Annotated in this window: 107 protein-coding genes, 1 tRNA gene and 1 pseudogene (2 of these 109 cut by a window edge); 45 read left to right on the top strand and 64 right to left on the bottom strand. The window is 68.4% G+C overall.

The window, feature by feature from the left end; all coding sequences use genetic code 11:
* The 3 genes from MQH10_RS06285 to MQH10_RS06295 all read right to left on the bottom strand — a co-directional run.
* Positions 1-232, bottom strand: partial view of a carboxynorspermidine decarboxylase gene (locus tag MQH10_RS06285; protein ID WP_242563214.1) — the beginning only. Its footprint begins 941 nt before the window's first position; only the first 232 of its 1,173 coding nucleotides appear in the window; it begins with the start codon at positions 230-232; its stop codon lies beyond the left edge, outside the window.
* An 11-nt stretch (positions 233-243) separates the two neighbouring features.
* Positions 244-1,449 (bottom strand): saccharopine dehydrogenase family protein, encoded by a 1,206-nt coding sequence (locus MQH10_RS06290; RefSeq protein WP_242563215.1) that lies wholly within the window; start codon positions 1,447-1,449, stop codon positions 244-246.
* Positions 1,450-1,708: 259 nt separating this feature from the next.
* On the bottom strand, positions 1,709-2,530 hold the full coding sequence (locus tag MQH10_RS06295; RefSeq protein WP_242563216.1) for an SDR family NAD(P)-dependent oxidoreductase: 822 nt from the start codon (positions 2,528-2,530) through the stop codon (positions 1,709-1,711).
* A gap of 125 nt (positions 2,531-2,655) precedes the next feature.
* Here MQH10_RS06295 and MQH10_RS06300 point away from each other — a divergent pair, with 125 nt between their 5' ends.
* The 3 genes from MQH10_RS06300 to MQH10_RS06310 all read left to right on the top strand — a co-directional run bounded on the left by MQH10_RS06300 (position 2,656) and on the right by MQH10_RS06310 (position 5,680).
* Positions 2,656-3,462: a DUF1295 domain-containing protein gene (locus MQH10_RS06300; RefSeq protein ID WP_242563217.1), complete on the top strand. Its 807-nt coding sequence runs from the start codon at positions 2,656-2,658 to the stop codon at positions 3,460-3,462.
* Positions 3,463-3,464: 2 nt separating this feature from the next.
* Positions 3,465-4,382 (top strand): NAD(P)H-dependent flavin oxidoreductase, encoded by a 918-nt coding sequence (locus MQH10_RS06305; protein WP_242563218.1) that lies wholly within the window; start codon positions 3,465-3,467, stop codon positions 4,380-4,382.
* Between the two features lie 341 nt (positions 4,383-4,723).
* Positions 4,724-5,680: a winged helix-turn-helix transcriptional regulator gene (locus MQH10_RS06310; RefSeq protein ID WP_242563219.1), complete on the top strand. Its 957-nt coding sequence runs from the start codon at positions 4,724-4,726 to the stop codon at positions 5,678-5,680.
* A gap of 70 nt (positions 5,681-5,750) precedes the next feature.
* On the opposite strand, the gene MQH10_RS06315 is transcribed toward MQH10_RS06310, so the two are convergent.
* The 7 genes and pseudogenes from MQH10_RS06315 to MQH10_RS06350 all read right to left on the bottom strand — a co-directional run bounded on the left by MQH10_RS06315 (position 5,751) and on the right by MQH10_RS06350 (position 13,490).
* The gene (locus tag MQH10_RS06315) at positions 5,751-6,521 is read right to left on the bottom strand and encodes a GNAT family N-acetyltransferase (RefSeq protein WP_242563220.1); all 771 of its coding nucleotides are present in this window, start codon (positions 6,519-6,521) and stop codon (positions 5,751-5,753) included.
* 191 nt (positions 6,522-6,712) lie between these two features.
* Positions 6,713-7,339: a glutathione S-transferase family protein gene (locus tag MQH10_RS06320; RefSeq protein WP_242563221.1), complete on the bottom strand. Its 627-nt coding sequence runs from the start codon at positions 7,337-7,339 to the stop codon at positions 6,713-6,715.
* 140 nt (positions 7,340-7,479) lie between these two features.
* On the bottom strand, positions 7,480-7,923 hold the full coding sequence (locus tag MQH10_RS06325; RefSeq protein WP_242563222.1) for a TonB family protein: 444 nt from the start codon (positions 7,921-7,923) through the stop codon (positions 7,480-7,482).
* Between the two features lie 227 nt (positions 7,924-8,150).
* Positions 8,151-10,054 (bottom strand): annotated as a pseudogene (locus MQH10_RS06330) (HAMP domain-containing methyl-accepting chemotaxis protein).
* A 117-nt stretch (positions 10,055-10,171) separates the two neighbouring features.
* Entirely contained in the window at positions 10,172-10,702 is a 531-nt protein-coding gene (locus MQH10_RS06340; RefSeq protein ID WP_242563223.1) for a nuclear transport factor 2 family protein, read from the bottom strand.
* A complete protein-coding gene (locus tag MQH10_RS06345) occupies positions 10,699-11,130 on the bottom strand; it encodes a nuclear transport factor 2 family protein (protein WP_242563224.1) in 432 nt (143 codons plus the stop codon). The genes MQH10_RS06340 and MQH10_RS06345 overlap by 4 nt, the downstream gene beginning before the upstream one ends.
* Before the next feature lie 65 nt (positions 11,131-11,195).
* Positions 11,196-13,490, bottom strand: coding sequence for a TonB-dependent receptor (locus MQH10_RS06350; protein WP_242563225.1), 2,295 nt, complete (start codon positions 13,488-13,490; stop codon positions 11,196-11,198).
* Positions 13,491-13,971: 481 nt separating this feature from the next.
* Between MQH10_RS06350 and MQH10_RS06355 the strand changes: the two genes are divergently transcribed.
* The gene (locus tag MQH10_RS06355) at positions 13,972-14,388 is read left to right on the top strand and encodes a nuclear transport factor 2 family protein (RefSeq protein WP_242563226.1); all 417 of its coding nucleotides are present in this window, start codon (positions 13,972-13,974) and stop codon (positions 14,386-14,388) included.
* Positions 14,389-14,390: 2 nt separating this feature from the next.
* Positions 14,391-14,924: a nuclear transport factor 2 family protein gene (locus MQH10_RS06360; protein WP_242563227.1), complete on the top strand. Its 534-nt coding sequence runs from the start codon at positions 14,391-14,393 to the stop codon at positions 14,922-14,924.
* A gap of 143 nt (positions 14,925-15,067) precedes the next feature.
* Here the strand turns inward: MQH10_RS06360 and MQH10_RS06365 are convergent, their stop codons facing one another.
* On the bottom strand, positions 15,068-17,866 hold the full coding sequence (locus MQH10_RS06365; RefSeq protein WP_242563228.1) for a TonB-dependent receptor: 2,799 nt from the start codon (positions 17,864-17,866) through the stop codon (positions 15,068-15,070).
* 274 nt (positions 17,867-18,140) lie between these two features.
* Entirely contained in the window at positions 18,141-18,800 is a 660-nt protein-coding gene (locus MQH10_RS06370) for a TetR/AcrR family transcriptional regulator (protein ID WP_242563229.1), read from the bottom strand.
* Between the two features lie 274 nt (positions 18,801-19,074).
* On the opposite strand from MQH10_RS06370, the gene MQH10_RS06375 reads away from it, so the two are divergent.
* A complete protein-coding gene (locus tag MQH10_RS06375; RefSeq protein ID WP_242563230.1) occupies positions 19,075-19,533 on the top strand; it encodes a GNAT family N-acetyltransferase in 459 nt (152 codons plus the stop codon).
* Positions 19,534-19,600: 67 nt separating this feature from the next.
* Positions 19,601-20,317: a lysophospholipid acyltransferase family protein gene (locus MQH10_RS06380; protein ID WP_242563231.1), complete on the top strand. Its 717-nt coding sequence runs from the start codon at positions 19,601-19,603 to the stop codon at positions 20,315-20,317.
* Between the two features lie 6 nt (positions 20,318-20,323).
* On the opposite strand, the gene MQH10_RS06385 is transcribed toward MQH10_RS06380, so the two are convergent.
* Genes MQH10_RS06385 through MQH10_RS06395 form a run of 3 tightly spaced genes read right to left on the bottom strand, consistent with a single transcriptional unit; the run spans position 20,324 to position 22,997 of the window.
* Positions 20,324-20,710 carry a nuclear transport factor 2 family protein gene (locus MQH10_RS06385; protein ID WP_242563232.1) on the bottom strand — a complete coding sequence of 129 codons (387 nt, stop codon included), beginning with the start codon at positions 20,708-20,710 and terminating at the stop codon, positions 20,324-20,326.
* A gap of 11 nt (positions 20,711-20,721) precedes the next feature.
* Complete coding sequence (locus tag MQH10_RS06390) at positions 20,722-21,480, bottom strand: SDR family oxidoreductase (protein ID WP_242563233.1); 759 nt, start codon at positions 21,478-21,480, stop codon at positions 20,722-20,724.
* A gap of 38 nt (positions 21,481-21,518) precedes the next feature.
* Positions 21,519-22,997 carry a carotenoid oxygenase family protein gene (locus MQH10_RS06395; RefSeq protein ID WP_242563234.1) on the bottom strand — a complete coding sequence of 493 codons (1,479 nt, stop codon included), beginning with the start codon at positions 22,995-22,997 and terminating at the stop codon, positions 21,519-21,521.
* Between the two features lie 162 nt (positions 22,998-23,159).
* Here MQH10_RS06395 and MQH10_RS06400 point away from each other — a divergent pair, with 162 nt between their 5' ends.
* A complete protein-coding gene (locus MQH10_RS06400; RefSeq protein WP_242563235.1) occupies positions 23,160-23,621 on the top strand; it encodes a nuclear transport factor 2 family protein in 462 nt (153 codons plus the stop codon).
* 3 nt (positions 23,622-23,624) lie between these two features.
* Here the strand turns inward: MQH10_RS06400 and MQH10_RS06405 are convergent, their stop codons facing one another.
* Together MQH10_RS06405 and MQH10_RS06410 are read right to left on the bottom strand one after the other, a co-directional pair.
* The gene (locus tag MQH10_RS06405; protein WP_242563236.1) at positions 23,625-24,833 is read right to left on the bottom strand and encodes an acetyl-CoA C-acyltransferase; all 1,209 of its coding nucleotides are present in this window, start codon (positions 24,831-24,833) and stop codon (positions 23,625-23,627) included.
* A gap of 93 nt (positions 24,834-24,926) precedes the next feature.
* On the bottom strand, positions 24,927-25,745 hold the full coding sequence (locus MQH10_RS06410; protein ID WP_242563237.1) for a creatininase family protein: 819 nt from the start codon (positions 25,743-25,745) through the stop codon (positions 24,927-24,929).
* 148 nt (positions 25,746-25,893) lie between these two features.
* On the opposite strand from MQH10_RS06410, the gene MQH10_RS26715 reads away from it, so the two are divergent.
* Positions 25,894-27,111 (top strand): TetR/AcrR family transcriptional regulator, encoded by a 1,218-nt coding sequence (locus MQH10_RS26715; RefSeq protein ID WP_242563238.1) that lies wholly within the window; start codon positions 25,894-25,896, stop codon positions 27,109-27,111.
* 94 nt (positions 27,112-27,205) lie between these two features.
* A complete protein-coding gene (locus tag MQH10_RS06420; RefSeq protein WP_242563239.1) occupies positions 27,206-27,580 on the top strand; it encodes a hypothetical protein in 375 nt (124 codons plus the stop codon).
* Here MQH10_RS06420 and MQH10_RS06425 read toward each other — a convergent pair.
* Positions 27,577-28,611 carry an MBL fold metallo-hydrolase gene (locus tag MQH10_RS06425; RefSeq protein ID WP_242563240.1) on the bottom strand — a complete coding sequence of 345 codons (1,035 nt, stop codon included), beginning with the start codon at positions 28,609-28,611 and terminating at the stop codon, positions 27,577-27,579. The genes MQH10_RS06420 and MQH10_RS06425 overlap by 4 nt on opposite strands.
* Before the next feature lie 182 nt (positions 28,612-28,793).
* Between MQH10_RS06425 and MQH10_RS06430 the strand changes: the two genes are divergently transcribed.
* The 4 genes from MQH10_RS06430 (at position 28,794) to MQH10_RS06445 (ending at position 32,790) form a co-directional block, all read left to right on the top strand.
* Entirely contained in the window at positions 28,794-29,990 is a 1,197-nt protein-coding gene (locus MQH10_RS06430; RefSeq protein ID WP_242563241.1) for an acyl-CoA dehydrogenase family protein, read from the top strand.
* 125 nt (positions 29,991-30,115) lie between these two features.
* Entirely contained in the window at positions 30,116-30,436 is a 321-nt protein-coding gene (locus MQH10_RS06435; RefSeq protein ID WP_242563242.1) for a 2Fe-2S iron-sulfur cluster-binding protein, read from the top strand.
* A 23-nt stretch (positions 30,437-30,459) separates the two neighbouring features.
* Positions 30,460-31,548 carry a ferritin-like domain-containing protein gene (locus tag MQH10_RS06440; protein WP_242563243.1) on the top strand — a complete coding sequence of 363 codons (1,089 nt, stop codon included), beginning with the start codon at positions 30,460-30,462 and terminating at the stop codon, positions 31,546-31,548.
* A gap of 78 nt (positions 31,549-31,626) precedes the next feature.
* Positions 31,627-32,790: a PAS domain-containing protein gene (locus tag MQH10_RS06445; protein ID WP_242563244.1), complete on the top strand. Its 1,164-nt coding sequence runs from the start codon at positions 31,627-31,629 to the stop codon at positions 32,788-32,790.
* Here MQH10_RS06445 and MQH10_RS06450 read toward each other — a convergent pair.
* The 4 genes from MQH10_RS06450 to MQH10_RS06465 all read right to left on the bottom strand — a co-directional run bounded on the left by MQH10_RS06450 (position 32,787) and on the right by MQH10_RS06465 (position 37,032).
* Complete coding sequence (locus MQH10_RS06450) at positions 32,787-33,707, bottom strand: hypothetical protein (protein WP_242563245.1); 921 nt, start codon at positions 33,705-33,707, stop codon at positions 32,787-32,789. The two genes, MQH10_RS06445 and MQH10_RS06450, sit on opposite strands and share 4 nt — an antisense overlap.
* A gap of 68 nt (positions 33,708-33,775) precedes the next feature.
* On the bottom strand, positions 33,776-34,369 hold the full coding sequence (locus MQH10_RS06455) for a lysozyme inhibitor LprI family protein (protein ID WP_242563246.1): 594 nt from the start codon (positions 34,367-34,369) through the stop codon (positions 33,776-33,778).
* A gap of 253 nt (positions 34,370-34,622) precedes the next feature.
* On the bottom strand, positions 34,623-36,443 hold the full coding sequence (locus MQH10_RS06460; RefSeq protein WP_242563247.1) for a flavin-containing monooxygenase: 1,821 nt from the start codon (positions 36,441-36,443) through the stop codon (positions 34,623-34,625).
* Positions 36,444-36,654: 211 nt separating this feature from the next.
* A complete protein-coding gene (locus MQH10_RS06465; RefSeq protein WP_242563248.1) occupies positions 36,655-37,032 on the bottom strand; it encodes a VOC family protein in 378 nt (125 codons plus the stop codon).
* A gap of 180 nt (positions 37,033-37,212) precedes the next feature.
* Here MQH10_RS06465 and MQH10_RS06470 point away from each other — a divergent pair, with 180 nt between their 5' ends.
* On the top strand, positions 37,213-37,830 hold the full coding sequence (locus MQH10_RS06470) for a TetR/AcrR family transcriptional regulator (protein WP_242563249.1): 618 nt from the start codon (positions 37,213-37,215) through the stop codon (positions 37,828-37,830).
* Here MQH10_RS06470 and MQH10_RS06475 read toward each other — a convergent pair.
* The 7 genes from MQH10_RS06475 to MQH10_RS06505 form a co-directional block, all read right to left on the bottom strand.
* Positions 37,827-38,639: an alpha/beta fold hydrolase gene (locus tag MQH10_RS06475; RefSeq protein ID WP_242563250.1), complete on the bottom strand. Its 813-nt coding sequence runs from the start codon at positions 38,637-38,639 to the stop codon at positions 37,827-37,829. The genes MQH10_RS06470 and MQH10_RS06475 overlap by 4 nt on opposite strands.
* Complete coding sequence (locus MQH10_RS06480; protein ID WP_242563251.1) at positions 38,633-39,598, bottom strand: aldo/keto reductase; 966 nt, start codon at positions 39,596-39,598, stop codon at positions 38,633-38,635. The genes MQH10_RS06475 and MQH10_RS06480 overlap by 7 nt, the downstream gene beginning before the upstream one ends.
* Positions 39,599-39,620: 22 nt before the next feature.
* Positions 39,621-40,583 carry a phytanoyl-CoA dioxygenase family protein gene (locus MQH10_RS06485; RefSeq protein WP_242563252.1) on the bottom strand — a complete coding sequence of 321 codons (963 nt, stop codon included), beginning with the start codon at positions 40,581-40,583 and terminating at the stop codon, positions 39,621-39,623.
* A gap of 79 nt (positions 40,584-40,662) precedes the next feature.
* Complete coding sequence (locus tag MQH10_RS06490) at positions 40,663-40,962, bottom strand: alpha/beta fold hydrolase (protein WP_242563253.1); 300 nt, start codon at positions 40,960-40,962, stop codon at positions 40,663-40,665.
* Positions 40,938-41,570, bottom strand: coding sequence for an alpha/beta fold hydrolase (locus MQH10_RS06495; RefSeq protein ID WP_242563254.1), 633 nt, complete (start codon positions 41,568-41,570; stop codon positions 40,938-40,940). The genes MQH10_RS06490 and MQH10_RS06495 overlap by 25 nt, the downstream gene beginning before the upstream one ends.
* Before the next feature lie 54 nt (positions 41,571-41,624).
* On the bottom strand, positions 41,625-42,404 hold the full coding sequence (locus tag MQH10_RS06500; RefSeq protein WP_242563255.1) for a helix-turn-helix domain-containing protein: 780 nt from the start codon (positions 42,402-42,404) through the stop codon (positions 41,625-41,627).
* A gap of 145 nt (positions 42,405-42,549) precedes the next feature.
* Positions 42,550-42,625, bottom strand: a tRNA-Lys gene (locus MQH10_RS06505).
* A gap of 93 nt (positions 42,626-42,718) precedes the next feature.
* Between MQH10_RS06505 and MQH10_RS06510 the strand changes: the two genes are divergently transcribed.
* Complete coding sequence (locus MQH10_RS06510; RefSeq protein WP_242563256.1) at positions 42,719-43,066, top strand: Hpt domain-containing protein; 348 nt, start codon at positions 42,719-42,721, stop codon at positions 43,064-43,066.
* Positions 43,067-43,214: 148 nt separating this feature from the next.
* On the opposite strand, the gene gcvA is transcribed toward MQH10_RS06510, so the two are convergent.
* Complete coding sequence (gene gcvA / locus MQH10_RS06515) at positions 43,215-44,171, bottom strand: transcriptional regulator GcvA (protein WP_242563257.1); 957 nt, start codon at positions 44,169-44,171, stop codon at positions 43,215-43,217.
* 175 nt (positions 44,172-44,346) lie between these two features.
* Here gcvA and cobA point away from each other — a divergent pair, with 175 nt between their 5' ends.
* Genes cobA through MQH10_RS06545 form a run of 6 tightly spaced genes read left to right on the top strand, consistent with a single transcriptional unit; the run spans position 44,347 to position 49,305 of the window.
* Complete coding sequence (gene cobA, locus MQH10_RS06520; RefSeq protein WP_419720757.1) at positions 44,347-45,210, top strand: uroporphyrinogen-III C-methyltransferase; 864 nt, start codon at positions 44,347-44,349, stop codon at positions 45,208-45,210.
* Positions 45,207-45,572 carry a DUF2849 domain-containing protein gene (locus MQH10_RS06525; protein WP_242563258.1) on the top strand — a complete coding sequence of 122 codons (366 nt, stop codon included), beginning with the start codon at positions 45,207-45,209 and terminating at the stop codon, positions 45,570-45,572. The genes cobA and MQH10_RS06525 overlap by 4 nt, the downstream gene beginning before the upstream one ends.
* Before the next feature lie 13 nt (positions 45,573-45,585).
* The gene (locus MQH10_RS06530) at positions 45,586-47,241 is read left to right on the top strand and encodes a nitrite/sulfite reductase (protein WP_242563259.1); all 1,656 of its coding nucleotides are present in this window, start codon (positions 45,586-45,588) and stop codon (positions 47,239-47,241) included.
* Positions 47,225-47,728 (top strand): DUF934 domain-containing protein, encoded by a 504-nt coding sequence (locus MQH10_RS06535; RefSeq protein ID WP_242563260.1) that lies wholly within the window; start codon positions 47,225-47,227, stop codon positions 47,726-47,728. The genes MQH10_RS06530 and MQH10_RS06535 overlap by 17 nt, the downstream gene beginning before the upstream one ends.
* Before the next feature lie 5 nt (positions 47,729-47,733).
* Positions 47,734-48,471 (top strand): phosphoadenylyl-sulfate reductase, encoded by a 738-nt coding sequence (locus MQH10_RS06540; RefSeq protein ID WP_242563261.1) that lies wholly within the window; start codon positions 47,734-47,736, stop codon positions 48,469-48,471.
* 24 nt (positions 48,472-48,495) lie between these two features.
* Entirely contained in the window at positions 48,496-49,305 is an 810-nt protein-coding gene (locus MQH10_RS06545; RefSeq protein WP_242563262.1) for a ferredoxin--NADP reductase, read from the top strand.
* A gap of 6 nt (positions 49,306-49,311) precedes the next feature.
* On the opposite strand, the gene MQH10_RS06550 is transcribed toward MQH10_RS06545, so the two are convergent.
* On the bottom strand, positions 49,312-50,400 hold the full coding sequence (locus MQH10_RS06550) for a tyrosine-protein phosphatase (RefSeq protein WP_242563263.1): 1,089 nt from the start codon (positions 50,398-50,400) through the stop codon (positions 49,312-49,314).
* 66 nt (positions 50,401-50,466) lie between these two features.
* On the bottom strand, positions 50,467-52,743 hold the full coding sequence (locus tag MQH10_RS06555; RefSeq protein WP_242563264.1) for a TonB-dependent receptor: 2,277 nt from the start codon (positions 52,741-52,743) through the stop codon (positions 50,467-50,469).
* A gap of 157 nt (positions 52,744-52,900) precedes the next feature.
* Between MQH10_RS06555 and MQH10_RS06560 the strand changes: the two genes are divergently transcribed.
* Positions 52,901-54,187 carry a TetR/AcrR family transcriptional regulator gene (locus MQH10_RS06560; RefSeq protein ID WP_242563265.1) on the top strand — a complete coding sequence of 429 codons (1,287 nt, stop codon included), beginning with the start codon at positions 52,901-52,903 and terminating at the stop codon, positions 54,185-54,187.
* Positions 54,188-54,190: 3 nt separating this feature from the next.
* Here the strand turns inward: MQH10_RS06560 and MQH10_RS06565 are convergent, their stop codons facing one another.
* Together MQH10_RS06565 and MQH10_RS06570 are read right to left on the bottom strand one after the other, a co-directional pair.
* Positions 54,191-54,736 (bottom strand): AAA family ATPase, encoded by a 546-nt coding sequence (locus tag MQH10_RS06565; protein WP_242563266.1) that lies wholly within the window; start codon positions 54,734-54,736, stop codon positions 54,191-54,193.
* Between the two features lie 86 nt (positions 54,737-54,822).
* A complete protein-coding gene (locus MQH10_RS06570) occupies positions 54,823-55,311 on the bottom strand; it encodes a 3D domain-containing protein (protein WP_242563267.1) in 489 nt (162 codons plus the stop codon).
* A gap of 169 nt (positions 55,312-55,480) precedes the next feature.
* Between MQH10_RS06570 and MQH10_RS06575 the strand changes: the two genes are divergently transcribed.
* The 5 genes from MQH10_RS06575 to MQH10_RS06595 all read left to right on the top strand — a co-directional run bounded on the left by MQH10_RS06575 (position 55,481) and on the right by MQH10_RS06595 (position 60,510).
* Entirely contained in the window at positions 55,481-56,062 is a 582-nt protein-coding gene (locus MQH10_RS06575) for a glutathione S-transferase family protein (protein WP_242563268.1), read from the top strand.
* Between the two features lie 43 nt (positions 56,063-56,105).
* On the top strand, positions 56,106-57,116 hold the full coding sequence (locus tag MQH10_RS06580; protein WP_242563269.1) for a phospholipase C/P1 nuclease family protein: 1,011 nt from the start codon (positions 56,106-56,108) through the stop codon (positions 57,114-57,116).
* Positions 57,116-57,574, top strand: a complete 459-nt coding sequence (locus tag MQH10_RS06585; RefSeq protein WP_336605049.1) for an NUDIX domain-containing protein — start codon at positions 57,116-57,118, stop codon at positions 57,572-57,574. The genes MQH10_RS06580 and MQH10_RS06585 overlap by 1 nt, the downstream gene beginning before the upstream one ends.
* 96 nt (positions 57,575-57,670) lie before the next feature.
* A complete protein-coding gene (folD, locus tag MQH10_RS06590; RefSeq protein WP_242563270.1) occupies positions 57,671-58,567 on the top strand; it encodes a bifunctional methylenetetrahydrofolate dehydrogenase/methenyltetrahydrofolate cyclohydrolase FolD in 897 nt (298 codons plus the stop codon).
* 800 nt (positions 58,568-59,367) lie between these two features.
* Positions 59,368-60,510: a serine hydrolase domain-containing protein gene (locus MQH10_RS06595; protein ID WP_242563271.1), complete on the top strand. Its 1,143-nt coding sequence runs from the start codon at positions 59,368-59,370 to the stop codon at positions 60,508-60,510.
* A gap of 18 nt (positions 60,511-60,528) precedes the next feature.
* Here MQH10_RS06595 and MQH10_RS06600 read toward each other — a convergent pair whose 3' ends face one another.
* The 7 genes from MQH10_RS06600 to MQH10_RS06630 form a co-directional block, all read right to left on the bottom strand.
* Entirely contained in the window at positions 60,529-61,020 is a 492-nt protein-coding gene (locus MQH10_RS06600) for an SRPBCC domain-containing protein (protein WP_242563272.1), read from the bottom strand.
* Between the two features lie 88 nt (positions 61,021-61,108).
* Positions 61,109-62,074, bottom strand: coding sequence for a PhzF family phenazine biosynthesis protein (locus MQH10_RS06605; RefSeq protein ID WP_242563273.1), 966 nt, complete (start codon positions 62,072-62,074; stop codon positions 61,109-61,111).
* 21 nt (positions 62,075-62,095) lie between these two features.
* Positions 62,096-62,845 (bottom strand): hypothetical protein, encoded by a 750-nt coding sequence (locus MQH10_RS06610; RefSeq protein ID WP_242563274.1) that lies wholly within the window; start codon positions 62,843-62,845, stop codon positions 62,096-62,098.
* A gap of 85 nt (positions 62,846-62,930) precedes the next feature.
* Complete coding sequence (locus MQH10_RS06615) at positions 62,931-63,551, bottom strand: ABC-type transport auxiliary lipoprotein family protein (protein ID WP_242563275.1); 621 nt, start codon at positions 63,549-63,551, stop codon at positions 62,931-62,933.
* A complete protein-coding gene (locus tag MQH10_RS06620; RefSeq protein ID WP_242563276.1) occupies positions 63,548-64,486 on the bottom strand; it encodes an MlaD family protein in 939 nt (312 codons plus the stop codon). The genes MQH10_RS06615 and MQH10_RS06620 overlap by 4 nt, the downstream gene beginning before the upstream one ends.
* Positions 64,486-65,310, bottom strand: a complete 825-nt coding sequence (locus MQH10_RS06625) for an ABC transporter ATP-binding protein (protein WP_242563277.1) — start codon at positions 65,308-65,310, stop codon at positions 64,486-64,488. Before MQH10_RS06625 ends, MQH10_RS06620 begins: the two co-directional genes overlap by 1 nt.
* Positions 65,307-66,422: an ABC transporter permease gene (locus MQH10_RS06630; RefSeq protein WP_242563278.1), complete on the bottom strand. Its 1,116-nt coding sequence runs from the start codon at positions 66,420-66,422 to the stop codon at positions 65,307-65,309. The genes MQH10_RS06625 and MQH10_RS06630 overlap by 4 nt, the downstream gene beginning before the upstream one ends.
* A gap of 224 nt (positions 66,423-66,646) precedes the next feature.
* On the opposite strand from MQH10_RS06630, the gene MQH10_RS06635 reads away from it, so the two are divergent.
* The 4 genes from MQH10_RS06635 to MQH10_RS06650 all read left to right on the top strand — a co-directional run bounded on the left by MQH10_RS06635 (position 66,647) and on the right by MQH10_RS06650 (position 68,231).
* Entirely contained in the window at positions 66,647-66,979 is a 333-nt protein-coding gene (locus MQH10_RS06635) for a hypothetical protein (protein WP_242563279.1), read from the top strand.
* A gap of 32 nt (positions 66,980-67,011) precedes the next feature.
* A complete protein-coding gene (locus MQH10_RS06640; RefSeq protein ID WP_242563280.1) occupies positions 67,012-67,539 on the top strand; it encodes a YdcF family protein in 528 nt (175 codons plus the stop codon).
* Positions 67,540-67,617: 78 nt separating this feature from the next.
* Positions 67,618-68,091, top strand: a complete 474-nt coding sequence (locus MQH10_RS06645) for a hypothetical protein (RefSeq protein ID WP_242563281.1) — start codon at positions 67,618-67,620, stop codon at positions 68,089-68,091.
* Complete coding sequence (locus MQH10_RS06650; protein ID WP_242563282.1) at positions 68,088-68,231, top strand: hypothetical protein; 144 nt, start codon at positions 68,088-68,090, stop codon at positions 68,229-68,231. Before MQH10_RS06645 ends, MQH10_RS06650 begins: the two co-directional genes overlap by 4 nt.
* On the opposite strand, the gene MQH10_RS06655 is transcribed toward MQH10_RS06650, so the two are convergent.
* The 3 genes from MQH10_RS06655 to MQH10_RS06665 are packed head-to-tail and all read right to left on the bottom strand — an operon-like array spanning position 68,228 to position 70,525.
* Positions 68,228-69,163, bottom strand: coding sequence for a chromate transporter (locus MQH10_RS06655; RefSeq protein WP_242563283.1), 936 nt, complete (start codon positions 69,161-69,163; stop codon positions 68,228-68,230). The genes MQH10_RS06650 and MQH10_RS06655 overlap by 4 nt on opposite strands.
* A complete protein-coding gene (locus tag MQH10_RS27240) occupies positions 69,160-69,609 on the bottom strand; it encodes a chromate transporter (RefSeq protein ID WP_242563284.1) in 450 nt (149 codons plus the stop codon). The genes MQH10_RS06655 and MQH10_RS27240 overlap by 4 nt, the downstream gene beginning before the upstream one ends.
* Positions 69,610-69,625: 16 nt before the next feature.
* A complete protein-coding gene (locus MQH10_RS06665; RefSeq protein ID WP_242563285.1) occupies positions 69,626-70,525 on the bottom strand; it encodes a DsbA family protein in 900 nt (299 codons plus the stop codon).
* A 138-nt stretch (positions 70,526-70,663) separates the two neighbouring features.
* Between MQH10_RS06665 and MQH10_RS06670 the strand changes: the two genes are divergently transcribed.
* Both MQH10_RS06670 and MQH10_RS06675 read left to right on the top strand, forming a co-directional pair.
* Positions 70,664-71,134 (top strand): low affinity iron permease family protein, encoded by a 471-nt coding sequence (locus MQH10_RS06670; protein ID WP_242563286.1) that lies wholly within the window; start codon positions 70,664-70,666, stop codon positions 71,132-71,134.
* A complete protein-coding gene (locus MQH10_RS06675; protein ID WP_242563287.1) occupies positions 71,131-71,694 on the top strand; it encodes a DUF1003 domain-containing protein in 564 nt (187 codons plus the stop codon). Before MQH10_RS06670 ends, MQH10_RS06675 begins: the two co-directional genes overlap by 4 nt.
* On the opposite strand, the gene modC is transcribed toward MQH10_RS06675, so the two are convergent.
* The 3 genes from modC to modA are packed head-to-tail and all read right to left on the bottom strand — an operon-like array spanning position 71,685 to position 73,966.
* Complete coding sequence (gene modC, locus MQH10_RS06680; RefSeq protein ID WP_242563288.1) at positions 71,685-72,542, bottom strand: molybdenum ABC transporter ATP-binding protein; 858 nt, start codon at positions 72,540-72,542, stop codon at positions 71,685-71,687. The genes MQH10_RS06675 and modC overlap by 10 nt on opposite strands.
* The gene (modB, locus tag MQH10_RS06685) at positions 72,539-73,204 is read right to left on the bottom strand and encodes a molybdate ABC transporter permease subunit (RefSeq protein WP_242563289.1); all 666 of its coding nucleotides are present in this window, start codon (positions 73,202-73,204) and stop codon (positions 72,539-72,541) included. The genes modC and modB overlap by 4 nt, the downstream gene beginning before the upstream one ends.
* Before the next feature lie 3 nt (positions 73,205-73,207).
* Positions 73,208-73,966: a molybdate ABC transporter substrate-binding protein gene (modA, locus tag MQH10_RS06690; RefSeq protein WP_242563290.1), complete on the bottom strand. Its 759-nt coding sequence runs from the start codon at positions 73,964-73,966 to the stop codon at positions 73,208-73,210.
* A 179-nt stretch (positions 73,967-74,145) separates the two neighbouring features.
* On the opposite strand from modA, the gene MQH10_RS06695 reads away from it, so the two are divergent.
* Positions 74,146-74,937: a TOBE domain-containing protein gene (locus tag MQH10_RS06695; RefSeq protein ID WP_242563291.1), complete on the top strand. Its 792-nt coding sequence runs from the start codon at positions 74,146-74,148 to the stop codon at positions 74,935-74,937.
* A 60-nt stretch (positions 74,938-74,997) separates the two neighbouring features.
* Here MQH10_RS06695 and MQH10_RS06700 read toward each other — a convergent pair whose 3' ends face one another.
* Positions 74,998-75,180 (bottom strand): YegP family protein, encoded by a 183-nt coding sequence (locus tag MQH10_RS06700; protein WP_242563292.1) that lies wholly within the window; start codon positions 75,178-75,180, stop codon positions 74,998-75,000.
* Between the two features lie 430 nt (positions 75,181-75,610).
* Between MQH10_RS06700 and MQH10_RS26720 the strand changes: the two genes are divergently transcribed.
* Complete coding sequence (locus tag MQH10_RS26720; RefSeq protein WP_242563293.1) at positions 75,611-76,951, top strand: tyrosine-type recombinase/integrase; 1,341 nt, start codon at positions 75,611-75,613, stop codon at positions 76,949-76,951.
* 9 nt (positions 76,952-76,960) lie between these two features.
* On the opposite strand, the gene MQH10_RS06710 is transcribed toward MQH10_RS26720, so the two are convergent.
* Positions 76,961-77,335 (bottom strand): helix-turn-helix transcriptional regulator, encoded by a 375-nt coding sequence (locus MQH10_RS06710; RefSeq protein ID WP_242563294.1) that lies wholly within the window; start codon positions 77,333-77,335, stop codon positions 76,961-76,963.
* 247 nt (positions 77,336-77,582) lie between these two features.
* On the opposite strand from MQH10_RS06710, the gene MQH10_RS06715 reads away from it, so the two are divergent.
* Both MQH10_RS06715 and MQH10_RS06720 read left to right on the top strand, forming a co-directional pair.
* Complete coding sequence (locus tag MQH10_RS06715; protein WP_242563295.1) at positions 77,583-77,987, top strand: hypothetical protein; 405 nt, start codon at positions 77,583-77,585, stop codon at positions 77,985-77,987.
* Positions 77,988-78,131: 144 nt separating this feature from the next.
* The gene (locus MQH10_RS06720) at positions 78,132-78,878 is read left to right on the top strand and encodes an ORF6N domain-containing protein (RefSeq protein ID WP_242563296.1); all 747 of its coding nucleotides are present in this window, start codon (positions 78,132-78,134) and stop codon (positions 78,876-78,878) included.
* Between the two features lie 23 nt (positions 78,879-78,901).
* Here MQH10_RS06720 and MQH10_RS06725 read toward each other — a convergent pair whose 3' ends face one another.
* On the bottom strand, positions 78,902-79,258 hold the full coding sequence (locus tag MQH10_RS06725; protein WP_242563297.1) for a hypothetical protein: 357 nt from the start codon (positions 79,256-79,258) through the stop codon (positions 78,902-78,904).
* Positions 79,259-79,679: 421 nt separating this feature from the next.
* Here MQH10_RS06725 and MQH10_RS06730 point away from each other — a divergent pair, with 421 nt between their 5' ends.
* The 3 genes from MQH10_RS06730 (at position 79,680) to MQH10_RS06740 (ending at position 83,018) form a co-directional block, all read left to right on the top strand.
* Positions 79,680-80,345: a GntR family transcriptional regulator gene (locus tag MQH10_RS06730; protein WP_242563298.1), complete on the top strand. Its 666-nt coding sequence runs from the start codon at positions 79,680-79,682 to the stop codon at positions 80,343-80,345.
* Between the two features lie 250 nt (positions 80,346-80,595).
* Positions 80,596-81,234 carry a lasso peptide biosynthesis B2 protein gene (locus tag MQH10_RS06735; protein WP_242563299.1) on the top strand — a complete coding sequence of 213 codons (639 nt, stop codon included), beginning with the start codon at positions 80,596-80,598 and terminating at the stop codon, positions 81,232-81,234.
* Positions 81,235-81,383: 149 nt separating this feature from the next.
* Entirely contained in the window at positions 81,384-83,018 is a 1,635-nt protein-coding gene (locus MQH10_RS06740; RefSeq protein WP_242563300.1) for an asparagine synthase-related protein, read from the top strand.
* Positions 83,019-83,282: 264 nt separating this feature from the next.
* Here the strand turns inward: MQH10_RS06740 and MQH10_RS06745 are convergent, their stop codons facing one another.
* The 11 genes from MQH10_RS06745 to MQH10_RS06795 form a co-directional block, all read right to left on the bottom strand.
* Entirely contained in the window at positions 83,283-84,512 is a 1,230-nt protein-coding gene (locus MQH10_RS06745; RefSeq protein ID WP_242563301.1) for an MFS transporter, read from the bottom strand.
* On the bottom strand, positions 84,502-85,950 hold the full coding sequence (locus MQH10_RS06750; protein ID WP_242563302.1) for a sensor histidine kinase: 1,449 nt from the start codon (positions 85,948-85,950) through the stop codon (positions 84,502-84,504). Before MQH10_RS06750 ends, MQH10_RS06745 begins: the two co-directional genes overlap by 11 nt.
* Positions 85,931-86,602 (bottom strand): response regulator, encoded by a 672-nt coding sequence (locus tag MQH10_RS06755; RefSeq protein WP_242563303.1) that lies wholly within the window; start codon positions 86,600-86,602, stop codon positions 85,931-85,933. Before MQH10_RS06755 ends, MQH10_RS06750 begins: the two co-directional genes overlap by 20 nt.
* The gene (locus MQH10_RS06760; RefSeq protein WP_242563304.1) at positions 86,577-89,690 is read right to left on the bottom strand and encodes an efflux RND transporter permease subunit; all 3,114 of its coding nucleotides are present in this window, start codon (positions 89,688-89,690) and stop codon (positions 86,577-86,579) included. The genes MQH10_RS06755 and MQH10_RS06760 overlap by 26 nt, the downstream gene beginning before the upstream one ends.
* Positions 89,691-89,693: 3 nt before the next feature.
* Positions 89,694-90,689: an efflux RND transporter periplasmic adaptor subunit gene (locus tag MQH10_RS06765; protein WP_242563305.1), complete on the bottom strand. Its 996-nt coding sequence runs from the start codon at positions 90,687-90,689 to the stop codon at positions 89,694-89,696.
* On the bottom strand, positions 90,686-91,969 hold the full coding sequence (locus MQH10_RS06770) for a TolC family protein (RefSeq protein ID WP_242563306.1): 1,284 nt from the start codon (positions 91,967-91,969) through the stop codon (positions 90,686-90,688). The genes MQH10_RS06765 and MQH10_RS06770 overlap by 4 nt, the downstream gene beginning before the upstream one ends.
* Before the next feature lie 557 nt (positions 91,970-92,526).
* The gene (locus MQH10_RS06775) at positions 92,527-94,971 is read right to left on the bottom strand and encodes a S9 family peptidase (protein WP_242563307.1); all 2,445 of its coding nucleotides are present in this window, start codon (positions 94,969-94,971) and stop codon (positions 92,527-92,529) included.
* A 71-nt stretch (positions 94,972-95,042) separates the two neighbouring features.
* On the bottom strand, positions 95,043-95,192 hold the full coding sequence (locus MQH10_RS26725) for a hypothetical protein (RefSeq protein WP_336605050.1): 150 nt from the start codon (positions 95,190-95,192) through the stop codon (positions 95,043-95,045).
* Positions 95,168-98,074 carry a TonB-dependent receptor gene (locus MQH10_RS06785; RefSeq protein ID WP_242563308.1) on the bottom strand — a complete coding sequence of 969 codons (2,907 nt, stop codon included), beginning with the start codon at positions 98,072-98,074 and terminating at the stop codon, positions 95,168-95,170. Before MQH10_RS06785 ends, MQH10_RS26725 begins: the two co-directional genes overlap by 25 nt.
* 134 nt (positions 98,075-98,208) lie before the next feature.
* A complete protein-coding gene (locus tag MQH10_RS06790) occupies positions 98,209-99,225 on the bottom strand; it encodes a FecR family protein (RefSeq protein ID WP_242563309.1) in 1,017 nt (338 codons plus the stop codon).
* A 15-nt stretch (positions 99,226-99,240) separates the two neighbouring features.
* Positions 99,241-99,531 carry a sigma factor-like helix-turn-helix DNA-binding protein gene (locus tag MQH10_RS06795; protein WP_242563310.1) on the bottom strand — a complete coding sequence of 97 codons (291 nt, stop codon included), beginning with the start codon at positions 99,529-99,531 and terminating at the stop codon, positions 99,241-99,243.
* A 282-nt stretch (positions 99,532-99,813) separates the two neighbouring features.
* On the opposite strand from MQH10_RS06795, the gene MQH10_RS06800 reads away from it, so the two are divergent.
* Positions 99,814-100,026, top strand: coding sequence for a helix-turn-helix transcriptional regulator (locus tag MQH10_RS06800; RefSeq protein WP_272886774.1), 213 nt, complete (start codon positions 99,814-99,816; stop codon positions 100,024-100,026).
* A 294-nt stretch (positions 100,027-100,320) separates the two neighbouring features.
* Here the strand turns inward: MQH10_RS06800 and MQH10_RS06805 are convergent, their stop codons facing one another.
* The 3 genes from MQH10_RS06805 to MQH10_RS06815 form a co-directional block, all read right to left on the bottom strand.
* Positions 100,321-102,189 (bottom strand): ATP-binding protein, encoded by a 1,869-nt coding sequence (locus MQH10_RS06805; protein ID WP_242563312.1) that lies wholly within the window; start codon positions 102,187-102,189, stop codon positions 100,321-100,323.
* A gap of 937 nt (positions 102,190-103,126) precedes the next feature.
* On the bottom strand, positions 103,127-105,778 hold the full coding sequence (locus MQH10_RS06810; RefSeq protein WP_242563313.1) for an AAA family ATPase: 2,652 nt from the start codon (positions 105,776-105,778) through the stop codon (positions 103,127-103,129).
* The gene (locus MQH10_RS06815) at positions 105,775-106,902 is read right to left on the bottom strand and encodes a metallophosphoesterase family protein (protein ID WP_242563314.1); all 1,128 of its coding nucleotides are present in this window, start codon (positions 106,900-106,902) and stop codon (positions 105,775-105,777) included. Before MQH10_RS06815 ends, MQH10_RS06810 begins: the two co-directional genes overlap by 4 nt.
* 459 nt (positions 106,903-107,361) lie before the next feature.
* Between MQH10_RS06815 and MQH10_RS26730 the strand changes: the two genes are divergently transcribed.
* From MQH10_RS26730 to MQH10_RS06830, 3 genes are all read left to right on the top strand, one after another.
* Positions 107,362-109,065 (top strand): AAA family ATPase, encoded by a 1,704-nt coding sequence (locus MQH10_RS26730; protein WP_242563315.1) that lies wholly within the window; start codon positions 107,362-107,364, stop codon positions 109,063-109,065.
* Positions 109,062-109,640 carry a 4Fe-4S cluster-binding domain-containing protein gene (locus MQH10_RS06825; RefSeq protein WP_242563316.1) on the top strand — a complete coding sequence of 193 codons (579 nt, stop codon included), beginning with the start codon at positions 109,062-109,064 and terminating at the stop codon, positions 109,638-109,640. Before MQH10_RS26730 ends, MQH10_RS06825 begins: the two co-directional genes overlap by 4 nt.
* A gap of 64 nt (positions 109,641-109,704) precedes the next feature.
* On the top strand, positions 109,705-111,113 hold the 5' portion of the coding sequence (locus MQH10_RS06830) for a protein kinase domain-containing protein (RefSeq protein ID WP_242563317.1). Its footprint extends 1,330 nt past the window's final position; only the first 1,409 of its 2,739 coding nucleotides appear in the window; the start codon lies at positions 109,705-109,707; its stop codon lies beyond the right edge, outside the window.

The raw sequence follows: 111,113 nt of genomic DNA on the forward strand, positions 1-111,113 counted from the left end.
AGAGGCCAGACGCGCAGACCCCGTCGAGGTGGCGGCCGACCAAGTCGGCGAGCGCCCACATGGAAAAGGCCTTCAGCGCCAGCAGCACCTTGGCGCCGCCGCGGGCACCGACATCGGCCAGGACCTCGAGATTGCGCCGGACCGCGACCTCGTCGACCACGAAGCTGGGCGAGGGGACGCGGGCGAGATCGAGGCGGGCGAAGGCGCCGGGGCCGGCCGACTGGGTCTGCATCTTAAGGGGGCTCAGAAGGCGAGCGGGGCGGGGAGGTCGCGGACCCGCCAGGGCAGGCCCTGGCGGTTCAGCATGTCCATGAACGGATCGGGGTCGAGCTGCTCCATGTTGAACACGCCCGCGCCCGACCACTGGCCGGTCAGCATCAGGGCCGCGCCGATCATGGCCGGGACGCCTGTGGTGTAGCTGACCGCCTGGCTGCCGGTCTCGGCATAGGCCGCTTCGTGGTCGCAGACATTGTTGATGTAGACGGTCTTCTGGACGCCGTCCTTCAGGCCGGTGGCGATGGTCCCGATATTGGTCTTGCCGCGGGTGACGGGCCCCAGCGAGGCGGGCTCGGGCAGCAGGGCCTTGAGGAACTGCAGGGGGATGATCTCGCGGCCCTCGAACATCACCGGATCGATCCGGGTCATGCCGACATTGGTCAGGACTTCCAGGTGCTTGAGGTAGGAGGCGCCGAAAGTCATCCAGAAGCGGATGCGCTTGATGTCCGGGTAGAACCTGGCCAGCGACTCCAGCTCCTCATGGTACATCAGGTACATGTCTCGCGGGCCGACCTGGTCGAAGTCGAAGACCTGCTTGTGGGCCAGAGGCGGGCCCTCGACCCACTGGCCGTTCTCCCAGTGGCGGGAGGGGGCGGTGACCTCGCGGATATTGATCTCGGGATTGAAATTGGTGGCGAAGGGGTGGCCGTGGTCGCCGCCGTTGCAGTCGAGGATGTCGAGGGTGTCGATCCGGTCGAGCAGGTGCTTCTTCGTATAGGTGGTGAAGACCGAGGTGACGCCGGGATCGAAGCCGCAGCCCAGCAGGGCCATCAGCCCGGCCTTCTCGAAGCGCTCCTGATAGGCCCACTGCCAGCTGTATTCGAACTTGGCCTGGTCGCGGGGCTCGTAATTGGCGGTGTCGAGATAGGAGACGCCCGCCGACAGGCAGGCCTCCATGATGTTGAGGTCCTGATAGGGCAGGGCCAGATTGACCACCAGCTTCGCGCCGGTGGCGGCGATCAGGGCGGTGGTGGCCGCCACGTCGTCGGCGTCGAGGGCGGCGGTGTCGATGGCGACGCCGGTCTTGGCCAGGACCGAGGCGGCGATGGCGTCGCATTTCGACTTGGTCCGACTGGCCAGGGTGATGTGCGAGAACACGCCTGTGTTCATCGCCATCTTGTGGACGCAGACCGACCCCACGCCGCCGGCTCCAATCACAAGCACCTTGCTCATACGCGCCTCTCCTGGCCCTCAACGTCTTCTAGAGCGCTTCGCGTGACGGCGGGGAAGTTTCCCGCGCGAGCGCGCCCTAAGGTTTTGATTCAGGGCTCTTTTGGTCCGGACTGGCCAAGCCGGCCAGACCAGGAAGAGCCCCCGGAGCCCCGCCACGGTGTCGCGGGGGCACGGCTCCTATCACGGGACGGGCCCGGGCGCTAACCAAGGTCTGGTGACGGGGGTATGCGTGAGGTGCGGGGAGGATGCTGAAGGGGGCTCACCGTCCCGAATGCGGAGCCCAGTCGTCGCCGGGTTTCGCATAGTCGGCGCTGAACCACCGCGGATAGCCGTGCAGCGTCTGGCCGCCGTCGATGAGGATTTCCGCGCCGGTGATGTAGCCGCTGGCGGTCTCGTCGCAGAGGAAGACGGCCATGCGGGCGATGTCTTCGGGTTGTCCCAGGCGGCCAACGGGGGTGTTGGTGAGGGCGTCGGCGCGGACGGACGCGTCGTCGATCAGGGACCGGGTCATGGCCGTCTCTATGACACCGGGCAGGATCAGGTTCACGCGGATGCGGTGGACGCCGAGCTCCGACGCCAGCGACTTGGCCAGCATCCGGACGCCGGACTTCGAGGCGGCGTAGGCGCCCAGCATGTCGCAGATGTGGGTGGCGGCGGTCGAGGCGTTCATGACGATGGCGCCGCCGCGACCGGCGTCGCGCATCAGGCGGGCCGCGCCCTGGGCCATCAGGAAGCCGCCGTTGAGATTGACCTCCACATGCTTCTTCCACTGGTCGAAGGGCAGGTCGATGAGCGCGCCATAGCGGCCATAGCCGGCGTTGAGGAAGGCCGCGTCGAGGCGGCCGAACCGGTCGCGGACGGCGTCGAACAGCTGGCCCACGGCCTCCGGGTCGGTCTGGTCACAGGCGTGCGCCATGACGTCAGCGCCCGTGGCGTTCAAGCGGGCGGCGACCTCGTCCAGGGCGTCGCCGCGACGGTCGGTGACGACCACATTGAGGCCGGCGGCCGCGAAGGCCTGGGCGGCGGCGGCGCCGATGTCGCCCGCCGCGCCGGTGATCAGCGCAACCTTGCGTTCGCCCATGTTGGTCTCCTCCCGATTGGCGGCGCTCTTGGGGGCCGCTCACGCCCGCTTGCGAGGCGAGCCTAACTTGCATAGAAAGACTGTCAAACCGCCGGCGTTAGAGGGGCGGATTCGGGGGTGAGCATATGCCTGATTACGTGACGGTGCTGGCGGTGAATGCCGGCGTCATCCTGGCCCTATTCGTCCTGGCCTGGGCGATCTGCGTCGCCCAGAAGGACTGTACGCCGGTCGACAGCCTTTGGGGGCTGGGCATGGGCGTGGTGGCGATCTCCACCTATCTGCAGACCGGCGGCGGCACGCCGCGGCGCATGGTGCTGACGGCAATCTGCGTCGCCTGGGCGCTCAGGCTCGGCGGCTACATGCTGTGGCGCTGGCGCGACCACGGGCCGGACGGCCGCTATGTGCGGATGCTGGACAAGGCCAAGGCCGAGCGCGGCTGGGGCTATGGCTACGCCGCCTTCCGCCTGGTGTTCATGCTGCAGATGCCGCTGCTCTGGCTGGTCTGCCTGCCGATCCAGCTGGGCCAGATCGCGCCCGAGCCGGCGCAGCTGGGCCCGGTCGGCCTGATCGGCGAGGGCCTGGCGATCTTCGGCCTGATCTTCGAGAGCCTGGCCGACTGGCAGCTGGTGCGCTTCAAGAAGGACCCCGCCAATGAGGGCGAGGTGATGGACCGGGGCCTGTGGCGCTATACCCGCCACCCCAACTATTTCGGCGACGCCTGCGTCTGGTGGGGCCTGTGGCTGGTGGCGGCGGAGACGACGCCCGGCCTGTTCGCCGTCGTCGGCCCGATCTACCTGGTCTTCACGCTCACCCGCTGGAGCGGCGTGCCGACCGTCGAGGGGCGTCTGAAGCGCCGGAAGCCCGCCTATGAGGCCTATATGCGCCGCACCTCGGGCTTCTTCCCCTGGCCGCCGAAATCGGACGTGGCCTGAGCATGAGCCTGCCCGCCCACATCGCCGAGCGCCTGAGGCTGCCGGCCATCGCCGCGCCGATGTTCCTGGTCTCCGGCGTCGACATGGTGCTGGCCGCCTGCAAGGCCGGGATCATCGGGACCTTCCCGGCCAATAACGCCCGGACGCTCGACGACCTCGACGCCTGGATGGGCCAGATCACGGCCACCCTGCCGGCCGATGCGCCGCCCTGGGCGATGAACATCATGGTCCACCGTTCCTATTCCCGCTGGGAGGAGGAGCTGGAGCTGGTGCTGAAGCACAAGCCGCCGATCGTTATCACGGCCCTGGGCAGCCCGACGGCGGTGGTCGAGGCGATCCACGGCTATGGCGGGATCGTCTGGGCCGATGTGAACTCGATCACCTATGCCCAGAAGGCGGCTTCGACGGGGGTGGACGGCCTGGTGCTGGTGGCGGCGGGGGCGGGCGGCCATACGGGCCCGATCTCCGGCTTCGCCTTCGCGCCGGCGGTGCGCGAGGTGTTTGGCGGCACGATCGTCCTGGGCGGCGGCATCGGCTCGGGCCGGGCGATCCGCGCGGCCCAGATGCTGGGCGCGGACCTGGCCAACCTGGGCACCCGGCTGATCGCCTGCACCGAGAGCATGGCGGTGGCCGGTTACAAGCAGATGCTGATCGAGGCGACGGCGGAGGACATCGTGACCTCCGCGGCCCTGACCGGCATTCCGGCCAACTGGCTGAAGGCCAGCCTGGCGGCCGCCGGCTATGACGCCGAGGGGCTGAAGACCAAGGCCGAGATCAGCCTGGGCCGCCCGGAGGACGCCGCCAAGCGCTGGCGCGACGTCTGGGCCGCGGGGCAGGGCGCCGGCGAGGTGCGCGCCGTGGAACCGCTGGCGAAGATCGTGGACGACCTAGTGGCGGACTATGAGGCTGCGGCGATCTAGGGCCGGGCCTGAGCGAGGTTGGCGCCGAGAGGCCGCTTCAACCACAAAGGGCACGAAGGAAGCGAAGGAACACGAAGGCGTTCGCGCTGAACTGAGATCACGGTCGAGGGCTGAGCCTAGATGCTTATTGGCGCAAAGCGCCGACAAACTGGCTGACGCTCGCGCCCGCGTCGAAGATCTGGCCCCTTTGTGTTCCTTCGCTTCCTTCGTGCCCTTTGTGGTTCAATAGAGTCCATAAGCGCCTCCGAGCTTGGGGGTTTCCCTCCAAGCGTGGCCCCCGGCAGGTCTTGACAACACCGGTCCGGAACCGAAGGGTCCGCGGCTTCGACGCCTGAGGTGACATGCCCGAGTCCAGCCGAACCGACAGCCCGGACGCGGCCCCTCTGACCCAGCTGGTCCAGGCCAATTCGGCGACGCGGGCGCTCAACATCCTGGGCGATCGCTGGACCCTGATGATCCTCTTTCTGGCGTTCAACCGGGTGCACCGGTTCGACGATTTCCAGAGCCGCATAGGCTTGGCCCGCAGCCTGCTGATCGACCGGCTGCGGCGGCTTTGCAAGGCCGGGATCCTCAAGAAGGTGCTCTATCAGGAGCGGCCGGCGCGGGAGGAATATCACCTCTCCGACATGGGCCTCGACCTCTACAGCCTGGCCCTGACCATCATCCGCTGGGAGAAGCGCTGGTTCTATGACGCGGCCAATCCGGCCCATAGGCTGAAGCATAGCTGCGGCCACGAGTTCACGCCGGAGTTCCGCTGCGGCCATTGCAAGGAGGTGGTCAGCCCGCGCGACGTCTATGTGCAGGACGGGCCGGGCGCCGGCGTCGAGCCCTCGCCGCCGCCGCGGGCGCAGCGGCGCTCGATCGTGCCGGCCGAGGGGCTGAACAACGGCAACCCGATGCTGGATCGCGCCTTCCAGGTGCTGGGCGACAGGTGGACCAGCCACGTGATCGCCTCGGCCTTCCTAGGCCGCCGGCGGTTCAACGATTTCCAGAACAGCCTGGGCGTGGCGCCCAACATCCTGTCCGACCGGCTGGGCCGGCTGGTGGAGCTGGGGGTGCTGAAGAAGGTGCTCTACCAGGAGCGGCCCGAGCGCTGGGAATACCGGCTGACCGACGAGGGCCGCGATCTCTATCCGCTGATCGCCGAGCTGAACCGCTGGGGCGACAAATGGCTGGCCGGCGACAAGGGCCCGCCGCTGATCACCTATCACCGCACCTGCGGCCACGAGCTTGTGCCGCTCGTCACCTGCGACCACTGCGGGGAGCCGGCGACGGCGTTTACGGTGACGCAGGGGTGAGGGGGGGCTTCGGGGACACGATACCTGTTTCCCGATTTTGATCGGCGCGGGCGTAGCCGGGAAATAGGTATCATGTCCCCTTTCCCGGCAGGGCCAGGCTCCAGACGGGGAGGTCGGCGACCAGCTCGAAGCCGAGGCTGTCATAGAGCGGTCGGCCGGCTTCCGACGCGCCGAGGTGGAAGCGCGTCATCCCGCGGCGCCGGTAGTCGCGGATCACTTCGCTCAACAGGGCTCGGCCGAAGCCCATGCGCTGGTGCTCGGGCGGCGTGGCCATGAGGGAGATCCCCGCCGTATCGCCCGTCGGGGTGACGGTGACGGTGCACATTGGACCCGCGTCGCCCCAAGCGATGTAGGTCTCGACGCCCGAGGTTTCGGTCATGCAGACCTCGAAATACCTGGCAACGATATCGCGCGGCTCGTCGAAGGCGGCGGCGATCAGGTCGCCTGCGACGGCGGCCAAATCCGGACCGAGGGCGCGGACGACCTTGGTCGGGCGCGCCGGGGGCACGGGAACGTCCGGGCGAAGCACCATCAGCGGCGCCGTTCCGACGGCGGTCATGCCCAGCCGCGTCGCGACCGGCGCAAGGGCTTCCGCCGCGCGGGGGCTCATGACGGCCGAGAGCGGCCGTCCTCGTTCGACCGCTCGGGCCACGGACCGGATGAGGAACTCCTCGGCCTTGGGATCGGCGCCGAGGGTCAGCCTGTTGAAGTCCGCAAGCGGTTCTTCGGTCAGACCCAGGACGCAGGTCCGCGTCATGTGGAGTTCGACCCCAGGCGCCGCGATCATCTGAGCGGCGAGCGCGCGTACGCAGAGCTGGATCAGCTCTTCGGTCTCATCCATGGGAATCCCCCCGCGTGCGGTCGCCACCTTGCCGGAGCGACGTCTACGCATCCCGCCAAGTTAGAGCCCGCGCCGGCTGCATGCCACCCTGCGGCGCCCCGTGCTTGCGGCTTCGGGGGGTTTCGGGGACACCTGCGACCACTGCGGGGAAGCCGCGACGGCGTTCACGGTGACGCAGGGGTGAGGGGAGCCTAGCCGCCCACCCCCTCATGCGAGCGTTCCATCGCGCGCTTGTAGGCGTCGCGGCCGGTGGTGCGGGCGAGATAGGCCTGTTCGGCGTCGCCAAGGGTGAGGCCGCAGTTCCTTTGGCCGAGGTTCAGTGCGTAAGTCACCGAGATGTCGGCGGCGGTGAAGGCTTCGCCCGCCAGATAGGGCGAGGCGGCGAGGCGCTGGCGGACCAGGTTCAGGCGTTTCTGCAGCACCGCCAGGCACCAGGTCGCGCCCCAGTTCTCCCGCTCGGCCTCCGGCGCCATGAAGCGGCTGACGACGACGGGCATCATCAGGGTGGCGAGGCCGGCCTCGCCCAGGTGGAGGAACTGTTGATAGGCGGGGAAGGTCGGATCGGCGGGCGCGGGCGCCAGCGGCGTCGGGCCGTAGCGGGCCATCAGATATTCCATGATGGCGATGGACTCGATCATCGAGACGTCGCCGTCCTGCAGCGCCGGGATGTAGTCGGCCGGATTGACCGCCAGGAACTCGGGGTCCCGCACGGGCGCCAGCATGTCCACCTGGCGGATCTGGTAGGGCAGGCCCATCTCCTCCAGCAGCCAGACGACCCGGATCGATCGCGAGGTCTGCCCGCCCCATACGGTGATCATGCGCCGGCCCTTTCCTGGCGTGGCTGAGGATGGGGCCCAGCGAAGCGGAAATGGCGCGGACGGTCCAGGGGGAGGTGGGGGTTGGATCCAGTTGGGCGTCAGGAGAGCGTCCGTTTCTGCGCCGCCAGGGTGAGCGAACCTCAGGGCGGAGGGGCCGCCGCGGCCAGGCGTTCGACGGCCCAGTCCGGGGTGTGATCCCCCTCGCTCACGAAGATCACAAGCGCCGTGCCCTCCCGCGGCCGACCGGACGCGAAGCGGGCGTGACCGAGGGCCTGCAGAATGGCCTTCTCGAACACTCGGCCCGGCGCCTGTTCGACGACCTGACAGGCGTGGACCAGACCCCGCCCGTCGATCCGCAGCCGGAGCCGCACCCAACCGCATTGGCCCCGGAGGTTCGCGACCGCCGGGTAGCTCGGACGCGGCCGGACCAGATAGGTCTCGTCCGGCTCAGACCTTGGCGGCGGAGGAGGAACTTCAATGACCGGCGCGGCCGAGGCGACAAGCGGCGCCACGACGCCCTGATGGACCAGTGCGCCCAGGAACAGCAGCCCAAGCGCCCCAGCAACTCCGAGCGGGATCGCCAAGACCCCAAGCTTTGGCGCGTAGTGCGACACGACCAAAGCGCACCAGAACGTCAGCGCCCAAAAGGCCCAGGCCAAGGGTGGGGGAAGCCACCGGCGAATTGGGCGCCAAGGGGGCGGCTGATCCTCAGGTTGCGATGTCGCCATCGCCTAACCTAGGCGGGCTCACAGTTATCCCGTCAAGTGGCGGTCCTGGCCGGAGCGGCGGCTCTGGCGCTAAAGCCTCGCCCCTAGAACTCCTCCCAGCTGTCATCGACCGGCGCAGGCGCCGCGCGGCTGTTGACGGCGATCTTCTGGCGTTGGGGCTGGGGGGCTGACATGCGGGCCGGAGCGGCGGTGCGGCGCTGGGGGGCGGCGGCGTCGCCGGCCTTGAAGCGGCCGACCAGGGTGGAGAGCTCGCCGGTCTCGCCGCGCAGGGCGTGGACGGCGGCCGAGGTCTCCTCGACCATGGCGGCGTTCTGCTGGGTCATCTGGTCCATGTGATTGACCGCGATATTGACCTGATGCAGGCCGGCGGCCTGCTCCTGGGCGGAGGCCGCGATCTCGATGACCAGGGCGTCGATGCTGGCCACATGCTGGACGATGCGGCCCAGCGCCTTGCCGGTCTGGCCGACCAGGTCCACGCCCGACGCCACCTGCTGGCTGGAGGCCGAGATAAGGGTCTTGATCTCCTTGGCGGCTTCGGCCGAGCGCTGGGCAAGCGCCCGGACCTCGGAGGCGACCACGGCGAAGCCCTTGCCGGCCTCGCCGCGCGGGCGGCTTCGACCCCGGCGTTGAGGGCCAGAAGGTTGGTCTGGAACGCGATCTCGTCGATCACGCCGATGATCTGGCCGATCTTGCCGGAGCTTTCCTCGATCTCGCCCATGGCGGTGACGGCGCGGCGGACGACCTCGCCGGAGGTCTCGGCGTCGGCGCGGGCGGTGGCGACCACGCCGGTGGCCTCCTTGGCGCCCGAGGCGGTCTTGCCGACCGTGGCGGTGATCTGGTCGAGGGCCGCGGCAGTTTCTTCCAGGCTGGCGGCCTGTTGTTCCGTGCGGCGCGAGAGGTCGTCGGCGGCCTGGGTGATTTCCTGGGCGCCGGAATCGATGGCGACGGTGGAGCCGGACAGGGTGCGGATGGCGTCCTGCAGGTGGGCGACAGCGGAGTTGAAGTCGGCCTTCAGGCGCTCGTATTCCGGGGCGACGTCGAGGTCGAGGCGGACGGTGAGGTCGCCCTGGGCCAGTTCGGACAGCTCATGGGCCATGGCGTCGACGACGCGCTTCTGGGCCTCGCCGGCGGCCTCGAAGGCGGCCTCGGTGCTCTTCAGGCGGCGATCGACCTCCTGGTGCATCTGGGCGGCGTCGGCCTCGAGGCGGGCGCGCTCGACGGCGTTCTCCTTGAAGACCAGGACGCTGCGGGCCATGTCGCCGAGCTCGTCGCCGCGGTCGGCGCCGACCACCTCGACGCTGAGATCGCCGCCGGCCAGCCGCTGCATCACGGCCTCCAGGCGCTGGATCGCCGAGACCACCAGGCGTTCGAAGAAGGCCGCGGCGCCGACGCCGCCGGCGATCATGACCAGAGCGATCAGGGCGGAGAAGGTCATGGCCTGCTTGAACTGGCGCTCGCCGGCCGCCCGCGCGGCCTCGGCGGCGTCGGAGGCCTTGTCGCAGATGACCACGATCTGGGCGTTCAGCTTGGTGTAGTCGTCGAGGCGCTGGCGGTAGCCCTCGGTGGCCAACTCCTTCTGGTTCAGTTGGGAGAAGGCGAGCATGTCGCCGCCGCCGGCCTTGTAGGCCTTCCAGCTCTTCTCCAGGTCGCCGACCGCCTGGCGCATGGCCGGGTCGAGCTTGACCGGAGCCAGCAGCTTGAAGCGGTCGTCGATCTGCTTGGCGTCGGCGTTGAGGATCTTCTCTGCCGCCTGCATGGTCGCGGTGTCGACCGAGAGGATATGGCTGGCTTCCTCGGCGCGGTAGTCGGAGACGAAGCCGTTGATGTCGCCCAGATTGTTCTCGACCGGCAGCCAGACCGTGCTGAGCTCTTTGAGCTTGGCGTTGGATTCCGCCAGGAGCAGGGCGTTGAAGGCGCAGATGGCCATGATCACCACCAGACCGGCGGTCCATGACGCGCGCATCCGCGCCTTAATCGTACGAAGCATATGAGGGACCCCAGCCGTCAACACAGTGAACTGGCGGCTAGGGTCGCAGGTGTTGGTAAATGACCGTTAAAGTTATGGAGGTGCGGCGCCTGCGACGCTAGGTCGCGTTAGGGCGGATCAGCTGGCCACCGGCCGGGAGATCATTTCCTGGACCTCGGCGCTCATCGGCTGGCCGGCCTTCATGGCGGCGCTGATCCGGCCGTCGAAATATTCCCGCCATTCGCAGATCAGCGGCCCCCGGAACTGCAGCGAGCCGGCATAGGGGATGGCGACGTGCTGGCCGGTGGTCAGCCAGAACTCGTCGACGCCTTCCATGAACAGGCGGTCGGCGCTCTCGGCATAGTCGAAGATGCGCCACTTGTTGGTCTTGATGACCGGAGCCATGCCCTGCAGCGCCGTGCGCATGGCGGCCTTGCCGCGGATCGCCGGGGCGTAGCCGGAGGAGTTGCGCCAGATGATGTCGTCGGTGACGTGGACCAGCACGCCCTCCACATCCTGGTGATGCCAGGCGTCGAGGATGGCGAGCAGGGTGGGATAGAGGCGCGACATGGGCTTTTCCTGAGACAGGGCGGGGGAGGCGGCGACCAGGCCGGCGGCGCCGGCGGCGGCCAGCAGGGTGCGGCGGTCGAGGGAGAGAAAAGGGCTCACGAGGCGACCGGGCGGTCGAGCAGTTCGAGCACCTGACGCGACAGGGGTTCGCCGGCCTTCTGGGCGGCGAGCACGCCCAGGTCGACATAGTCGCGCCAGCCGCAGATCAGGTCGCCCTTGAAGTCGAGCACCCCGGCATAGGGGGCGGCGATGCGCTTGCCGTCGGCGGTGGTGTAGTCGTCGACGCCTTCGATAAACAGGCGGTCGCCGGTCTCGGCATAGGCGAAGATCCGCCACTGGATGCCGTGCATGTCCTTTTGGAAATTGCCCAGCAGCTTGGCGGCGGCGGCCTTGCCGCGCACCGGCGGCATGCCGGGGGCGGCGTAGTACCAGACGATGTCGTCGGCCATGTGGGCGAGAACGCCCTCGATGTCCTTGGCCTGCCAGGCCGCGATGACCTTGCCCAGGATGGCGTAGCAACGGCCCATGACCGACCTCTCGTACTCAAACAGAAAAGGGCCGGGCGGCGAACCGCCCGGCCGTCACCATAGTCTTAGAACGGCGCGGAGACTTCCAGGCCGAAGGTCCGCGGCGCCCCGAAGGAGGACATCTCGTCATTGAAGAAGACGATGATGTTGGTCCGGTAGACCTCGTCCGTCAGGTTCTTGCCGAAGGCCGAGACGCTCCAGCCCTTGGTGGGCGAGGTGAGCGTGATCCGGGCGTCGAGGGTGCCGTAGGCGTCTTCCCAGGAGGTGTTCTCCGGAGCCCACGGCATCTTGCCCTGCCAGCGATAGCTGACCCGGCCGACCAGGGCGTCGGTCCAGGAGCCGACGCTGGTGGTGGCTTCCGCCCCCACCGCCGCCTGCCACTTAGGCGTCCGCTGCATGAGGTGGCCGGAGTTGTTCACGCCGGCGAAGACGAACTGGTCGTACTTGGCGTCGACATAGCTGCCGCTGGCCCAGGCGTGGAACCAGTGGTTCGGCGCATATTGCAGGTCGGTCTCCACGCCCTTGATCGTCGCGCCGGGGGCGTTGCTGATCACGTTGCAGAGGCAGGAGGCGAGCGTCTGCTGAACCTGCAGGTCGGTGTACTTCATGTAGAAGACCGCCGAGTTCCAGCGCACCGTGCGGTCGAACATCTCGGTCTTGTAGCCGACCTCGTAGTTGGTGACCGTTTCGGGGTTGTAGGGCGTCGCCGCCGCGAAGGCGTTGGAGGCGTCGTTCTGGAAGCCGCCGCCCTTGAAGCCGACCGACACGGTGCCATAGGCCATGGTGGTGTCGTTGGGCGTCCAGCGCAGGGTCGCCTGGGGCGTCAGCTTGCTCCAGCTCTTGCCGTAGCCGGTGGTGAAGTTGGTGGTCAGCGGGGTGAGCGGGGCGGTGTCGAGGGGGTGCAGCTTGTCGCCGGTCGCCACGATAATGCCGGTCTGATCGCCGCCCTTCTTGTCCTGGGTGTAGCGGGCGCCGACCTCGAGCTTCAGGGTGTCGGTCAGCTTGTAGCCAAGCTGGGCGAAGACGGCCATGTCCTGGTTATGGCCGTGGTCGTCCCAGTGGGACTCGCCCGACAGGGTCGGCAGGACCGAGGATTCGCCCCAGAACCGGTTGAACTGGTGGACCCGGCTCTTGAGGTAGTAGGCGCCCACGATCCAGTCGAGACGGCTGTCGGGATTGGTGGAGGTCAGGCGCACCTCTTCCGAGAACTGATGGACCTGCTCGATGAAGTTGACCGGTTCGGCGAACAGCAGCGACGACCCCACGCTCGCCAGCTGGGCGGCGGTGAAGTTGAAGCCGTTGGTCGGGCCGAGACCCGTCTGGTCGTACATCGTGAAGGCGCGGTTGTCCCGGTAGCCGGTGATGCTGGCGAAGCGGATATTGGGGGCGACGTCCTTCTCGATCTTGGCGATGACGTCATAGGTTTCGTGGCGCGCGCCCTGCGGCGTGGGGGCCAGGTCGCCCTTGAACAGCGGCCAAACCGGGAAGCTCTCGCGGATGTTCAGGCCCGGCAGCTGGGCGGCGATCAGGGTGCGGGTGCCCGACCAGATGTTGGGGCCGGCGGGCAGGGTCGAGCTCTTCAGGCCGACCCGGTTGACCCCGTGATTGTCGTCCTTGGCGTAGTCGACATTGAGGCTGGCGCGCAGGTCGGAGTCGGTCGGCTTATAGGCAAGCTGGACCCGGCCCTGGACCGAGTTGAGGTCCTCGAGGTCGGAGTTGTGCAGCAGGTCCTTGGCGTAGCCCGAGTGGTTGATGGTCTGGAACGAGAAGCGCCCGGCGATGGTGTCGGTGAGCGCGCCGGTCAGATAGCCCTGGGTCTGACGCAGATCGTAATTGCCGGCGGTCAGGGTGATCTTGCCCGAGGTGTCGAAGCTGGGCGCGTTGGAGATGATGTTGACCGCGCCGCCGGCGACGTTCTTGCCGAGCAGCACGCCCTGGGGCCCGCGGACGACCTCGACCCGCGCCACGTCATAGAAGGACGAGTTCAGGTTGCCGGAGCGGCTGACATAGACGTCGTCGACGAAGGTCGAGACCGACTGGTCGGCGGTGGGCGAGGTGAGGCGGGTGTTCACCACGCCGCGGATGTTGATCTCGTTCGCCTGGGGCGAATTGGCCGTGAAGGAGATGCCGGTCATGTTGTGACCGAGGTCCTCCAGGCTGAGCACCCGGTCCTTGGCGAGGCTGGCGCCGGTGACGGCGGTGATCGCCAAGGGCGCCGCCTGGACGTTTTCTTCCCGCTTCTGGGCGGTGACGACCAGCTCTTCGAGCTGGGTGCCGCCGGCCGCCGCCGCGAAGGCGGGCATGGCCAGCGTCATCCCGGCGAGCAGGGCGATGACGGATGTGGTGTGTTGCAGCTTCACTGGTTTTCTCCCCCTGGGCCTGTGCGACCTGAAAGTCGTCGTTGGCCCGTGTTGTTTCCCCGCCCCCAGGCGGTAGATCTTCGACGTCATCAGGGGGTGTGGCGTATTCGGACGAACCCATCCCGGCGCGCGTGGCCCGTGGGGCACGCCAACTTGCATAAGACCAGGACTTGGTGGCCGCGCTTCACAGATCGCGCAGGCGCAAAGGGTCGCGGGTTATCCCGACTACGACGTTTCCCCCATTGTTTTTTCGGTCGTCTACACCTCCAAGAATAGGCTGTGTTTTTTTCGTCTCGTCAAGCAAGTCACTCATTGTGGGAACAACCGCCCGGGGCGTTCGCGCGGCGATTGACGCCGTCCGAAGCCTCGGACTCAGTTCCTCCAGAAAGGACTTGCCAACGGTCGGTACCGTTATGCAAGTTAATTTCGACGTGAGTGTCGCGACAGGCGGTCGCGCACCGTTCAGGGGAGGAGCCACATCATGTCCGCCAATCTTACGGACGAGCAGAAGATCGCGATCGGCCGCGAAATGGCCGAGGCCTGGCGCGCCCTGGACTGGCGCAAGGTCGCCGACATGTTCACGCCCGACGGGGTGCTGCATTCGATGATGGTCGAGCCGATCGTCGGGCGCGAGGCGGTCTATAAGCGCGTGTCGGGCCTGGGCGACGGGCTGGAGAGCATCACGCTCAACATCCGCCACATGGGGGTGATCGACGGGATCCTCTATATGGAACGCACGGACGAGTTCGTGATCCGCGGCAAGCCGGGCTCGGCGCCGGTGGTGGGCGTGCTGGAGTTCGAGGGGCCGCTGATCAAGATCTGGCGGGAATATTACGACCGGGCCCACCTCCTGAAGGCCATGGGCCTCGTCGAGGATTTCGACGCCAAGACCCGCTAGCCATGAGCGAGCCCGACGTCTCCCAGGCGGAACTGCGCGCCCTCATCGACAAGCAGGCGATCACCGAGGTGGTGCTGCGCTACAGCCGCGCCGTGGACCGCGGCGACGAGGCCCTGTTGCGCGCCTGCTATCACGACGACGCGGTGGAGGATCACGGCGGGTCGTTCCTGGGCCCGGCCAGCGACTATATCGCCGCGATCCTGCCCACCCTGCACAGCGAGCGGCTGATGACCCACACGGTCACCAATATCCTGGTCGACCTGGAGGGGCCGTCCCGCGCGACCTGCGAGGCCTATTACCTGTCCTTCGCCCGCTATCCGGTCGCCGAGCCGCCGTTCGAGACCCTGACGCTCGCCCGCGCCGTGGATCGCATGGAGAAGCGCGACGGGGTCTGGCGGATCCTTCGCCGCAACCTGCGCTGGGAATGGAACCGCGAACAGCCGATCGCCGAGACCTGGGCGCGGGGCGGGATCGGCGACCCGGCGATCCTGCTGCACGGCGGCAAGAAGCCCAACGACGTGCTCTACCAGGGCTGACGGCAAAGAAGCGCCGTCCGGCGGGGGCGCCGGACGGCGAGCTGGGGTGCGGGTTGGGAAGGTCCCGCAAGGCGACTGGGCCATGAATGTGCGCTGGCCCTGCGCTACGCCCTCCGGATATTGGGGGGATCCGGACGGTGGGTTCAGAACTGCTTGGTGAGCGAGACCCCGTAGGTGCGGGGTTCGGTCATGAAGATGTTGGTGAACAGGCCCGAGGTGTCGTCGGTCTGGTACTGGTCGGTGACCACGGTTTCGTCGGTCAGGTTCTTCACATAGGCCTGGATCTGGAAGCCCCACTCCGGCTTCTCGATCAGGAGCGACAGGTTGGTGTTGGTGTAGGAGTCCAGCCGGTCGTTGATCGCGTTGAAGATCCGGGCGTAGCTCTTGCCCTGGTAATAGAAATCCACCCTGGGCGTGACCTGCCAGCCTCCAGCCAGCTCCCATTGATACTGGGCGCCGACCGAGGCGGTGAAGTGCGGCGAGTTGGGCAGCTCGTTGCCGCCCAGCTTGGCCGGGACCCCGGCGGAGGGGGTGACCGAGAAGCCGAGCGCGGTGGCCGCGGGCGTGCCCGGGGCGAAGCCGCCATTGCAGACGCCGGGCAGCAGGGCCGGGGCGAACAGGGATCCGCTCACCGCCGCCGCCGGCACCAGGCCGGCGTTCACCGCCTGCTGCAGCTTGGCCAGTTCCGAGACCTTGGCGACGCACATGGAATAGGTGACGCCGTTGCGGACGGTGGACAGGGTCGGGTCGCTCTGGGTGAGGTTCATCAGGTCGAGCGACTGGTTGTCGGCCAGCTCGGTGTGCAGGTAGCCGAGGCTGGAATTGAACCGGAGGTTCTTGACCGGCTCCCAGATGCCTTCCAGCTCCGCGCCCCAGAGCTTGGCGTCGATGTTCACATTGACCGAAGTCCGCTGGATGATCGAGGAGACCTGGTAGCCCTTGTAATCATAGTAGAACAGGGTGCCGTTCAGGATCAGCCGGCCGTCGTCCAGGGTGTTCTTCGACCCCACCTCGACGGCGTTGATGAACTCCGGCGCATAGGACTTGGGGAACAGCTCCTGGCCCGGCGACTGCGGCGGGTTGAAGCCGCCGCCCTTATAGCCGCGGGCGTAGGAGGCGTAGAACAGGCTCTTGTTGGTGAAGGACAGCTCCGGCGACCATTCCAGGTTCAGCCGGCCCGTGGTCTCCTTGAAGTTGACGATCTGCACCGCCAGAGGCGCCTGGCCGACGCCGCCGGTGAGCAGGCGGGGCTGATAGGGCTGGGCCCGCTTGTGGTCGGCGGTGTAGCGCAGGCCGGCGGTCAGCTTGAGGTCGTCGGTGAGCTTCCAGTTCAGTTCGCCGAAGGCCGCGGTCGATGAGATCTGGTAGCCGGTGCGGCTGTCGAAATAGTTGCCGCCCGAGCCGTTGGGGATCGCGTTGGGATCCACATAGATGCAGTTCGGCAGGGTGAGGCTGCCGGTCTTGGGGCAGCCGGAAATCAGGTTGATGAACTCGCCCATGGCGGTGAGCGTGTTGCTGGTGACGTAGTAGTTGGAGACCGTCTTGAACTTGAGCGCCGAGACGCCGGCGCTGAAGTTGATCGGACCGTCGAAGGTCGACTGGAGCCGGACCTCGTGGGTCTGCTGCTTGCTCTCGCCGTCGGAGAAATCGATGGTCGTGAACTGGTTGCGGCGGCCGACCTGGGGATCGTCGAAATAGCCGTTGGCGTCTGTCAGCTGGCCGAAGAACACATTGGGATTGAGGGTGCCGGTGGGCACCGCGCGGTTATAGTCCGCCTCGGTGAAGCCCTTGTTCTCGGAATAGCCGCCCGTATAGGTCAGCTCCAGATTGTCGCTGAGCTGGTAGGCGATGTTGAGCTGATAGACGTCGGCGTCGTTGCGGTAGAGCGGGTCGAACACCGACTCGATCTTGCGCAGGTCCGGGTTCTGCTGCTTGCCCGCATAGGCGTCGCCATTGATCAGGCCCGCGGCCACCCCCAGGCCGCCGCCCAGGGTGACGGCGCTGTTGATCTCCTGAAGGGCGTTGGCGCCGTGCAGGTCGGAGAGTTTGCAGCCCTGGCTGAAATAGTCCTGAGTGCGGGTCGCGGCCGAGGTGTTGGTGGCGACGCCGCCGATGGTGGTCGGGCCCGGATCCTTGACGCAGAGCTGCTTGCCGACCCGGAGCCGGTGGTCGTCCTCGCGGAACCGCTCCCACATGAAGGTGGCCTTGAGCTTGTCCGTCGGGTCCCAGGCCAGGGTGGCGCGGGTCGACCACAGGTCACGGTCGTCGACGTCGTGGCCGGTGGTCAGGTTGTCGTAGAAGCCGTCGCGCTTGAGATAGGCGCCGGCCACCCGCAGGGCGAAGTTGCCGGGCAGGGGCATGTTGATCATGCCGTTGACGCGCCGGGTGCTGAAGTTGCCGAGTTCGGCGCTGATCCGCGCACCATAGGTGTCGGTCGGCTTGTTGGTGATGATGTTGACCAGGCCGCCGGTGGTGTTGCGGCCGAACTGGGTGCCCTGGGGCCCGCGCAGCACCTCGACCCGCTCCACGTCATAGAACTCGGCGTCGGCCAGGGTGTTGGCGGTCAGCGGGACGTTGTTCTCGTGGATGCCGATGGCGGCGTCGGCGCTGGTGGCCACCAGCTTGGTGCCGATCCCGCGGATCTGGAAATTGTAGCCGCCGAAATTGCCGCGGGAGAAGTTCACGTTCGGCACGGCCTGGAGCAGGTCCTGGCCGGTCTCGATCCGCTGGTTCTTGAGGTTGTCGCCCGAGAAGGCCGACACCGCGATGGGCACGTCCTGAATGCTCTCCTCGCGCCTCTGGGCGGTGACCACGATCTCTGAGACCGTGTTGGCCGGCGCCGCGGCGGGTCGTGCCTGGGCCATGGCCTGGGAAGCGGTCATCAAGGCCGCCGCGCTGACGCCAAGCGTCAGCAGGCTCCGCAGGTGCGAAGTCGTGTGCATTCGGTTTCCTCCCCGTCCGGGCGTTTGTTTGGCTCGCCTCGGATTTTTCTTTTAAGGGGTCACTGAACGCAGGCCGTGCGGGGCTTCTACTCAATCCGCACAAGCGTCAGCGAGCCCGGAACGAGTATGGGACCCGATGCTTGCGCGCGACTACTCGGGTTTGAGGACGTAGCGTCAGGCGCGGGGCGCGGCGCGCGCCAAAGGCCAAGGGACAACGCCCATTGCGGGTAAGGGGGGCTGCGCGCCGTCAGGTCGAAGCGGCGCCGCTCGGCTTTCAGCCGGCTGCGGGCGCCGCGCCCGTGGCGCCCATTTCCTGGGGCAGGGGATCGCGTCCCATGGCCATGCGGAAGGTGAGAAAGGCCAGCTGACGGCGCAGGGCCAGACGCTCGGCGTCCGTGCCCTTGAGGAAGGCGATCTCCAGCATGGCGCTGAACAGCATCTGGGAGATCAGCCAGGCGTCGATCGCCGGCTCCGGCAGGCTGAGGCGATCGGCGGCGCGGATCGAAATGTCCTGGCACAGGCCGGTCAGGGTCTCGCGCGTCCCGCGGAAGGCCGGCAGCTGCATCACGAAAGGCGCGTCGCGCAGCAGCACCTCGAGCGCGTTCTCCGGGGCGCCCAGGCTGTCGATGCCCGCGGCCAGCAGATGCTCCACCCCCTGGAAGGCCGGCATGTCTGCGGCCTCGTCTATGGCGCGCTCCATGCGCATGACGATGCGGTCGCAGGCTTCCGCGACCAGGGCCGCGACGATGGCCTCACGATTGGGGAAGTACTCGTAGAGCGTGCCGATGCTGACCCCGGCGCGTTCGGAGATGCCGTTGGTGGTCAGCTCCTCATAGGAGCGGCTGGCCAGCACCTGGCTGCAGGCGTCGACAATGGCGTTGAAGGTCGCCCGCGAGCGGGCCTGCCTGGGCAGCTTGCGGGGCTCGAGCTCCACGCCGCCGGGACGCGGGGTGTGGCCGGCCGTTTGTCCGGCCGCCGCGCGCCGTCGCCGATCAGCCGATGTGACGGCGGATCTGTCATCGCCTGTTCGCATCTGTCGTCGTCCCATCGACGGGTGTATCGATCCCGTCTTGCGCCGTACGGTCGTGAAGCGTGGCACGAAAATCGGCCTTGTCACGTAAATTCAAAGGCTTCCGCTGCGGCGCCCTGGTCGTTTTTCGCGCGGTGCGGCGCTTGACGCAGGGGCCCCAAGGCCCTCAGGTCGGGCCATGTTCCTGCGCCGAGCCGGTCCCGAAGACGCCGCCGCCATCGCCGACCTGGTTCGCGCGGCCTATGCCCCCTGGGTCGCGCTGATCGGGCGCGAGCCCAAGCCCATGACCATCGACTATGCCCAGGCCCTGGCCCTGAACCGCTTCGACCTGGCCGAGACGGGCGGGCGGCTGGACGCGGTGATCGAGACCGCGGCCGCGCCGGACCATCTGCTGATCGTCAATATCGCCGTCCGCCCGGACCTGCATGGCCGGGGCCTGGGCCAGGCGCTGCTGGCCCATGCGGAAGGCCTGGCGCGGTCCGCCGGCCTCGAGACCCTGCGGCTCTATACGAACCAGAAATTCGCACGAAACATCGAGATCTATCGCCGCGCCGGATACCGGATCGACCGGGAGGAGGTCCTGGCCAACGGGGTGGCGATCCACATGGTCAAGACCCTGGCGACGCCGTCGGGTTGAACAGGGGGCTGGGCGGCTCGCGTTCAGATGGTAGGGTTCGCGACCTGTCACGCGTCGGGGGGCGCATTTGATCCTGGTTCGCTCGCTCGCCTTCGCGGCGTTCTTCTATGGCTGGTCGGTGCTGATCATCCTGGCCATGACCCTGGTGTTCTGGGGGCCGACGACCTGGGGCCTGGGCTGGGCCAGGCTGTGGAACCGCGGCACGATCTGGGGGCTGAAGCGGATCTGCGCGATCGAGGTCGAGGTCCGGGGCGTGGAGAACATCCCCGCCGGGCCGGCGATCGTGGCGGCCAATCACCAGTGCATGTTCGACGCCTTCGCCCCGCTCAGCCACCTGCCCAAGCCCAGCATGGCAGGCAAGCGCGAGCTGACCCGGATCCCGCTGTTCGGCTGGTACGCCGTGCGCAACCGGCTGATGGTGGTGGTGGACCGCGACGGCCATGCGGGCGCGCTTCGCCGGCTGATCGCCCAGGCCCAGGCCATGCTGGCGGAGGGCCGTCAGCTCCTGATCTATCCGCAGGGCACGCGGCTGGCGCCGGGCGAGACCGCGCCCTACAAGCCCGGCGTCGCGGGGCTCTATGGCCTGCTGGGCGCAGCCTGCGTGCCCATGGCGACCAACGCCGGCCTCTGCTGGCCGCCGCACGGAATTCTCCGCCGGCCGGGCCGGATCGTCTTTCAGTATCTGGAGCCCATCCCGCCGGGTCTCAAGCGGGCGGCCTTCATGGCCGAGCTGGAGACCCGGATCGAGACGGCCGCCAAGGCGCTGATGGCCGAGGGGCGCTGAGCGGCCTCAGCGGCCGTGGGCGCGCAGCTGGGCCGACTTGGCGCTGTCGATATATTCGTCGAGGCGGGTGATGACCCCGTTCTCCATCTTGACCACCACGCAGGCGTCCATGGCCCACTTGGTCCCGTCGGGCAGGGTGGCCTCCAGGATATGCTGCTGCATGAAGCCGTCGGGCAGGGCCTCGAGCCGCAGGACCCGGTAGTTGCGGTCGGGCAGGGCGCGGATGAACCAGTCCAGCACCTTCATGTTCTGGTCGACGGTCTGCTCGATGCCGTCATTGTTGTGCCAGAGCTTGGCGTCGGGGTGGTAGCAGGCGCGCACCGTGTCGGTGTCGCCGCTCTGGATGGCGCCGACGAACTTCTTGGCGAAGGCGATGTAGTCTTGCGGAGTCATTGGCGGCGTCCTCAGCGACCGGTGGTGACGCGTTCGCCCAGCAGGGAGCGGCGCATGGCGAGTTCGAGGGCCTTGGGGTCGCGGGCCAGATTGGCGCGGACGTCCACAGCCATATAGTCGGTGTCGACCTCGTCGGCGCCCTTGCGGATCGCCTTCAGGCCGGCCTCGGCGATGGTGGCCGGGGTCTCCTTGAAGCCCTCGACATGGCTGGCCATCCGGGTGTCGACCGAGCCGACGATCAGTGCGGTGACCGAGGTGCCCTGGGGGGCGAGCTCGGCGCGGACGCAGGTGGTCATGGCGCGGCCGGCGAACTTGGACGGGCTGTAGCCGCCCATGCCGGGGACGGCGACGATGCCGCCGGCCGACAGCACATTGGCGATGGCGCTTTCCTTGTGGCGCGCCAGGATCGGGGCGAAGGCGCGGCACATGGCCAAAGGTCCGAAATAGTTGGTCTCCATCTCGGCCCGGGCGGCCGACAGGTCGGGCGCCTTCATCAGGGTCTGCATGGAGAACTGGCCGGCGTTGTTGACCAGGATGGAGACGTCCTGGCACTGGGCCGCAGCGGCCTCGATCTGCTCGGGCTTGGAGACGTCGAGCTTCACCGCGACGATCTTGCCCTGGCCCTCATCGACCAGGTGCTGGGCGTTGGCCGGGTCGCGGGTGGCGACATAGACCTTGGCCGCGCCGGCGGCGATGAACGCCCTGACGAACGCTTCCCCGATACCCCGATTGCCGCCCGTGACCAGGGCGACGCTGTCCTTGATGTCCATGGATCTTTTTCTTTTGACTGAAGTGCTTAGGCGAAAATCTAAAGGTCGAGCTTCCCGTTCTTGATGAACTCGCGGTCGGCCCAGACGCTGTGGGTGCCGCTGGAGATCTTGTGGGGCAGGGCGATGCGGACGACCGGCCCGGCCTCGAAGTTCTTGCAGTCCACCAGGATGCATTCCGAGGTCTGGGTGTTCTCGTCGATGATGAAGCTGACCAGATAGCCGTCGTCTTCGTCCTTGGCGTCGATGCGCGGGACGAACGGGCTTTCGCTGGCAAAGCGGCCCTCCGGCAGGTTGAGCGCCCAGCTCTCGCCGGTCTGGAGGTCGTGCTTCACATAGCCGTTGAACAGGAACCAGCCCGGCTTGGTCGTGGTGGAATAGGCGTAGCGATAGGGCTTGCCGGCATAGCGCTGGTTGAACATGCCGAACTCCAGGATCCGGTCATCCATGTGGTGCTCGGTGGTCTCGCCGGTCTTCAGGTTGAAGCGCCAGCGGTGCAGCTTGGGAATGAAGCTGTGCTCGTCGACGAAGGCCATCATGTGGGCGTAGCCGTCGGGCGCGTCGGCCAGGGGGCGCGGGGTCGGCTTCTCCTGGAAGTAGCCGTCCATGACGATCTCGTCGCCTTCCTCATAGGCGTTGAGGAAGTGCAGGATGTAGGTCGGGTCGGCCTCGAACCACTTGATATCCTGGGTGTCGCCATAGCGCGGGATCACCGCGAAGCGCGACGGCATGCCCCGGTGCTCGCGCACGGCGTGGACGTTGCGCTTCAGGAGCTCCTCGTCCCAGAACACCGGCAGGTCGTTGAGGATCGAATAGTTGGTCGTGAAGACCATGTCGTGCGGCAGGCGCGGGCCGGGCAGGGGCACGGGCACGTAGTGGACCAGCTTGCCGGTCTTATCGACCACGCCGTAGTGCATGTAGGGCGCGGACTTCGAGTAGTTGAAGAACAGCAGTTCGCCGGTGGCCTCGTCGATCTTGGTGTGGGCCGAGACGCCGTCGAGCGGCCCCCAGCTGGCCACGCCGCCCTGTTCCAGGGTCTCGGGATCGAGCCAATAGGCCTCGCCGCACTGGTAGAAGGTCGAGACGATCTTGCCGCCGTGGACCACCACGTCGGTGGAGGAGGAATCCTTCAGCCCGCCATGGGCCCCGAAGCCCGGCCGCAGGGAGACCTCCGGACCGTCCATCAGTCCGCCCCAGAGCGACTGGCCGGCTTCCTGCTCGGCCTGGAAGCCGCGGGTGCGGACGAAGCGGTTGCGATAGTCGGCGCGGCCGTCCTTGAAGCTGATCATGTGAATCATGCCGTCGCCGTCGAACGGGTGATAGCGGCCGAGCGGCTGCTGCACCGGGTTCTCGGTGTTGCGCACATAGAGCCCGTCGATGTCGGTGGGGATCTTGCCATCGATCACCTCCAGATCGGTGGCGTTGACCTCCTCATGCAGCGGCGTCCAGGCGCCGTTGAGATAGGGATGGTTGCTGGGCCGCAGCGAGGTCTTCACCGGCGGCAGACGCTCCATCTTCATAAGCGCACTCCGAATCTCGTGGCCGCGGCCGAGACGGCCGCCCTTGAATTCAACCTAGCAGCATGGTCTTGTTGTGCAAGTGACCGGGGTCGCTTCGCGGCGAATTGTTGATCGCGTTGGACAGGCTTTGGCGACGCCCCGCGAGAGGGCACGGAGGACGACATGAAGCGCACCCTGGGCCTGATGGCCATGGTCCTGACCCTGGCCGCGGCGGCCGCGCCGGCGCAGGCGGCGGACACCGACGCCAGCCGCATCGCGGTGGCCAAGGACATGATCGCGGCCTGGAAGAACGCCGACTGGAGGCACGCCGCCGACCTGTTCGCCGAGAACGGCGTGCTGCGCTCGATGATGATCGAGCCGGTGGTCGGCCGGCCGGCGATCTATGAGCGCATCGCGGCCCTGGGCAAGGGCGCGCCGGGCGGGGTGACCCTGGACGTCAGCCATATGGGCGTGATCGACGGCCTGGTGTTCATCGAGCGCACCGACCGCTTCGTCTATAACGGCCATGCGGGCGCGACCCCGGTGGTGGGTGTGCTCGATATCCGCGACGGCAAGGTCCAGGAGTGGCGCGAATATTACGACCGCGCCTCGCTGCTGAAGGAGATGGGCGTCGCGCCGAAGTAGGCGTCAGCTCACCCGCTCAAACACCATGGCGGCGCCGACCCCGACGCCGCCGGTGGCGGCCACGAGGCCGGTCTCGGCGTCCAGCTGGGCCATGTCGTCCAGCAGGGTGGTGGCGAGCACCGCGCCTGTCGCGCCCATCGGGTGGCCCATGGCGAGGTGCCCGCCATTGGGGTTCACCCGGGCCATATCGACGTCGAAGTCGCGCTCGAACAGCACCGGGGCGACGGCGAAGGCCTCCATGAACTCGATGGCGCCCAGGTCGCCGATGGCGAGACCCGCCCGCTCCAGCACCCGCTTCAGGGCGGTGAAGCCGGCGGTCAGCTGCATGACCTTGTCGTCGGCGCTCTCGGCGATCGCGCGGATGCGGACCAGCGGCTTGAGGCCGTGACGGCGGCCGGCCTCGGCCGTGCCGACCAGGATCAGGGCCGCGCCGTCGGCGATCGGCGGGCAGTGGGCGACGGTGTGCAGGTGCTCCACTTTGCCGAGCTCCGGCTTGTGTGCCAGCATGATCTCGTCGAAGCCTTGCGCGCCGGCGGCGGCGAACACGGGCCCGAGGCGGGCGAGGGTGGCGCCATCGCCGAAATCTCGGATGTTCTCGTCGCGGTCGAGGGCGATGGAGCCGTCGGCGGCGGTCACCGGAATCACGCGGTCGGCATAGCGCCCGGCGGTCCAGGCCGCGGCGGCGCGCTGGTGCGAGCGCATCACGGCGGCGTCGAGATCGGCGCGGCTGACGCCTTCGCGGGTGGCGAGAAGGTCGGCGGCGAGGCCGGGCGGGGCCCAGCCCATGGCGCCGGCCAGGCCCATGTCGGTGTAATAGTCGGCGTTGTCGGTCATGAACGCGACCTGCGACATGCTCTCCACCCCGCCGGCCAGGGCGAGGTCGGCCTGGCCGGAGGCCACGCGACGGGCGGCGTCGGCGAGCGCCGAGAGGCCCGAGACGCAGAAGTTGTTGATGCTGAGGCTGGGCAGGGTGTCGGGCAGATTGGCCTGGACCCGAGCGGCGAGCGCGACATGACCGCCCTGGACGCCCACCTGGGTCACGCAGCCCAGGGTGAAGTGCTCGGCGGCGTGGACGGCCTCGCGGCCGTTGCGGCGCTCCAGCGCGCGGGCCAGCTGGGCGACCATCTGGGCGGGGGTGACCTTGGCCAGCGACCCGTCCGGGCGACCCTTGCCGCGCGGCGTGCGCACCGCATCGAAAATATAGACCGACATCGGGCCGTGCTCCCTAGGCGTCCCGTCCCGGACGCTGGTCAGTCTTGTAAACGAAGTCGGTTCGGCTTGGCGATAGGCGAGAGGCGCCCACGATCACTTCGCCGCATCCGCCTGGGCGAGGTCGCGCTTGAGCTCTTCGACGGCCAGCTTGATGCGGAGCGCCCCGAACTTGCGGCCGAGCGCGGCGGTCGCGCCGCGCGGATCGCCGGAGAAGCCTTCCGGGCTCAAGGGGCCGTTGCCCTCCTCGGTGAGGTCGCCGGGGTGCAGGGTGTCGGTCCGCACCAGGGCGGGGGCCACGGCCAGGGTCTCGGCGGTGTCCCACAGGCCGCCGTGCCCGCCGGCGGTGTGGCCGGTGGCGCGGATCTCCGCCTCGATCTCGCTGCGGGCCCGGGTGTAGCTGTCGGAGACGAAGAACACTCGCACGCCCTTGGGCGCGAACTCCGCGTCCAGCTTCTCGGCCAGCGCCTTCAGCGGCGCCTGGCTGGGGCCATGGTCGCTGAGCAGGGCGATGCGCTTGAACCCGCCGCCGATCAGGCTGCGCGCCACCTGCTCGTTCACGGCGGTGAAGGTCTCGGGCGTCAGGGTGATGGTGGCCCCGACGTTCCTGAGCTTGTCCGCATTGGGGGCGAAGGGCAGGACCGGGGTGACGATGGCGTCGCCCAACTGGCGGGCGATCTCGCCGGCATAGGCGTGGACGCGGGCGCTGTGCTTGCCATAGGCGACGCTCGGACCGGTGGCCTCGGTGCCGCCGCTGTAGATCAGGGCCACCGGCTTGCCGGCCGCCAGCCGGGCCTGAAGCTCCGGCATCGTCAGGTCTTCCATATAGACCGAGGCCGGCGCCGGCGCGGCGTGGGCGGGGCCACTCGCCAGGGTGAGCGCCGCGAGGGCCCCCAGCCAGATTCGTCCACTCATGCGCTTGTCCCCCGTTCCACCGTTGAGTGGGCGTCAGCGCCCCGGATCGTCAAGCGCCAAGCCCCCGCGCCGGGCTTTGAGATCGCGACCGCCCCCCATAAGATCACCGTCGCTCAGAGGCTGAACGCCCGGGGCTGGGAGGAACTTCGTGAACACCCGTCCGCCTACGCGCCGGTTCGAGGCGCGCCGCGCCGCCATCGTCGCCTCGGCCGTCGGGGTGATCAACCGCAAGGGCGTGCGCGGCATGACGCTGGGCGACGTCGCCTCCTGCCTCGACCTCGTGCCGACCGGGGTGATCTATTATTTCAAGAACAAGGAGGCCCTGGCCCAGGCCTGCTACCTCCAGGGCGTGGAGCAGTTCGACGGCCTGCTGGCCGAGGGGCTGGCCGGGCGCGAGGTCGCCGAGCGGCTGACCCTGTTCCTAGACGCCTATTTCGCCTTCCGCCGCCGGATCGCCGAGCGCGAGGCGCCGGAGGTGGTCGTGTTCAACGACGTGCGCGCCCTGAACGACGAGGCGGTCAATGCGGCCTATGTGGACCTCTTCCGGCGCACCCGGTCGCTGCTGGATGTCCCGCAGACGGAGCGCCGGGCCCGCAACGCCCTGAACGCGCGGGCCCACATGCTGCTGTCGGAGGTGTTGTGGTCGATCGTCTGGCTGCCGCGGCGCGAGCCGGAGGACTTCGGCTGGGTCGGGCGGCGGTTCGCCTCCATGGTCTGCGAGGGGCTGGCGGCGCCCGGGGCGGCCTGGAACCCGATCCCGCTCACCCAGCTGATGGCGGCGCGGCGCGAGGATTCCGCCGAGCTGTTCCTGTGCGCGGCGACCGAGCTGATCAATGAGCAGGGCTATGTCGGGGCCTCGGTCGAGAAGATCTCGGCCCGGCTGAACGTGACCAAGGGGGCGTTCTATCACCACAATGCGGCCAAGGATGACCTGGTCCTGGCCTGTTTCCAGCGGACCATCGAGGTGATGCGCCTGGCCATCCGACAGGCCGAGCAGGTGGCGGAGACCGGCTATCAGGCCCTGGCCTCGATCGCCGCGTCCCTCGTGGAGTACCAGATGTCGGGCAATGCGCCCCTGCTGCGCACCTCGGCCCTGACCTCCGTGCCCGAGGCGATCCAGCGGACCCTGCTCGACCAGTTCGATCGCATCTCCGAACGGTTCGCCTCGATGATCTGCGACGGCGTGGCGGACGGCTCGCTGCGGCCCGTCGACGTGAACATCGCCGCCCAGATGATCACCGGCATGATCAACGCCGCCGCCGACCTGAAGTTCTGGACCCACGAGCTGTCGCCCGCCGACGCCGTGGCGCTCTATGTGCGGCCGTTCTTCGAGGGCCTGGCCACGCCGGAGGGGGAGGGCCGGTAGGGTTCCCCTTCTCCCGCAAGGGGAGAAGGGATCGTTGCCCGTCGGCGAATTGATGGCATATTGCGTGCCAAATTATCGCGCTTCGAGGTTCTCCATGCGACTTGTTCTGCGGCTGCTGCTCGGCGTCATCGGCCTTCTGGCCCTCATCCTGGCCGCGCGGCTGTGGATGGACCCGGCCATGGCGGGGGCGAAGCTGGGCGTGGCGGCGAACGGGCCGCTGGGGATGGCGACGCTGCGGGCGGACCTCGCCGGCTTCTTCGGCGTGGCGGGCGGCCTGACCCTGGCGGGCGCGATCCGGTCGGACGCCAAGCTGCTGACCGCGCCGATGCTGCTGATCGGCGCGGCCCTGACGGGGCGGGTGGTCACCGTGATCGCCATGGGCCTGAAGCCCGAGATGGTTGGGCCCATGGTGGTCGAGGCGGTGCTGCTGGTCGTGCTGGCCTTCGGCCGACGGACCCTGAAGGCCTAGAACTGGCCGAAGCGGACCTCGTCGCTCCCCACCGGCAGCTCGAGGGTCATGCCGTCCTTGGCGAGGCGCCAGTTGGGAAAGCCGACGGCGTCGATGCCCTTGGTGAAGGTCTCGGGGCTGAAGAACGGCAGGCCCGCCTGGGTGAGGTGATAGAGCACCAGCTGCTTTACGCCGGCCGCCTTGGCGATCTCGGCGGCCTCGACGGGGCTGGTGTGATAGGTGACCGTGTCGCCCATGATCGAGCTCATCCGCTCCTGACCCAGCATGCCCAGGCCGTCGGCCAGCTGGCGGGTCATGGCGTTGTTCTGGGCCTCGTGAATCAGGACGTCGGCGCCCTTGGCGGCCACGGCGAGGGGCGGCCACTTGATGGTGTCGCCGCTGACCACGACCGAGCGGCCCTTATAGTCGAAGCGATAGGCATAGGCCGGCGTGGCCGGCTTGTGATTGACCTGGATGGCGGTGACGGTCAGGCCGTCCTGGCTCCAGGCGACATGGCTCTGGACCCCTTGGGCGTCCGGCTTGGCGGGCATGGGGATGACCTTGGCCTGCAGGAGCCCGAGCGCGATCGGCAGCTTCACGGCGCCATGCTCGTGGTGGGCGTGGCGGAACCCGTGGTCGATGGCGTAGGCCTCGTTCAGACCGGCGGCCAGATGCTCGACGCCGGGCGGGCCCACGACCTGAAGCGGGGCGGGGCGGCCGGCAACCCAGCTCTGCATGTTGAATTCGCCGAGGTCGCCGATGTGGTCGGAATGCAGGTGGGTGACGAACACGGCCTTCACGGTCGCAATCGGCATGCGCCACAGCTGCAGGTTCTCAGACGACTCCGAGCCGATATCGACCAGATAGAGCGCGCCGCCGGCCTGGATCGCCACGCAGGGCTTGGCGCGGTCGCGGACGGGCAGGGGGCCGGAGGTGCCGCACATCGTCACCTTGAGGCTGTCGGCGGGGGCGGGAGATTGGGCCAGGGCCGGGGCGGCCCCCAGCATCAGCAGGGCGGACGCCGCCGCCAGAACGCGTCGCGAGATCTTCATGTCGATGTCTCTTCGGAGCGGAGCGGGCCGATCCCGCATCGTTGGGCGAAGAGTGAACTAATGGCAGTTGTCGTGCAATAATAATCGCAAGGCCCCGACGGCTTGACCTGGGTCAAGGCCGGCTGGACGTCGCAGGGTCCAGGATCGCCGGCGGGACAAACCAATCCGCCGGAAGGATCGCCGTGGACAGCTTCGCCACTCCAGCCCCGTCGCTGGCGTCGGGCGCCGACGGCGATGAGGGCTTTCTCGCCGAGGCGCGGGCCTTTCTCGCCGTCGCCCTGACGCCGGAGCTGCGCCGGGCGGGGGCCGAGACGCTGGGCGTGCATTCCGACATCGAGGCCTGCCGGACCTGGCACCGGCGGCTGTTCGCGCGGGGCTGGATCGCGCCGGCCTGGCCGCAGGCTTTCGGCGGCACCGGCTGGAGCGCGCGGCAGCGGTTCCTGTTCGACCGGGAGTGCGCGCTGAACGACGCGCCGGTGCTGTTCGCCACCGGCCTGCGCAGCATCGGGCCCCTGCTGATCGAGATGGGCACGCCGGAGCAGCAGGCCCGCTACATCGCCCCGATGCTGAGCGGCGACGACCTGTGGTGCCAGGGCTTTTCCGAGCCGGGGGCGGGATCCGACCTCGCGGCGATCTCGACCCGGGCGGTGCGCGACGGCGACGACTATGTGATCCGCGGGACCAAGATCTGGACGACGGGCGCCCACCACGCCAACCGCATGTTCGCCATCGTGCGCACCGCCGACGGCGCCAAGCGGCAGGAGGGCCTGACCTTCCTCCTGATCGACATGCCGAGCCCCGGCCTGACCATCACCCCGATCCCCGGCCTGGCCGGGGAGCACGAGTTCAACCAGGAATTCTTCGACGACGTCCGCGTGCCGGTGGCCAACCGGATCGGGGCGGAAGGGGAGGGGTGGGCGGTCGCCAAGCGGCTGATGCAGCTGGCGCGCTCCAACAACACGCCGGCCGCCCTGGTCCGCCGGGTGTTCCGCCGCACCCAGCTGGCGGTCGCTGAGGCCGGGCCGAACCTGGAGGCGTCCGTGCGCCGGCGGCTGGCGGCCCTGGAGATCGAGCTGGAGGCCTTCGAGCAGATGGAGCTGGCGGCCCTGCCGGCCGGTCGGCCGAGACCCAATGACGATGTGCGGCCCTCGATGCTGAAGCTCACCGGCAGCGAGCTGCACCAGAAGGTCTCGGAACTGGCCATGGAGGTCGCCGGGCCCTATGCGGCCGGCGGGCTGGAGACCCTGGGCCAGATCGATCCGGCGCTGGACGTGGGCGCGCGGGCCATGGGCAAGCACCTCGCGGTGCGAGCGGCCACGATCTATTCCGGGGCCAGCGAGACCCAGCGCAACGTCATGGCCCGCGCGCTCCTGGCCTGAACCTTCCCGAGCTTGATCCATATCAAAGATGACGCCTGCGTCATCTTTATGGTGGCGATCAAGGCGCTCGACAGCAGCGCAAGGTCGGCGACGCCTCGGGCGCTGACCGCTCGAGGAGGGTCCGCATGGCGAAGATCACCTACATCGAGAACGACGGCACGGAGCATCACGTCGATGTCCCCGCGGGCGTCTCGGTGATGGATGGCGCCAAGCGGTTCACCATTCCCGGGATCGAAGGGGACTGCGGGGGCGCCGGGGCCTGCGCCACCTGCCATGTCTATGTCGAGGCCGGCTGGTTCGATCGCCTGCCGCCCATGGATGAGCTCGAGCACGACATGCTCGACTTCGCCTTCGACGTCCAACCGAACAGTCGCCTCAGTTGCCAGATCAAGGTCGACGCCTCCGTCGACGGCTTGGTCGTTCGCACCCCACCACGCCAGTACTGAACAATTCCCCAGGGAGGAATGTCATGAGCGTCGCTGAAAAGATCCCGACCGGTTCCAAGAAGGACTGGAAGGTCACCATGAACCCGGACGATCTCTACAAGAACCCGATGAGCATCGCCTGGACGTTCGACTATCTGATGAGCCACGACAAGGTCGAGGACCTGTACAAGCGGGCCAAGCAGAACCAGTGGGATTCCGACGACCTGCTGCCCTGGGACACCCAGGTCGACCCGTCCAAGCCGCTGATCAACGACCGCTCCGACCCGTATCACCGGATGCCGTTCTTCTCGAAGCTGTCGAAGTCGCAGCAGGAGACCTTCACGGCCCACTCGACCGCCCAGCTGCTGTCGCAGTTCCTGCACGGCGAGCAGGGCGCCCTGATGACCGCGGCCTGCGTCACCCACTCGGTGCCCGACGCCACCGCCAAACTCTATGCGGCGACCCAGACCATGGACGAGGCCCGCCACGTCGAGGTCTACGCCAAGTACTGCGACAAGATCGCCATCGTCTATCCGATGAGCCTGTGGCTGAAGGCCCTGATCGACGCGACGCTCAAGTCCGATCGCTACGAGAAGGTGATGATCGGGATGAACATGATCGTCGAGGGCCTGGCGCTGGGCGCCTTCAACAACATGTACCGCACCACCCAGTGCGAGCTTTTGAAGAAGCTGACCTTCAACGTCATGCGCGACGAGAGCCGCCACGTCTCGTTCGGCCACGCCTATCTGGGCCCGGTGATCGCCAAGCTGCCCGAGGACGAGGTCGAGGATCTGGCCGAGTTCGCCTTCCAGGCGGTGAGCATCCTGGCCCATGGCGGCACCGGCGGCACCCTGGCCAGCCAGGTCGATCCCGGCTTCCTGTCGGTGCTGGAGAACAGCAACATCGACCCCAAGGACTTCTTCAAGGGCATGGCCGAGGCCGAGGCCGAAGGCATCACCCAGGAACTGCCTCCGGGCCAGATCCACTCGGTGAAGGACCTGATGCTGCCGGCTCTGGCGCGGGTGGGTCTGCTGACCCCCACGGTGCGCAAGAAATATGTCGAGGCCGGCATTCCGATCTTCGAAGACCTGCGGGTTCTGCAGGCCATGGAAGGCGGCCACCCCATCGCCTGACGGGCGTGGCGGATGGCTGAAGGCTGGCGTCCCGGAGCCCCACTCTCCGGGGCGCCAGATCCCTTATGGAGCATGCAGATGAGTGACGAGCCGCAGGACGCCCAGCTGGCGACCTTCCACGAGACCGTCCTGAACGGGCTGCCGGAGGCGATCCTGGCGGCCACCCCCCAAGGCGCGATCACCTTCGTGAACGCCGCCGCCCAGGCCCTGCTGGGCTATTCCGCCGAAGAGGTGCTGGGCCAGCCGCTCACCCTGCTCGTGCCGCCCGAGCCCGGTCGCCGGGTGGACATCGTCCAGTGGCTGGCCCGCTGGGCGGCGGCGCCGGACCTGGAGCAGTCGCGCTTCCTGGATCTCACGGCGCGGCGCAAGGACGGCGGGGAGCTGACCGTCGAGGTGCGGGTGCGCGAGGGCCAGGTGGGCGGGCGGACGCGCTATTTCATCAGCGTGCGCGACAACACCGCGCGGCGTCAGGAACAGCTGGCGCTGAAGGACGCGAACCTTCGCGCGGCCCGCATCCTGATGGTGGCCGAAGACGCCATCGTCTCGATCGACGCCGACCAGAAGATCATCCTGTTCAATCCCGCGGCCGAGCAGATGTTCGGCTATTCCGCCGAGGAGATGCTGGGCCAGGGGCTTGATGTGCTGATCCCGACCCTGGCCAGGGCCGGGCACGCGGCGCATGTGGAAGATTTTCGCCGCGGCAAGTCGGCCTCGCGGATGATGAGCGAACGGGCCCAGGTGATGGGGGCGCGCCGCAATGGCGAGGTCTTTCCGCTGGAGGCCACCATCACCAAGGTGACCGTCGCCGGGGCCCTGACCTTCACCGCCCATCTGAGGGACGTGACCGAACGCAACCGCGCCCGCGACCGGCTGCAGGAGAGCGAGCGGCGCATTCGGGCGGTGTTCGACCACGCCAGCGAGGCGATCGCGCTGCTGAGCCCCGAGGGCGCGGTGCTGGAGATCAACCGGGCCGGGACCGCGCTCACCGCCACGGACCGGCCGCTGGTCGGCGCGCCGTTGTGGGAGGCGCCCTGGCTGGGCGCCGAGCCCGCCGCCGGCTCGACCGCCGCCGGACAGCTGAGGGCGGCCGTTCTGGCCGCGGCCGAGGGCCAGCCGCAGAAGATCTCCGCCGTCCTGACCCGGGCAGGCCAGCCCCTGCCGATCGAGGTGCGGCTGACGCCGATCATCGGCGAGGACGGCAAGGTCGACTACGTGCTGGCTGAGGGGCGGTTCGAGGCCTAGGCGCCCGCGGCCTCCGCGTAGCCCGCGTAGGAGTCCTTCAAGGTGGCGTGGTTGAGCAGCATCTCGGCCTTCAGGGTCTCGCCCTTGGCGTCATAGATCTTTGTCCGCACCCAGTAGGACTCGGTGCGGCGGCTCTCGGCCAGGGCGGCGATCTCGCGGCGGATCAGATAGTCCTCGCCGACGAACAGCGGCCCGTCGATCATGCGGATCTCCTGGTCGGCGAACAGGCCCACGGCCGGGCCCTTCACCGGGAATTCCGCCTGGCGGCTGGAATATTCGGCCAGCACGCTGACCATCTCCAGCGGGATGATCGCCCGGCCCCAGGGCGAGGCCTTGGCGTCGGAATACCAGGGCGAGGTCTCGGTGATCGCCGCCAGCTTCTGGTTCAGGGAGAAGGGGTAGAGCGCGCCCATGTTCTGGTCGGGGTCCATGCGGACATGTTCGTCGCGCACGCCCTTCAAGCCCACGGTCAGGTCGGCCAGGATCAGCAGCTTTTCGGGCGGCCGCAGCTGGGCCATGCGTTGCTCGAGCAAGGTCGGGCCATGGTCGGGGCCAAGGCTGGCGCTGGCTTCCAGCACCGGCGTGCCGTCGGCCTTTTCCGCCCAGACCCGCGTGGTGGTCGCGCCCGGCGCCGGCCAGTCGGCGAAGGCGCGGACCTCCTCGCCCTCGATGACCATGTTCAGATAGTGCGACGAGATACAGCCGCGCTCGTACCAGGCCTGGCCCCAGATCTTTTCCAGGAGCGGCGGGAACAGGCTGAAATGGGTAGGGCCCTCGATCGGGCCGGCGCGGAAGCCCAGCTTCTCGGCCATGGCGTCGTCGTGGATGGAGGAGTGGCCGCCATATTCCTGATCGGCCAGCATCTGGCGCGGGCTGCGCAGGGGGCCACGCAGGGTCAGGGGGGTGTCGAAGGTCATGGCCGGAACTCCAGATGTCGGTCGCGGCGCGAGACTAAGGCGCGGTCGCCGCGGCGCAAGCCCGTGGTTCAGGGCGCTGGGGCGGCGGTCAGGGCCTTGATGCGGCTCTGATAGGCCTGGGCGACGCAGTCATTGGGGTGCGGATCGGTGGCGCAGGCGTTGCGGACCAGGATCCAGGCCCGCTGGTCAGCGCGCAGGGCGTCCTGAGCGGGGCCAGGATGGGCCTCAAGCTGGCCGGCATAGGCGACGGCGAGATCGCGGTCGGCCTTGGCGAGCGCGGTGTCGCTGCAGACCGCGCGCTCGGCCCACTCATGGGCCTGGACGCAGTTGAAGCTGGTGGCGATCGAACTCGACCCGGTGGGACCCAGCACCAGGCGCTCATTGATGAAGGCGAGCGGGTGATAGCCGTAGCGGACCATCAGCCAGGGGGCGCCGTTGGCCGCGGTGGTGCGGCCGAGCGCCGTGATCTGGCCGCCCGCGGGCAAGACGCCCAGGCTGGCGTACTTGCGCCCGGGGCCATTGCGGACATTGACGGTCTGGCCGCCGATGGTGAACGGCACCGGGCGGTAGAAGCGGGCGACCTTCACATGCGGCGCGCCCGGCAACAGGGTGGCGATCTCGCGCCAGGTCCGGCATCCGACTAGGCCGGCGAGCAGCAGCACGCCCGCGACCGCCGCCAGGACGAGTCGCCGGGATCGCCATCCGGTTGTGACTGACTGATTATCCAAGTCTAGATCGCGCCGCCCGCCCCTGAGATCCCCGCCGGCGAGGTCGAAACCCCGGCCCGCGGCCATCTTCATCAGAAGAGAGTGACACAGGCGGCCGCAAGGCGATCGCCTTTTTCTGAAACCCTACCCAATTCGGGGCGGTGGGCGCCCGCGAAGCTGCAGGCGCCCACGCTTGAACCCTGAACGGTCAGCGGAACGCCAGACCCTCGAACTTGCCCGAGCTGCGCCAGGCGTCGATGTACTTGAAATAGGCCGTGGCGCCGGCCGGGTAGCCGACATTGTACTTGGCGGCGGGACCCGGATCCTGGCCCTCGTTGTTGTAATAGCCCGGGGTGCAGTCCGGCGCGCCCATCATGCGGCCCATGCCGGTCAGCAGCAGGTCGACCCAGCTGTCCTGGGCCTCCTTCGTCACCTCGACCTGCTTCGCCCTGATATCGAGCGCGTGCTTGATGGTCATGGCGATGGTCCGGCCGGACTCAGTGAGATTGTGCGGCACGTTGGAGATCAGGTTCGCGCCCTGGGTCGGCTGGACGAAGAAGGCGTTGGGGAAGCCGTGCACATGGATGCCGTGCTTGGAGCGCATGCCCTCGGCCCAGGCCTGAGACAGCTTAAGGCCGTCGCGGCCTTCCAGGTCGAAACCCGAGCGGCGCTCATAGGCGGTGCCGACCTCGAAGCCCGAGGCGTAGATGATGCAATCGACCTCGTATTCCACGCCGGCGACGACGAAGCCCTTCTCGGTGATCTTCTCGACGCCCTGGCCGTCGGTGTCGATCAGACGGGTTCCGGGGGTGTTGAAGGCCTGCAGATAGGCGTCGTGGAAGCAGGGGCGCTTGCAGAGCTGGCGGTACCAGGCCTTGAGCTTCTCGGCGGTCTCGCGGTCCTTGACGATCTGCTCGGCGCGGGCGCGGATCTCCTCCATCTTCTCGAAGTCGGAATCCTCATAGGCCGCCAGCATCTTCATGGGCGTGCGGTCTTCCGGCGGCAGCTCCATGATCTTGCTGCGGATGCGGCGCGACAGATCGGTCCAGCCGTCCTGGACCAGGTCCACCTCGGCGTTGCCGCCGGCCTGGTTGGCCGTGAAGTTCTCCAGCCAGCGCTGCTGCCAGCCGGGGGTGGCGATGGACTTGAACCATTCCTCGTCGATCGGCGCATTGGCGCGGACATCGACGGAGGAGGGGGTGCGCTGGACGACCAGCAACTCCTTGCAGGCCTTGGCCAGGTGCGGCACGGCCTGGACCGAGGTGGCGCCCGTGCCGATGATCGCCACGCGCTTGTCGGCGAGCTTGTCCATCAGGGCGCCCTTGGGGTCGCCGCCCGTATAGGCGTAGTCCCAGCGGCTGGTGTGGAACGAGTGGCCCTTGAAGCTGTCGATGCCCGGGATGCCGGGCAGCTTGGGCACATGCAGCGGACCGGTGCCCAGGCCGATGAAGCTGGCGGTGAAGCGGTCGCCTCGATTGGTCTCGATCACCCAGGCCGACTGCGCCTCGTCCCACGAGATGGCCTTCACTTCGGTGTGGAAGAGCGCGTTGTCATAGAGCCCGTACTGCTTGCCGATGCGCTGGCACTGCTCGAGGATTTCCGGGGCGTGGGCGTATTTCTCGGTCGGCATGTGCCCCGTCTCTTCGAGCAGGGGCATGTAGATCATGGAGGCGGTGTCGCACTGGGCGCCCGGATAGCGGTTCCAGTACCAAGTGCCACCGAAGTCGCCGCCCTTCTCGATGATCCGCACATCGGTGATGCCGGCCTCGACCAGGCGGGCGCCGGTCACCAGGCCGGCGAAGCCGCCGCCGACGAAGGCGAAGGTGACGTGGTCGGTCTTGGGCTCGCGCTCGACGAAGGGGGTGTAGGGGTCGGCCAGATAGCTGGCGAGCTGACCCTTGAGCTCCAGATACTGATTGTTGCCGTCGGCCCGCAGCCGCTTGTCGCGCTCGGCGATGTACTTGGCGAGCAGCGCCTTCTTGTCGATCGGCTTGCGCTCGGCGGAGGGCGCCGCGTCGGTAATGGTCATCTCAAAAACCTCGATCAATATGAACGGCCCCGCCCGAACGGCGCGGGTTCGATCCCCGCCTCAGACCTTATGGCGACGGGGTTCGCAGCTTCAGTATCTTCGAAGTTAGAGTATGGCGCGAGCCGGCGCCAGCCGAACTTGCGCCTCCGCCGCCCGGCGGGTTCGGCCGGGAGATCGCCGGGTCTGACCGGCGCGCTCCCGACCTGGAGCCTTAGCCCATGCGATGCAGGGCGCAGAGCTTGTTGCCGTCCGGATCGCGCAGATAGGCCAGGTAGAGCTTGCCCGAGGAGCCTTCGCGGACGCCCGGCGGGTCCTCGCAGGCCGTGCCGCCCGCGGCCAGGCCGGCGGCGTGCCAGGCGTCAGCCTGGGCGCTGTCCTTGCAGGCGAAGCCGATGGTCGCGCCATTGCCGTAGCAGGCCGGCTCGCCATTGATCGGCAGGGACACCGAGAACACGCCGGTGGGGGTGAAGTAGAAGATGCGGTGGCCGTCGACCGCGGCCGGGCCGGCGCCGAGCGTGGCCATCAGCGGATCATAGAAGGCCTTGGCCCTGTCCAGATCGTTCGTACCGACCATGATGTGCGAGAACATCGTGTTATTCCTTCCCTTGAAGCTCAGCCGGAGATCGGTTGGCTATCGGTGCGAGCCGACGGTTCGGCTTGTTCCACGGCGGGCGGCTGTGTCGCAAGACGGCAGCCGGCGATTGGGGTGAAGAATGGGGGCTGGTGGAGACATGATACGATCGAACCCCCTCAGCGGAGACCACCCCGCTTGACTGAAACAACACCCCGCAAGCGCACCCGTCTGGCGCCCGACGCCCGGCGCGCCCAGATCCTGGACGACAGCGCGCGACTGATCCTGGAGGAAGGCCTGCATGCGGTGAGCATGGAGCGGGTCGCCCGCGACCTCGGCATCAGCAAGGGGCTGATCTACAAGTATTTCCCGACCCGCGACGCCCTGTTGGCCGCCCTGATGCACCGCGCCCAGCGGGAGCTGCGCGACAGCGGCATGGCCAGCGCCCTGGAGGCCACGAGCTTCGCCGACCTGATCCGCCAGACGACGCGGCTCTATCTGCAGCACACCCTGGATCGCGGCGCCCTGATCGCGGCCCTGATGGCCGATCCCTCGGTGGTGCGGCTGATGGAGGAGGACAGCCGGGCCGACCGCGACCAGACCTTCCGATACTTCGTGCGCGCCGTCCGCCGCGAGTACGGCCTGCCGCTGCCCACGGCGATCTTCACGGTCGACCTGCTGGCGGCCCTGACCGATCAGGCCGGACGGCTGGTGGCCCAGGGCCAGGCGGATGTGGAGGCGGCGACCGAAATGTGCGTTGAGCTGATCACCGGCGGGCTGGCGGCGCTGAATCCCGATCGGCCGCTGAAGGCCTAGACTGGCGTCCGCAGGAAGTCTCGCACGGCGGCGAGATAGGCGTCGAAGTTCTCACGGCGGGTGTTGTGGCCCGCGCCGGGGATCTCGACGCTTTGGATCCGGGGATTGATCGCCATGGCCTCGGCGGCGATCGCCGGCGTGACCAGGCCGCCGAGGGCGGCCTCGCCCCGGACCAGCAGGGTGGGGGCCGAGATCCGGGCGACGGCCCCCTGCCAGGGGCGGGCATAGGCGGGGTAGGCCTCGGGATCGACGCGCGGCTTGGCGGCGGCCCAGGCGGGGAAGTCGTCCTCATGCCAGCCCGGCGAGGTCGCCCGGCCCATGGCGATGAGCTCGGCCTGGGACATGGCGCGGAAGCCCTCGACCTGCTCGCGGAACCGGGCGCGGCGTTTGGCGGTCGCGGCCGGATCGGCGGGCGGCAGGAAGACGGGGTCCTCCAGAATGACCTTGGAGACCCGGCCGGGATGGGCGCCGGCATAGTCGGCGGTGGCGCGTCCCCCGACCGAATGGCCCATGACCACGGGCCGGTCGAGACCGAGGCCGGCGGCGGCCTCGGCGATGTCGCGGGCGGGATCGTGGCCGCCCTCAGGGATGCGGCAGCTGTCCCCGTGGCCGCGGGCGTCCAGCAGGACGAGGTCGAACTCCGGCGCGAGCGCCTGGGCGAGCCGGAACCAGCACAGGCCGCTGTCGGTGAGGCCGTGGGACAAGAGCACCACAGGGCCCAGGCCGCCGGTGCGGCAGTAGGCGAGCCGCCCGCCCGTGACCTCGACGGTTCCCGAGGTCCAGGCCGCAGGCGCGGCGGCGCCTACCACGCATAGGCCTCCGGCGCAGGGCCGCAGGGCGGGAAGATCGCGTCGAGCGCCGCCAGGGTCTCCGGCGACAGGACGAGATCCGGGACCTGCAGGACCGAGGTCAGCTGGTCCAGGGTTCGCGGGCCGATGATGGTGGCGGCCACGCCGGGCTGGTGCAGCAGCCAGGCCAGCGCCACGGCGCTGGGCGATTGGCCGAGATCGCGGCACAGGGCCTCGTAGCGTCCAAGCTGGTCGGCGCGGTCGCGGGCGGCGCGCTGCAGGCCCTCGGCCTGGCGGCGGCCGTCGCCGTCCGTCGCCCCGCCCGCCAGCAGGCCGCCGGCCAGGGGGCTCCAGGTGATGACGCCCAGGCCATATTCGAGGGCGGCGGGGATCACCTCCAGCTCGGCCCGGCGCTCCACGAGATTGTAGAGGCTCTGTTCCGAGACGAGCCCGAGCCGTCCGCGGGCGATGGCCTTTTCATTGGCCCGGGCGATCGTCCAGCCGGGGAAGTTGCTGGAGCCGACATAGGTGATCTTGCCCTGGCTGATCAGCCGATCCATCGCCTGCCAGATCTCCTCGATCGGCGCGGCGCGGTCGATGTGATGCATCTGGTAGAGGTCGATGTGGTCGGTCTTCAGCCGCTTGAGGCTGGCGTCGCAGGCCATCTGGATGTGCCGGGCCGACAGGCCGCGGTCATTGATGTCGTCCGACATCGGCTCGTGGACCTTGGTGGCCAGCACGATGCGGTCGCGCCGCGCGGGGTCCTCGGCCAGCCAGTCGCCGAGGATGGCCTCCGTCGTCCCGACGCCCAGATGGCCGCCATACTGGTCGGCGGTGTCGACGAAGTTCACGCCGGCCTCGAGGGCGGCGTTGAGGATCGCGAAGCTGTCGGCCGGCGAGGTGCGGGGGCCGAAGTTCATGGTGCCCAGGCACAGGGCGCTGACCCTGAGCGCCGAGCGCCCCAGACGACGATAGTTCATGGGGCGGCTCCGGTGTCGGCGGTCATGGGGCCCGAAGCGTGGCGCCGGTGACCAGGGTCTCGCTGGAATCGGCGACGCAATGGCGGACCAGGCGCTGGGCGTGGTCCGAAAGGGTCTTGTAGTCGGCATAGGTGATGCCGGGCACGATCGGTTCGCGGAACCAGGGGGCGTAGAATTCCAGGTTGGGGATCGCCCGCACGGCGTCGGAGATGTTCGGCGTGCCGCCGTGCCAGGCGCGCACGTCGCGGATCATGATGGCGCCGGCCGGGGCGGGACAGACCGTGCTGAGCCGCATCCATTCGGGCTCTTCGTCCAGGCTGGGGATGCGGACGCGGGAATGCTGGGTGCCGGGGATCTGGCGCGTGGGGCCGTTCAGGCGGGTGACCTCCTGGGGCAGGAAGTTCACGCAGACATAGGGGCAGGGCAGGTCGCGGATGGTCAGCTCGCCCCGCGGGTCGTGGAAGGCGCTGAACGGGGTCTTGGTCGGGCTCAGCCAGTCGCGGACGTCGGAGTGGAGCGGCTGGTACTCGACCGCCCCGGGCAGGCAGAAGTCGCCGCTGGCCGCCCGCAGCACATAGTCCGCCGACTCGAAGATGCCGCTGACCACCTCGGTGACCAGGGGGATGTCGAGCAGCATCCGCCATTCCGGCCGATGGAGCTGGCTGCGGGTCAGGCTGCAGCCGCCGAAGGAATAGCGGTGCGATCCGCGATTGCCCTTGCGGTCCTGATCCAGGGCCAGGATCTCGTCGGTCACCTCTCGGCAGCCGGCGGCGAGGAAGCCGGTCTGTTCGGAGGTCAGGGCGTCGGCGATGACCACGAAGCCGTCGCGCCGGAACAGCTCGACGGCGTGGCGGGCGTCCTTGGGCTGGAGGATCTCCAGGCCCTTGATGCCGTTGTGGGCCTCGAGATGCGCGCGTAGGGCGGCGACCTCAGGGGTTGTCGACCAGTCCAGAGCGGTCCCGACCGTTTCGATCGCCTTGTCCATGATGAACCTCCCGAGGTCACCTTGCGCTTCGAACGCTATTCTAATGACCGTCACTAATAGCGGGGCGCGCGCCGGAGCGTCAAGCGGGTGGCCCGATAAACGCCTGCAGGTCGGCGTTCAGCTGGTCGGCGTGGGTGATCATCAGGCCATGAGGCGCGTCCGTATAGGGCTTGAACGCGCAGCCGGGCACGAGCCTGGCGGTGGCCTGGCCGGTCAGGGGGAAGGGCGCCGAGGCGTCGTGGGTCCCGTGCACGATGAGGGTCGGCGTCGCCAGCGCCTTGAGGTCCTGGCGCGCGTCATAGGTCGACAGGGTGCGGTGGCATTCGATCGCCACCCGGACCGGGATCTGGGTCATCAGGGCGCTGGCCCAGTCCACCATGGCCTGGGAGGTCTCGGCCGGAAGAAGGGGCGGGCGTTGTCCGCGACCCACTTGGGGAAGTCGCGCCGCCATCCGGCGCGCACCTGCTCGAAGAGGGCGCCGTCCACGCCGGTCGGATTGTCCGGAGTCTTGAGCAGGAAGGGCGTGACCGGCGAGACGAGGGCGATCTTCGCCACCCGGCTCGCGCCGTGGCGGCCGAGGTAGCGGACGATCTCGCTGCAGCCCATGGAGTGGCCGACCAGGCACACCTCGGTGAGGTTCCGCTCGGCGAGCACGCGGGCCAGATCATCGGCCAGGGTGTCGATGTCATAGCCGCCGCCTGGCTGGTCGGACCGCCCGTGTCCCCGGCGGTCGAAGGCGACCACCCGGTATCCCGCCTCGATGAAGTGGGCGTGCTGATACTGCCAGATGTCCTGGGTGAGGGCCCAGCTGGCGAGGAAGACGATGGGCCGGCCGACGCCCCAGTCCGTCACGTGCAGGCGGACAGGGGCGGCCGCCGGCGTGCGGGGGCGGGGGCGGGGCTTGCGGGCGGGCTGGGCGGCGAGCGGCGTGGCGGACAGCGCGGTGGCGGCTCCGCCCGCGATCTGGAGCATGTGGCGACGGTTCATGGCGACCTCCTGTTTGGATCGCCCGACGATCGCCGCTCGCGATCCGCAGGACGATTACCCGGGAGGTAGGTTTCGGACGCAGGCGATGGTGTGGGCGTCGGCGGGGATGAAGGATTCCACGGCGATCTCGCTCAAGGTCACATCGACGGGTGATCCGAAGACCATGGTGGTCGAATAGAAGGACAACCGCTCGCCGCCGATCCGCAGGCGGAGCGGCGCCATCAGGGCGTCGGACGGCGCCGAGCGCCCCGCCGCCGGGGCTGGATAGGTCTTCAGCTCGGCCATCAGATCCGACAGCCCCCGATCGGCGGTGAGGTCGATCTGTCTCTGCAGGCGGCCCAGGAGATGGGCGCGCCATTCCCCCAGGTTCTCGATCTTCCGGGCCAAGCCCTCGGGGTGCAGGGTGAGCCGGAGCCCATTGACCTTGCCCTCCAGCAGGTGGGGCGCGACGCCCTCGTACATCTGGGGCAGGGCGCCGTTGTTGGCCAGGAGGGTCCAGCCGCGATCTATGGCGAAGGCGGGGTAGGGCTTCTGGGCGGCGAGCACGGCGTCGATCGCCCAGCGCGCGGCGGCGAGGGCCGGGTCGTCCAGGCCGCGCTCGGGGAACATCGGGGCGAACCCGCCAGAGACCAGCAGGACGTTGCGCTCGCGCACCGGGACGTCGAGCTGCTCGGCGAGCTTGAGGATCATCAGGCGGCTGGGCGTAGAGCGCCCCGTCTCGATGAAGCTCAGATGGCGGGTGGAGATCTCGGCTTCACAGGCCAGGTCGAGCTGGCTCATGCGGCGCTTCTGGCGCCATTGGCGCAGGTGCAGGCCGACGGGCTGGATGGACATGGGACCACTATAGGCCGGCCGATCGGCGGAACCATTACCTCAGGCGTCATGGCCGGGCGGCGCCCGCCGTGCAGCCACGCGCGCCCGCCAACCGGGCGACGGTCTGGGTGACTCTGAATTTTGGGAAGATCGTCCACCAAGGAATTGGTGGGTGCAGTAGGATTCGAACCTACGACCCGCTGATTAAGAGTCAGCTGCTCTACCAACTGAGCTATGCACCCGTCGCGATTCCAAGGCATCTAAGCCCTGGCGGCGAGGGCGCGGAACATACGCGATGCTTCGCTGATTGCAAGCCGCTCAGGAGAGAGAATTTCATGGCGCGACGAGACCTTACCGGCGCGGTCGATTTCGCCTTCCTGGAAAGCTTCGCCGCGGGCGACCAGGGGGTGGTCGACGAGGTGTTGGCCCTGTTCCGCGAACAGGCCCGCATGTGGTCGGCGATGCTGGACCCGGCGTCGGAGGGCTGGCGCGACGCCGTCCACACCCTGAAGGGCACGGCGCGCGGCATCGGGGCCCATGCCCTGGGCGAGGTCTGCCAGTCGGCGGAGACGGAAGGAGCCCACCGGCTGGAGGCCGTGCGAGACGCCCTGGACGCGGCGCTGGCCGACATCGCCGCCTACGCCCACGAGAAGGCGCTGCAGTCGCTGAAGACCCCGCGCTGAGGGGGGCTCAGTCCGCTCGTCCCGGCGAATGCCGGGATTCAGATCATCGAGCGCCGTGTGGCCGGATAGGCTGGAATTCGGACGCCCTGAACCGCATGGGCCTTAGGATCTGGGTCCCGGCCTTCGCCGGGATGAGCGGGGGGGAGGGTTAGATCCCCGCGCCGTTGTCCAGGGCCAGCAGGGCGGCTTCGTGGGCCTCGGCCTCGGCGGTGATCCAGTTGAGGAAGGCCTTGACCTGGGGGAGGCGGCCCTTGGCCTTGGGATGGACCACGCAATAGGCGAAGTCGACGGCGGTCGCGATCTGCAGCGGGGCGACAAGGCGGCCGGCGTCAAGGTCGGCCTGGGCCAGGGTGCGCTTGGCGAGCGCCACGCCGCGGCCGTTGACCGCGGCCTCGATGACCAGGCTCGACTGGTTGAAGCGCGGTCCGCGGGCGCCGTCCACGCCGCGCACGCCGCGGGCGGCGAGCCACATGGTCCAGTCGGGGCAGGAATCGTCCGGCTCCGGCGAGCCGTCGTGCAGCAGCACATGGCCGGCGAGATCGGCCGGGGTGTTGAGCGGATTGGTCGCCTGCAGGTCGGGGCTGAGCACCGGGATCACGGTCTCGCCGATCAGGCGGGAGACCTCCAGGCCCGGATAGCGGCCGGCGCCATAGCGGATGGCGATGTCGACTTCGCCGGTCGACAGATCGACCAGCTCCAGGCCGGCCGAAAGCCAGACGTCCACCTGGGGATGCAGCTCCTCGAACTTGCCGAGCCGGGGCACCAGCCACTTGGCGGCGAAGGAGGGGGCCGCGGTCAGCGTCAGCCGGCGGCCGTCGACCGCGGCGGTCAGCATCGAGGCGGCTTCCGCAAGCCGGTCAAAGGCTTCGCGCAGGGCGGGCAGGGCGGTCTGGGCCGCGTCGGTCAGGAGCAGGCCCTTGGGCGTGCGCTTGAAGAGCGCCGCGCCGACATAGTCCTCCAGGTTCTGGATCTGCTGGCTGACGGCCCCAGGGGTCACCGACAGCTCGTCCGCCGCCCTAGAAAAATTGAGGTGCCGCGCGGCCGCCTCGAACGCGCGCAAGGCGTTGAGCGGCGGCAGGCGGCGTCGTTCCGAGTTCCGTTCCACGAGTTTTCCTGACAGCCCCGGCAGAAGTCCTTGGGTTGCGAATTGGGGCCCCGCCGACCAATTTGCAAGCGTTCGGCGATGTATCGGCCCTTTTCGTCGCCAGACACCAGGCGGGGCGGGTGCAAGCCCGTCCCGCTTCGATTCACCACTATAGCGTTTAGAGAACCTAAAGCCCATGCCCACCCGCCGCCCCACGGACCGGCCCCGGACCACCGCCAATCGGCTGGTGGTGCTGTCGGGCGCGACCGACGGCAAGACCGGCGCGGTCTGGCTGGTGGGCGCGGGACCCGGCGATCCGGAGCTGCTGACTCTCAAGGCGCTCAAGGCTTTGCAGGGCGCGCAGGTCGTCGTGCATGACGGCCTGGTCTCCGACGAGATCCTGGATCTGGCGCCGTCCGCGGCCCGCCGGATCTCGGTCGCCAAGCGCAAGTCGCGCCATTCCTATGCGCAGGACGAGATCAACCGGATGCTGGTCGCCTTCGCCCAGGAGGGGCTGAGGGTTGTGCGGCTGAAGGGCGGCGACCCCTTCATGTTCGGCCGCGGCGGCGAGGAGCTGGAAGCCTGCCGCGAGGCCGGCGTCGAATGCCATGTGATTCCCGGCGTGACCGCCGCCCTGGCCGCTTCGGCCGGCGCCGGCGCGCCCCTGACCCATCGCGGCCTCGCCCAGGCGGTGACCTTCGTCACCGGCCATGCGGCCGCGGGCGCCGAGCCCGACCTGGACTGGGCGAGCCTGGCCAGGGCCAACCATACGGTCGTGATCTATATGGGCCTGTCGACCGCGGCGGGGATCGCCGGGCGGCTGATCGCCGCCGGCCGCGCGCCCGCGACGCCCGCCCTGATCGTCGAGAACGCCAGCCGCGCCGATGAGCGACGGATCGTCACCACCCTGGCAGGGCTTCCCGCCGCCGCCGAGGCGGTGAGCGGCCCGGCTCTGCTGATCGTGGGCGAGGCCATGTCGCTGGCCCAGGCCTCCCTCGTGGACGACATCAATTTCAGTATGGGTCCCCGCCTTCGCGGGGATGAGCGGGTGTTTAAATGAAAGCCTTGACCGCCAACCGTCTGAGCGACGGCGAGGTCGTGTTCTGGAAGGCCGGCCAGTGGGTCGAGCGCTTCGCCGACGCGGAGCTGTTCGATGACGCCGCCCTGGCGGCGGCCGAGGCCGCCGAAGGTCACGCCAAGAGCCAGCCGACCGTCGTGGTCGAGCCCTATCTGATCGACCTGATCGAGAGCGAAGGCCTGTGGGCGCCCCTGTCCTATCGCGAGCGCATCCGCGCGCTGGGCCCCACCAACCATCCGGGCCACGGCAAGCAGGCCGAGGGTGGGGCGGTGATCGCGGCCCTGCAGCACGCCCATGGCGCGGCCCGCTCGACCGGCCGCGTCGACCTGATCAAGCGCAAATAGGAGGGAGGTCCCCATGTATCAGTACGACACCCTCGACCGGGAATTCCTCGCCGACCGCGCCGCGGAGTTCCGCGAGCAGGTCGACCGCCGCCTGAAGGGCGAGATCACCGAGGACCAGTTCAAGCCGCTGCGGCTGATGAACGGCCTGTACCTGCAGCTGCACGCCTACATGCTGCGGGTGGCGATCCCCTATGGCTCGCTGAACGGCGTCCAGCTGCGCAAGCTGGCCGAGATCGGCCGCAAGTACGACAAGGGCTACGGCCACTTCACGACCCGCACCAACCTGCAGTTCCACTGGATCAAGCTGAAGGACGCGCCGGCGATCCTGGACGAGCTGGCCAGCGTCGACCTGCACGCCATCCAGACCAGCGGCAACTGCATCCGCAATGTCACCTCCGACCCCTATGCAGGCGCCACGGCCGAGGAGATCGACGATCCGCGCGTCTGGTCGGAAGCCATCCGCCAGTGGTCGATGCTGCACCCGGAATTCTCGTTCCTGCCGCGCAAGTTCAAGTTCGCGGTCACGGCCTCGCCCAAGGACCGCACGGCGGCCCGTGTCCACGACATCGGCCTGGTGGTGCGCCGCGCCCGCGACGGGACGCTCGGCTTCGAGGTGATCGTCGGCGGCGGCATGGGCCGCACCCCGCATGTGGGCCCGACGATCCGCGAGTTCCTGCCGGCCAACCGGCTGTTCTCATACCTGGAGGCGATCCTGCGGGTCTATAACCGCCACGGCCGCCGGGACAACAAGTACAAGGCCCGGATCAAGATCTTAGTCTCCGCCCTGGGGACCGAGGAGTTCGCCCGCCAGGTCGAGGCGGAATGGGAGAAGATCGGCGCGGACGGCGACGTGCCGGACACCGAGATCGCCCGCATCCGCGGCGCCTTCGCCCCCAAGGCCTTCGACACCCTGGTCAACCGCTCCGAGGCCTTCGAGGAGGCCAAGTCCGCCGATCCGGCCTTCGCCCGCTTCGCGCGCAACAATCTGAAGCCCCACAAGCGGCCGGGCTACACCATCGTCGAGATCTCCCTGAAGGGGATCGGCGACACGCCCGGCGACGCCACCTCCGAGCAGATGGAGGCGATCGCCGAGCTCGGCGAGCTCTACGGCCAGGACGACATCCGGGTGACGCACGAGCAGAACCTGGTCCTGCCGCACGTGAAGCTGGACGACGCGCCCAAGGTGTTCGCCGCCCTGCAGGCCGCGGGCCTGTCGACGCCCAACATCAACCTGATCAGCGACATCATCGCCTGCCCGGGCCTGGACTACTGCGCTCTGGCCAATGCCCGGGCGATCAATGTCGCCCAGGACATCGCGACCCGCTTCGCCGACCAGGAACGCGCCGAGCTGATCGGCGAGCTGAAGATCAAGATCTCGGGCTGCATCAACGCCTGCGGCCACCACCATGTCGGCCATGTCGGCATCCTGGGCGTCGATAAGAAGGGCGAGGAATTCTACCAGCTGACCCTCGGCGGCTCCGGCGCCGAGGACGCGGCGGTGGGCAAGATCCTCGGTCCGGCCCTGCCGGCCGGCAAGGTCACCGACGCCATGGACGCCCTGGTCGACGTCTATCTGCGCGAACGCCAGGACGGCGAGCGCTTCCTCGACACCTACCGCCGCACCGGCGACGCGCCGTTCAAGGAGGCTGTCTATGCCGACGCTCGTTAAGCTGACCGACGGCGCCTTCTCGTTGATTGACGACCCCTTCACCGCGGTTCCCGACGACGAGGACCTGCCCCAGGGCGACGTGATCATCTCGCTCACCCGCTTCCAGGCCGAGGGCGACCGCCTCTTGTCCGAGGGCCGGGCGGTCGGGGTGCGGGTCGAGGCGGCCGAGGAGGTCGAGGCGCTCGCCTATGACCTGCCGCGCCTGGCGCTGGTGGCGCTCGCCTTTCCGAAGTTCACCGACGGCCGCGCCTACAGCTCGGCGTCCATCCTGCGCCAGAGGCTGGGCTTCAAGGGCCAGCTCCGCGCCGTGGGCGACGTGGTGGTGGAGCAGGGCGGTCACATGATCCGCTGCGGGTTCGACGCCTTCGAGCCCGCGGACGGTTCGCAGCCGGCCCAGTGGGCCCACGTCGCGAACCGTCATCGTCACGTCTATCAGCGCGCCGCCGACGCCAGGGCTCCGGCCTATGTCGAGCGCGGGGAGGCTTGAGTCCCATGGCCTATGACCAGATCGATCGCCCGCAGATCGCGCTCCGCCTGGACGCCGAACTGCGACACGCCCACCCGATGACGGTGCTGGAAAGCGCCGTGGAGACCTTTGGCGACAAGCTCGCCCTGGTCTCGTCCTTCGGGGCGGAATCGGCGGTGCTGCTGCACATGGTCTCGAAGATCAAACCGGACATGCCGGTGATGTTCCTCGACACCGGCATGCTGTTTGGTCAGACGCTCGACTATCGGAAGAACCTGGCCGCCAAGCTCGGCCTGACCGGGATCCGCGACCTGCGCCCCGCCTTCCAGGACCTGGCCACGGCCGATCCGGAGGCCAAGCTCTGGAAGACCGACACCGACGCCTGCTGCCATGTGCGCAAGGTGCTGCCCCTCGACCGGGCGCTGACCGAATTCGACGCCTGGATCACCGGGCGCAAGCGGTTCCATGGCGGCGACCGCCTGTCCCTGCCGGTGGTGGAGCAGGCCGACGGCCAGGTGAAGTTCAATCCCCTGGCCAACTGGGGCAAGACCGAGCTCGACGGCTACATGGCCGAGCATGACCTGCCGGCCCACCCGCTGGTGGCCCAGGGCTTCCCTTCGATCGGCTGCTGGCCCTGCACGAATCCGGTGGAAGAGGGACAAGATGTCCGCGCTGGTCGCTGGGCGGGTTCCGAAAAGACCGAATGCGGCATACATGTCGCCCGCGCGCCCGACGCGGTTTCCAACGTCGGCGGCGATATCTGACGCCCAACGGACTGCAGACAGATCATGACCGACGTGACCGCCGCCGCCCCGGCCAAGAAGGCCGGCGCCTTCCTCTATGAGACCGTGACCTGGGTCCAGCACTGGACCGACGAGCTGTTCTCATTCCGCACCACCCGCGATCCCAGCTTCCGCTTCCAGAGCGGGCAGTTCGTGATGGTGGGGCTGGAGATCGACGGCAAGCCGCTGCTGCGCGCCTATTCCATCGCCTCGCCCTCGTGGCACGAGGAGCTGGAATTCTATTCGATCAAGGTCGAGAGCGGCCCTCTGACCTCGCGCCTGCAGCACCTCAAGGTCGGCGACCAGGTGCTGATCGGCAAGAAGCCCACCGGGACCCTGGTGCTGGACGGGCTGAAGCCCGGCAAGCGGCTCTACATGCTGGGCACCGGCACGGGCCTGGCCCCCTGGCTCAGCCTGGCCCGCGACCCCGAAGTCTATGACCGCTTCGAGAAGGTGATCGTCACCCACACGGTGCGCCACGTCGCCGACCTGAACTATCGCGAGATGTTCGAGCGCGACATGCCCAATGACGAGATCCTGGGCGAGATCGTCGCGCCGAAGCTGCTCTATTATCCGACCGTGACCCGCGAGCCCTTCAAGCACGAGGGCCGGATCACCGACCTGATCGCCTCCGGCAAGATCTTCGAGGACCTGGGCCTGCCCAGGCTCGATCCGGCCGAGGACCGTTTCATGCTCTGCGGCGGGCCGTCGGTCCTGAAGGACCTGAAGATCCAGCTGGAAAGCTACGGCTATGTGGAAGGCTCGGTCTCGACGCCCGGCGACTATGTGCTGGAACGCGCCTTCGTCGAGACCTGAGGCCCGTCAGATCAGATAGGTCGCGCGCAGTCGGGCGACCTTGTCGTCGGTCAGGCCGAAGCGGGCCTTGGCCAGCTCGACCGGGCCGCCGTACTTGGCGTCGACGGCCTTGAGCGCGATCCGCATGACGTCGGGGTCCGAGCCCATGGTGACGTTCAGCACCTCCGGCGGCATGCGCGCGAAGCCTTGCGCCTGGGCGGCGTTGACGCCGCTCATCTTCGCGCCCGCGGCGATCTGCTTGGTGTGGAGGCTGGGCGGGGTGAAGGTCTGGGTCAGGGCATAGTCGGCGATCACCGTCTCGCGCGGCACGCCCAGCACCGACAGCACCAGGGCCGAGCCCATGCCCGTACGGTCCTTGCCGGCGCTGCAGTTCATGGCCAGGGGCGTCTCGTGGCGCACCAGATGGCCGAACATGTCGGTGTATTGCGGGGCCAGCATGTCGATGAAGCCGAGATAGGCGTCGGCGAAGGCCTGGACCGCCTCGGCCCGGTTGGTCGCCCGGTAGAGGCTGGAGAGCGACTGGCCCATGTCATAGTCGACGGCCATGACCTTGGTCCCGTCGGCCGACAGGAAGGGGCTGGGCTCGCTGGTGCGTTCCTGGACGCTGCGCAGGTCGCAGACCACCGAGACACCAAGAGCGTTCAGATAGGTCATGTCGGCGGCGGTCAGGCCGCTCATTACCCCGGAGCGGTAGATCCGCCCCCACTTCACCTGCCGCCCGTCGGCCGAGCGGTAGCCGCCGAGGTCGCGGAAATTGCGTCCGCCCTTCAGGGGCAGCAGCCGCTCGGCCACCCGAACCTGGCCGCCGGTCTGCGCCGCGACCAGGAAATAGGGACGCGGCGCGATGGCCAGCGCCAGCTTGGTCTCGCCGCCGGTGACGTTGGCCTTCACCTCGCGCATGAAGGCGCGCGGCGCGTCGGGGTCGGAGGAGACATAGACCGAGGCGGGGCGCCCCTTGGCCGTCCAGCTGAGGCCCAGCGCCGTGTCGGACAGGCGGGTGACCCGGCCGTCCAGCAGGGGCGCGGCGGTCGCGCCCGGCGCGGCGGCGAGCGCCCCGCTGGCGATCGCGGTCATCAGGAATGCGCGGCGGTCCATGGCGTGTCCTCCCATCGTAGTTGACCGGGCGACCAGGACGGCCGCCCGGGGATCAGGCCTGCAGGTTCAGAACTTGACGCTGGCTTCGACGCCGAAGGTGCGGGGCTCGTTGTAGATCCCGTAGGTGCCCAGCGCCGCATTGGTGTTCTTCAGGAAGGCGTGGGCCTCGTCGAGCAGGTTCCGCGACCACAGGGACAGCTGCAGGGTGGAGCTGTCGCCATTGAGCTTGATGTCGGAGAGCGCCAGGCGGGCGTTCACCAGGAAGGCGCTGTCGCTGAGCGTCGGGTCGGTGGTGCTGGTGTACTGGCCGTCGGACCAGGCCCCGTCGATATGGGCGCTGAAGCTGGCGCCCAGGGCCGGACGCTCATAGTCGATCGTCACGCTGCCGGTGTTCTTGGGCGTGTAGAGCGGATAGATCGTCGCCTGGGCGTTGGTGAAGGGATTGAACGCCTTGGACAATTTGACGTCCGTATAGGCGTAGGCGGCCGACAGGGTCAGGCCCTCCAGCGGGACGACCGCGACATCGATGTCGACGCCCTTGGTCTTGCCGGTCGCCGCGTTGGTGGTCTCCAGCGTGCCGCGATTGTTGTTGAGGATGATGACGCTGAAATCGACCTGGGCGTCCTTGAGCTCGCCGGAATAGGCCGAGACGTTCAGCCGGGCCCGGCGGTTCCAGAACTCCGACTTCACCCCGATCTCGTACATCGACACGGTCTCGGGCGAGAAGGCGCGATAGGTCAGCGAGCGCGAATTGGCCCCGCCGGCCTTGTAGCCCGTGCTCCAGCGGCCATAGACATTGATGTCGTCGGTGACGTCATAGGCGACCGTGACCAGCGGGTCGAAGTGGCTCCAGGACTTGTCGAGCGGGATGGTCCCGGTGACGGTGATCTTGTTGGCGTCGACATAGGCGGGCAGGGCGCCGTTGACGGTGTCGAGGGAGCCTTTCTTCTTGTCGGTGGTGGCGCGACCGCCGACCGTCACGTGCAGCGCCTCGTTCAGGACCGGCGGGGTCCAGACCGCCTGGCCGAACACGCCATAGCTCGTCGTCGTGACATGGCTCGCCCGGTCGAAGGGGACGGTGTTCAGGTCGAGTGACAGGGTGGTGTAGGCCGTGCCCGTGGCGTTCCACTGCAGGGAGTTGGGGGTCTGGGCGTTGTCCCGGACATTCTCCCGATAATAGAAGGCGCCGGCCACGTACTCGATTTGCGGCAGTCTGCCGATCACCTGGAATTCGTGGCTGGACTGGTCCTGATAGACGCGGGCGATGCTGTAGCGGCTGAAATTGCCGTTGGGCGCGAAGACCGACAGCACCTCCTCGGCGTTGTCGAACTGGGTCTGGGAGAGCTTGCGGTAGGAGCTGATGGTCTTCAGCTCTAGGTCGTCGGAGAGCTTCCAGTCCAGCGTCAGGCGGTGGCCCCAGGTGTTGCCGACGCTGGGCTGCATGGGCACGCCGACATTGGCCCGCTTGGCGCGGTCGGGCTGCAGCGGCATCAGGGGCGCCAGCGCCAGGGCGCCCTTCTTCAGGAGCTGAACATAATAGGGCGTGGTGGCGTCGTGGGAGTCGTCGAAGGCGTAGTCGACGTTGAACCGGTCGGTGGCGCGCCACAGGGCTTCGATCTGGACGCCGCTCTTGTCGTAGGAATTGAAGTCCGGCTGGCCCGAGCTGGTCGGGTTGGTCGTCGTGCCGTCGCGCTTGCTGACCAGGCCGTCGATCTTGACGCTGACATCGTGGAAGGCCGGCAGGTCGATATGGGTCTCGGCCTTGTAGGCGTTGTAGTCGCCATAGCCGACCGCGGTGCGCATGCCGAACTCGCCGCTGGGCGCGCGGGTGACGATGCTGACCGCCCCGCCCTCGGTGTTGCGGCCGAACAGGGTGCCCTGCGGCCCCTTGAGAACCTCGATGCGCTCCACATCGTACATGGCCGAGCCCAGGCCCTGGGCGCGGCCCAGATAGACGCCGTTGATATAGACCCCGACCGCCTGGTCGCGGGCCGGCTGGTTGGCGTCGCCCAGGGCGCCGATGCCGCGCATGCCGATGGTGAGCGCCGAATTGCGCGCGAAGAACGGAGCGACCCGCAGGGAGGGGATGGAGCCGTCGCCCAGGTCCTCGATCGACTGGACGTGGCGCGCCTGCAGGTCGTCGCTGGTCATGGCCGAGATGGCGATGGGCGTATCCTGCAGGTTGGTGGCGCGCTTCTGGGCGGTGACCACGACTTCCTCCAGGCCGACTGCGCCGTCATTGGCGTCGCCTTCGGCATGGGCCTGACCACAGATGACCATGGCCGCGGCGCTCGCCATCAGACAGGCGCGCAGCGCCGTCGCCCCCAGACCTTGCTGTCCCATCTCAACCCCCAGAATTTCCCGACCACGTGACGTGGGCGAGGGGGTTGGTAGCGCCGGACTGTGAAGCTGGAACGACTGTTATGTTGCGGCTTCGCGAAGGCGGGCGGTCAGGCGATTCCGCGCTTGCCTCGGCGAGGCCGGCTTCCGACAATGGGTCATGCCGATCCGCCGCGCCGCCCCTGAAGCTTCGAGAAGTCCCTATGCGGAAGGCGATGTAGGGCCAGACGAGTCCCGCGCAGATCGCCTGATTCAGGCCGCGGCCGCCCAGATCGCGGCCCGAGGCGCGGCAGCGGCGTCGGCGCGGTCGGTCGCCGCCGAGGCCGGGGTCTCCCCCAGCGCCATCAACTACAACTTCGGCGCGATAGAACAGTTGTTATTGGCCGCATACGCCCAGGGTGTGCGGGATACGACCGCTTGGATGGCGGCCAAGCGGCGCGACCTCCTGGCCCTGCCGCGGACGGCGAACGGCGCGGTTCTGGCCCTGGAACAGGTGATCGTCGCCTGGACGGGGGAGATGCGGGCCCTGGCCCTGCTCTACCAGGAGGGCCTGGCGGCCATGGCCGGGCGGGGACCGGCGGCGGACTGGACCGCGCTCTGGCGGGAGTTCTGGCGGCAGACGGCCGGCGACTTCGGCCTGGGGCCGATGGACGGCCGCATCCTGCACCTCTTCTTCGAGTCCGAGGCGCTCTATCACCTGTCGCGCTGGTCGCCGGCGCTGGAGGCCGCCGCCCTGCGCGAGCAGTGCGACCTGCTGGGCGCCCTGTGGCTGAACGCGGCGCCGGGCGCGGCCACGGGGGCGGCGGCCTTGGCCGAGCGGAGCGCCGGGGCGCGTCCGGTGGGGTCGATCGCGCCTGCGGCGATGAAGATCGTCGAGGCTGCCGCCGAGGTCGTCGAGACGGGGGGCTTGAGCGGACTGACCCACCGGGCGGTGGCCGCCCGGGCCGGCGTGACCACCGGATCGGTCACCCACCACTTCCGCACCATCGAGGACCTGGTCGCGGGCGCGATCCGGGGGCAGGTCGAGGCGATGTCTCGCGCGGTCGGGGAGGAGCCGTCCCCGGCGTCGCCCACCAGCGTGGAGCAGATCCGCTCCTCCGCGGATCTCGCCGAGGCCCTGCGCTTCCATGCGGTCGCCGACCTGCCGAACGGACCGGCCCTGCGCCGGCGGACCCTGTTCCTCGCGGCCGTCCGGCGGCCCGAGCTGGCGGGGGCGGGCGCGGTGATCCGCTTCGCCCAGGGCGGGACTGTGCGCGACGCGCTCGGACGCATCTTCGACCTTGAGCCCGACGCCCTGCCCCTGCTGGCCGGGGTGCTCGCCCGGCTGCTGTCGCCGATCTGGTTCGCCTGCGCGGCGGATCCGGACCCGCGCGCCAGTCGCGAGGCCCTGGCCGATGAGGTGGTCCGGCGGCTGGTCGGCCGGCTGACGGTGCGCGGCGGGGCCTGACTCTCAGAAGCCTTGTCGCCGCACCTGGTCCAGGACGAAGGCCGCGCGCGCCGCGACGGGCAGGCGAGGGGGCTCGATCACCTCATAACCCCAGGCCACGAGGTTCGCGCAGATGCGGTGGTGGGTGGCGACCGCCTCGGCGAAGTCCTGGATGCGCTCGGCGTCGGTCTCATAGATCTCCGGCCAGGGCGGGGGCACGACGACGGTCGTGGCGTAGCGGCGCTCGGCCGCCGCCTCGATCAGCCAGGGCGGGTCGAGGCCGTCGCCGGCCAGGCTGTCCAGGATGCCGCGGTCGAAGAACACCCGCCGGGTCTCCTGCGCCATGCGGTCGAACCGGGCCACGTCGCGGCGGCCACAGAGGTCGCGATAGGCGGTCTGGTCGTCGCGCGAGATCCCCGCCGCCCCGAGCGCCGCCTGTTCGCGGATCACCGCGCGATGGGTCTCGGGCACGCAGATCTCGCCGAGCCCGGCGAGGTGCTCGACCAGGGTGGTCTTGCCGACGCCGGGGCCGCCGGTGAACAGGAAGAAGTTGGGTTTGCAGATCGGCATGGGGACCCGGCTCGCGCTTTGAGAAGCGCCGGCGCGTCATGCGCCGGCGGTCGCGGTGGTCCGGGGGGATTGTTGTGGGCGCTCGCCTATTTCGGCGGACAGCCCTTGAACTCGCCGGCCTTGGTGACGCTGAGGCTGGATAGGTTCAGCGAGCGCATGGCCTTCATGGAGGCGGCGCTCATGCCGGTGAACAGGTCGATCCGATCGCCCTTGATCGCGCCGCCGGTGTCGGTGGCGTACCAGTAGCCGTCGTAGGTCGTGCCGTCGGGCATGGGCAGGCCGACGGTTTCCTTGATGAACAGGATCGTCCGCTTGGGGATCCGGCTGGCGTCGATGGCGACGGTGCGCATGGCCACGACCCGGCAGCCGAGGGAGTCCATCACGCCCACGCCGCGGGCGCCGGCATGGTAGAGGCTGGCCTTCATCTGGAAGTCCGGCGTGCCCGGCAGCGCGCCCGTCAGGGCCGACATCACCAGGTCGCCGATCGGATCGGATGGCGGGGGAGAGTCCGCGCGGGCAGCGCCGGCGAGGGCGAGGAGCGGGATAGCGGCCAGGGCGGCGAGGCGGCGTCCCATGACGGCGTCCTCCTTCGTCGTTGTTCTGTCAGCGGCCGCGTAAGTACCCGGACTCTCCTGCCAGGGCAACCCGGACGTCATCAGTTCGTCTCACAGGGGCGCCAGAGCGGCTGGATTGCGTGCAGGGACAGGGGCGCTATGACCCGGCGTCAGCAAGGGGGACCACCACATGCGCATCTATGGCGACTCCATCTCCGGCAACTGCCTGAAGGTGAAGTGGACGGCAGATCATCTGGGCCTGGCCTATGACTGGATCGAGACCAGCGTGCTGAAGGCCGAGACCCGGACGCCGGAGTTCCTGGCCATGAACCCCGCGGGCCAGGTGCCGGCGGTGATCCTCGACGACGGCCGGCCGCTGGCCCAGTCCAACGCCATCATCATCCACCTGGCCGAGGGCTCGGACCTGATCCCGGCGGACGCCTATGACCGGGCCCACATGCTGGAATGGATGTTCTGGGAGCAGTACAGCCACGAGCCCTATGTCGCCGTGGCCCGGTTCCAGATGCACTATCTGGGCAAGTCCGCCGCCGAGCTCGATCCCAAGATCGTCGAGCGGGGCAAGGGCGCCCTGAAGCGCCTGGACGAGGCCCTGGCGGGCTCCGCTTTCCTGGTCGGCGAGGCCGTGACCCTGGCCGATGTGACGCTGGTCGCCTACACCCGCGTCGCCCACGAGGGCGGGTTCGACCTGGCCGACTATCCCCGGGTCAAGGCCTGGGTCGGGCGGGTCGAGGCGACGCTGAAAATTCACTGACCCGCGGCTTGCCTTCGCAGGGCAGGGGCGTCAAATCGCGGCCATGATCCGCACCCTCCGCCGTTTCGCCCTCGCCGCCCTGGTTCTGGCGGCGCCCGCGCCCGCGCTCGCCTGGGGCGGGATGGGCCATCGCATCCTCGGGGAGGCGGCGGTCCAGGCCCTGCCGGCCGACCTGCCGGCCTTCCTGCGCACCCCGGCCTCGGTCGCGGCGGCGGGCGAGCTGTCGCGGGAGCCGGACCGCTCCAAGGGCGCGGGCAAGACCCACGACAATAATCGTGACGCCGGCCACTTCCTGGACCTGGACGACGCCGGCCGCGTGCATGGCGGGCCGCTGGTCACCGAGCTGCCGATCACCCGGCCGGATTACGAAAAGCAGATGCAGGCGCTGGGCCTGGACAGCTGGAAGGGCGGCTATCTGCCCTATTCCATCGTCGATCAGTCGCAGCAGCTGGCCAAGGACTTCGCCCATTGGCGGGCCGAGACCTATGCGATCCCGCGGGAGAAGAACCGCGCCCACCGCGCCTGGCTGCAGGCCGACCGCGCGCGGCGCGAGGCCCAGATCCTCCAGACCATCGGCTATCTGTCGCACTTCGTCGGCGACGGGGCCCAGCCCCTGCACGTGACGGTGCACTACAACGGCTGGGGGCCCTTCCCGAACCCCAAGGACTACACCCAGGACAAGATCCACAACCCCTTCGAGGGGGAGCTGGTCCTGACCACCGTGACCACGCCGATGGTCCGGGCCAAGCTCGCGCCGGTCCAGACCTGCACAGGTGAGCTGATGGTCTGCGTCACCACCTATCTGGCGACCAGCGGCAAGCAGGTCGAGCCGCTCTATGAGATGATCAAGGCCGGCGGGCTGAGGCCCGGCGCGACCAATGGCACGGCCTTCGCGGTGGAGCGGCTGGCGGCCGGCGCCTCGGAGCTGCGCGACCTGATCCTGTGGGCCTGGAAGGACAGCGACACGCTCGCCGTCGGCTGGACCCCGGTGCCGCTCGGCGACATCCTCTCGGGCAAGACGGCGGCCTATCCCTATCTCTACGGCAAGGACTAGTGCGCGCCGTTCCGCAGTTCGGCGCGCGGCGGGCCGGGCTCGCCTATCCCGACCGCCCGGCGGCCTTCGGCATCGCCCTGCGCGGCGGGTTGATCGCGGTCGTGGAGGTGGAGACGCCGGGCCAGCCGACCTGGCGCGACCTGCCGGGCGGCGGCATCGATCCCGGCGAGAGCCCGGAGGAGGCGGTGATCCGCGAGTTCGGCGAGGAGACGGGGCTGATCGTCGATCCCCGCGCCTTCGTCGAGCGGGCCGACCAGTACTTCATCAATCACGAGGGCCAGGACTTCAACGTCCGCGGTGAGTTCTTCCGGGTGTCGATCACCGGCGAGGCGGCGGAGCTGAAGATCGAGGATGATCACCGGCTGATCTGGATGTCCCCGCTCGACGCCATCGCCGCCATGCGCCGCGAGGCGCACAGCTGGGCCATCGCCGCCTGGCTGCGCGAGGGCGGCGGCTAGGGCCTTCGCCATAGCCGCATGAGTTTTCGTCGCGTTGCGCCGGCGCACCAGACCCGGTAGTCGAGCGCCACGTTCCCGAAAGCCGCCGGAGGTCCCATGAGCCAAGCCCGCATCATCGATGGCAAGCCGCTGTCCGAGCGCCTGCAGGCCGAGGTCGCTGCCGAGGTGGCGCAGCTGAAGGCCAAGCACGGCCTGACCCCGGGCCTGGCCGTCGTGCTGGTGGGCGAGGATCCGGCCAGCCAGATCTATGTCCGCTCCAAGGGCGAGAAGTCCAAGGCCGCCGGCATGCATTCGGTGACCCACATCCTGCCGGCCGACACCACGATGGAGACCCTGATCGGTCTGGTCGAGGCGCTGAACGTCGATCCCACGATCCACGGCATTCTGGTGCAGCTGCCCCTACCCAAGGGCCTGGACGAGAAGGAGGTGATCACCGCGATCAATCCGGACAAGGACGTCGACGGCCTGCATGTGATCAACGCCGGGCGGCTGTCGCAGGGCCTGCCGTCGCTGGTGCCCTGCACCCCGCTGGGCTCGATGATCATGCTGCGCGAGACCCTGGGCGACACGCTCGCCGGCAAGCGGGCGGTGGTGGTGGGTCGCTCCGTCCTGGTGGGCCGGCCGATCGCGCAGCTGCTGCTGCAGGCCGACTGCACCGTGACCATCGCCCACTCGCGCACCGTGGACCTGCCGGCCGTCTGCCGCGAGGCCGACATCCTGGTCGCCGCCGTCGGCCGCCCGCAGATGATCAAGGCCGACTGGGTGAAGCCCGGCGCCACCGTCATCGATGTGGGCATCAACCGCGTACCGTTCTCCGATCCGGTCAAGGCCGCGGCGGGCAAGACCAAGGTGGTCGGCGACGTGGCCTATAAGGCCGTCAGCGAAGTGGCCGGCGCGATTACGCCCGTGCCGGGCGGGGTCGGCCTGATGACCGTGGCCTGCCTGCTGCAGAACACGCTGACCGCGGCGAAGCGGATCGCGGGGATCGGGTAGGGCGCGCGCCCGGAGCGGGCCTTGGGCATGTCCGGGATGGTTGGCGAGCTGACATTGTCTCCGCGACGCGGGAAACGGTCTACCGTCGACGCAACTTAATTGGAGCCGGCCGGATATCGCTGCCGCTGATCCAAATCTTGGACAAGGCGATCATCAAAATCGCCGCGGTTCCCATCGCGGGCGCCTCACCGCCTGGGATTTTTCCAAGGAATATTAGCGCATACGCTAGCATTCCGCAGGCGTAGGGGATGAGTCTTATCCGATCAGACCAGGGATATCGGCCAGTCCGCTCCTTCAGCGCCACAGCCGCCTTCGCGACGGCACCAACGTAGGAAAGCTCTACGACCATCAAGAATGGCCCAATGATCCCCATGGTGCTGGGGTTCACTGGGATGAACCAGAACACAACGAGGGCGGGGAGGCCTGTCGCTAACCAGATCACTGTGGCCTCCGTGCCTATTCGGCCAGTACTTGCCGCGTCAGATGATCATGTCGCCGTAGAATCGGCCAGCCTGGGCCACCGAGCGCTTTGAAGTGGATGTTCCGGAAATCCGCAACGGGTCGATAGTGGACTTTGGCCTCCCTCCGGAAGCAGGCCTGAAACGCCTCCTGGCGGACCTCCGCCACCCCGACCAGGGCTCAACCGTGCCAGCCCCAAGCGACCTCGGCAAGCCAACTTAACTTGCGTTGCGACCCCGCCCACCCGGCGCGATCTGGGCCTCTCACATGGGGAGGGGGCGATGGGGCGCGATGACCTGGGCGACAGCGTGAATTCGGGGTCCGCCAACGCGGAGCGAGCCGTGGCGAACCTCTGGAAGGCGACGCCGGAGGAGCAGGCGGCGACCTTTCGCCATCAGGACCAGATCTGGCCGCATCGGGTGATCCGGCGCAGCGGTCCGGTGCGGCCCCTGCCACCCCATGGCCGGCCGCTGGCCGATCCGGCCTATCGGGTGGGAGAGGCGATGGTCGGCCTCGACGACTTCATGGCGCGGCGGCGGACGGCCGGGTTCCTGGTCCTGAAGAATGGCGAGATCGCGCTCGAGCGCTATGGGCTGGGCAGCGGGCCGCAGACCCGCTGGGCGAGCTTCTCGACCGCGAAGTCGATGACCGCGACCCTGGTGGGCGCCGCGCAGCACGGGGGCCTGATCGGCGATCTGGACGAGGTCTGCGATCCCTATCTGCCCCAGATGCGCGGCTCGGCCTACGCGGGCGTCACCCTGCGCAACTTGTTGCGGATGGCGTCAGGCGTGGCCTGGGACGAGGGCGAAAACACCGATGGAACCGACGTGCGGCGCCTGGGCCGGGCGCTGGCCAGCCGACGCCCCGGCGCGGTGCTGGAGCTGTTGCGCAGCCTGCCGCGCGCGGCGCCGCAGGGGACCGTGTTCAACTATTCGACCGGCGACAGCATCCTGCTCGGCGCCGTGGTCGCCGCCGCGGTCGGCCGACCCCTGGCCGACTATTTCGGCGAGACCGTCTGGGGCCCCGCCGGCATGGAGGCCGACGGGCTCTGGCAACTGGACGCGGAGGAGGGGCTGGAACTGGGCGGCACGGGGGTCAGCGCCCGCCTGCGCGACGTCGGCCGTTTCGGCCTGCTGGTGCTGGAGGACGGCGTGGCCTTTGGCGGGCGACGGGTCCTGCCGGCCGGCTGGCGAGATCTCGCCGGCCAGCCCGACTGCGCCGCGACCGGGTTCGGTCAGCTGATGACCGATAGTCCGGCAGGTTATGGCTATCACTGGTGGGCCCTGCCGGGCGCGCCCTTCGCCGAGGGCCTGCACGCCGGCGCCTTCCTGGCCCTGGGCGCCTTCGGCCAGCGCATCTACCTCAGTCCGGCCGAGCAGGTGGTGGTGGTGATCCAGAGCGCCTGGCGCCAAGCCGGCGACCGGGAGGCCGAGGCCGAGACGGTCGCCCTGCTCAGAACCCTGATCCGCGCGCTGCGGCCTTAGCCGTCAGCCTCGGCGCGCTCACCGCCCGGCGCGCTGGGCGACCAAGAGCGCGTCCAGCTGGTCGAACTGCTCGCCCGACATGGCCTGCATGCCGGCGACGGCGTCGGCGGGCGGGGCGTCGGGATAGGTTTCGCGAAGGGTCAGGGCGGTGCGCCCGCCCTGGTCGTCGAAGGTCACGGTGGTCACCGGGCCGTCGCCGCCCTCCTCATTGGTCCAGACGAGGCGCGCGGGCGGGGTCGCCTCGAGATACTTGCCGAAGAAGGTCGCGGCCTCCGGGCCCTCGCCGAAGGTGATGCGGTAGCCGCCGCCGGTGCGGGCGTCGATCTCGCAGGCGCTGATCACCGCGCCCATCGACTTCGGCGCCCACCACTGGCGAAAGAGGTCAGCCTGCGTCCAGGCCTCGAACACCGCCTGGACCGGGTGGTCGAGGCTGCGCGTGACGATGATCTCTCGGCCGGCCTGCCGCACGACGGTGGCCGGATGTCCCTTGGGCTGATCGGTCTGTCCCATGTCGTGTCCTCTGCTCCTGGGCTCGTCCCCTGCATCGAAACGACGGATGAGCGGGCGCGACGCCGACATCGCAGGCCGCAAGCGGGCGCTAAAGGTTCAGGACGCCTTCGATGCGGGTGGTGGTGTCGCCGCCGATCCACAGGCCGTCGGCGTCCTGGTCCACATGGATGCGGCCGGTGCGTCCGAGCACCGTCCCCTGGCTCGCCACATAGTGCTCCGGCGCCAGGCCGGCGCCGATCAGCCAGCGCGCCAGGCTGGCGTTGAGGCTGCCGGTCACAGGGTCCTCGAAATTGGCCAGGGTCACGTCGAACATCCGCACCTCGAAGTCCGGCTGGCCAGGCGCGGGCCGGTCGCTGAAGGGCGCGATGACGCCCAGCGCCTCCATGCCCAGGGCGCTCCAGTCCGGCTTGAGCTCCAGCAGGCGGGCGCGGCTGCGGATCATCAGGGCCGGCTGCTCCAGCCCGGCGTCCAGGACGCTGGTGGCGACGATCTCGGCGTCGGTCAGGCCCAGACCCTTGCGCACCCGCGCCAGCATCTCGGCGTCCATGGGCGACGCGCGGCGAAGCGGCGGCGCCTCGAAGGCCAGCCGACCGCTCGTGCGGTGCAGCCGGACGAGCCCAATGGGGCATTCCTGGACGATGATCTCGCCCCGCGGCTTGCCGCCGGACGCCAGCCAGGCGTGGCAGGTCCCGAGCGTCGGATGCCCGGCGAAGGGCAGCTCCTCGCCCACCGAGAAGATGCGCACCCGATAGTCGGCGTCCGGCCGGCTGGGGCGCATCAGGAAGGTGGTCTCGCTGAGATTGGTCCAGCGGGAGAACAGCTTCATGTCGTCGTCGGTGAGGTCGTCGGCGCCGACCACGACCGCGAGCGGATTGCCCCGGAAACGCTCGGGCGAGAAGACATCGACCTGAAGGAAGCGATAGGGCTGCACGCCGGTCCCCTTTCTGGGTGAGGCGCCGGCCGCGCCGGCTGCAAAGGGCAGGGCCGCCGCTCCGGCCAGAAGGGTGCGGCGGGCGACAGCGCCGCCGTCAGAGCCGTTGATGTCGTCCGACACGTCGCCCTCGAGGTTGATTGACTATTTCGGTTGGCCCCAGGGCGGCGATCCGTCCTGCGACAGGATCTTGAGCGCTTGCTCGCGGGGCGTCGTGATCGGCAGGCAGACCGCATGCGGCACCGCATAGCTGGTGTCCATCGTCTTGGGCAGGGAGGGCTTGATTCCGAGTTTCTGGGCCAGGCGATGGGCGAGCCCGATGGTGATCCGGGTCTCCCAGATTTCGTAGCGGGCTTCCTGCAGGGCGGCGGCGAAATGAACGCGCCCTTGCGCCCCGAGCGGCCCTTGCCAGGACTCCAGCCCGCGCAGTTGCGACCAGGCGGCCTGTTCCCGGGCCTCGGCGTCATTGAAGCGCGTGTTGATGACCGAGAACACGCCCAGACTGCCCTGTTCGTCCGTGGTGAGCAGGCTGATCCGCCCGCTTCCGGTGGCGGCTTGCCAGCGCTGGTTCGACAGGAAGTAGACGGAGGGCTGGCTGACCCAATTCGGGCGCGTCGTCAGTTCGCCCTCACGCGAGGCTTCAAGGATCCGCCCGATCTCGTCCAGTCGGCGCTCGATGCAGGGCTGGGTTTCCAGCCGGCCGCTCATGTAGGAGAGGTTTTGGCGGATCTCCTCTTTGACGGCCTCGCGGGCCTCAGAGGCGATTTCGCGATCGTGCAGGGTGCGGACGCCTTCTTCGAGCGTCAGGGCGATCACGATGCCGATGACGACGACGCCGACCTCGGACATCAGCTCCCGCCAGCTGTGGACGGGTTTCGGCTTATGAATATCCACGGCGTCCCCCACCCAAGCTCAAGCTGCGCTTATAGGCGCGTTTGTTGAGGTGAAGCCAACGCCGCCTTTGGCGAGGGCCCCTGTCTCAGCCCGCCGCGACTCCCGCATTCGCCCAGGCCACCAGCTTGCCGAGCAGCTGGCTGACCCCGGCGTCGAAGGCCGCGACGATGGCGCTGACGCGGTTCTCGCGAGCGCGGACGGCGACCGAGAACAGCTCGTCGCCGACCACGGCGCGGTCGCTGGCGCGGACCAGGACGGCGTGGACGTCGATGGCGACGCGCGGGGCGGCCTTGCCGCCGTGGTCGTAGTCGGCCTCGAACCGCTGGACGTCCAGGCGCAGGGAATAGTCGGCGCGGGACGGCTCGCCGCGGGTGACCAGGCGCGCGGCGCCGGTATTGGCGTTGAAGGCGCGGGCCAGGGCTTCGTCGAACAGGGTCACGGCCGGTTCGGCCCAGCGCGCCTCGGCCACATAGGCGACCTCCGGACCGGTGACGGTCAGGATTCGGTCGCCGCTGGCCGCGCCATTGAAGCTGCCATTGGCGCGGGCCACGCCGATCCGGGTCTTGGCGGCGGGCCCCACGGCGGCGACATCGCCCTGGAACCGATAGAGGGTCGCGGGCTTGGCCTTTGGGAAGACGGTGACGCAGGCCGATAGGGACAGGGCCAGGGCGACGAGCCCGGCGGCGCGGATCCAGGTCCGGTTCATGGCTTGACCTTCTTCTCCGAGGCGGGCGCCTTGCCCACCAGGCCTTGGGGATTGGCTTGCAGCTCGCGGGCGAGCCGGTCGAGGGACTCGGCCGTCGACTGCAGGGACGAGACCGCCGCCGTCAGCTGGGGCAGGCCGTTGGCCGCGAACTCGCTGGTCGGACCGTCGAGCTTGGCGATCATGCCGCGCAGGTCCTTGGCCGCGGCCTGGGTCTCCTCGGACGCGTCGCCGAAGTTCTTGACCGTGCGCTTGCCGTCGCCGTCGACCAGGGTCTGGGTCGACTTGGACAGGGCGGCGATCTGCAGGGTGGCGGCGTCGAGATCCTGCAGCGCCTTCTGGGCGTCGGCGACGATCTCCTTGCGTTCGCGCAGTTCGGCGGTGACCGCCTGGGTGTCGCTGAGCGCGGCGTTGAAGGTCTTGATGTTCTGGTCGGACAGGATGCGATTGACCCGGTCCAAGGCCTCGACCGTGCGGGTCAGAACGTTGCCGCCGCCTTCCAGGAGGTCGGAGAGCGCGCTGCGCTGGCTGCGCAGGATCGGCACCTTGTCCTTGGGGAACAGGCTCTTCAGCAGCGGCTTCGACGGCGTGCCGGCGGTGATCTGGATGTAGTTCACCCCTGTGATGCCCTGGGGCTCCAGCGTGGCGTAGGAGTCCTCGCGGATCGGCACGTCGGAGGTGACCCGCGCGGTGGCGATGACCTGGTTGGGGTCTTCCTTGCGCAGCGCGATCTTGGTGACCTCGCCGACCTTGATGCCGTTGAAGTGGACTTCGCCGCCCTGGGAGATGCCGCGTACCGGACCCTGGAAGACGATGTCATAGACATCGTAGTCGTGGCTGAACTGCAGGCGGGCCAGCCAGACGACGAAGATCACCAATCCTACGAACAGGATCAGGGTCGACAGGCCCACGAGGGCGTAGTTGGCGTCTTTTTCCATCAGGCGACCGTCCGTTTGTCCTGGGCCGCGGCCGCGGCCGCGGCGCGGCCCCGCGGACCCAGGAAATATTCTTTGATCCAGGGGTGGTCGGAATGTTCCAACTCGGCCACCGGGGCTGTGGCCACGACATGCTTGTCGGCCACGACCGCCACCTGGTCGGTGATTGTGTAGAGACTGTCCAGGTCGTGGGTGATCATGAACACGGTCAGCTCCAGGCTACGGGATAGGTCCAGGATCAGTTCGTCGAAGGCCGCGGCCCCGATCGGGTCGAGGCCGGCGGTGGGCTCGTCCAGGAACAGCAGTTCCGGGTCGAGCGCCAGGGCGCGCGCCAGGCCCGCCCGCTTGCGCATGCCGCCGGACAGTTCGGCGGGCTTGAGCGAGCCGGCGTCGGGCGGCAGCCCGACCATGGCGATCTTCAGGTCCGACAGCTCGCGGATCGCCTGGCGGGACATGTCGGTGTGTTCGTACATGGGCGCCGAGACGTTCTCGCGCACCGTCAGGTTGGAGAACAGGGCGCCCTGCTGGAACAGCACGCCCCAGCGGCGCTCCACGGCGCCGCGCGAGCGGCGGTTGGCGCGGGTGAGGTCCTGGCCGAACACCTTGATGGTCCCGCCGTCGGGGCGCTTCAGCCCGATGATCGAGTTGAGCAGCACCGACTTGCCGGCGCCGGAGCCGCCGACCACGCCCAGGATCTCGCCCTGGTTGACGGTCAGATCCAGGTCCTTGTGGATGACCTTCTCGCCAAAGCGCGAGACGAGGCCCTCGACCTCGATGACCGGGACCTTGGGCCTCGGGGCCGATTGGGGTTCGCCCGCGGGGCTCAAAGGTCGAGCTCCATGTACATCAGGGCGAATCCGGCATCGAGGACGATGATGGCGAAGATGGCGTGCACCACGGCGGCGGTCACCCGCCGGCCGAGGGACTCGGTGTCGCCGCCGACCTCCAGCCCCTGGCGGCAGCCGATGCCGGCGATGACCGCGGCCATGACCGGCGCCTTGGACATGCCGATCCAGAAGTGGGTGGCGCCCACATTGTCGAGGATGCGCTGCAGGAAGAATGCGGGCCCCAGGCCCAGCACCGACCAGGTCACCGCCAGGCCGCCGAGCAGGCCGGCCAGGGTGGCGATGAAGGTCAGGAGCGGGATGGTGATCAAGAGGGCGGCGAAGCGCGGGAACACCAGGGCCTCGAAGGGATCGACCCCCATGACCCGCATGGCGTCGATTTCCTGGTTCATCTTCATCGAGCCGATCTCGGCGGCGAAGGACGAGGCCGACCGGCCGGCCAGCAGGATGGCGGTGATGATGATGTTGAATTCGCGCAGGACCGCGATGCCGATCAGCTCGACCACGAACACCTCCGCCCCGAACTGACGCAGCATGTTGGCGCCCAGCAGGGCGACGACCGCGCCGATGAAGAACGAGGTGATGACCACGATCGGAATGGCGTCCAGGCCGGCGCGCTCGGCGAGCGAGATGACCGCCGGCCAGCGGATGCGGCGCGGATTGACGATCGCCAGGCCCAGGACGGCCAGCAGGTGGCCGGCGAAGACCAGGGTCTCGAACAGCTCCTTGATCACGTCGATGACGCCGTGGCCGATGCGGATGGTCATCTGCATGAAGCCGCGGGCCTGACGCTTGCGCGCAGGGCGGGGGGCGGCGGCGGCGCCGACCAGGGTCAGCAGGCGCACGGTTTCGGGGCGGGCCTTGACCCGGGCGGGGTCCAGCTGGCCCCCGGCGGCGCGGATCACCGCGAAGGCGCCGGCCGTGTCCATGCGGCCGATGCCGCTCAGATCGAAGGCGACGCCGCGCCGGTCGGCGAAGTCGTGGACCATGCGATCGGCCGCCGGCTGCATGGTGGAACTGGTCCAGTCCCCGGTCAGGACCGCAGCGGCCGCGCCGCCGTCTTCTCTCACGCTAAAGTCGGCGGGGTGTTCCATCGGCTTGCGTGCTATCGGTCTCAGACAGTAAGAGGGTCCCGAAACTGCTTCGGGCGCGGGCGGAAGGTCAAGACTAGCAGAGCCTTTGCCCTGCATCGAACGCCTTCTGGCGAAGGTTGTTCCGCTGGCCAAGCGGACTCTTCTCGCACGTGCGGCCTATCTTTCGCCCCAGTCCGGGGCCACTTCGACAAACGTATCAGTCCCCTAGAGGTCGGGAGCGCGCCTTGACCCGCCAGATCGAGTTCGCCGGCAAGTCCGGCAATATGTATCGCTATGTCACCCTGGAGGAGGAGCGCTATCTCCCGCCGGCCGGGGCGAACTATGTCATCGCCCAGATCACGCCCGTGGGAACGCGGATTCTCTATGCCGGGGAGACCGAGCGCCTTTCGGCGCGCGAGTGGGAATCGACCCTGGTGACCGCCCGCGCCCAGGCCGGGGCCGAGCCGGGCGCCACCGAGGTCCTGACCCGGCTGAACGTCCGCGCGGCGGTCCGCAAGGCCGAGCGCGAGGACCTGATCGAGCAGCACAATCCCCCGCTGAACGCCGGCGCGATCTAGCCGGCGTCGCCGGGCGGAGCCATTCTGGCGCCATGACCCGGGCCATCGTCATTTTCGGCGCCGCCGTCCGCCCGGACGGTCAGGCCAGCCCCAGCCTCGCCCGGCGGGTGCGCTACGCCGTGGCCGCCGCGCGCGCCGCGCCGGAGAGCCCGATCTTCTGCAGCGGCGGGGTGGGGCGGTTCGGCCCCTCCGAGGCCTCGCTGATGGCCGACCTGCTGGCGCGGGCCGAGATCCCGGCCGGGCGGATCGTGCTGGACGAGGACAGCCGCGACACCCTGGAGAACGTCATCGCCGCCAGCCGCTTCATTCGCGCGGAGGGCCTGGCCGGGGCGGTGGCCTGCACCGACAGCTATCATCTGCCCCGCGTGCGCATGCTGTTTCGCGCCCTGGAGATCGACGCCGAGAGCGGACCGGTGAGCGCGGGGCGGGTCGGGACGCGGCGCGGCTATTGGCTGGGCATGCACGCCCGCGAGGTCGTCGCCTATCCCTATGACCTGGCTGTGGTGATGTGGCGGCGGCGCGAACTGCTGACCCTGACGGGCGCCGCGCGTCCAGATTGAACCCCTGGTGGCTTGCCTTCCGCCACGCGCAGGGAGGAACCTGCGCCCTGGACGGAACCGCCGTCCGCCGGAGCCCGCATGCCGCTCATGACCCGCCCCCTGCCGTCCGTGATCGCCCTGGCCGCGATCCTGGCCGCCTGGGCGTCGCCCATGGCCGCGGCGCCGCACGTCTGGACCACCGAGGACGCCATGGGCCGCGCCCAGCCGATCACCCGGCTTCTGCAGTACGAGGGCGCTCCTCAGCATCAGACGGTGCGGATCGACGGGCGGGTGATGCGGGTGGTGGTGCATCCCCGCGACCCCAATCTGCTGGTCCAGCGCAATGCGGGCGCGGCTCTGCTGCAGGGGGCGTCCGAGGGAATGAGCCTGGGGCTGGTTCCTTCGGCCCTGGGCGAGGACGCCTATCGCCGCGCCGCCGAGGCGGTGGCCCTGCCGGCCGGATGCCGCATCACCGAGCTGCGCCCACTTGACGGCCGGGTCAGCTGGGAAGCCACCTATGTCTGCCCGCCCGGCGTCGCGCTGAGACCCAATCCCCGGAGGCCCCGCCCATGATCACCCTCATCGCCTTCGCGGTCGGATACGCCGCCACCCTGGCCGTCGACCTGGCCCTGATCATCGCAGGCGCGGCGTTCGCGGCCGAGGCCCTGTGGTGGGGGCTTCGCCGCCGTCTGCGCGGGACGCGGCGGGCCTAGAGGCCCGTCAGCAGCAGGCCGGCGATGGCGCAGCCGATCAGGGTGGGCAGCATGCCCGCCTTGAACCTCAGCATGGCCAGCATGGCGATCGCCGCCAGCAGCAGGGCCCGAAGGTCGATCGAGGCCAGCACGGGCAGGTCCGGTCCGACCCCGAACAGGGTCCAGGCGTGGGACTGGCGGAACAGGGTGTGCAGGGCGAACCAGACCGCGAGGTTGGCGATCACCCCCACCACCGCCGCAGTGATGGCGGCCAGAGCCCCGGAGAGCGCGCGGTTGCCGCGCAGCTGCTCCACATAAGGGCCGCCCAGGAAGATCCACAGGAAGGAGGGGGCGAAGGTGACCCAGGTGGTCAGGACCGCGCCCAGCACGCCGGCCCACAGCGGATCGAGCCCTCCGGCGTGCCGATAGGCGGCCAGGAAGCCCACGAACTGCAAGACCATGATCAGCGGGCCGGGCGTGGTCTCGGCCAGGCCCAGGCCGTCGGCCATCTCGCCCGGCGTCATCCAGTGGAAGGTCTGGACCGCCGCCTGGGCCACATAGCTCAGCACCGCATAGGCGCCGCCGAAGGTGACGACCCCCATGGTCGAGAAGAAGCCGGCGATCCGGGTCCAGACGCTGTCAGGGCCCAGGCCGAGCCAGAGCAGGAGGAGCGGCGCGAGCCACACGGTCAGCCAGACGCCCAGCACCTTCAGGCTGCGCCCCCGGCTCGGGCGGGTGTGGTCGAGCTCGCCGCGGGCGAACATGGCGTCGATGATCCCGGTCTCCGGCGCGTTCGGGTCGCCCTCCGCCCCGTGCCCGCCGGCGCCGGCGAACAGGCCGGGCCTGCGGCGCTCGCCGACAAAGCCGATCAGGCCCGCCGCCAGGACGATGACCGGGAAGGGCACCTGCAGCAGCCAGATCGCCAGGAAGGCGGCGACGGCCAGGCCGATCATGATCGGGTCTTCAGCGCGCGCTTGCCGATCCGCAGGATCGCCTCGGTCACCACGGCCAGCACGGCGGCCTTCACCCCGAAGAACAGGCCGGCGACCAGGGGGGCGTGTCCGTAGAGGGCGTAGACGATGCTGAGGCCCAGCATAACGACGGCGCCCGGCAGGACGAACAGGAGGCCTGCGACGAGGCCGCCCAGGGTCCTGTGCATCAGCCAGCCGATATAGGTGGCCAGCTGCTGGGCCTCGGGACCGGGCAGCAGCATGCAGTAGTTGAGCGCATGCAGGAACCGCCGCTCGCCGATCCAGCGGCGCTCCTCGACCAGCATCCTGTGCATCAGGGCGATCTGGCCGGCCGGGCCGCCGAAGGAGAGCAGGCCGATCTTCAGCCAGACCCAGAAGGCGTCCTTCAGCCGGGGCGGCCGGGCGGCGTCGAGGGCGTCGTCGGTCATGCCCGGATCTTGCCGATCAGGCCTCGGCCTTGGCCGCAAGACCGCGGGCCTTGGCCTCCTGAGCGGAATAATAGACGACCCCGTCGCCCCAATCGTGGGCCACCGCGTCGGCGGGCGGCCGGGCGTCGGGGCCGCAGAGCACCTCCAGCTCCTTGGCGGTCAGCATGCCCCAGCGGGCGAAGGCCTGGTCGGGCGTCGGATCGGGGCGCGGATCGGCGGTGGCGCCGGGCAGGGCCGCCTCCAGGCCGGCGACATATTCCTCATACGAAACCCAGCCGGCCACGGTGTGCTCGCCGCCGGGGCCGCGGAAGATCACCGTGGGCAGGGCGTAGCGGTCATGGCCTTCCGAATGCTTCAGCTCGCCGTTCATCGGGCTGTCGTGCTTGAGGTTGCGCACGAAGTCGTTGGGCTCGCGGGTCTCGCGCCAGTCGGCCTGATAGGCGGCGGCGACCTCCGGACGGGCCTGGTCTTCGCGCCAGCGGGCGTGGTCGAGGCCGGCGACCCCCACCGTGGCGGCGTCGAATTCGTCCGGCGTCTGGGGCCCGATCCCGTCGATGAAGATGCGTTCGCGGAAGCGGCGCAGGACGGCGTCGGCGACGGCCTGACCCTGCAGCTCGGCGGCCTTCACCGCCAGGCCGGCCGGATCGGTCGACTGCAGCATGAGGCGCATGGGGTTGGGATAGGGCATGTCGGTCAGCCGCCAGACCCGTTTCCAATAGGCGCGCATGGGCTCGGCGGCGCTGACCCGGTCCCAGTCGTCCTTGCCGGTGGCGGCGTTGCCGACCAGTCCGCCCATCACCTTGCGCCAGGCGATATGGTGGCCGTGACGCCAGTCCAGCTTGCGCAGCAGGGGCTCGGCGCCCCAGGCGGTGGAGCAGACGCAGTCGGTGTATTCGACGGCTTCGACCTTGGTCATGGGGGCCTCCCTGGCGTGTTTCGGCCATGGTGCGGCGCGCGGGGCCTCCCGGCAAGCCGCTTGGCGCGGGGCGGCCGGAGGAACAGGCGCAGGGGCCCGGCGTTTGAGGAGCCTCTCCCGCAAAGGCTGCCCTGCGACATGGACAAGCTGTTCGCCCGCTTCGCCACCGCCACCGCCCGGATCACCGGCAGTCCGATGGCCTTCCTCATCTGCGTCGCCACCGTCGTGATCTGGGCCGCTTCAGGCCCCGGGTTCAAGTTCTCCGAGACCTGGCAGCTGGTGATCAACACCGGCACCACCATCGTCACCTTCCTGATGGTGTTCCTGATCCAGAACACCCAGAACCGTGACGGCGCGGCGATCCAGACCAAGCTCGACGAGCTGATCCGCGCCTCCGACGCCGAGAACGCGTTCATGGGCATCGAAAAGCTCACCGACCGCGAGCTGGAGGTGCTGCACGCCCGTTGCGCCAAGGCCGCGGCGCGCAGCCAGGCCCTGCTGGACAAGGCCGAGGCCGAGCGGAAGTCGAGGGCCAGGCCGAAGCCCCAATCAAAGCCTAAGCCCCGGGCCGCCAAGCCGAAGACCCGCGCCGCCGCGGCGCGCGGATGAGCTCCCGCCCCAATCCCCAGGAAGAACTCGCCAAGGCCGCGACCCAATCGATCGACGAACTGGCCGAGTTCCATCTGGAGCACTATCGCCACGCGACGCCCCTGCAGCGGGCGATCGACGGGGTGACGGAACGCCTCGGGCGGCCGGGCGTGGTCATCGCCCTGTTCGCCCTGATCGGCGTCTGGATCGCGTTCGCCGCGGTCAGCGGTGACGGCCGGGTGGACCAGCCGTCCTTCGCCTGGCTGGAGCTGGCGGCCACGCTCGCCGCCCTGCTGGTGGCCCTGCTGATCCTGGTGACCCAGAGGCGGGAGGACCAGCTGGCGGAACGCCGCTCGCAGCTGACCCTCGAACTGGCCCTGCTGGCCGACAAGCGCAGCGCCAAGATCATCGCCCTGCTGGAGGAGCTGCGCCGCGATCACCCCGATCTGGCCGACCGCCTGGACGCGGAATCCGAGGAAATGGCCGCCCCGACCGATCCGCATCAGGTGATCGCCGCCATCGACGCCCGCGCGACGCCGGAGCGGGCGGAAAAGCCGGATCGGTCGCCGGATCAGGATTGATCGGCAGGCCGGACTGCAGGGTCCGGCGCGGCGGGCAGCGGCGCCAGCCCGGCCTGCAGGGCGGCCACGGTGAGGCCGGCCACGGCCGGGGCGAGGCCCTCCGCCTGTAGGGCGGCGACGAGGGCGTCCGGTCCGATCTGCAGCAGACGGGCCTGAAGCGCTGCGGCGGCCGGGTCGGCCCTCGCCGGGGACAGGTCGACGGTCTGACTTGCCCGGCCCTCGGCCATGACCACCATGCGGTCGCCGAGGCGGCGGGCCTCGGCGGGATCGTGGGTCACATAGATCACCGGGATGGCCAGCTCGGCGTGAAGCCGTTCGAGATAGGGCAGGACCTCGGCCTTGCGCGCCTGGTCGAGGCTGGCCAGGGGCTCGTCCATCAGCAGCAGGCGGGGTTGGGAGAGCAGGGCCCGGCCGATCGCCACGCGCTGGCGCTCGCCGCCGGACAGCCGCGCGGCGCCGCGATCCAGCAGGGGGGCGAGGCCCAGCAGCTCGACGATCTGGTCGAGCGCGATCGGCGTGTCGCCCTGGGCCCGGTGGTGGCCGAACATCAGGTTCCGACGCACCGACAGGTGGGGCAGGAGGCTGGCTTCTTGGAAGACATAGCCGATCGGCCGGCGATGGGTCGGCAGGAACCGGCCCTCGTCCTGCCAGGTCTCGCCGGCCACGACGAGGCGGCCGGGCAGGCGCTCGAGCCCCGCCATGCAACGCAGGACGGACGTCTTGCCGCAGCCCGAGGGGCCGAACAGCACGGTCACGCCGGAGGCCGGGACGTCCAGGGTGAAGTCCAGGGTGAAGCCGCCGAGCCGCCCCCTGAAGGCGGCCTCTATGCGCGGGGTGTCGGCTGTCATGGCCGCAGCCGTCCGGCGCGGCGCTCGATCAGGAGCAGGCTGAGCATGACCGCGAAGGCGAAGGCCAGCAGCATTGCGGCCAGCTGATGGGCCTTGTCCCATTCCAGGGCCTCGACCGCCTTGTAGATCTCGATCGACAGCACCTCGGTCTGGCCGGGAATGCCGCCGCCCAGCATCAGCACCACCCCGAGCTCGCCGATGGTGTGGGCGAAGGTCAGGATGGCCGCGACCAGGAATCCCGGGCGGGCGAGCGGCAGGGCGACAGAGACGAAAGTGTCCAGTGGCGAGGCGCGCAGGGTGGCGGCGACCTCGAAGGGGCGCTCGCCGATGGCCTCGAAGGCGTTGCGGATCGGGGTGACGGCGAAGGGCAGGGAATAGATCACCGAGCCGATCACCAGCCCCTCGAAGGTGAAGGCGAGCGTGCGGATCCCGAAGGCCTGGAACGGGATCATCAGCGGGCTGCGGGGCCCGAGCGCCAGCAACAGATAGAAGCCCAGCACCGTGGGTGGCAGGACGATCGGCAGGGAGACCAGCGCCCCGATGATCTCCTTCCACCAGGCCTTCTGCCGCGCCAGCCACCAGGCGAGCGGCGTCGCCAGGACGAGCAGGACGAGGGTGGTGACGCCCGCCAGCCTGAGGGTCAGCCAGAGAACCTCGGCCATGCCTCAGCGGACCTCGTAGCCGTAGCGGCGGATGGTGGTCTTGGCCTCGGGGCCTTTCAGGAACTGCAGAAAGGCCTTGGCGGCGGGATTGTCGGCGCCGGTCTTGAGCAGGACGGCCTGCTGGTCGATCGGGGTGTGGTCGGCGACGGGCACGAGCCAGCGGGAGCCGTCCGGGCGGTTGACCACCTGCGACAGGGCGACGAAGCCGAGCTCGGCCGCGCCGGTGTCGATGAACTGATAGGTCTGGGTGATCGAGGTTCCGGTCACAAGCTTTGGGGTCAGCTGGTCGTACAGGCCAAGCTTCTTCAGGGTCTCGACCGCGGCCAGACCATAGGGCGCCGCCTTGGGGTCGGCGATGGCGATCTTCTGGAAGCCGCCCTTGGCCAGGACCGCGCCCTTGGCGTCGACCAGGCCGGGGGTCCTGCTCCATAGCACCAGCCGGCCGGTGGCGTAGGAGAAGCGCGTGCCGGGGACCGCCAGGCCGTCGGCCTCGGCCTTCTGAGGCCGCTCGACATCGGCCGACAGGAAGACCTCGAAGGGCGCGCCATTGGCGATCTGGGCGTAGAACTGGCCGGAGGAGCCGAAGCTGAGGCTCGCCTTGTGGCCGGTCCTGGCCTCGAACTTCGCCGCGATCTCCTTGGCCGGCTCGGTGAAATTGGCGGCCACCGCGATCCGGGTCTCGGCGGCCAGGGCCTGGGCGGCGGTGGCGAGCGCGGCGAAGCCGCCGACCAGAGCGGCGAGCATGGCGCGGCGTGAAGTCATCTGGCGTCCCCCGATCCGACTCCGCGGCGCGATCGGCGCCGCTCAGAAGGGATATGTAGCGTGACTGAATAACGCTTGCCATGGGTTCGTCGCCGAAGGCGTCAAAACAGGCTCGACGCTCGGCCCGGCTTGGGGGAGGGTCGGCGGCGCGGGCGAAGCCGGGAAGGGATCTGTTCGACATGGCGGCCGAAGGCGATCTCAGCGCCTCCCTGACCTTCCGGCGCGGCGCGGCGCGGGTGGGGCTGGAGCGCGTCGCCCTGCTGGAGGCGATCGGCGAACTGGGCTCGATCAGCGGCGCGGCCAAGCGCCATGGCCTGAGCTACAAGGGCGCCTGGGACGTGGTGCAGGCGCTGAACAACCTGTTCGACGGCCCGCTGGTCGACGCCGCACCGGGCGGCCGCTCGGGGGGAACCGCGGTCGTGACCCCGCGCGGCCAGGCGGTGATCGCGGCCTTCCGCCGGGTGCGCAGCGAGATCGAGGCCACGCTCGCCAAGCTGGAGAGCCACGCGGCCGCCGGGCCGACGGATGATCTGTTCTGGAGCCTGGGCATGCGGACGAGCGCGCGAAACGCCCTGAGGGGCGTCGTCACCCACATCACGCCAGGCGCGGTCAATGCCGAGGTGACCCTGGCGGTGGCGGAAGGCGTGGCGATCACCGCCACCCTGACCCAGCGCAGCGTCGAGGATCTGGGCCTCACGGTCGGCGCGTCGGCCATCGCGCTCATCAAGGCGAGCTTCATCATCCTGGCCCGCGGCGAGGGCCTGCGCACCTCGGCGCGCAATCAGATCCCGGGCGTCGTCGCCGCCCGCGAGGACGGCGAGACCTCAAGCGAGATCGCCGTCGACATCGGCGGCGCCAAGACCCTGGTCGCCACCCTGACCCGCGACAGCGCCGACGCTCTGGACCTCGCGCCCGGCGTGGCGGTCACGGCGCTGATCAAGGCGCCGCACGTGATCCTGGCGGTGGAGTAGGCTGGCGGTCCGTCTGGGCGCGAGAAAGCGCCCCCGCCTCGCGGCGGGGGCGATGTCGTGTCAGGCGTCGCTATTGTCTTCCGTGGGCGCGGTCGGCCCGTTCTTCTGGATGCTCTCGATGGCGTTCTTGGCGGAGGCCTTGGAGGCATAGCCCTCCGTGGAGAAAATCGTCTCGGAATTGTACTTGAAGCGCACCCGGTACTCGCCGGCCTTGTCCTTGTAGATTTCGAACTTGTGAGCCACGACCGTTCTCCATTTTCAATTCAAGGGACTGCCGGGCGAAGGCTCACCAAATGCCCCGCGCGGTCAAGCGGCCCGCCATGGCGCTCTGCCCCAAATTGGTCGGCGCTGGATTCGGCGCGGCCCGCGGACTTGGGCGCGGCAGCACGCATGATCGCATGGCGCGGGTGGCTTTTGGCGGCTGGGGCGGCATCCGATCAGGGGGCTAACCGCCTGAAAGGAATGGTGGATGCGACAGGGATTGAACCTGTGACCCCCTCGGTGTGAAGCAGCCCAGATGCTGTTTCATCCGTTTTCAGGATGTTTCTAAGCATCTGATTTCAAACAAAACTCTTCCTCATTCGGTTTCATCTGGTATCTTCGGTTTCGCGCGGATTGCCCCCAATTCGCCCCCCTAAACCTGGAACATTTGAACTGAACGAGGAGGTCACTCGTGCCCGCCGCCCTCAAGACCGACCGGGACGTCTATGCCCTGAAACCTCAGGCGCTGCGCTATGAGCGCGCCGTCAGCAAGGCCCGGGGCCTGTCGCTCTTGGTCTACCCGAATGGCTGCAAGACCTTCGTCGCGCGCTATGTCGGCGATGGCGGTGCGCGGCGCAGGCTTCCCCTGGGCGACTTTCCAGGCCTCGCGATCGCCGAGGCCCGGCTGAAGGCCGCGGCCCTGTGGCTAGAAGTGTCGGCCGGAGGCGATCCAGCCGCGGACCGCGCCATCGTCCGCGCGGAGGCGCGGATGGGAGAGCGCCTGGAGGATCTCGCCGATGGCTACTGGAAGGCCGCCGCCATTGGCCTGCATGGGGGGCGCAAGCGGCCCCTGCGCGCGGAGACCCTGGAGCGCCAATTGGGCCTGTGGAAGCGCCACGTCCAGCCCGCGCTGGGCGAGCGACGGTTCCGGGATCTGCGGCGGGCGGATATTCGCGGCTTCATGCAGGGCTTCGTGGTCGAAGGCCGTCTCAGCCCGTCCTCCATCGCCAGCATCGGCGATGTGCTGCGCGCGCTCTACGCCTACGCGCTTCACGAGGACCTGGTGGAGGCCAACCCCACCCTGGGCCTCACCCGACCGATCACGCCGCAGTCCCGGACGCGAATGCTATCCGACGAGGCGCTGGCGGCGATCCTGGAGAGCCTGGTCGACGCGTCGGACCCTCAAGGCGGACGCGAGGATCCCTACGCCCGGATGGGCCCGCACATGGCGCTCGGCCTGCGCTTCCTGATCCTGACCTTGACCCGGCGCACTGAAGCCGCCGGCGGTCATTGGCGGGAGATCGATCGCGCCGCGAAGACCTGGACCATCCCGGGGACGCGCACCAAGAACGGCCGCGCCCATGTCGTGCCGCTGTCGCCGCAAGCCTTGCAGGTGCTCGACATGGCGCAGACCCTGCCGGGCGCCTCACAAGATGGCTATCTCTTCCCGTCGCCCTCTGACCCTCGTGAACATCTCGATCCGCATGCGGTGACCCGGGCGGTCAATCGGATTTGCACGCGGCTTAAGCTGCCGCCGGCCTCGCCCCACGACGTCCGCAGGACCGGGGCGACGACCTTGACCGGCGAGCGATACGGCATCCGCCGGTTCATCGTCGGCAAGGTCCTGGGCCACACCTCCAATGACGGTCCGGCGGTGACGTCGATCTACGATCGAAACGAGTATCTGCCGGACAAGCGCCTGGCCCTGGAGGCCTGGGGCCGCCATGTGGCTGGCCTCATGCCACCGGATGGAGAGAGGGCGCCACGCCCAGCTCAGGCCGGCCGTCGCCTGAGGCTCGTGCATAGCGTCTGATCGCGCCCGTCAACGCAGGGGCTCGTCGTCCTGGGCCCGTGGGGGCGGCGGGTAGGGGCGGAAGCCTGGATATCGTCGCTTTGCGGGCCGTGGTTTCGGCAGGCTGGCGACGGTGGGCGCCCAGCTGGCTGAGCGCGGGGGCCGGCCAGGAGGCAACGCCTCCACATGTCCAACGGCCTCAAGCCGACCTTGCCAAGCTGCGATGTCGGACGCCTTCCAGGCCTTGCGACCTGGGCTGACCTGGACCGGGGCCGGGAGCCACCCGTCGCGAACGCCGCGCCAGGCGGTGGTGCGGCTGATGCCGCCGAACAGCGGCTGAACGTCATGCCAGCCGAGATAGCGCTCCAGGACAGTTCTGGGATCGTCCCGCACCAATGACCGCATGCGCCTGCTCCTTGATCCTTACGATTGTCATTGCGGGTCGCGAACGGAAGCCGCTTCTCAGGCCAAGCGCGCTCGTTCGCAGGTGCGCGTGCAATTCGGCGGGTCGCCCTGGCTTGGACCTCTGGTGTCCGATGGCGGCCGTCGGGCATGGCGACCGGTCGGCGTGGCCCTTGGTCGCCGGGGGGCTCACTTTCGCCGGTGCGAGAATCGTTGCTCGCTGACCGACGTCTAGGGTGGGAGCGGCGCAATGAACACGGATGGATCCTTCGAGATCGTTCGGCTGGTCGGGGCGGAAATCGACGATCAGGCGATCGTCGAGATCTCCAGCCTGGTCAGCGGCAAGTCCGATGGCTCTGTGGTCAGTCCGGCTTGGTTGATACGGCTCGCGGCCGAGGGACCGCTCTTCGTTGCGCGGCGTCCGTGCGGCGCGCAGCCGGAGATCATCGCGATGGCTGGGCTGTCGCCCGACCCCAGTCCTACGGAGCGGGGCCGCGAAATCGTGGCCCTCGATCCGAACCATGCTGGGGCGGAACTCGAATCCGCATTACGTGCGGCGCTCATCGCGCAGGCGGCGTCGAGCTCCCGGTTTCCCGGTCGACATCGGGCGCCGTTTGCACCGGCCGAGCTCAGATCAGCGACGTCGCGCAGCTAGAGGCTCTGGGACGGGACAGCCTTCGGGGCGCGTCGAGCCCACGACCGAGCGAAGCCATTCGCACTATGGCGTGGAAACGTCGGCGCGTTCGCCGCGCACCTTCCCACTATCCTGCCAGCTCAAGTGTCATTGAACGGAGCGGCGATGTTCGACCTTGCCTTGGTCCGGGGGTGTCGCGTCATTCTCGACGTCCAGCTCGCCGCCATGTTCGCGGTTCCCACCAAGCGCCTCAATGAACAGGTGAAGCGCAATGCGTCGCGGTTCAGCGACTGGGCGTTTCAACTGACCGACGCCGAACTGGCGGACTTGAGGTCGCAATCTGCGACCTCAAGCTTGGGGTGGGGTGGCCGGCGCTCCCGCCCGTGGGTCTTCACCGAACATGGGGTCGTCATGGCGGCCACCGTGCTCAACTCCGACACGGCGGTGCTTGCGGTGCGTCTCGTGGTCGATGCGTTCGTCAGCGCCCGACTTCGCGGCTCCGGACCGCCCTCGGCTCTGGCCGCCACTCCAGGCCTAGTCTCCCCCAACGCCTTGGGGTCCCGACTCCAGCGGGCGCTGGACGCCCTTCTCGACACTGTGGTGGATCAGCGGCGCGAGATCACGGTGCGGGAGGAGGCGCAGGCCTTGATCGCCAGCTCCATCCAGCACCTGAAGGATCGGCTCAGCCGCGCCGGCCTCGAGAATGAGGAAGTCGCCGCCCGCGCCGCCAAGCTCCTGGCTGAGGCGGAGGCGACCAAGGCGGTCGCGGCCAAGACCAGCGCCGAGGCCGGCGAGATCGAGCTTCGGACCCTGGCGCGAAAGCTGCGGCTGATCATCGAGGCCGAACGCGCCATGGCGCAGGACGACCTGGGCGAATTCCTGCGGGTGCTGGAAGACCTGGGCCGGCCATGAGTGGGTTGGCATGGACGCGCGCATCACGACGGCCCGGGTTTGCGGGGCAGTTTGGCCGCATGGTCCTGCAGCCAGTCCTGGGCGGATCGTCGCTGGGCTTCGTCGCGCAGCCCACCCAGAGCCTCCTCGAAGGCGCCGATCAAGGTCTGGGCGTCCAGGGTCGAGATCGCGTCGCCGGCGGTCGCGTCGAAGTCCCGGAGCGCCATGATCAGGATGGTCATCAGCTTGTTGTTGGCGCAGCGGATGGCGAACTGCGGCGAGCCGATCCACAGGGCCACCAAGATGGCGAACCCGTCGCTGGCGGTGGCGTCGGCGAAGGCCATGACCCGATCGACATTGAGCCGACCGGCGCCGGACTCGAAGTGCTCGTAGCTTCGCATCTGCAAGCCCAGGGCCTGGCCAGTTCAGGCGGGCGTTTGCCACGGAAGCGCCGAAGAGTGCGCAGGGCCAGGGACAGGATCTTCGACGGCGGGTGAGGGGTGTCTGGCATGCGATCACCGCGAAACAACTCTGAGGTGCTGATTCCCGTGATGTGATCCAGAAGCCGGACGTGTGCAAGTCCGAGTTGAAATCGAATTAAGCAAACGCGCGCCGAGAATGACCTGGAAACGGTATACCCAGGTGTCTATTCCGCAAATAATTTGCGGAAGTCCGCAAGATGTTTGCGGTGATCTTCTCAGTTATCTGCGGTATACGTCAAAACTTCTGACGGATGGCGCAGCGCGCGAATTCTACCCTTGAGGGTGCTCTAAATAACTCGCACCATGTGGCCGATTTGTCGGTTTTGCTGCGAGTTGTCCGATGCCCAACGCCCAGAATCCTCCCGCCGATCTCCAGGCCTTCATCCGCGATCGGTTGCGACAGCCGGGCTATGCCAATGGCGCCGCCTTTCCGATCGTCGATCTGGCCCGGGAACTCGGCTTGAGCCAGACCCCAGTGCGAGAAGCCCTGGCCCACCTGGCCGGCGAGGGCCTGATCGAAGAACGGCGCGGGCTGGGCTATTTCGCCCCGACCCTGGATCGGGACCGTCTGCTGGAGCTGCACGACCTCCAGCGCCTCTATGTGACGACTGCGATCTCAGCGCTGCCGTCGCTTCCGCCTGCGAAGGCTGCCGGGTCGCTGGCCCGCCGGTTGGCGTCCTTGCCGCGGGAGGCCACGCCCGCGACGGACGATGGCTGCGCCCCCGTGGACGTCCTCTGCACGGACATCGTCGCTCTGGCCGGCAATGGCGCGCTAGTCATCGCTCACCGGCGGGTCACCGCCCAGATCGCGCCGGCGCGCCGCGCCGAGGTCGAAGCCTTCGGCAGCCCGCACGCCCTGCTGAAGAGCCTGGCCCAACATGTGGACCGCCGCGATATGGTCGGCGCCGCCGAGGTGGTGTCCGCTCTGATGGCCTGGTCGGTCGAGCGCTTGGCGACGTGGTTCGCCGACTTCGGATCGCGGCGTGAAAGTATATTCTGGATATAGTTTGAATAGACGAAGCTGCGGATCTTCAATCCGGACGTCGCCGATCTGGCGATGTCAACAAACGGATAGGAGTTTTCCATGTCCAAGACGCCTCAACTGAAGCTCGTCCGGCTCGGCTCCGCCAAGGTCCTGACCCGCGGCGCGATCTCCGGGGTCAAGGAAGAGCTGCAAGGCGGCTACTTCCCCGCCGGCTGACGGCCGAAGGGCGCCGGCTCCGGCCGGCGCCCGTTGCCGATCCTGCGGAGCCCCCATGGCCTGGCGTCTCGCCCCCCATTGCCGCGCCGCCGTCAGCGGCGGCGACCTGGTCCTGCTCGATCTGCGTAGCGGCGACTACGCCTGCGTTCCGCGCGGCGGCGCGGTCCTGGCCCCCGGCGATGGAGGCTGCGCCTTCGCGGCCGCCGACACGGACCTCCTTGCCGCGCTCAGCGCCGAGGGCCTGGTGGTGGAGGGCGTCGGACATATTCCGGCGATCCTCAGTCCGCAGCGGTCGCTGGAAACGGCGATCGGCCGCACGACGCTCCGCCAGCGCTTGCGCCTGGCCTGGGCGCTGGTCGATCTGCTGGTGCATTTCCACGGTCGGACCTTCCCGCACCTGATCGGCTCTGTGCGCCGACGGCGCCGCCATGGCGAGGCGCAGCCGATCGAACGGGTATCCGGCGAGGTCGGGGCGTTCCTCACCTTGTTGCCCTGGGTCCCGTTCCAGGGGGTCTGCCTCTACAGGTCCTACCTGCTTCTGCGCATGTTGCACCATGCCGGCCTGGAGGCGACCTGGGTGTTCGGGGTCCGCACCTGGCCCTTCGAGGCCCATTGCTGGCTGCAGGTCGGCGACCTGGTGCTGGATGACCACCTCGATCATGTCGCGGGCTACGCCCCGATCCTGGCGGTCTGACCACCATGCGCGGGTTCGTCAGCCTGGCCTGGACCCCAGCGTGCGAGGTGACCGGGCGCCGGCTTCTCCAACACATCTCAGCCTCGACCGGTTGGCGCCTGGCCTTTGATCGGGTCGAAGCCCACGTCCTCGTCCCGCCGGATGGGGCGATGCCCATCTGGCCGCTTGCCGAGGGCCGCGGCGTGGTGGTGGGCGACCTGTTTCGCCGAGGCCAGGTCGAAGGCCTCGACCCGGCCGAGGTAGCGGGCATCGCCAATGTCTCGGTCCTGGAGGTGGCCCGCATCCTGATGCGCGGTCACTGGGGGCGATATGTCGCCCTGCTGCGCGATCACGACGGCGCGCCGGCCATGTTCCGCGATCCGTCCGGGGCCCTGGATTGCGTGACCTGGGCGATCGACGGGATGCGGATCTGCGCCTCGCATCTGCCGCCCGGCCTGCTGGAGGCCGCAGGCCCTAGCCTCAGCCTGGACTGGGACCGGATCGCGCTCCTGCTCTCGGATCCGGGCCGGGTCGGCGGGGCCTTGGCCCTTGGCGGCCTGGAGCCGGTGGCGCCCGGCGCCCTTTGGCGACCGGAGGGGGTGGAACAGCTCTGGTCGCCCGCGACCTTCGCCGCGCGCCCGGTCCGTTCGCAGGATGAGGCGAGGGAAGGGCTTGTCCGGGCCATCGACGCCTGCGTCGGCGCCTATGCTACGCGAGGCGCGCCAATCCTGGCGGAGATCTCCGGAGGCCTGGATTCGGCCATCGTCGCCGCGGCTGTCCGACGGGTTCCGCAGGCCAAGGTGGTCGCCTGGCTGAACTACTTCGCCGAGGATCCGTGGGGCGACGAGCGGGCCTATGCGCTGGCCATCGCCGAGCGGCTCGACCTCTCCCTGATCGAGGCGCGAGTCTCGGACCTAGCCGTCGATCCCTTGCAGTTTGGTCCTGCGGTCGAATCCCATCGGCCCTGCTTCTATGGTCTCGACGCCGGCTACGATCTCGATGTCTCGGCCCGCGGCCAGGCGGCGGGCGCCCGGATGATGCTGACAGGCGCCGGCGGCGACATCCTGTTCTACCAACAGCCCACCGTCATGGTGGCGGTGGACCACGTCCGCGCCCACGGGCTTGCCGCCTTTGCCTCGCCTGTGCCCCTGGCCGTGGCTCGCTGGACCAAGTCCTCGGTCTGGTCGGTGTGGCGACAGATGGCCTCGCGACGCAGCGACGTCCGCGCTCTGACGGCGATGGAGCCCGCCGCCTTCATTGTCGCGCCGCCCACCCTGCCAGCCTCGGATCATCCCTGGCTTTCCGACCTGGCGACTCTGCCGCCGGCCAAACAGGCGCAGGTGCTCAACCTGACGGCCGCGGCGATGTATGGCGGTGACTGTCGCCATGCCCGCGCGCTGAACTGTGTCCACCCGCTGCTCTCCCAGCCGGTCATCGAACAGTGCCTGTCGATCCCCGCCGACCTGCTGACCCAGGGCTTTCGCGATCGGGCCCTGGCGCGCACGGCCTTCGCCGATCGCCTGCCTGCCCTGGTAATCTCCCGGCGGTCCAAGGGCGATCTCACCGCCATGTATGGGCGGCGCCTGGCCGCGGGGCTCAAGGCGCTGCGGCCGCACCTCCTGGACGGCCTCCTGGTCGAGCGGGGTCTGATTGATCGAAGTGTTCTCGACGCCATGCTCGATCCCGATCAACTGGTCTGGCAGGGCGGCTATGGCCACATCCTCTATGCGGCGTTCCTAGAGGCCTGGGTGCGGAATTGGCAAAGCCGGTTGGCCAACCTGACCCTTAGGTGGTGTGCTCATTAGCGAGAGGCGGACGGTCCGAATTTCCGCCAAGGGTGGGGAGCGGACATTAGGCTCCTGGCATCGGGACCCCTGTCGTCGCGGCCCTTTGACCTGCACACTGTCGTCCCTCGCAGGTTCACTGCGATCAACGCGCAGGCAATGGCGTCCAGCAGCGGATCGTCCCGTAGCTGAGCTCGATCCCTCGCTGGGCCAGCAGCGCCTCGACTAGCGCCGGCCTAACTTGGGCTGACAACGCCGTCAGCTGGTGTCACATCGGGAAATTGCCTATCGGATGCGAGCCTCTGGCCGCACGCGCAGGATGAACAAAATCAAGCCAACAAGCGCCAAACTGGCGAATAGTCCGCCGCTCAGGAACGTCGTCTGATAACCGAAGGCGGACCAAAGGATCCCGGCCAATGTGCTTGCCGCCAACATGGTGAAGCCACTCGCCAGGTTGAAAAGGCCGAACGCCGTTCCCCTCAAATGAGCAGGCGCTGTATCGACGACAAGCGCCGCCAGCAGGCCTTGGGTGAGGCCCATGTGTAGCCCCCACAGAGCCACTCCGATCAGCACGCTGGCGACACCGTCGCCCAGCGCCAGGAACAGATCTGCGAGGACCAGGCAAGCCAGGCCGGCGACCAGGACCAGTCGCCGGTCGATCCGGTCCGACAAGCTTCCCGCCGGCGCAGCTGCGATCGAATAGACGACGTTCATCACCACCATGACGACGGGGATGAGCGCGATAGGCAAACCGGCGTCTTGCGCGCGTAGGACCAGGAATGCCTCGCTGAACCGGGCCATGGTGAAAACGACGCCCAAGGCGACGACACCCCAGAAAGCCGGCCCAATGTCCCTCACCTCGGCCCATTGAATGGGTGGCCGCGCCGCGGCGTGTGCGCCTGAGGGAGATCTCGGCTCCCGAACGCCAAATACCAGCAGCAGGACCGCCACGATGGCCGGGACGACAGCCCACGCGAAGACCGCGCGGATATTCCCGGCGAGCACAAGCATGAGCGCCATCGCCACGAGCGGGCCCGTGAACGCGCCGATGGTGTCGAGAGATTGGCGAACGCCAAAGGCCGCCCCGCGAATAGAAGGGGGCGACAGATCGGCGACCAGCGCGTCTCGCGGCGCGCCGCGCACGCCCTTGCCGATCCGGTCGGCGAAACGGGCGCCAAACACCTCGAACGGGGTCACCGCCAACGGAAAGATCGGCTTGCTTAGAGCTCCGAGGCCGTAGCCCAGGATGGCCAGAAGCTTCCGCTTGCCGAGCCTGTCGCTCAGCCAGCCGGAGAAGATTTTGGTGATTGAAGCCGTGGCCTCGGCGGCGCCTTCAATGACCCCTACCAGCGCCACGCTGGCGCCCAGGGTTCCGACCAGGAACACCGGCAGCAGGCTGTGGATCATCTCCGAAGAGATATCCATGAACATCGACACCAGGCCGAGCGTCCAGACCCCTCGTGGAACAGCCGAGATACCGGAGCGCCAGGATGCCTTCGTCTTGTCAGTTTCCATCGGCGCCTCGAACGGCTGGGAGGTCAGGACGACCGCGGTCGCAAGAGGCGTCATTCTGGGAAAGCATGGGCCCCTGAGTGGGGGCCAGGAGCATGGTTACTCTCAAGCCGGGCCGTGCGTCTTCAAGAAGCAGCCGTCCGCCGTGCAGGCGGGCGACGCCGGCGGTGATCGCCATGCCAAGACCCGTGCCCGGCGCCGCGCGAGCAGGGTCCAGCCGCGAGAACGGCCGGACCGCGACCTCGAACATCTCCGGCGGAATGCCGGGTCCATCGTCCTCGACGCTGAGCTTGATCCCGTCCGGCTCCTCGACAAGCCGCACCGTCACCGTGGCTGCCGCGCGGGAATGCTTCAGAGCGTTCTCCAACAGATTGGCGAGCGCCTGGGTCAGAAGGTCGGCGTCGCCCTCGACCACCGAGCATTCCGCGATCTGGACGATTAAGGTCCGCCCCGATGCCTCCAACTCCGCGCGGTAGGCGTCCGCCACCCGATCGGTCAGATCCGTCAGGTCGACGGCCGCGAAACGCGCCCGCGCCTCGCCGGCGTCGATCTCCGCCAGGCGAAGCATCGCGTCGAACATCCGCAGGGCCCTGTCGATGCCGTCGTTCGCCGACTGAAGGGCGGCGTTTCGGAGGTCTGGCGTCGCAGCGGTGGCGGCCGCGTCGAGCCGCTGGCGGACATGCGACAAGGGGGTCCGAAGATCATGGGCGACCTCGGCGGAAACCCGGCGCACGGCGGCCATCAGGACGTCGATGCGGTCCAGCATCTGATTGACGCCTGCAGCCAGCTGTCCAATGTCGTCGCCTTCCGGTCTGACGTCGGATGCACGGGCCGCAAGATCGCCCTCGGCGACGGCGCGCACAGTGCGAACCAGCGCGTTCATGCGTTCGAACGCCCGGTGTGTCAGGTAGAGGCCAGCCGCCAACCCCAGGGCCAAAGCCAGACCGCCCCAGAAAAGCAGGGTCCGAAACAGCGTGTTGCGCAGCGCTTCGGCTCTTCCAAGGTCCTCTCCGACCGTGAGCAGGGCGCCATCCGGGAGGCGCTGGGTCAGGATAAGGAGGCGGTCTTTGCCCTCCAGTCCGGGCGCGGTTCCATCAAAGTCGAGGCTCCTCCACCCCTCCTTGGGCCCCAGGTCGGTCAGGTCGCCCGCGACATGGCGGCCCGTGGGATCAACCAGACGGTATTCCAGCGCGCCGGGTCGTTCCGCGCGCGCCATCACCGCGTCGCCTGCGGCCTTCAGGCCCTCGGCCTGGATCTCAAGCGTGACGGCGTGGACCTCAAGGGCGATGCGATCATGGGCTTCGCGCTCGGCCGCGCCGCGGGTCGCGACCCAGCCGCCGGTTCCCGCGCCGACGATCGCAGCTGCCAGTAGCCCGGCGTGGATGAGGGAAATCCGAAAGCTGGTCGAGCGCCAGAGCGGGCTAAGGCGTGCGAGCGGCATAGCCTTCTCCTCGCACGGTGTGGATCAGCATCGGACTCCCCGGCCGATCAATCTTGGCGCGAAGGCGGCTGACGTGGCTTTCCACCAGGCTGGTGCCCGGATCGAAGCGAATTTTCCAAACGCCTTCCAGCAGCATGGTGCGGGTGACCACATTGGGCGTTTGCAGCATCAAGGCTTCGAGCAGCTGGAACTCGCGGTGCTGCAGATCGACCCGTTCGCCGCCCCGCCGGACCTCGCGCGTCAGACGGTCGAGCGTCAAATCGGCGATGGTCAGCCGAGTGGGCGAAGCGGATGCGCTTCGGCGGCCGAGGGCGTCGACGCGCGCGATCAGTTCTGACATCGAGAACGGCTTGACCAGATAGTCGTCAGCGCCCCCCTCCAGGCCGGCGACCCGATCCTCGACCGAGCCGAGCGCCGTCAGGATCAAGATGGGCTTTTCACGCCCGGCGTCGCGTAGAGCTGTGGCGATCGACAGCCCGTCCAGGCTGGGAAGCATCCGGTCGATGATCATCAAGTCGAAGCCGCCGGCCATCGCGGAGGTCAGTCCGGCCTGACCATCCGTCACGGTCTCCACCGCATGACCACGTAGGCTGAGGCCCTCGACGACGAAGGCCGCGGTCTCAGCATCATCCTCGATCAGCAGCAGGCGCATCGCGTGATCTCTCGTGGGCGTGTCCCCGCGGATAACGATAGGCGAGAACGAGCGCCGGGAGCAGCAGCAGGCTCATCAGGGTCGAGGTAATCAATCCGCCGAGGATGACCGCAGCCATCGGACCCTGCACCTCGCGTCCGGATTGGCCGGCCTCGAGCGCGAGCGGCGTCAAGCCAAGTCCGGTGACCAGGGCGGTCATCAGGATCGGCGTCACGCGTTCCTGGGTCGCTCGCAGCACCGTCGCCAGTCCCCAGGGCTGGCCCTCATCGCTCACCAGGTGATCGACGTGGGAGATCAGGAGAATGGCGTTGCGGGCGGCGATTCCGAACAGCGTGACGAAACCCACCAGGGCGCCCAGCGACAGCACCCCGCCGGTTAAGGCCACCGCGGCGACGCCGCCGGCCAGCGCAAACGGGGTTCCCGCCAGGATCAATCCAGCGGGACGGCCGCCTCCGAAAGCCAACACCAGGAGGGCGACGATACCGATCGAGGCGGCCGCGACATTGACAAGGATCTGGCGAGCCGCGGCGGCCTGACCCTGGGCTACGCCGGTATATTCAAGGAACACACCCGGCGGCAGTGAAACAGTGCTTGCGATCTTGGCGCGGGCGTCGCGCACGAAACCGGAGACGTCCGCCCCCGTGGGATTGGCGGTGACCACCTGCCGACGTTGACCGCCGTCGTGATTGATGACAGTGCGCCCCTCGCCCAAGCGAATGGTGGCGATGTCCGACAGCGGGGTCGTCGCACCATCCGCCGTGCGCACGAGCAGGGCTCCGACGCCTTCTGGATCACGCTGCATCTCAGGCGGCAGGGAGATGGCCACGTCGGTTATGCGATCGGCGCCGGTGACCTGCGCCACGGTGCGGCCCTGGAAGGCCGTTTCGATGGCGTCGTAGGCGTCGGTAGGGGCGACGCCGCGAAGCGCCATGCGGTCTGAGTCCAGGGCGATCTTCAGGGTCGGAGCGCCGGGCTGGGCCTTCACCTGCACGTCGGCCGCGCCGGGGACCGACTGCAGGGCGCGCGCCACATCAGCAGCGACCCGATCCAGAATGTCGAGGTCGGGTCCATAGACATTGACCGCAACCTTCGCCGTCTCCCCCGACAAGGATTCGCTGATGCGGTCTCCGAGGAAGGTCAGGGCCTCGCTCTGGACGCCGGGATATTGCGCGAGAACCTCTCGGATGCGCGCGAGAACCCGGTCCTCGCCGGCCCCGCCCACGGGGCGCAACTCGACATGGAACTCGCTGCGATGTGGGGGGAATGTGTCCTCTCCGGCCTCGGCGCGCCCGATCTGCTGCTCCACGGTCGCGACCTCGGGTATCGCCACCAGATCCTTCGTGATGCGAACGCCAAGATCGCGCATCCACCCCATCGAGGCGCCGGCGGGCCCGTTGACCTGCAGCACGTAGTGGCGCTCGCGAAACGCGGGCAGCAATTCCGAGCCAAAGACGAAGAAGGCCCCTAGCGCCAACACACCGACCAGCGCGGCGCCCGCCACGACCACGCGGGGCCGCGCGCATATCGGCTCCAAGACCCGGATGTGAAGGCTCTTCAGTTTTCGAAGATAGCCCGGCTCGTCATGTAGCCGGACCCGACGCAGGAGCAGCAGCGACAGCGCGGGTGTCACGGTGATGGCGACCGCGAGGGAGGCCAGTGTCGCCAGCAGGAACGCAAAGGCGAGTGGACCGAAGAATGCGCCCTGCAGGCCGGTCAGGAAGAGAATGGGCGCGATGGTCAAGGCCAGCACGTAGGTCGCGTAGACGACCGGCGCGCGCACCTCCACCGACGCCGCCTCGATGATCCCCACCCTGTCGGTTCCGGACCGATCCTCGCGAAGGCGGCGCACGATATTCTCTACCCCGACGATGGCGTCGTCGATGACCACGCCGAGTGCGACCGCCAGGCCGCCCAGGGTCATGGTGTTGATGGTCTGCCCCAGGCGGTCCAGCACGATGAGCGCGGCGAGAAGCGAAAGCGGGATGGAGACAAATGCGATGAACGCGACTCTCAGATCCCGCAGGAACACCAACAGAATCAGGCCGATCATGCCCGCCCCGATCAGCAAGTCGGTGCGGATGCCGCGCAGCGCAGAGTCGATGAAGTTCGCTGGCCTGTGGAGGCTGGGGTAGATTTTGACGCCCTGCGCCTCCAGAGCGGGTCGCAGCTCGGCCAGCGTCGCCTCCGCAGCGTGCGTCGCGTCGAGCGTGTTCGCGCCATACTGGCTCGAAAGCGCGATCAGCACGCCGCCCCGTCCCATGATCAAAGCGTCGCCGAACTTCGGCGCAGGCGCCTCCACGACATCGGCGACATCGCCCAGTCTCACCGGCAGGCCCGTGGCGGCCGGGAGGAGTGATCCGGAAAGGGACTTGGCCGTGACAGCCCCATTGGTGGGTTCGACCAGAATGCGCTGGCTGGGCGTCTCGGCGAATCCGCCGCCGCGGACCAAGGTACTCGCCTGGACGGCGGTCGCGACTTCGGAGAGCGCGATGTTTCGGGCGATCAGGTCGGCCGGCCGCACGCGGACCTCCAGGCGACGCTGGTCGCCGCCGAAGATCGTGGCGCGGGCGACTCCAGGTGTGGCCAGCATCCGGGGCCGCACGGTCCACTGGACGAGATCTCGCAAGGCCATCGGGCTCAACCGGTCGCTGGTGAAGCCGATCTTCAAGAGATCCATGGTGGAGGAGGTCAGCGGGCTGAGTTTGGGGGCGGAGACGCCGGCCGGCAGGCGACCCGCTGCCTCGCTCAAGGCTTCTGCAACGACCTGCCGCGCGCGAAACGGATCGCTGCCTTCGACGAAGATGACAGTGATCACGGAAAGGCCCTGGATGGATTCCGAGCGGACCGCAGCGACCCCGTTTGCGCCGTTGATGACCGTCTCCAGCGGCCGGGTGACCAGGGCCTCGACCTGTTCTGGGGTGAGACCCGCCGCCTCGGTCTGGACGCTCGCCTGGGGCGGGACGAATTCCGGAAAGACGTCGTAGCGCGCCGACACGACGGTCGCACCGCCGAACCCGAGCAACAACAGCGCACACAAAAGCACGATACCGGGATGGCGCAGGCAGAGCCTGACGATAAGCGAAAGCATCGGCTAATCTTTCTCGCCAGCCTGCTCGCCGCCGCGTTCGATGGCGAGCAGCGTTCCGGCGCCGCCCACCGCGACCACGTCGCCGGCCGAAAAGCCCGTTGTGACGAACCAGCCGCTCTCCACCGGACGGGCGTCTACCAGCTCGCGCCGGACGAACACGCCGGGCGCGGTGCGGCGGTAGGCCCAAATACCGTTGCGCCACCGCACCAGGGCTTCCCGAGGAACGATGACCCCGGTCTCTGTGGAGGACTGCTCAAGGCTCGCCACCAGCACGCGCCCGGCCGAGGCGGATCGCGCCATCGGACCGCGGACGATGGCGAGCAGGCCGGCGCTCTGCAACCGGGCGTCCGCCGATGCTGCCGGACCAAGCACGCTGACCGGCGCGGTGAGGCCGCCGTCGGCGATGATCACGCGCGAGCCGGAACTCGACGCGGCGCCGGGGACATCGATGCGAACCAGGGCCGCCCGTCCAGCCGCGATCTCGCCCAGCAGCCTTTGACGGGCGGCCAGATCCAATCGCGCTAGCCCCGCGCCGAACTCCAGTCCGACGCGGCGTTCGGCAAGGTCCGCCCGTGCCGCATCGGCGGCGGCTTGGGCGCGGGCGGCTTCCACCGCACGGGTCGATGCGCTCTGATCCTGCGCCGCCAGGGCGACAAGGCGCCCTGCCTCGGCGCGAGAGGCGACGGCCGCCGCACGCGCCGTGGAGATTTCGGCGTTGATTGCGGCCAGGGCGCTGACATCCAGGCCGCGCGCGAAACCCTGCGTGATCTGCCGCGCTCCACCCGCCGCCAAGGTCGCAACGCGCAGGCCCGCCCGAGCCTGTTGCGCGGCGCTGAGCCGAACCTCACCGTCGACGAAGGTGGCCACGGATGCGGCCTCCGTCACGCCTTCCTCCGCCTCCGATCTCGGCGCAGGCCGAAGCGCGGAGGCGCCGAAAATAGCCAGCGCGGCGGCGCTGGCGCCCGCGGCCGCCCAGCCGGCGGCGGTGAAACGGCTCATGGGCGGCTCCTCGAGGCGGGTTCCACGATCATCGTCTCGGGTCCTTCCAAGGGTCGGCGCAGCGCGTCTTCCAGATTGGAGTCGGCGGCATGCACCCGCGCCAGGGCGTCAAGCTCGGAGATGCGGGCGAGAAGGGCGCCGGCCTGGGCGGCGGCCCAGTCCGTGCGGTCAATGGCGCCCTGCGCCAATTCGCGATCAGCCTGAGCGGACAGGCGGCCCGCGGCGACGAGCTCGACGCTCCTCACCTGCCTCAGCGCCTCGCGCGCGGCGCGGGTCTCGGCAAGAGCCGCGTCGATGGCCGCCTGCGACCCCGCCACAACGGCTTCGAGCTTCCGTCCTGCCTCGGTCCGCTTGGCCTGGGCCGTGGCGATAGCGCCGCGATTGAGGTCGAGCGGCGGCAGCACGAGACCAAGGGACACGGGGATTTTCACCAGACCACGTTCCCAGGTGTAACCGGGCGCGATGCTGATCGCCGGATATTGGCGCGCGACCTCTGCGCGGAAATCCGCTTCGGCCTGGTCGTAGGCCGCTACGGCCTTGAGTACGTCAGCACGCGACAGGGTGGCGGCGGCACGAACATCCTCCGTCACCCCCGCACCCGGGTCGGCGGCCGGCTTATCGAAGTCACTCCAGGACAGCGTGACGTCGTTCAAGGCTTCGACCGGGACTCCCAAAGCGGTCGCGAGCGACTGGAGGGCTGACCGAGAACTGTTGACGGCGTCCGCAGCGCGACGAACGGCGTCGGCGCCATCCGCGCGGACGCGTTCGAGCTCTGCGCGAGACGCCTCGCCCGCGTTGACCCGGTTTTCCATCGCCGCCTGTTGGCGCGCCCGCACCTGAGCCACGCGCTGGTAGGCGACAGCCTGGCGTTCCGCGATGAAATAGTCGGCCAGCGCCCGCCGAACGGCCATGCGAACCGACCAGATCCTATCGGCGTAGTCGTAGCGCGTGATATCGACGGCAAGATCAAAACTGGTCAGCCGGGCTTTGCGGCGGGCGCCCACGTCGAGGGGGATGTCGATCGCCGCGCCAAACAGCCAGGGTGAGCTTTCGGCCGCGCTGCGAGCGTATTCCGCACTTAACGTGAGGGTCGCGGCGGGGCCAAGGCGAGAGGCCTTGGCCGCCGCCGCAGCGCTGTCGACGCCCGCTCGGGCGGCGGCGATATCGCGGTTGTTGAGCAACGCGGTCGCGAAGAGGGCCAGGCGATCCAGGCGGGGGCCGTTCCAGGTCGTGTCCGGAGCGATCGAGGCCACCTTGTCGCGAACCTGCTCCAGATTCAAGGTTCGGGTCCGAGCCTCCAAAGCCAAGGTCGATGGCTCGACCGGCGCGGGCGTGTAGCTCACGCAGGCTGATAGAGACAGGGCGCTGAGTAGGACAATTAGAGTCGACTTCACGAAACCAGCGCCCCCGCGACGGCCGGTCGCTGAGTCTTTTATGACTACGGTCGGTCACGCCCGCACCTTGTCGATTCCCAAGCAAGGCGATCCGTCGGAGCGGCGCGGTTTGGCAAGTTAGCCGGCGCGGGTCGCGGAAGCCCGCCGCCCAGATCTGCCGTCATGCAGCCGCCGCCGCCCACGTCCGACGGGCCTCAGCCCGGAATTGGCGAAAGGTCGGTCGGCGGATTAGGGGGGCTGGGGGTTGAAGACGGCGGCGTGGATGGACAGGTACTTCTGAGCTCAGCCCTAGCACGGAACTTCTGGTGCTTCCGCCCCCGTCGTGGGATCGCCCTGGCGGAGGTTATGAGGCCCGAGGGTACTGCGGGCCAATGTCCGCTTGGGGTCGAACTTGGACATTGCTTTCACGTCCGAAAACGGACCCATGTTTATCAGCCGACGGCCTAGGCTGGCGGACCTAGGGTGCAATCGAGCCAGCTGAAGACCCGCTGGTACATGTCGCGGATGTTGCCAGGGCTCATCACCGCATGGTTCTCGCCCCAATAGGTAAGCAGAGCAGCGTCCTTGTTCTGACGCCAGAGCGCCGCATACATTTCGCGCGATTGCTGGACGGCGACGCCATCCTGGTCCCCGGTGATCAGCAGGATCGGGGTAACGAACTTCTCCGCGGCGAACAGCGGGCTATTGCGCCAATAACGCTCCGGGTCCCCCCAGGGCGGGGCCGCCATCGCCCCCTGGCCGCCCTCCGCCCAACGCACCGACGAATAGGGAGGTGGGCCATTGGTGGGGTCGAACCAGTCGGACGGCCGGCCCATGCCCCAGGCGCTGACCAGGTCGGAGACGCCGTTCGAGGCGATGATCGACCGGTATCGGTCGGTCTGGGTGGCCACCACCAGGGCGGCATAGCCCCCGAAGCTGTGGCCCCAAAGCGCCACGCGGCGAGGATCGAGGTCGCCGCGCGCCAGGGCGGCGTCTAGGGCGGTCCCGATCTCAGCGGCCAAGTCCTTCGCGGGCTCGGCCCCATCGTGGCGGGGCAGACTGGGCACGAGCACCGCATAGCCCTGGGCCACCAGGACCTGAATGTTCGAATAGGGCACCATGCGGCCGGGTTCACCGGCCCATGGCGGTTTGGCTGGCGTTTCGCCGGGATAGGGGACGACCACCAGGGCCGGCTTGTCGCCTGTCCTGCGGTCGGGTGGCAGGTAGAGCCAGCTGGTCAGGGCCTCGCCGTCCGGCCCGGCATGGTGGACCGGCTCCGGCGCGGCGAAGGTCACGTCCTTGAGCTGGGTGTTGATCTGCAGGACGGTGGTGCGTCTGCCGTCAAGGTCGAGGACATCGATCTGTTCGGTCCCATGGGCGTCGCGGCGGCGGGTCACCACGGCCGGGGGAGCGACGAGGACCACCTGTTCGGTCGGCGAGACCAAGGCCAGGTTACGGGCCTGCCCGCAGCCGGCGCCCAGCCGGACACGCAACCTGTCGGCGGTTCGGCAGGCCGTGGCCATGGCCGCCTCGGCGACTGGAGTGTTGAACTGGAACCTTTGGCCTTCGGCGAAGGCGGCTGAGCTGATGACGGAGAGGTCACCGCCGGAAGCGACCCGGACCGCGTGGCCGGCCGGCGACACGCCCCATAGGCCGTCGTCGGCCTCGAACCACAATGCCCGGGGGGCCCGGGCCGCGATCCGGACCGGGGCCGCCTTGAAGCTGCTGGTCAGATTGACCGGCCCGCCCGGCGTCAGCCGATACCAGTCGGCCCGCGGTTCGGCCCCCAGGTTTGGCGTGGCGCGGACGACCGGCGATCCGGCCAACCAGTCGGCCGAGACGAAGGTCATGCCCTCGGAATTGACGCTCAGCACGGGCTGAAGGCCCGGCGTCGGTAAGGCCCGGGTGTCGCCGGTGTCGGCGTCGGTCACCGAGAGCCTGCCGCTGCGCCAGGGCGCGTTCGGCAGGCGCGACCACAGCAGCAGCCGATCCTCGACCGGCGACCAGCTCAGCAGGTGCAGGGCGACATCCCGGCCTGTGGCGGGATGGGTCACCGCGCCGGTGGCGAGGTCGGCGATCAGCACCTCACGCCTGCGAAGCGGCTGAGCGCCGGTCTCAGGACCGTCGGTTGGGCGGGGCAGAGGTTCGACATCCTCCAGCGCCGCGACGAAGCGGCCGCTGGTGGAGAGCTCCAGGTCGAAGAAGCCGCCGGCCGCCAAGGCTGTGATCCCGCCGGTCTCGATGTCGACGCGCAGCAACTGGTTGGCGGGTGGGAGGCCGGTGGGCTCCTGGAACCGACCGCTGCCGAGGGCGGTGACCGCGGTCTCTCCGGCGGCGGAGCTGGCCCAGGCCTTGGGCAGGTTCGCCATGACGTCGGCGTCGGCCCGCAGATGGCGCGGCGCATCGCCGTCGGGCCGGGCGATGACCACGAATTCGCGGTCGGACCGCCATTGGGCGGTTCGGCCATAGAGCGCCAGCTCCGGGGTGATCGGCAGCCAGCGCACCTGGCGGGTGGCGAGCGTCGCCACGCCCAGGTCCCATCGCTCACCCGCGCGACGGAACACCAGCAGGGATCGGCCGTCCGGCGCGAAGGGTCCGGGGATGTAGCCGACGCCGGGCGTCTGTTCGAACAGCGGGGTGGCGGACGCCGGGCGGGTCAGGTCGACCGCCAGCAGCCGGCTGGACCTTAAACCCACCTGGCCGAACTCGTCGAACTGGGGTCCGTCGGCATAGGCGCCCATCTTCTGGATCACCAGCCAGCGTCCGGTCGGGTCGGCGGCCAGGGCGCCGACCGCTTCCAGATGCAGCAGATCCTCGACGGTGAAGGCGCGGGCCTGCGCGCCCCAACCCGGCATGGAGAAGCCGAGCATCGACAGGCCAAGCAGCGACAGGCGCAGCCAGCGGCGCATGAGCAGAGTCCTTGAGAGGGGGAGGGGATGCGGGCGCGCAGACGCGCCCGCGCCAAATTACCGGAGCAAGATCACCAGCGCTTGGTCAGCTGGACGGAGACGTAGCGGCCGAGCGGATCGGCATTGGCCGCATCGAAGCCAACGCCCTGCGGCGAGTCGTAGAAAGGCGGCGCGGTGTCGGCGAGGTTCTGGACGTTCAGCGCCACGCTGAGGCCGGACAACAACCCCGGCTGGTCCGAGGTCCATTGCAGTTGCAGGTCGGCGGTCGTCCAGCTGTCGATCGACTTGCCGGCGGCGTCCTTCTCCGAGGCCAGATAGTTGAGCGCCAGGCTGGCGCCCCAGGGGCCCGACGCCAGGCGGCCTCCGCTCGGCCCCGGAACCTGGCCGGGTAACCGGCCTGGCCGACATTGTCGACGGTCGGCGAGGTCGGCGTCAGCTGCCGGGTGTAGGATAGGAGGTAGGAGCCGTTGGCCGTGAGGTCGATGCGGTCGGCGCCATGGTCGAAGCCCCAGGCCGCCTGGCCGTCCACGCCCTCCACCTGGACGCTGGCGGTGTTGACCCACCGGGCGTCGATGATCGCCCCATAGGCGCTGGCCGGGAACAGGCCCTGATAGGGATAGGTCGGGAAGGTGATCAGGGCGTTGACCGCGGCGAGGTCGGCGGGGTTCGCCGGATCGACCAGATGGTAGAAGTTGGCCAAGGTCGGGTCGTTCAAGGTGGCGGCGATGTTGGTGCGGGCCGGCTGGCCGATCCGGTCGGAGAAGGTGGTCCTGAACCAGGTCGCCGACAGCTTCAGCCCCGGGATCTGGTGAGGCGACAGGTCAACGCCGGCGGTCCAGGAGGTCGCCGTCTCCGGCTTGAGGTCGAGATTGCCGCCGTACTTGATGACGCTGAGCAGCCGCACCCCGTTGTGCGGCACGAAGGTGGCGCTGACATCGGGCGCCTCATAGACCTCCGACAGGCTGGGGGCCCGGAACGAGGTGCCATAGGTGGCGCGCACGCGGACGACATCGTCCGGCTCCCAGACCAGGCCGACCTTCGGATTGGTGGTGGTCCCCACATCACTGAAGGACTCCACCCGGCCGGCCAGCGACAGCTCCAGGCGCTGGACGCCCGGCATCGCGTTGGCGGGGCCGACCAGGGGAATGCGCAGTTCCGCGAACCCGGAGGTGACCGTGCGGCGATAGTTCAGCGGCACGCTCGATCGGGGCGTCGCACTGGACAGGAAGCTGTCGCTGGACTGGGCGAACTGTTCGCGCCGCCAATTTGCGCCGAGCGCCATCTTCACATCGCCGCCGGGCAGGGCGAACAGGGTCCCATCGGCTTGGATATTGGCGCTGCGGTCGCGGGTGATGTTGCGTGTGCGGCTATAGCCCGAGCTGATGAAGTCCAGGATCGCGCGGCTGTTGGCGCCGGCCGCGCCATAGGGATTGAAATAGCCGTCCCGGGATGCCTGGAAGGGGGTGGCCGGATTATCGGGACCGCCCAGGGCTTCGGTCAGCAGGGCCGAATTGATGAAATGGCGGTTGCCGGTCAGACCGACTTCCCGGGCATAGGCGCCATAGGCCTCGACCTGCCAGGTCTTGCCGACCCCGATCTTGGCGCCGGCCGAAAGCCCCAGGTTCTCCGACGATCCCGCGCCCAGCACCGGGCCGATCTCGTCGCTGAAGCTGTAGGCGATGTTCTCAGTGCTCATGCCGGGGATCGGCACATAGTGCGGGTTGGCGGCGGTGATCGGGATCTGGGTCTGGATGGGCGAGCTGCGGAAGTCGAACTCGCGGCGGCTGAACCGGCCGTCCACCGACACTTCGATCCTGGGCGTCAACTCCTGGCCCAAGGCCAGATAGACACTGTTGCGCTCCTGGCCCGGAAGGATGTCGGTGCCGTTGCGGGTGGACTGCAGGTTGACCTGGCCGGGCGGGAAGCTGGCTGCCGTCAGGCCCGAGCCGTTCTGGCCGGCGGGGATCGCATAGGCGGGCTTGTAGGCGCTGGCCGTGGCGTCGAACACCAGGATGTTGCCGGGGTGGCTGAAGAAGCTGCGGTGGTCGGTTCCGCCGAAGGGCCGAAGATCGTCGCTCGCGGCATAGTCCCGATTGGCGGCGGCCAGGGCGTCGCGCTTGTAGTATTCGTAGGACATCAGGACATGACCGGTGTCCCAGGTCTTGCCCAGGGTCTGGGCGAGCTGGGTTTCCTTCGCTGCGTCGCCGGACGCCACACCCACCCGGGCGCGGGTCTCCGCCCCGTCGAAATCGCGGCGAAGGATCACATTGACCACCCCGCCCACCGCATCGGAGCCATAGAGCGCCGAGGCGCCGTCCAGCAGTACGTCCACCCGCTCGACGGCGGCGGTCGGCAGGGCCGAGACGTCCGCGAAATCGCCCCGCAGGCCGGAGCCCGCCATCCGGCGACCATTGACCAGCACCAGGGTGGCGTCGGCGCCCAGGCCGCGCAGGTTCACCCCATTGGCGGCCTGGGAATTGGTGCCCAGCCGGTCGGACCCGGCCAGCAGGCTGGCCGGGGTCCCGGCCCCGCCGAAGTTCTGCGGCAGGGCGTTGAGCGCATCGGCCACGGTGGCGCGGCCGGAGCGGTCGATGTCGTCGCGACCAAGGACCAGGATCGGCGAGGCGTCGTCCTTGACCCCGCGGATATGAGAGCCCGTGACGATCAGCTCATCCAGGATGGCGGGCGGGGCGGCGGCCACCGCCATTTGGCCCATAGGATCGGCCGCGGTCAGCGCCGGGTCCGGAAACGACGCCCTCCGGTCGGCGGCGTCAGCCGGCGACTTCAGGACGATCACATCGGGTCGCTGCGTGGAGACCACGATGCTGGATCCGGCCAGCAATTGTTGCAGGGCCTGGTCCGGGGTCAGGACGCCATGCACCGCCGGCGCCCGGCGTCCCGCGACCAGACGCGGGTCATAGAGCATCTGCCGGTGGGTCTGGGCGGCATAGGCGCCCAGTGCCGCGTCCAACGACCCCGCGGGAATGTCGAAACGGACTGTCGTGGCGGGCGCGGCGTGCGCCGGCGCCGTCGCGGCGAGGCTGAAGATCAGGGCGGGCAGGGCGAGGCCGGCGAGCAGGCGGCGTCGATAGGTGGTGTCCAAGGCGTTTCCCCTCAGACCCTTCGCGGCGCCGGCCTCCATGGCCGATCTTGCGGTCGCCGCGCGGGTCAGGGGGAGAGACGATGAAAGACGCGACCGACCCTGACTCACGGCACAAACTTTTTTCCGAGGGCGTCCTAACTTGCGGCGGGACCTGGGCGGCGCAGGACGATCTCGCCGTCGCCGCGGCGGTCGATCTGTAGGCCGCAGAGGTCGGCGACCGCGGTGGCGAAGGCTTCGGTGTCGCCGCTCTCGAACGCGCCGCTCACCGGGCGCTGGGCAAGGTCGGCGGCGTCGAGGGAAATCTTCTTGCGGCCATAGCGGTTGACCTCGGCGATGGCGGCCGACAGCGGGGTGGCCCGGAAGGTCAGGCGGCCCGTGGTCCAGCTGGTGGCGGCGACCGCGTCGATCCGGCGGACCTGGGGCGCGGTGACCGTGGGCCTGTTTTGGGTGACCCGCAGCTGGTCGCCGGGAACCATGGTCCAGTGTCGATCCCCTTGCGCCTGGCGGACCTGGACCTTGCCCTCCACCAGGGTGACCTGCACGCCGGACCCGTCCCGGCGGACGTCGAACCGGGTGCCGATCGCCCGCACCTCGGCGCCGTCGGCGCGGACCGTGAACGGCCGGGTGGGGTCGTGGGCGACGTCGAAGAAGGCCTGGCCGTGATCGAGCTCGATCCGCCGCGCGCCCGGGGTCAGCCGAACCCGCAGGGTGGTGTCGGTGTCGAGCCGGACCTGGCTTCCGTCTTCGAGGCGCACGATGCGCTGCTCACCGATACCGGATCTGTAGGTCTGGCCGGCCTGGGTCGCGACCACGCCCCAGACCGCCAGCACGGCGCCCAGACCGAACGCGGCGAGGCTGGCGAACTTCAGCGAGGTCGGGACGGCCTTCAGCCAGTCGCCCAGCCGGCGGCGTCTGGACGATTGATCGAGGGCGGTCTGCACCGCCGCGCCGATCTCCGGATCGTCCTGCAACCGGCCGGCGGCCTTCCAAAGGGCCTCCTGCTCGGCATAGGCCGAGGCGTTGGCCGGGTCGGCGCGCCAGGCGCGGAACGCATGCAGGGATGCGGTCGAGACGGTGCGGGAATTCAGGCGTGCGAACCACTCCGCCGCTTCCAGGCGTGCGCGATCGTCTGCCGAGGCATGTTCGCTCATGGCGTTCCCGGTCGGCTAGTCGCGCAGAAGCGTGGCGCAGTGGGCCAGGGCCTTGGACATTCGCCACTCGACCGTCTTGACCGACACGTTGCAGCGTTCTGCGATCTCTTCATACGACAGACCCGCGAACCGGCTCAAGACAAACACGTCCCGGTAGAGCGATGGCATCGACAGAACGATCTGCTTGAGGAGGAGGGTGGTTTCCTGATCGGGCGCGGTCCAGGGTTCGTTCTCGGCATAGGCCTCGTCGAGCGAGAGGTGTGCGCCGCCTTGGCGCGCCTGACGCCTGTGCGCGTCGCGGGCCAAGTTGTCGCGACCGTCATCAGCAGGGCCTTGGGGTGGCGGATCTCGGCGGGCGGGGAGGTGGCGAGGCGGAGGAAGGTGTCCTGAGCGATGTCGTCCGCCAGACTGGACCTCCACCGCCGCTCCACTCCGACCCGAAACCAGGTCCATTTTGCAGCGACGAGTTGGTGGATAGGACCGGCAGGTTTGCTTTTTCGGGACATGGCCACTCAGCCAAACAGTCTGAATACATACTATAGTTGATAAACTGAGCCACCGTAACCCGCTCAACGTGCCGGCATGGATATGCGGCAGCTTGTTGGGCGAAACGCGCGCCGCCTCAGGCTGAAGGCTGGGATGACCCAGGAGCAATTCGCCGAAAAGTCCGGATTTTCTCAGCAGTACATCAGCGGTCTCGAGCGTGGCCGGCGTAATCCCACGGTTGTAACGCTGTTTGAGCTGGCCTCGGCGCTGAACGCTACCCCACTAGATATGATTGCGCCTGATCGGAACGCCTAGTCCGCTCACGTGCCCTAGCCAGGATCTGTGAAGGCGGCTTCGGGCTGAGGCTGTGTAAAAACTCGGACGGCGCAATTTTCAGCGCAACAATTTGCCCGCCGCGTGCATCGTAAGGCGGGTCAGCGCAACACTTCATCGTTAGCGGGCTGAACGAGGTTGGAAGTTGCGCCAGATTTTTGCCGAGGCGAATTTTTACACAGCCTCGGCTCTTTGGCGACCTTCCAGACGTCCGCTCTAAGGGCGAAAGTTACGGAAATCGACGCGCAGGGACTCAGCTGACATCGAGCATCGCCACTAGTGAAGAGCCACTACGTCTTGATACAGTTGCCGAAGGTGCTCGTCCGACATGTCGAGGATCGGCTCGTACATGAACGAATTGAGGTGAATGTTCTCGGGGGTCATCAATGCTACCCGTTCCAGCACCTTGATCTCTGCCGTCGCGGTTGGAAATTCCCTCTTGAACTTGCGCACCAACTGCGAGGTTTGGTTCGACGAAATGGCGTTTGTGAAGGTAGGGTCCGCGATCTTCGCGATCATGTACCGCTCGGCCGCCAGCCGCACGGCGATGGCGAGCACGATCTTGTTCTCGAAGTTCGCGCCTTCGGGCGCAACGATGCAAGCAGCCGCGGCTTCGTCGATTGACTGGAAGACCGTCTTGGCAGGGTTTGGGTGCGCGGCGTTGGCGCCGAAGAGCTGATTGTAGATGGCGTCGAGATCGCCATGCGTGATGGCGTCGGACCCCTGCTTGACGTGCAGTAGGTCCGTCAGCTTTGCAAAGTTGGGATCGCTCTCCCCGCTCGTGAATTCGATGAGGTTCCGCATGAAGGGAATCGAGGCTACGCGCTTCTTCTCATCGGTGAAGAAATTCTGCTTCCAGTCGTTGACAAAGATGTTGTTGATGCCCTGCGCCGGGTAGAGCGTGACCCCGGTGCTCGACTTCGACGCCATGAAGCAACAGCTATAAGCGGCGATCCCGCGCGCGTTGACTGTACGGAAGAAGTCGAAATTGTGCGTCAGGATGATCTGGCGGAACAGGCCGTCCTCGGCAATGTCGCCGAGATACTGCACGATCGCGTACTTATTCTTGTAGTCGAAGGAGTCAGCTACGTCGTCGACGATGACGAGGGTCGGCGCGCCCAGCTTGCGGCGCAGCTCGATCTCGAACAGCACGTTCAGAAGATAGAACGCTTTGCGCTCGCCAGTGCTTAAGCCTTCAATCAGGTCTGCGCGATTCACGCTCACCGACTCGCCTGCGTCTTCGAATTTGAAATCGAGAGCAAGAATCGGCTCCTTCGCCAACGCGACGGCGATTAGGTTCTTGGGTGCGAGCTTGAATGGCACCGAGAACCGCTCGTTGAAAATATCAATAACTTCCTGCCATTGCGTCCGCTCCGACGACGCAGCCGCCTCGATTTCCAAACGTCGCTTCTCGGTCGATTGGCGTTGATCGAGCAGGCGCAGATACAGCTCTTCGTTCGCTTTGAAGTACGACTTCCAAACCAAATCCTTAAGGGCCGCGACGTTCGCGAGATACGGAAGGAGGTCTTCGTGATCGGACAGGTATGTTTCGAATTTGCGGGCATCCGCGTTCTTTTCCAGCAGCGCCGCGAGCTGTTCGTACTTCTTCCGAAGCGCCGGATCGCTCGTGATCACGTCGCGCTCCTTCTGGATGATCTCCTTCAGCTCCTGCTCGGTCTTGATCTGAACGTCGCCGCCACCCTTAAGCATGATGGTATGATCCGCCTTGAAGAAGCCATTGTCGGCTAGGCTTTTCGCGATTTGGCCTGCGTTGAAATAGTTGAACGTGCCGCGCTTGAAATAGGTCGAAGCGTCGATCAGTTCGTTATGCTTCTTGATATATTCGGCAATAAGATCCCTGGAATCCTTTTGCTCAAGTACAGCGAGCCCTTTCTCGTCGAAGAGCTTGTCATATTCGACGGTTGAGAACGGCGTGGCGGTGAGCGCCGCGACCTCATCTTTCACCCGCGCAAGGGCGACGTAAAACTGGTCGCTCGTAGGCGTGAAGGTCGACGAGATTTCCGCTTCGAGGTCGCGCTTGGAGCCTGAGGTGCCTTTCAAAGCCTTCACAAATTCGGCCTTGATCGCGTCGAGGTCCGCGTGGAGCTTTTCGTATTCGTCTCGAAGCGTCGCGTTGACAAGCAAGGCCGAGGTCTTGGCCGAATGGCCGAAGCTCTCATCGTATGGGCGGACGACGAGGATTTCCTCCGGCTTAATCGCAACACCGTTCTCATCGACGACTGAGCAGGTCGTCGCACGGCCAGGAAAGAACGATCGATCGGTTGCTTACCATCTGCAAGCGCTTGCAAGGTGTTTGCCAATGAAGATTTCATAGCCCCGTTGGGCGCGTAAACGGCGGCGACGTGGCACTTCGTGAAATTGAATTCGACGTTGAGCTTTTTGATCCCGTAACAGTTTTCGAGATCAATCTTGAGCTTCTGCATCTATCCCACCGATCCATTTGGCAGCCAGCGCTTCAGGTGGCGCGATTGATCCAACTTAAAGCGCGCTAGCACCTCGGCCTATGAAGTTTGAGCGGCTTCCGCATGCCGAGCCGTAGCGCTGCAGTGACGGGCCCAAATGGAACACGCCGATACGACAAGATCGGACGTAGGGGAATTGGATCAGGTCCCCGAGACGTAGACGGCGGCGATCCGCACGCTCACGTTTCTTCGCTCAGCTAAGGAGCCAGCGAGTCCCAATGGAAGGTCGGTGGATCAAACGTCGTGCTCACTCAAGGCGACTGTTTACAGGCGCTACGGTATTTGTGAGCGAATCCTGGGTTCTGATTTTTCGGGGTTCCAGTGAGAAGCGCGCGTGTCGCAGTCCTTTCCCCCGCTGCGGCGCTGGCATTCTAACTCGCAAGATGCGGAATGGAGGTTGGGCCCACTTCGAAGGCGGCGAGGGTCTTAGCCGGATCAAGCATCCTTGCTTCGACCGACGAACGGTCATTGCGAAATGCGACGATGATCGCACCATTGATCTCTTCGAGGATTGGCCTGGATGGGCTGGGAAGGGTCGGCTTTCGGACTGAGAGCCAGCGTCGCCTCCTGGTGCCCAGCGGACAGATGGTGCCGAATTCCTAGACCTCGACCAACGACACCCTGTTCGCCTCCAAGTGCAGGAACGCCCGCTTCCGGCAGGTGAGGATAATCACCTGCATTCGTCCCGCCACCTCGCTGAGGATGTCGGTCATGGTCTCCAACCGCCCATCGTCGGAATAGACAAGCGCGTCGTCCAGGACGAGGGACACTGGCCGCCCCTTCTCCAGAAGAAGGTCCGCGAACGCGATCCGCGTCAGGACCGCCAACTGCTCCTGGGTCCCGCGGCTCAGGTCCTCCGCCGGCTCCAGCCGCCCCGACCGGCTGACGGATCCCGCCGCCATGGCGTCGGAGAGCTCCAGGGTCGCGCCGGGCAGCAGGCGGCCGATATAGGGTGCGACCCGTTGGGTGACGGGACCGAGATATTGGCGGGTGGCCTCGCGGCTGGCGTCGGCCAGAACGGACCGCAGCAGGGTGAGCACCTCGGCCTGCTCGGTGATCAACGCCAGGTCGGACGCGGCGCTGTCCTCGGCCTCCCTGGCGATCTCCAGGTCCGCTGCGGGGCCGCGTTCGCCCTCGGATCGGGCCGCCTCAGCCAAACCTCCGATCTCACCGGCTAGACGGACGCGCTCGGCCTCGATGTTGCGGCGACGGGTCCCGGCATTGGCGAGCTTGCGCTCCAGCTCCTCGACGCTGAAGGCCAGAGCGGTCGCCTTCATCTCTTCGACTTCCCCCTGCGCCCGAGCCTCGGCCTGCCGCGCGCTCAATAGTTCCGCATCGAGGTCCGCGTCCGGCTGAGCGGTCCGGGCGCTGGCGAGTTCGGCGGCGAGCTGATCTTGACGAACCTTGAGGTCACGGCTCGCGGCGCTCAGCGTCTGTCCGCGCAGTTCCGCCGCCTTCAGGGCCTCTCCCGCCGCGTCCCGCGCCTCGGCGGCCGCGCGTTCCGTCATGCGGGCTCGAACCGCGGCGCCTTCTGCGTCGCCGCTGATGTCGGGCGGGCCGCCGGCGGCCTGGGGTGGGGTAGGGGGCCGATCAACCCCAGCCAGTGCGCCGCGCAGCGCGTCCAGCCCGGCTTCCAAATCAAGGCCCGTGTCCGCCGCACACAGAGTTTCAAGCCTGATCTCCAACTCCTTCAGGCGATCCGCTGCGGCGCGGCGCTGATCGGCGGCGGCGCGGGCGGCGTCGAGGCTCGCGACACCCGCCCGATCCAGGGCCGCGCCAAGGTCCTCGGTCGCCCGGCGGTGGGCTGCCTGAGCCGCGACGCTTGAAGCCGGCGAGACCCTGAACGCGCCCACATCCGCGATGTCCAAGGTCGCGGGCGCGACGATCAGGTGGCGGCCCTCGGTCGCCGCCGCCCCATTGAACCGGGCTTTCCCTGCGGCGCCAGGCCGGAGAGTTACGTCCAAGGTTGGCGCGCCGGCCTCGAGAGCCGCCTGGGTCTGGCCGACCTGGCCGCTGAGGTCCTGAAGGGTTTGCAGGATCGACGCCGTCACGGTCGACGAGGAGAGGTCTTCACGCAGGCCGTCGATGTCCTTGGCGAGGCGCTCGGCCGCGTCCAGGCGCGCAAAGGCGGCCACCAGATGACGGGTCCGGGACGCCGCGCGTTCCGCGGCCAAGGCCGTGGCCGCAGTTTGGTCGGCGGCCTCCAGGGCAGCGCGCGCGGCCTTCAGGTCTTCCGCGCGGTCACCTTCGGCCTTCACCGCCGCAGACAGGACGGGTTCGAATTCCACCAGGTGGGCGGCGGCCTCCGCGCTGGCCTTCGCCGCGGTCTCGGCTTGGAGCGCGAGAGCGAGGCGGGCCGTCGCCCGCGCCTCGACCTGTTGCCGGCGGCTCTGAGCTTCGCCGAGGCGAGCCTCGGCTTCCCGGCGGCGCCCCTCGGCCGCCTTGGCGACCTCCAGGTCTCGCGTCCAGGTCTTGACGTCCTCGGCCTGGACAGGATCGGCGGCGAGCCGCTCGGTCCGGTCGAGTTCCGCCCGCGCCAGGGCCAGACGGTCGAGCACCCCGGCAAAATGGGCCATGCTCGCCTGGGCCTCGGTGTGCTGGATCTGCGCCAGCGACAGGCGCTGCTGGGCGGCCAGAAGTTTGCCGGTCGCCTGGCCGGACTTCGCCGTCCTGAAGTCCGCCAGGGCGGTCTCCACCGCCGCAGTGACGGCAAAGGCCCGTTTCCCGCCGGTGACGGCGCCGACCTCGCCGGCCAGGACCGATTGAATAGTCTCTCGGGCGATCCGGCCGGGCGCGCCCAGCGAGAGGGCGGCGCCCTGCTCGACCCACAACAGGCCCAGGATCCCACGGCTTTCGTCGTCGGCGCCGCGATTGCTGGAGCGCTCGAAACCCAACAGAACCTGAAGCTTCTCCTCTGCGGCGTCGCTGGTGAAGACCTGACCACCGGGTCCCGTGAGGGTCACCTGCGGCTTTTGCAGGAAACGCTTGGCCACGGTCCAGGCCGTGCCGTCCAGTTCAAAGCAGAGTTCGACGGTGGGGGCGGTCTCGTCCCCCCAGGGCCGCAGGGACTTGATGAACGCCCCCGCCGACCCGTGACGCTCGAAGAGCGCCGCGCGCATCGCCTCCAGGATCGTGGATTTTCCGGTCTCGTTGGGTTCGCTGATGAGGTTGAGACCGTCGCTCAGGCCTTCGATCCGGACCGGCGCGCGGAACCGGCGGAAGTTCTCAAGGGCCAGGCTGCGGATTTTCATGCCTCGGCCCCGGCGGCGCGGGCGGCCCGCAGGTTTTCCACGAACATCCGCTCCAGCGCCGCGCTTGCGCGCTGGGCTTCTGGGCCTTCGCTCTTCGCCATCGCCAGCAAGCGCTCAGCCGCGACCCGCAGGACGCCATGAGCGTCGATGCCCCCGAGATCGTCTTCGGTCGGCCTGGCGAAGAGATCCTTCAGGTCGAGGTCCAACCAGCGGACCTCCAGGCCCAGCTCGGATTCCAGCCGCTCCCGCACCGCGACACGGTCGGCCAGGCTGAGAATCCCGGAGACCTTCAGCCGAAGGACCATGCGGGCCAGATCGGCGCCGGCGCGCAAGGCCGCAATCTGGACGTCGAAAGCCGAGACGCCATCTAGGGTCCAGGCCTCATGGCGCCACGTGAACCTGCCCAGGGAATGGTGCGACAAGACCGGGACCGCACCGGGGCCGGCGATCTCCACCAGGAGCGCACCACCGGTGACCTCCCGATCGAAATCGTCCGGCTCAGGCGTGCCGCTATAGGCTGTGCGTTCACCGATCCGGTTGAAGCCGTGCCAGTCCCCCAGCGCCAGGTAGTCCAGGCCGGAGCGCTGGGCGCGGTCGACCGGGATCAGGTTCATGGCCGCCGTGCTGGAGAAGGACTGGATGGGCCCATGCGCCAGGCCGACCCGATGAACACCGGGCGCCGTAGGCATGGCCTCGAAGACCGTCGTCGGATCCTCGGAGGTCCGCCGATAGAGGAGGGGCGCCGGGAGGATGACGGCGTGATCCGACATGACCACGGGTTCGGCCGCGACGAGGGCGCGGACATTGGCGGGAGCATCCCGGGCCAGCCGGGCCCACAACCCCTCGGCTCGCGCGTAATCATGGTTTCCAGGCAGCAGCCACCAACGACACGGCGCGCGGCCCATCCGGGTCAGGGCTTGGCGGACGACCCGTTCGCCGGGCTCGAAGGTGTCGAACACATCCCCCGCCACCAGGACATCCCTGGCGTCTTTGCCGGCCGAGAGCTTGGCGATCGCATCTATGGCGTCCAGGCGCGCGTCCTGCAGCGCGGTCCGCGCCTCGTCCGGCATGCGGCCGAAGGGCTTGCCAAGCTGCCAGTCGGCCGTGTGGATAAATCGGATCACGCCCTAACTCCCCCACCCAGAGCTAACACCCGCGCCGTGAAAGCGAAATGGCGACCGCGCCCCGCCAGGCTTTAGCCAGGTTCGTGCACCTTCGTGGACCGCCAGGCGGGGGCGTTCAGGGCTGGTCGCCGTCACCTGGGCGAAGCGCGCAACAGCAGGTTCCATCTTCAGTGAGGCAGGCGGCGGGGATGCGAAGAACCAGCCATCCCCCGAGGCGATCGAATTTAGGGAGAGGCTGATGTCGGCCACCGTATTTCCCCAATGAGTTGCGAAGGGCTGGAGCCCTCGACACCCACACGCTAAGGTCGCTTCGCTGGGGGGCACAAGTCTTTGCAAAGCATGAGTTTCCAATCGAAGCCCAGGTGGCTTCGCGATCTTGAGCGCTTCCTGCCGCTCAAGAGCCAGTTCATGCTCACCGGCAACATCCGCGACCTGCAGGCCCGGTCTGTCGGCGATCTTGTGACCACCGCGGCGCTCGACAGCGTCATCGCCGCGAGCCTGGCGGACGCCGGCTATAGCGACGTGTTGGCATATGACCCGGTTTCGGGCTTTCGGCTGCTGGATCGTCCGGATGGGGCGCCGGGCGACGCCGATCGGGTGTTCGCCGCCCTTGGACTGACGGCGAGTAACGGGGTCGCGCCGGCTGGCATCGATCTGTTCGGCGCTACGTTGGAGCGCCTGGTGAGGTCGGACGGTCCGCCGCTGGCCCTGATCGCGGACTTTGCTTCCCGCCTGATCGTGCGCAGCGACGCCCTGTCGCCTGCGGAACACCAGGTGTTCACACGCGCCCTGGTGCTCAGCCAGGCCGCCCGGGCCCGCCCCGTTGGGCCAAACCGCGCCCCGTTGTTCAACACCGTGATCTGGATCGTCGACAAGGAGGGCGATCTTCCGGATTGGCTGACCATTGACAACCCGCGTCTGCGCCACATCCCGGTCTCGCCGCCTGACCGTGGCGTGCGGCGCGCGTTGGCGCCTCACCTGGTGCGCACCCTGCCTGGCGCGAAGACCGCGGCGGCGGACGTACTGCGCGACGCCGAAGATGTCCTCGTCGACGACACCGAGGGCCTGCTGCTGATGGACCTCAACGCCATCACGCAGTTGGCTCGCGCCGAGGCGGTCGAGGTGGGCGAGATCGGCGATGCCGTGCGCCGCTACAAGGTCGGCGTGACCGAGGACGCCTGGAAGCAGATCGAGCGCGAGAAGATCCGCGACGGCGCCACCTTCATTTCCCGGCGGGTGATCGGCCAGGCCCACGCGGTCACCCATATGCTCGACATCGTCAAACGGGCTGCGACCGGCGTCTCCGGCGCCAAGCGTGGCGGGCGCCCGCGCGGTGTGGCGTTCCTGGCCGGCCCGACGGGGGTCGGCAAGACCGAGCTGGCCAAGACGATCACCGAACTGCTGTTTGGCGACGAGAGCGCCTACATCCGTTTCGACATGAGCGAGTTCAGCGCCGAGCAGGCCGACCAGCGGCTGATCGGCGCGCCGCCCGGCTATGTGGGCTATGACGTCGGCGGCGAGCTCACCAACGCCATCCGGGAGAAGCCTTTCAGCGTCGTGCTGTTCGACGAGATCGAAAAGGCGCACCCGCGGATCCTCGACAAGTTCCTGCAGATCCTCGACGACGGTGTTCTCACCTCAGGGCGCGGCGACAGGGTTTATTTCTCGGAAGCCCTCATCGTCTTCACCTCGAACCTCGGCATCTATGCCAGCGACGCGTCCGGCACGAGGGTGGCCAACGTGACCCCAGACCAGCCGTTCGCCGAGGTCCAGGCGCGGGTCCGCGGCGAGATCGAGTCCCATTTCAAACTGGTGCTCAACCGCCCTGAAATCCTCAATCGGATCGGCGAAAATATTATCGTCTTCGACTTCATCCGCCCCGAGGTGGCTGAACAGATTTTCGAGGCCATGCTTGCCGCGATCCTGCGCGATGCAGCCGACGCCGGCTACCAGTTGACCCTGGCGCCGATCGCCCAGTCGACGCTCCGGGATCTCTGCGTCTCGGACCTCGCCAATGGCGGGCGCGGTATTCGCAACAAGCTGGAGGCCCACCTGATCAATCCGCTGGCCCGAGCGCTCTTCGAGACGGAAGGGGAGGGGCGGTTTGTAATCGAGGCCCTGGAAGCCGGCGTCACCACAAGCCTCGTCATGAGGCCGGCATGACGGCTTTGAACCTCTCGCGGCTGCACTTTCCCGTCACCACCCTCGGCCCGGGTCGCCGGATCGGCGTGTGGGTCCAGGGCTGTTCCATCCGGTGTCCGGGCTGCATATCGGCCGACACATGGCCGTCGGACCGAGGCGGTTCCACGGTGGAGGAAGTACTTCAAGCCATCGACGCGTGGGCGGACGACGCCGACGGCCTCACGGTCTCGGGCGGCGAACCGTTCGAGCAACTTGAAGCCTTGGAGGCCTTGCTGTGCGGTTGGCGACGGCGGAGCGCCGGCGATGTGCTGGTCTTCACTGGATATGCCTTTGCGGCGGTGGCGGAGTGGATCGACGCGCGGCCTGGTTTGATCGACGCCGTAATCGCCGGCCCCTATCGGCGCGACGTCTCCCAAACCTTGGCGCTGCGGGGGAGTGACAACCAAACGCTCCATATCCTGACCGAAGCCGGTCGTCGGTTCGAAACCTACGAGCGGCCTGTAGGCGCGGGTGACCTCAAGCTTGACGTGATGTTCGATGCCGATGGCGGCGCTTGGTTTGCGGGCATCCCCGCGCGGGCGATTTCCAGCGCCTAAGGACCGCACTTAAGGCGCAAGGCCATCGAGTGATCCTCTCAGACAAGGTCGGAGCAGACGCACCATGATGATGCGGTTCTGCCCCAACTGCGAAACCGAACGGTCGATCACCGAACTGGTGTGTGAAGGCGAGTTCGAAGGTGGACCTTGCCAGTGGGACCTGGCCGGTTTGCCTCTGCGCGCCGAGGGTTGGCGGCCGCCAGCCGCCGTGACCGCCGCGGCGGATGCGAGCGGCGCGCCCACTTGCGCCAATGGCCACACCGTAGACCCGGGCGACCTGATGTGCCCGGTCTGTGGCGTCGACCTGGATGCGACCGATGTCGAGGGCCCGGGGGCCCAGGCGGAGGCCACCGAGATCGCCGGTTGGCGGCTGGAGCGCACCTTGCCGGCCACGGGCGAGGCGGAGGCCCGGTATCTGGCGACGAAGGATGGCCAAGGCGCGATCCTTACCCTTTACGCCTTGGGGCGTGAGCCGGACGCGGAGGTCTATGACGTCCTTCGCAGCCTGCCCCGCGACCACGTCCCTGAGGTCCTGGAAACGGGTCGCTGGGAGCACCGCGCCTATGAAGTCAGCGAAGACCTGAAGGGCGGCACCCTGGCCGACCTTGGTCTGCTACCCAACGACATGGAGACCTTCGCCAAGGTCCTGGAGGAAGTCGGCGGCGCGCTCGGAGCGTTCGGGGAGTGCGGCCTGCGCCATCGCGACCTCAGGCCGGGCGCCATACTCGTCCGAGCCCGCGAACCCCTCGATCTGGTGGTCACCGGCTTTGGGTCCGCGCGACTGTCGGAGTTCGATCTCGATATCGTCTCGCCCTTGGAAACCACCCGCTACACGGCGCCGGAGGCTCTCGCCGGTGGCGTCGCCGCGGCGAGCGACTGGTGGAGCCTCGGCATGGTGCTGCTTGAACAGGTGACCCGCGGGGCCTGCTTCGAAGGTGTCAACGACCAGGCGTTCCTGATCCATATCCTCACCAACGGGGCGCCGATCCCAGAAGACATCGACCCCGGTCTTGGCTTGCTATTGCGAGGCCTGTTGGCCCGCGATCGGCGTGAGCGCTGGGGGTGGGACGAAGTCCAGCGGTGGCTGGCTGGCGACCCGCCTGCCGCGCCAGCCTCCGCTCGTGGACCGAAGGATCTCCAAAGCTCGCAGACTCTTCGGCTGGGCGCACGAGCCTACGGCGCAGCGACAGCCTTCGCCTTGGCGGCGGCCGAGGCGGCGAATTGGGACGAGGCCCGCGGCCTGCTGCTCAGCGGCGCCGTCGCCACCTGGTGCGAGGACGCAGGCTTCGGCGCGCCGCTCCAGCGGGACCTCACCCAATTGAGTCAAATGACGGACGTGTCGGAAGATATCCGGCTGGCCCTTGCCCTGAAGGCGCTCAACCCCGCCATGCCGTTGGCTTGCCGTGGCGAGATCATCACGCCCGGCTGGTTGCTCGACCACCCGGAAGCCGGCTACGCGCTGATCAGCGGCCC

It is taken from the genome of Phenylobacterium aquaticum, assembly GCF_022695515.1.
GTDB classification, from domain to species: domain Bacteria; phylum Pseudomonadota; class Alphaproteobacteria; order Caulobacterales; family Caulobacteraceae; genus Phenylobacterium; species Phenylobacterium aquaticum.

What these genes read in the sequence shown, in the direction of transcription:
- MQH10_RS06290 (WP_242563215.1), bottom strand. Translation starts at nt 1,449, where the DNA reads ATGAGCAAGGTGCTTGTGATTGGAGCCGGCGGCGTGGGGTCGGTCTGC.
- MQH10_RS06295 (WP_242563216.1), bottom strand. Translation starts at nt 2,530, where the DNA reads ATGGGCGAACGCAAGGTTGCGCTGATCACCGGCGCGGCGGGCGACATC.
- MQH10_RS06300 (WP_242563217.1), top strand. Translation starts at nt 2,656, where the DNA reads ATGCCTGATTACGTGACGGTGCTGGCGGTGAATGCCGGCGTCATCCTG.
- MQH10_RS06305 (WP_242563218.1), top strand. Translation starts at nt 3,465, where the DNA reads ATGAGCCTGCCCGCCCACATCGCCGAGCGCCTGAGGCTGCCGGCCATC.
- MQH10_RS06310 (WP_242563219.1), top strand. Translation starts at nt 4,724, where the DNA reads ATGCCCGAGTCCAGCCGAACCGACAGCCCGGACGCGGCCCCTCTGACC.
- MQH10_RS06315 (WP_242563220.1), bottom strand. Translation starts at nt 6,521, where the DNA reads ATGGATGAGACCGAAGAGCTGATCCAGCTCTGCGTACGCGCGCTCGCC.
- MQH10_RS06320 (WP_242563221.1), bottom strand. Translation starts at nt 7,339, where the DNA reads ATGATCACCGTATGGGGCGGGCAGACCTCGCGATCGATCCGGGTCGTC.
- MQH10_RS06345 (WP_242563224.1), bottom strand. Translation starts at nt 11,130, where the DNA reads ATGGGCCGTTGCTACGCCATCCTGGGCAAGGTCATCGCGGCCTGGCAG.
- MQH10_RS06355 (WP_242563226.1), top strand. Translation starts at nt 13,972, where the DNA reads ATGTCCGCCAATCTTACGGACGAGCAGAAGATCGCGATCGGCCGCGAA.
- MQH10_RS06360 (WP_242563227.1), top strand. Translation starts at nt 14,391, where the DNA reads ATGAGCGAGCCCGACGTCTCCCAGGCGGAACTGCGCGCCCTCATCGAC.
- MQH10_RS06365 (WP_242563228.1), bottom strand. Translation starts at nt 17,866, where the DNA reads ATGCACACGACTTCGCACCTGCGGAGCCTGCTGACGCTTGGCGTCAGC.
- MQH10_RS06375 (WP_242563230.1), top strand. Translation starts at nt 19,075, where the DNA reads ATGTTCCTGCGCCGAGCCGGTCCCGAAGACGCCGCCGCCATCGCCGAC.
- MQH10_RS06385 (WP_242563232.1), bottom strand. Translation starts at nt 20,710, where the DNA reads ATGACTCCGCAAGACTACATCGCCTTCGCCAAGAAGTTCGTCGGCGCC.
- MQH10_RS06390 (WP_242563233.1), bottom strand. Translation starts at nt 21,480, where the DNA reads ATGGACATCAAGGACAGCGTCGCCCTGGTCACGGGCGGCAATCGGGGT.
- MQH10_RS06395 (WP_242563234.1), bottom strand. Translation starts at nt 22,997, where the DNA reads ATGAAGATGGAGCGTCTGCCGCCGGTGAAGACCTCGCTGCGGCCCAGC.
- MQH10_RS06400 (WP_242563235.1), top strand. Translation starts at nt 23,160, where the DNA reads ATGAAGCGCACCCTGGGCCTGATGGCCATGGTCCTGACCCTGGCCGCG.
- MQH10_RS06405 (WP_242563236.1), bottom strand. Translation starts at nt 24,833, where the DNA reads ATGTCGGTCTATATTTTCGATGCGGTGCGCACGCCGCGCGGCAAGGGT.
- MQH10_RS06410 (WP_242563237.1), bottom strand. Translation starts at nt 25,745, where the DNA reads ATGAGTGGACGAATCTGGCTGGGGGCCCTCGCGGCGCTCACCCTGGCG.
- MQH10_RS06420 (WP_242563239.1), top strand. Translation starts at nt 27,206, where the DNA reads ATGCGACTTGTTCTGCGGCTGCTGCTCGGCGTCATCGGCCTTCTGGCC.
- MQH10_RS06425 (WP_242563240.1), bottom strand. Translation starts at nt 28,611, where the DNA reads ATGAAGATCTCGCGACGCGTTCTGGCGGCGGCGTCCGCCCTGCTGATG.
- MQH10_RS06435 (WP_242563242.1), top strand. Translation starts at nt 30,116, where the DNA reads ATGGCGAAGATCACCTACATCGAGAACGACGGCACGGAGCATCACGTC.
- MQH10_RS06440 (WP_242563243.1), top strand. Translation starts at nt 30,460, where the DNA reads ATGAGCGTCGCTGAAAAGATCCCGACCGGTTCCAAGAAGGACTGGAAG.
- MQH10_RS06445 (WP_242563244.1), top strand. Translation starts at nt 31,627, where the DNA reads ATGAGTGACGAGCCGCAGGACGCCCAGCTGGCGACCTTCCACGAGACC.
- MQH10_RS06450 (WP_242563245.1), bottom strand. Translation starts at nt 33,707, where the DNA reads ATGACCTTCGACACCCCCCTGACCCTGCGTGGCCCCCTGCGCAGCCCG.
- MQH10_RS06460 (WP_242563247.1), bottom strand. Translation starts at nt 36,443, where the DNA reads ATGACCATTACCGACGCGGCGCCCTCCGCCGAGCGCAAGCCGATCGAC.
- MQH10_RS06465 (WP_242563248.1), bottom strand. Translation starts at nt 37,032, where the DNA reads ATGTTCTCGCACATCATGGTCGGTACGAACGATCTGGACAGGGCCAAG.
- MQH10_RS06480 (WP_242563251.1), bottom strand. Translation starts at nt 39,598, where the DNA reads ATGAACTATCGTCGTCTGGGGCGCTCGGCGCTCAGGGTCAGCGCCCTG.
- MQH10_RS06485 (WP_242563252.1), bottom strand. Translation starts at nt 40,583, where the DNA reads ATGGACAAGGCGATCGAAACGGTCGGGACCGCTCTGGACTGGTCGACA.
- MQH10_RS06490 (WP_242563253.1), bottom strand. Translation starts at nt 40,962, where the DNA reads ATGGTGGACTGGGCCAGCGCCCTGATGACCCAGATCCCGGTCCGGGTG.
- MQH10_RS06495 (WP_242563254.1), bottom strand. Translation starts at nt 41,570, where the DNA reads ATGAACCGTCGCCACATGCTCCAGATCGCGGGCGGAGCCGCCACCGCG.
- MQH10_RS06500 (WP_242563255.1), bottom strand. Translation starts at nt 42,404, where the DNA reads ATGTCCATCCAGCCCGTCGGCCTGCACCTGCGCCAATGGCGCCAGAAG.
- MQH10_RS06510 (WP_242563256.1), top strand. Translation starts at nt 42,719, where the DNA reads ATGGCGCGACGAGACCTTACCGGCGCGGTCGATTTCGCCTTCCTGGAA.
- cobA (WP_419720757.1), top strand. Translation starts at nt 44,347, where the DNA reads ATGCCCACCCGCCGCCCCACGGACCGGCCCCGGACCACCGCCAATCGG.
- MQH10_RS06525 (WP_242563258.1), top strand. Translation starts at nt 45,207, where the DNA reads ATGAAAGCCTTGACCGCCAACCGTCTGAGCGACGGCGAGGTCGTGTTC.
- MQH10_RS06530 (WP_242563259.1), top strand. Translation starts at nt 45,586, where the DNA reads ATGTATCAGTACGACACCCTCGACCGGGAATTCCTCGCCGACCGCGCC.
- MQH10_RS06535 (WP_242563260.1), top strand. Translation starts at nt 47,225, where the DNA reads ATGCCGACGCTCGTTAAGCTGACCGACGGCGCCTTCTCGTTGATTGAC.
- MQH10_RS06540 (WP_242563261.1), top strand. Translation starts at nt 47,734, where the DNA reads ATGGCCTATGACCAGATCGATCGCCCGCAGATCGCGCTCCGCCTGGAC.
- MQH10_RS06545 (WP_242563262.1), top strand. Translation starts at nt 48,496, where the DNA reads ATGACCGACGTGACCGCCGCCGCCCCGGCCAAGAAGGCCGGCGCCTTC.
- MQH10_RS06550 (WP_242563263.1), bottom strand. Translation starts at nt 50,400, where the DNA reads ATGGACCGCCGCGCATTCCTGATGACCGCGATCGCCAGCGGGGCGCTC.
- MQH10_RS06555 (WP_242563264.1), bottom strand. Translation starts at nt 52,743, where the DNA reads ATGGGACAGCAAGGTCTGGGGGCGACGGCGCTGCGCGCCTGTCTGATG.
- MQH10_RS06560 (WP_242563265.1), top strand. Translation starts at nt 52,901, where the DNA reads ATGCCGATCCGCCGCGCCGCCCCTGAAGCTTCGAGAAGTCCCTATGCG.
- MQH10_RS06565 (WP_242563266.1), bottom strand. Translation starts at nt 54,736, where the DNA reads ATGCCGATCTGCAAACCCAACTTCTTCCTGTTCACCGGCGGCCCCGGC.
- MQH10_RS06570 (WP_242563267.1), bottom strand. Translation starts at nt 55,311, where the DNA reads ATGGGACGCCGCCTCGCCGCCCTGGCCGCTATCCCGCTCCTCGCCCTC.
- MQH10_RS06575 (WP_242563268.1), top strand. Translation starts at nt 55,481, where the DNA reads ATGCGCATCTATGGCGACTCCATCTCCGGCAACTGCCTGAAGGTGAAG.
- MQH10_RS06580 (WP_242563269.1), top strand. Translation starts at nt 56,106, where the DNA reads ATGATCCGCACCCTCCGCCGTTTCGCCCTCGCCGCCCTGGTTCTGGCG.
- folD (WP_242563270.1), top strand. Translation starts at nt 57,671, where the DNA reads ATGAGCCAAGCCCGCATCATCGATGGCAAGCCGCTGTCCGAGCGCCTG.
- MQH10_RS06600 (WP_242563272.1), bottom strand. Translation starts at nt 61,020, where the DNA reads ATGGGACAGACCGATCAGCCCAAGGGACATCCGGCCACCGTCGTGCGG.
- MQH10_RS06615 (WP_242563275.1), bottom strand. Translation starts at nt 63,551, where the DNA reads ATGAACCGGACCTGGATCCGCGCCGCCGGGCTCGTCGCCCTGGCCCTG.
- MQH10_RS06620 (WP_242563276.1), bottom strand. Translation starts at nt 64,486, where the DNA reads ATGGAAAAAGACGCCAACTACGCCCTCGTGGGCCTGTCGACCCTGATC.
- MQH10_RS06630 (WP_242563278.1), bottom strand. Translation starts at nt 66,422, where the DNA reads ATGGAACACCCCGCCGACTTTAGCGTGAGAGAAGACGGCGGCGCGGCC.
- MQH10_RS06640 (WP_242563280.1), top strand. Translation starts at nt 67,012, where the DNA reads ATGACCCGGGCCATCGTCATTTTCGGCGCCGCCGTCCGCCCGGACGGT.
- MQH10_RS06645 (WP_242563281.1), top strand. Translation starts at nt 67,618, where the DNA reads ATGCCGCTCATGACCCGCCCCCTGCCGTCCGTGATCGCCCTGGCCGCG.
- MQH10_RS06650 (WP_242563282.1), top strand. Translation starts at nt 68,088, where the DNA reads ATGATCACCCTCATCGCCTTCGCGGTCGGATACGCCGCCACCCTGGCC.
- MQH10_RS06655 (WP_242563283.1), bottom strand. Translation starts at nt 69,163, where the DNA reads ATGATCGGCCTGGCCGTCGCCGCCTTCCTGGCGATCTGGCTGCTGCAG.
- MQH10_RS27240 (WP_242563284.1), bottom strand. Translation starts at nt 69,609, where the DNA reads ATGACCGACGACGCCCTCGACGCCGCCCGGCCGCCCCGGCTGAAGGAC.
- MQH10_RS06665 (WP_242563285.1), bottom strand. Translation starts at nt 70,525, where the DNA reads ATGACCAAGGTCGAAGCCGTCGAATACACCGACTGCGTCTGCTCCACC.
- MQH10_RS06670 (WP_242563286.1), top strand. Translation starts at nt 70,664, where the DNA reads ATGGACAAGCTGTTCGCCCGCTTCGCCACCGCCACCGCCCGGATCACC.
- MQH10_RS06675 (WP_242563287.1), top strand. Translation starts at nt 71,131, where the DNA reads ATGAGCTCCCGCCCCAATCCCCAGGAAGAACTCGCCAAGGCCGCGACC.
- modC (WP_242563288.1), bottom strand. Translation starts at nt 72,542, where the DNA reads ATGACAGCCGACACCCCGCGCATAGAGGCCGCCTTCAGGGGGCGGCTC.
- modB (WP_242563289.1), bottom strand. Translation starts at nt 73,204, where the DNA reads ATGGCCGAGGTTCTCTGGCTGACCCTCAGGCTGGCGGGCGTCACCACC.
- modA (WP_242563290.1), bottom strand. Translation starts at nt 73,966, where the DNA reads ATGACTTCACGCCGCGCCATGCTCGCCGCTCTGGTCGGCGGCTTCGCC.
- MQH10_RS06695 (WP_242563291.1), top strand. Translation starts at nt 74,146, where the DNA reads ATGGCGGCCGAAGGCGATCTCAGCGCCTCCCTGACCTTCCGGCGCGGC.
- MQH10_RS06710 (WP_242563294.1), bottom strand. Translation starts at nt 77,335, where the DNA reads ATGCGGTCATTGGTGCGGGACGATCCCAGAACTGTCCTGGAGCGCTAT.
- MQH10_RS06715 (WP_242563295.1), top strand. Translation starts at nt 77,583, where the DNA reads ATGAACACGGATGGATCCTTCGAGATCGTTCGGCTGGTCGGGGCGGAA.
- MQH10_RS06720 (WP_242563296.1), top strand. Translation starts at nt 78,132, where the DNA reads ATGTTCGACCTTGCCTTGGTCCGGGGGTGTCGCGTCATTCTCGACGTC.
- MQH10_RS06725 (WP_242563297.1), bottom strand. Translation starts at nt 79,258, where the DNA reads ATGCGAAGCTACGAGCACTTCGAGTCCGGCGCCGGTCGGCTCAATGTC.
- MQH10_RS06730 (WP_242563298.1), top strand. Translation starts at nt 79,680, where the DNA reads ATGCCCAACGCCCAGAATCCTCCCGCCGATCTCCAGGCCTTCATCCGC.
- MQH10_RS06735 (WP_242563299.1), top strand. Translation starts at nt 80,596, where the DNA reads ATGGCCTGGCGTCTCGCCCCCCATTGCCGCGCCGCCGTCAGCGGCGGC.
- MQH10_RS06740 (WP_242563300.1), top strand. Translation starts at nt 81,384, where the DNA reads ATGCCCATCTGGCCGCTTGCCGAGGGCCGCGGCGTGGTGGTGGGCGAC.
- MQH10_RS06745 (WP_242563301.1), bottom strand. Translation starts at nt 84,512, where the DNA reads ATGGAAACTGACAAGACGAAGGCATCCTGGCGCTCCGGTATCTCGGCT.
- MQH10_RS06750 (WP_242563302.1), bottom strand. Translation starts at nt 85,950, where the DNA reads ATGCCGCTCGCACGCCTTAGCCCGCTCTGGCGCTCGACCAGCTTTCGG.
- MQH10_RS06755 (WP_242563303.1), bottom strand. Translation starts at nt 86,602, where the DNA reads ATGCGCCTGCTGCTGATCGAGGATGATGCTGAGACCGCGGCCTTCGTC.
- MQH10_RS06760 (WP_242563304.1), bottom strand. Translation starts at nt 89,690, where the DNA reads ATGCTTTCGCTTATCGTCAGGCTCTGCCTGCGCCATCCCGGTATCGTG.
- MQH10_RS06765 (WP_242563305.1), bottom strand. Translation starts at nt 90,689, where the DNA reads ATGAGCCGTTTCACCGCCGCCGGCTGGGCGGCCGCGGGCGCCAGCGCC.
- MQH10_RS06775 (WP_242563307.1), bottom strand. Translation starts at nt 94,971, where the DNA reads ATGCGCCGCTGGCTGCGCCTGTCGCTGCTTGGCCTGTCGATGCTCGGC.
- MQH10_RS06790 (WP_242563309.1), bottom strand. Translation starts at nt 99,225, where the DNA reads ATGAGCGAACATGCCTCGGCAGACGATCGCGCACGCCTGGAAGCGGCG.
- MQH10_RS06800 (WP_272886774.1), top strand. Translation starts at nt 99,814, where the DNA reads ATGCGGCAGCTTGTTGGGCGAAACGCGCGCCGCCTCAGGCTGAAGGCT.
- MQH10_RS06810 (WP_242563313.1), bottom strand. Translation starts at nt 105,778, where the DNA reads ATGAAAATCCGCAGCCTGGCCCTTGAGAACTTCCGCCGGTTCCGCGCG.
- MQH10_RS06825 (WP_242563316.1), top strand. Translation starts at nt 109,062, where the DNA reads ATGACGGCTTTGAACCTCTCGCGGCTGCACTTTCCCGTCACCACCCTC.